Source organism: Ruegeria sp. CK3, assembly GCF_056536565.1.
In genome coordinates, this window is sequence record NZ_JBQFPV010000013.1 from 1 (window position 1) to 108,444 (window position 108,444).

The window sequence follows — 108,444 nt, forward strand, 5'->3', positions numbered from 1 at the left end:
GCTCCCCCATAATCCCCAACGGATACTGAACAGGCATCTCCCAGCCCGCAAAATCAACCATCTTGCCACCCAACTCAACATGAAGAGAGTAAAGTGGAGTGCGATTCGGTGCGTCGGTCATGGCAGATACCTTTTCGTATCGAGTGGTCGGAACGCATACCCGTAAGTTTGCCCCAAGCTGGATCTAATGCAACGATTCAGCCTTGGTGTTTCGGCCCAGAACCGCAGCCAAAGCGGGCATGTATACGAGCGCATGCATCGGCAATGTTCCTATAGGAAACTTTTTTCCGTTAGGCAACAGACGATATTCCCAGCGCTGGTAACTGGCACATTTGCGAAGCTGCACTTTTAACTCGGAGTTTGGCTATGGTCATGCAGACAATTGAGAATTTGCGTATTCGCCACAGCTCATTGCGGTTTTGGCTACAGCCTTTGAACGGCGTGATCCAGCACATGAAGCCCGGCGACCAGGTCACTTTCGGCGGTATCCTCGGCGAAATCGTGACTGATTCCGTTGATAGACGGCACAAACAGCATGGCAACCGGCATCAGGCGCGAGACGTTGGTAGCGTCATGAAGCGCGCCCGAGGGCATCCTGCGCCATTTACCGGGCGCGACCTGTTCGGCCCCATGCTCCAACGCTGCTCTCAGCGAGGGTTCCATGGCCACCGGCTCCAGCCCCAGCATCGGGCCGTAGCTCAGGCCCATGCCCATTTCTAGGGCGATCTCGGCGGCTGTGGCGCGAATGATCTCCTCCATCCTTGCCAAACGGTCGGCATCCCCGTCACGCCATTGCATCGAAAACCGCGCCCGCCCAGGCACAATGGACGAGGCGTTGGGGTGCAGATCTACATGCCCAATGGTCCAGACGGTTTGCGGCGTAACCACGTTTCGGAACCGGTCATTCAGACGGGTGTTGAACGCAGACAGAGCCTGAAACGCGTCGCGGCGTAGATGCATCGGCGTGGTTCCGGCGTGGTTCTGTTGACCGTCGAATTGAACCACCATATCGCGAATGCCGACGATGTCGGTTACAACGCCGATTTGCTCTTTCTGGGTATCAAGCGTCGGGCCTTGCTCGATATGCATCTCAATGAAGCCGGTGAAACGGGTGGGATCGACAAAGCCCTCGGCCAGATCGCCCATCGCACCCCGAGCCGTGGCGAAGGGTATGCCCGCGTGGTCGGTCAGCTTGTCCGCCTGATCCAAAGGCAGCCCGCCCGACCAGATAGCCGAGCCTGTGGTGACGCCAAACCGTCCCTCTTCATCCTGAAAGCTGACGACCGAGACAGGCTGATCACTGCTACGCGCAATCTCAAGCGCGGCGATCACGCCCAAAGCACCATCGAGCCAACCGCCCTCGGGTTGGCTGTCGCTATGTGACCCCATCAGCAAGGATGGCCCATCGGCCAAACCAAACAGGTTCCCGACCGGATCGAAACGCGGGGTCAGGCCCGCATCTGCCATCCGGTTCGCCAGCCATGTCCGGGCGGCAATGTCGGCCTCGGAATAGGCGGGACGGATGACGCCTTTGCCCACGCCCGAGGCACCGAATTCGCGCAGCTTGTGCAGATCGGCCAAAAAGCGGTTTTCGTTGATTGCCATGAACTCCCCCCAACGTGTTGCGCGGCCAACCATAGCGCCCGCGTGGCAACCTGCAATCACCCTTCAATTTTTGCCAAACCCCTCTGGCCCCGGCCCGGAACCTGCCCTAAGACTTGCCAGCAAGAGGGACCGCCATGTCACATATCACACTGGTTCGTCACGGTCAGGCCAACACGGCCGCGCGGGACGAGGTTAACTATGACAAGCTCAGCGATCTGGGCCACCAGCAGTCGCGCTGGCTGGGCGCGCATCTGCGCGACACGCGGGCACATTATCCGCGCGTCTATTGCGGCACGCTGACCCGACATGTTGAAACGGCCTCAAGCATGGGGCTGCCTGAGCCGGTTCGCGACGCACGCCTAAACGAGATCGAGTATTTCACCCTGGCGCAGCTGTTTCACGAACAGCACGGTGTGACGATCCCCACAGATCGCGAAGGGTTTGTTGACCACCTGCCCCGCACATTCGCCGCCTGGGCCGCTGGCAATATCCAGGACGCACCCGAAACCTTCGAACAATTTGAAACCCGCGTCAGTGACGCCCTGCATGAAATCGGAACCGAGGGTGGGCCGGCCATTGTTGTAACTTCGGGTGGGCTGATCTCGATGGTGGTGCGGCAGGCAATGGGTCTGGATATCCCGTCGATGGCGCGGGTGGCGCTTGCCATCATGAACACTTCGATGCACCGCCTCCACCCGATTGGAGCGCAGCTCAGCCCGGTTCTTTTCAACGCGACCCCGCATCTGGAAGCGCCAGACCGTCAGTTCGCCCAGACCCATCTGTAAGGAGGTCTCGATGCAGCTTTACTACGCTCCCCGCACCATCTCGGTCGCTGTCGCCATAGCGCTGGAGGAGGCCGGTCTGGACTATGAGGCGATCCGGCTGGACTTTGCCGATGGCGAACAGACCAAACCCGCCTACAAGCAGATCAACCCCAAGGGCCGGGTTCCGGCGCTGGCGGTGGATGGCGGTATTCTGACCGAAACCGGCGCGTTGCTGGACTATATCGCAACTATCGCCCCGCAGGCCGGGTTGGTCCCCGAAGACCCGGTCATGGCCGCGCGGATGCGCGAGGTGATGTACTATCTCGCCTCGACAATGCATGTGAACCATGCCCACAAGATGCGCGGGCACCGCTGGGCCGACAAGAAATCCAGCTGGAAGGATATGAAGGACAAGGTCGCGCAGACCATGACCGCGTCCTGTAGATACATCTCATCGAACGGGCTGCGCGGGCCGTTCGTTCTGGGTGAGTCCTTCTCGCTCGCCGATGCCTACCTCTACGTGGTCTGCAGTTGGCTGGAGGGCGACGGCGTAGACGTCTCGGCCTTCCCCAAAATTCTCGCCTTCCGCGAGGCGATGGAGGCTCGCCCTTCCGTTCAGGCGGCCCATGCCGCCGGAATGCTCTGACAAAAGGAATGACAATGACACATCTCTGGGTCCGGGCAGAACAGCGCCCGAACGAAGAACGGGTTGGCCTGACCCCCGAAGGCGCCGCCGCGCTGATCGCGGCAGGTATTCGTGTGACGGTCGAGGAAAGCTCTGTCCGTGCCATCCCGCTGGACGGCTACAAGGACGCGGGATGCGAGATCGCGGCTGAAAACAGCTGGCCCGAGGCCCCGCAGGACGCGATCATCTTCGGCCTGAAAGAGCTGCCCGAAGACGGCACCCCCCTGCCGCATCGACACATCATGTTCGGCCATGCCTACAAAGGCCAACATTCCGGCCGGGCGTTGTTGGAGCGGTTCAAGGCGGGCGGCGGCACGCTCTATGATCTGGAATATCTGGTGGACGAAGACGGCCGACGCGTCGCCGCCTTTGGCTATTGGGCTGGCTATGCCGGTGCCGCGGTCACGCTGAAAACATGGGCCGCGCAGCAACGGGGACAGGAATGCCCGCCCGTTGGCGTCTATGCCAACAAAGACGCCCTGAACGCCGATTTGCTGGCCGAGTTGGACGCCACCGGCGCTGACCGCCCCCGTGCCATCGTCATCGGCGCATTGGGCCGTGTTGGCACAGGTGCCGCAGATATGTGCGAAGCCATGGGTGTCAGCGTCACCAAATGGGACATGGCTGAAACCGCCAGCGGAGGACCATTCCCGGAAATCCTGGACCATGACCTGTTCCTGAACTGCATTTTCGCGCGCCCCGGCACGCCGGTCTTTGTCCCCCGTGAGGCGTTGACCGCGCCGCGTAAGTTGACCGCCATCGGCGACGTGGCCTGCGACCCGGACAGCGACTATAACCCGGTCCCGGTCTATGACCGTGCCACCACGTGGGAGGCCCCCGCCCTGCGCGTTGCGACCGACCCGGTGATGGACGTGATGGCCATCGACAACCTGCCCTCAATGCTGCCGGTCGAAAGCTCGCAAGACTATGCGGCGCAACTGCTGCCGTCTCTGCTGACGCTAACCGATCTGGACAGCGGCGTCTGGGGTCGGGCAGAAGCAACCTACAAAACTCATATCGAAGGACTCTGAGCGATGACGATTCACTGGTGTGGCACCGGCCTGTCGGCCATCCCCGGCCTGCGCCGCCTGATCGAAGGCGGGCACAAGGTTACCGTCTGGAACCGAACCGTTGAGAAGGCCAAGGCCGAGGTCGGTGACCTGACCGACGACATCCGTGCCTTCGACATCGACGCTCTGGGCGCGGTGCTGGAGAAAGGTGATGTGATCGTCTCGATGCTGCCGGGCGACTGGCACGTGCCGCTGGCGGAACTGGCGATCTCCAAGGAAGCGAACTTCGTCTCGTCGTCCTATATCGCGCCTGAAATGCGCGCGCTGGACGACAAAGCGCGTGAGGCTGGTGTGGCTTTGGTCAATGAGGTTGGTCTGGACCCGGGCATCGACCACCTGATGGCGCACGCGTTGGTCGATGACTATCGCGCATCGGACGCGTTCGACGCGCAGAACCACCTCAGCTTCATCTCCTATTGTGGCGGCATCCCCAAGAACCCGAACCCGTTCCGCTACAAGTTCAGCTGGTCGCCTTTGGGCGTCCTCAAGGCGCTTCGCTCACCGTCAAAATCGATCCGCGACTATGCCCCGCTGGACGTCGCCCGCCCTTGGGACGCGATCAGCAGCTATATCGCGCCACTGCCGACCCCGGAAAGCTTCGAGGTCTACCCAAACCGCGACTCGCTGCCTTTCATGGCCGAATACCAGTTCGAGGATCATTGGCCGGTCAAAGAGTTCGTCCGCGGCACCCTGCGCCTGAACGGCTGGACCGATGCCTGGGACGACGTGTTCACCGAAATCGAAACCCTCTCAGGGCCCGAAGGTGAAGCGCGTCTGAAAGAGATGTCGGACCAGTTCTGGGCCGATAACGCATATGACGAAGGCGAGCCCGACCGCGTGGTGCTTTGCGTTGGCCTGAAGGCCGAGAAAGACGGCGTTGAGGTTTGGCACAAAACCTACGTCATGGATGCCTGGGGCGATGAACGCGGCACCGCGATGGCTCGACTGGTGTCGATCCCGGTCTCACTGGCGGTTGAGGCCGTCCTGAACCGCGCCATCCCAGCTGGCGTTCACGCGGCACCCAGCGATCCGAAACTGGTGCAAGGCTGGATGGGTGAAATCGACACGCTCGCGCAGCATCTGCAAATCGTGGATCACCTGGGTTAACCAGCCGGCAAAAGAAAAAGGCCATCCCAGCATGTCTGGAATGGCCTTCAATCTCGTATTTTTTCCATCTCTTAGTCTGGCTTTCCTTACGACGCCCGAGCGTCAGATATATCGATTGATCGTGTCCTCGATATCGCTGCGGTTTATGCCCAACTCGGCCAACTGATTGTCGCTCAAGCCATCCAGATACTGCGCGGCACGCACAATTTCCGGACTTATGGCCTTGATACGCATGGCGCGATCAAACAACAGCAGAGCCGTAGCAGACGGCGTTGGCTGATATACGGGCGGGATGACATCAAACATATTCGTTACCTCACTCATTAAGAAAACAGCGTTTGCGAACGGTCGCGGACCCTGTTTCAATGTCGAAGCGGGGCACCGTTGAAAACGCTCGCGTAGGCGCGCTGTTTGATCTCGCTCCGATCAATCCCGATATCCGCGAGTTGGTGATCCGAAAGTCTTTCCAGATTGCGCACCGTGTTCGAGAAAATGCGTCTCCGAAAAAACTCGACCTTTGCGTCCGCGTAGTTCGAGAACAAACCGCCAAAGAGGCCAGTCCGGGCTTCTGCAGTATGTGTATGTGCCATTTCTTTTCCTCCTAAATTTGATTTTCAGTGCAGTACTGACATCAAATAAAGGGACGCTGCGTTAACCAAAAAGCAGCGTTCCATTAAAGTTTCTTTAGGAAGTTGGAGCGCGATGGCGCGCGCTATCCGGAACCTTCGGCTACATCAGATCGTTCTCGATATCCTCAGCCGATATGCCCAAGGCATCCAACCCGTTCTCAAGATGGTCCGACAGATGCGGTGTGCCGATCAGATAGTCGGCGCAGGGGGTTGAGGCCTCGGATTTGGCGGTGGCAATGGCCTCGGCAAGATCCTCGGCAAAAAAGCTTTCGCGCCCAACCCACATGATGGCGACCAGTTCGGCTTGCTCATCCTCGCTCATCCGGTCGACAAAGGCGCGCAATTCACCTTCGGCCCGTCCCAGCTCACGTCCCATCATGGCAACCTGAGCCACTTTCCTTGCCGAAATTTCCAACATGCCTTCAGCTCCTCTTGTTCGCGGTTTCGACACATCAGACCCCGACACGCGCCCTGAGTCTTTGATCTTACGCAAACAGAGGGGCAACTATCGCCGAACCCGCGATACGGGCTGATCCGGAACAGGCGCGGTGCGGAACGGACGAAACCGGGCTTTCTTAATCCACAGTTTGACCGCCTGCCACACGATCAGCGCAAAGGTGCGCCGTGCGCCAAACGGACGGCGCAACAACGACCACAGAATAGAGCGGTTGGTCAGCGGCTGGCGCGGACCCGTCAGCGTGGCGATCAGCCCGCCTCCTTCACGCCCATAATCGATCCACACCCCAACACGATCTGGGCGATAGTCGAAGCGGAAGGTGTATTTCCCCTCAATCTTCTGGAAGGGCGACACATGCATCAGCTTGTCCGCAACCACCCGGTCCGAAGGGTCGATGACCGCGAAACCCGGCTTGTGGCAAACATAGCTGTGGCGTGTCCCGTAAGTGTTTGTGACTTCGGCAACCACAGCGTAAAGCTGCCCATCCCCATCGAAACAGAACCAGAAACTGACCGGGTTGAAAACATGGCCCAGAACCCTCGGCTGCGTCAGCAACATGATCTGCGCAGGCTGGGGCACCTCCAGTTCCTCAAACCGGGCGCGCAGCCATGGGGCTCCGATCCCCTGCCCCGGTTCACCGCCGTGATCTGACTTGCGCCAATTGGTTATATTCACTCGGTCAACCGAAAAAAGAAGCGGCGTGGACAGATCGGCCTCGGGGTCCAGCAGGATGTAATCGACCGAATAGCGAAAGGCGTTTTCAATCGCCCCTTTGCGACCGTGATAGGTGTAACCTGCTATGTGGTCGATATTTTTCATTCCGCCGCGCGTCCTGCTTTGCCCGTAAATTGTTCGACTTGCGCCCTTTTCAGAAAAGAGACGTCATTTGAAATACGGAATCCACCCCGGTTTGGACTTTTTTTGTCGCATGAAAGTGATCCGCCTTGGTGCCCCCCGCGTAATCCGGTTATGTTTACCGAGATCAATACCGTGACCTTGGACGAACCTGCGGCTGAACAGGCCGCCCCTCAGCCTTGGCGCGCAAAGAAACGCATCAAGGGTAGACAGGTGAACGGAACGAACGGCAGTTGCGACACCAGGACCGAGTGGGTGGAACATGTCAGGCGCATCCGAGACGCGCAGGACCAGGCGGCTTTTGCCGAGCTGTTCCAGCATTTCGCGCCGCGTATCAAGGCGTTCCTGATGAAGTCAGGATCAGACGCTGCGCTGGCCGAAGAGTGCGCGCAAGAGGTGATGGCGACCTTGTGGCACAAGGCCCATCTGTTCGATCCGTCGCGGGCCACGGTGGCCACTTGGGTGTTCACCATCGCTCGGAACAAGCGCATTGACGTCCTGCGCAAGCAACGCCGTCCCGAACCCGAGGAACTGGGATGGGGCCCCGAGGCTGAGCCGGACCAGGACGATGTCCTTGCGCTGCAACAGGAAACCGCGCAGCTGCGTACCGCCATGCTGGCGTTGCCAGAGGCGCAGAGAGAACTGATCGAGAAGGCGTATTTCGGTGATTTGAGCCACCGAGAGATTGCGTCTCAGACCGGGTTGCCCCTGGGAACGATCAAATCACGTATTAGGTTGGCGCTGGACCGCTTGCGCCACGCGATGAACTGAGATGAGCAAGATGAGCCAGTCGATTAAACATCACCTGACAGATGAGCTGCTGATGGCCTATGCCGCCGGCTCTCTGCCCGAGGCGTTCGACCTGATGGTTGCAACCCATCTGTCGCTTTGCGACCACTGCCGTGCGCGCGCCGAAAGCTATGAGGCCGTGGGCGGACATGTTTTGGATGCACAACCCGATGCTGTCAGCATGAGCGACGCATCCCTTGCCGCAACGATGGCCCTGATCTCTCAAGGCGCACCGACCCCCAAGCCCGCCCGTCCGGGCTGCGCCATCCTACCGACCCCCCTGCAAGACTATGTCGGTGGGACAGTTGATGACATTCAGTGGAAACCGATCGGTATGGGCGTGAAGCAGGCGATCCTGCCGACCAGCAAAGAGGCCACCGCCCGCTTGCTGTTCATTCCCGCAGGTGTCGCCGTACCGGATCACAGTCACAACGGCACTGAACTGACGATGGTTCTCCAGGGCGCGTTTTCAGATGAGGTTGACCGCTTCGCACGCGGCGATGTCGAAATTGCAGATGAAGACCTGCATCACACGCCGACGGCGGACATCACCGAGGATTGCATCTGCTTGGCTGTCACGGACGCGCCGTTGAAGTTCAATAAGCTGATGCCGCGCCTTTTCCAGCCCTTCCTGCGGATCTGATCGTGTATAGTTCGGATCAGAACTTCCTCTGACAGGAGATATTTCATGAACCGAACAAGCTTGATCGCGCTTGGCATTGCGTGCTTTGCCACGATTGCGTCTGCTCAGATGGAGGCCGACGTTAAGTTCGAGCCAGGCAATTTTGGCACCATGGTCAACGGTACCGTGACCGGAGATGAGTTTTTTGACTACTCGCTCGGCGCGAAAGCCGGGCAAGAGATGTTTGCCGACCTCAAGGTCAGCGACACCAACGGCGATGGTGTGGTCTATTTCAACATCCTGCCCCCCGGCAGCGATGGCGTCGCGATCTATAACGGTTCGATCGACGGCAACACCGCCCGGATCGATCTGCCCGAGGACGGGGACTATACGATCCGTGTCTATCTAATGGGAAATGATCGGGATACGGGCAAAACCGTGGGTTACAATCTGGACCTGTCGATCCAGTAAGTTGCTACTTGGCCTCTTTGTGGTCTTTTGCGCTTTCAGACCGAATGGGAACCCCCAACAGCTCTAATGCGCCGCTGCGGCCTTTGACTTCGATCGGGGGGATGCTGACCAGCCCGTCCAACAGGCCCGGCCCTCCGGCCGCTGTCACAAGGTCGTTCGAGGCGATCAGGTCCATTTGCAGATCGCGGGTCAGGCTTTCAAGTCGTGCGGCTATGTTCACCGCGTCTCCGAACACCGAAAACTCCAGCCTGTCCTGATCGCCTATCACGCCGAGAAACACCTCACCCCAATGCAAGCCGATTCCGGCGCCAAGGGATGGGAGGCCCGCCGCTTTACGCTCGGCGGTCCAGCGGGCCATTTCGTCCAACAGTCCTGCGCCGCAGTTCAGACACCGTTTTGCGGCCTGTTCTCCGTCAAACACGATCATGACCGCGTCTCCGATGAACTTGTCGATGATCCCATTATCCCGACGCACGACGGTTGAGACCCGACGCCTGTAGTCTGAGACCAGCTCAGAGACCTCATCCGGTTCAAGCTGTTGCGACAGTGTCGTGAATCCGCGTAGATCGATGAAAATCAAACCGGCCTTCTGGCGGCGTCCGTTTTTCAAAGCCGCCAATCCGCTGTCGCCGAGGTCCTGAACGACCTGCGAGGGCAGGTAACGCGTCAGGTTTGCGCGACGCTGCGCCTCAGTTATGGATTGGAACAGCAACTTGTGAACCCGCCTTGCGGCGACGATCAGAACCACCCCGGCCAGGGCGATCATGAAGACACGGATCAGGTTGGGAGGGGGTGCCAGAAACAGCCAGATAGGACTGTCTGTGTGACCCTTCGCGGATCCTGCATCTATCCCGATCAGGAACAGAAACCCAAGCGACAGCAAGACAACCTGCATCAACATGACCTTGGGGTTGCCGCGCAATACTCCGAAAGCCAGAACCACAGGGGCCAGCCAGACGGCGGGCAAAACGAAGACCTCGTCCCCGACAAGGCCGGTATTGAGCAAGCCCAACCAAACCGAGACAATCAGGAACACAGAATCCGCGCCCGACACAGGCCAGGCCATCCAACCCGAAAAGCGCCCCCTGCGGGCCGCTGTCCATGTCACGAAGCCAAGCAGGAAATAGGCAAAGAGGGTTCCGAATGCGAACGCCCATTGGCGCTCCAGAACCGAGTGCCCGCTGTTCGAAACCGGTTGGATCGTGACGAGGAAAAAGACGCCAAGGCCCGCCGCAACACCCATTCGCAACAGGCCAACGATCTGCTCCGCGTCCTGCTCGGCCGTTCTCAGCAGTTGGTCAATTTCGGGCGGGTGCGCCGCATTTTTCATTCTGCAACCTGTCTGTCAGGATGCGCACTCAGCCCTCGTGCCGCGTTAAAGGGACGACCTCCGAGGGGCCCTCTGGCGCCAGTTCCTCAAAATCAAAGTTATCAAGCCGTTGCGCCCTGCGGCCAGCTTTTTCCGCACTGATCTTGATGTCCGAGATGTCCTTGGCCGCCTGCCCGAAATGGCGATCCAAATTGGCAACGCGGTCGCCCAGACGCTCGACATCCTTGTGCAGCATCCCAAGTTCTTTGCGGATGGCGCCTGCTTGTTCTCGCATCCGCGCGTCCTTGAGGATCGCGCGCATCGTATTCAGCGTCGCCATGCAGGTGGTCGGCGACACGATCCAAACACGTTTGGTGAAACTCTCCTGCACCAATTCGGGGAACTTGGCGTGCAACTCGGCATAGACCGCCTCGGACGGCAAAAACATCAGCGCGCCATCGGCGGTCTCACCGTCCAGAATGTATTTCTCAGCGATATCGTTGATATGTTTGCGCACCGTGCCGCGGAACATCTGAACCGCCGCCTTTAGTTCGGCGTCATTGGTCGAGCCAATCAGCGCTTCATAGGCCTCCAACGGGAATTTGCTGTCGATCACAATCGGCCCCGGTGGGTTCGGAAGATGGATCAGACAATCCGCCCGGCGTCCGTTCGAGAGCGTCGCCTGCAACTGGAAACTGTCATGCGGCAGCGCTTTGGAGACGATGTCGTTCAGCTGAATCTCACCAAACGCGCCCCTGGTCTGTTTGTTCGACAGAATATCCTGTAGCGACAACACATCGCCGGACAGCTTGGTGATGTTGTCCTGCGCTTTGTCGATGGCGGCCAACCGCTCCTGCAGCTGAGTCAGCGAGGTCGCGGTCTGCTTAGAGGACCCGTGCAGAGATTCCTTCATCCGCTCCTGCATCTCAGCCAGCGCGCGGGCTGATTTCATGGCATTGTCGGCCAGCCGGTCATTCATCTGCTGCTGTACCGAGGACAAGCGGGATTCGACCGTTTGGATCACCTGCACCTGCGCATTGGCCTGCGTGTCCGAGACATGCTGCAACCCGCCGCGCAATTGCTCCTGCCCCTGCCCCAAGGCCTGCACATGTTGCCCCAGATGTGCCATCTGACGCGCCAGAGGTTCTGCCATCCGCGCGGAACGCTGGGACGCCCGCAGCGACAGGAATAGCAACAAAAGGATCAGCGCCAGAACGCCACCCGTAACGAGGATTACCGGGTCATTCAGCGCATATTGGGTGCCTGCAATCTCAATCATATGAACCTGTATGTTCTCGCTTTGTTTCCATCTTCTTAAACGCTTCGCGATACCGGATCAACTGCGCCCGAATAGACGCTCGATATCGCTGAGTTTCAGTTCAACATAAGTGGGTCGCCCGTGGTTGCATTGGCCGGAATGCGGGGTGGCCTCCATCTCGCGCAGCAGGGCGTTCATTTCCTCGGCCCGCATCCGGCGGCCAGAGCGGATCGAACCATGGCAGGCAACGCGGCTGAGGATCGCCTCAATCCGCGCTTGCACCATCTGGCTGTCGCCCTGATCGGCAAGTTCATCAAGGATATCCAGGATCATCGCACGGGCGTCGACCTCACCCAAAATGGCAGGGGTTTCGCGCACGGCAATGGCACCGCCGCCAAAAGGCTCCAGCGTCAGGCCAAGGCGTGAGAGGTCATCGGCCACTGCCATCAGCCGCGCGCAATCGCCTTCGGACAGTTCGACGATCTCGGGGATCAGCAAAGCCTGCGCGGCGACACCGTTCTCGGCCATTTGCGTTTTGAGTTTTTCATAAACCAACCGCTCATGCGCGGCGTGCTGGTCGACGATGACCATTCCGTCGGCGGTTTGCGCGATAATGTAATTTTCATGCACCTGCCCACGAGCGGCCCCCAACGGCATGTCCTGCGGCGCGGCTTCTTCAGCGGTCACCGGGGTCACAACCGGCGTCGGCTCAACGATGCTGCCGCTATAGTCCCTAGCCAGTTCGGCGAAACCGGGGGATTTCGCCCGATACGCTGCTTGCCGAACCGCTTGCGACGGGCGGTCCATCTGGTAAACCCGCGCAGGGATGGGCTGAGGCGCCTCGGGCCGCATCGCGCCCAAAGTCGCGTTGGCAACGGTCGAGGACGCCCGATGCCCGGCCTCGGCCAGCGCGTGGCGCAGGGCGGATACGATCAAACCACGCGCGACGCCGGGATCGCGGAACCGAACCTCTGACTTGGCGGGATGCACGTTCACGTCCACCAGCGTCGGATCGCAGTCGATGAAAAGCGCCGCAGCAGGGTGGCGGTCACGGCTGAGAAAGTCGAAGTATGCGGCCCGAAGCGCGCCCGTGAGCATCTTGTCACGGACCGGACGGCCATTGACGAACAGGTATTGCGCGACAGCAGCCCCGCGCGAATAGGTCGGAAGGGCAGCATAACCGCACAACCGGATGCCTTCGCGGGTCGCATCGATCTGCAGGGCGTTTTCGGCGAACTCGCGCCCGATCACGTGGGCCAGACGGGCGTGAAGGGCATCAAAAAGATCGCCATTCTCGCGGTCGGCGCGGAAGGTCACGCGGCCCTCACCTCCGCCCGAGCTGTCGCGCAAGGTGAACGTGACGGAAGGCTCAGCCATGGCGAGGCGTTTGACCGTATCGCCAATAGCCTGCGCCTCGGCCCGATCGGTGCGCATGAACTTGAGCCGTGCCGGCGTGGCGAAAAACAGATCGCGCAGCTCGACCACTGTGCCTGCACGAAGGGCGGCGGGCTTCACCGCCTCCATCTTGCCGCCCGAAACCGCAATCGACGCCGCATTCGCCCCCGGAACGCGGCTGGTGATCGACAAACGACCTACCGCGCCGAGCGAGGGCAAAGCTTCACCCCGAAAGCCGAAGGTGTGAATGTTCAAAAGGTCGGACCCGTCGATTTTCGAGGTCGCATGACGCGACAAGGCCAGCGGCAGATCCTCGGGCGCGATACCACAGCCATCATCGGTGACACGAATCAAGGTCTTGCCCCCGTCCGCGATATCTATGGCAATACGGGTGGCTCCGGCGTCGATGGCATTCTCGACCAGTTCCTTGACGGCCGAGGCCGGACGTTCGACCACTTCACCGGCGGCGATGCGGTTGATCGCAGCATCGTCGAGCTGCCGGATAACGGGTCGTGTTTCGCTGATATTGGGGGTCGTCTGCGCCATACCACCAGACCTAGCACATCACGGCCCGATTCTGCCACCGGATTGAACCGTAATATCGGCCGATCTTTCAGATCAAGAAGGGAGGGGGGCCGGACAGCGTTCGGGGGCTGGCTGTGCCGCCCTCACCGAACCCTGCCCGGACTTACCGAAGTGAGTGGTAGGTTTTAGCCGGTAATGCAAATGACCTAACACGCAATTAGTTAAATTGCTTATTAAGAGTCATCTTTATTTACTCTGGGCAAAGTTCAGCCGATGACCTGCGGGAACCAGTGGCAGGAAAGTGCCGCTTCACGCAGGTGTGTGCGCACCCACTCGGGTGCGGCACGGGCCGAAAATGGCGGTCAGGACGAGAATCACGCCGGACATGGTGGCGATCATCCCTGCCGCGCTGACGGCGTCCGCCGCGCCCAGCCAAAGCGGGCCATACCCGGCCAGCACATATCCCGAAACAGCTGAGAGGATGGCGAAACCCACGCTCCAGGCGATTTGCGTCTCCAGCCGGTTGGTCATCATGCGCGCCGCAGCAGGGGGGCAGATGAACATGGCAATCACGATGATCGAGCCGACGGCATCAAAGGCGGCAACAGCAGCGATCGCGGCGACGATGACCAACGCCAGCCCTAGCGCGCCCGTGCGGATGCCTATGGTACGCGCGAACCCCTCATCGAAGGTCGAGATTTTCAGCGGCCGCCAGAAGAGCCATGTGAACAGCAGAACACCCAGCATCGTCACTGCAATCCGAAGCAGTTCCGGCGGCAGCCCGGCCAAGGCCTGCAAGTCCCAAAGCGAGGACCAGCCCGTCGCATCCAGCCAGATCAGGCTTTCCAGATTTCCATAAAGCGCATGTTCCACATCCAGATGTACGGTTGAGGTATCCGTCTGCTCCAACAGCAGCACACCTGCCGCAAACATCGTGGTAAAGACCACACCCATCGCCGCACCCGGCTCGATTTGACCCAGCCTCCGGATCGCCTCGATCAGAACAACGGCAACGATCGCCGCTCCCGCCGCGCCCAGCATCATGGGCCAGGTGGAGATCGCTCCGGTCAGCAGAAAGGCCACAACGATGCCGGGCAGGACCACATGGCTGATCGCATCCCCGATCAGCGCCTGTTTGCGCAGCACGAGGAAATTGCCGGGCAAGGCGCAGGCTATCGCCGCGAAGGTGCCGATCAGCAGTGGCGTCAGCGACAGGGGAACGAATTCTTCACCGCTCATGTCGGAACCCCCTGTGGTCCGCCGATGCGATTGTCTATTTCCGCGATCTGATCCTTGGTCAGTACGGTTTCGATGTCACGCAGGCCATCGTATAGCGCGGCAGTCGCCTCATGCGCCTGATCCGCGCGCACGACCTCCCACCGCTTTTCATCGCGCAACGCTTTTGCAGCGCGAGCTTTGCCAGCCTCGGTCGCCACGCCATCGGCGCGCACAAGATCAGCGTGGCGCAACAGGCGCAGGGTTAGAGGTTCGTAGATCTTCTGGCCTTGTGCCAAAGCCAACAGCCCTTGCCGGATATGCACCCGACGTTGGAACCTCAGATGGCGCAGAACGGCGGCCAGAATCCCGCGGACCGGGGCGAGGAACAGGGACAGGACGAAGAAGGCGAAGCTGACCAGAACGATGATAGGCCCAGTCGGCAGATTCGGCGCAGTGGCCGACAAGGCGGCGCCGATATAGCCCGCCAAACCACCCGCGAGACCGGCCAGCAAGACGACGCGATCCGACCGCTCGGACCAGAACCGCGCGGTGACTGGAGGGATGATCAGCAAAGCCACGATCAGGATCAGACCAACGATCTTCAGGCCCACCACAGTGACCGCCATCACCAGACCCATCATGGCAAGGTCAATGCGATGCACGGGCAAGCCCCGGGCGGCGGCATATTCGGGGTCAAACGCCACCAAAGTCATCGGGCGGCGCAGGATCATCACAAGCACCAGAGTCGCCGCACCTCCGATCGCGATGATCAAGGCATCCGCCCACAGCATCCCGGCGGTTGATCCGAGAAGGAAGCCCTCCAACCCCGCTTGCCGACCAACGCCCATAGTCTGAATGACGGTCAACAGGACGATGCCGAAGCCGAAGAACACCGACAGAACCGCGCCGATGGCTGCATCCTCGGCCAGTCGGGTGTGGCGGGTTAGCCAGTTCAGGCAGAGCAGACCAACCCAAGCAGACACCGCCGATCCGGCCAGCAGACCCAGCAGGTTGCGCCCGTCCCCACCCAAAGCCACAAGCAGCATGAAGGCCAGACAGACCCCCGGCAGGGTCGCATGGCTGATCGCGTCACTGACCAGCGCGCGTTTGCGCAAAAACAGAAAGGTGCCGGTCACTCCGGCCGAGACTCCCAGCAAACTCGCACCAATAGCAACCAGCGTGGCGTTGTAACCAAGCTGCAGGCTGAGCGCATCCCAGAGCATTCCCTACCCCAGCGCGCGCGAAATCTGGTCGATTTGCGCGGTGGCCAAGCGGCCTCCGTATGCGGATTGCAGGGTTTCGGCGGTAAAGGCCTGCGCCACCGAGCCTTCGGCGATCTTGCGCGTGTTGATCAAGAAGACATGATCGAAATAATCCGAGACCGTGGCCAGGTCGTGATGTACTACCACGACGGTCTTGCCCGCCTCTTTGAGCGATTTCAGCACTGCGATGATGGCTTTTTCGGTGGCCGCATCGACACCAGCGAAGGGCTCGTCCAACAGATACAGATCGGCGTCCTGCGCCAAGGCACGTGCCAGAAACACGCGTTGTTGCTGGCCTCCGGACAGCTGGCCGATCTGACGATCCGCAAAGTCGCGCATGCCAACGCGGTTCAGGCAATCCATCGCCGCTGCCTTGTGCCGCGCGCGAACGCGACCCAACAGCCCCAGTTGACGCGACAGGCCCATGAGAACCACATCAATCACGCGGGTCGGAAAATCCCAATCGACACTGGCCCGCTGCGGGACATAGGCAATCCGGGCACGTTGTTCCTCGAGCGGTTGACCGAACACAGTGACCTGCCCGGACAAGGGTGTCACAATGCCAAGCGCCGCCTTTAGGAGCGTCGATTTCCCTGCCCCGTTCGGGCCGATAATCGCGGTCATCGCTCCCGGCTGAACCGTCATATCTACAGAGAATACAGCAGGCTTCTGACCGTATGAGACTGTCAGACCACGCACAGCCAGCGGGCTGGCCTCAATCCCTTGGTCTTCGACGGAAACACCCTGAACCGCTGCAAGCTCTAGCATCACTCAAAACCCCGCAGACAGTTTGCCGTTCAGACCCTGATCGGGAACATCCGCCCCCAAGGTCCCTGCGATCACGGTGATATTGTGATCCAGCATGCCGACATAGGTGCCCTCATAGGTACCTGGCTCGCCCATGGCATCGGAATACAGCTCCCCACCGACCGAGACTTTGTGCCCCTTGGCCGCAGCCCCTTCGATCAGCGCGCGCATCGAGCGATCCGAGACCGAGCTTTCGACGAACACGGCGGTCAACTGGCGGTCGACCAGAGTGTTGACCAATTCTCCGATCCGGTTCAGACCGGCCTCGGACTGGGTCGAGATGCCCTGAACGCCCATCACCTCATAGCCATAGGCCGCACCGAAATAGCCGAAGGCGTCATGGGCGGTCAGTAGAACGCGGCTGTCCTCGGGCACTGCCGTCAGGGCCTGTTCTGCATAGGCTGACAAGGCGTCCAGCTCGGCCAAATGCGCCTGTGCGTTTGCAGCAAAAATCTCGGCAGCCTCGGGGCGGGCCTCGGATAGCGTCTCTTGGACCTTGGTGACCACATCGGCCCACAGGGTTGGGCTCATCCAGATATGCGGGTCATATTTGTCGGCATAGTCATCATGCGCGCGCAGCTTTGATTTATCGACGCTTTCGGCCACGGCAACCACGGTTTGCTTGCGGCTGAGGTCTTCAAAGAAATCCTCCATTTGCGCCTCAAGGTAGAGACCGTGCCACAGCACCAGATCCGCTCGCGTCATGGCGACGATATCGCTGCGGGTTTGACGGTAGGCATGCGGATCAACGCCGGGACCCATGAGGCCCTTTACCTCAACCTGATCGCCGCCGACCTGTCGCACGGCGTCGGCAATCATGCCGGTCGTCGCCACGACCTTCAGCGGAGCCTGCGCCCATGCAGCAAGCGGCATGGCAGCGGCGATAGCGAGAGCAGCAAGGAAACTGCGACGAATCATGGTTGATCTCCGGAACTCGGACCCTGTTGCGATTAAATATGAGAACGACTCGCAACTAAGTCAATGCTATTGCGAATTAGTCGCAACAAAATCCCAGTTTATTTGTCCAAATGGTCAAAAAAATACCGCAGGGCCGCTCTGCTGCCTTCCATTTACTGCCAAGCCGTGCGATTTTGGCGCAAACCTCCCAAAGGATGTGAGAATGGAACCGCAGCGCTCAGACAGCCCCGTGCGCACCGCGCATCTGCCGCAAGTCACCGAACCCAGAAACCCCGGAATGGATCTTGATCTGGATTGGGTTCGGGCCGTCCAGGCCAATACCTCGGCGATCGAGCGCCGGGCAGCAACCCTGCCCGGTCGGCGGTCGGTGAAGAAGGACTATCAGGCCGCGTGGCTTTTGAAGGCGGTCACAATGATCGACCTGACGACTCTATCGGGTGACGACACGGTGGGACGCGTGCGCCGTTTGTGCGCCAAGGCGCGCCAACCGGTTGCGCCAGCTACTTTGCAAGCGCTGGATATGCCTGCGATCACGACTGGGGCCGTCTGCGTCTATCACGACATGATCGAGACTGCCGTTGCCGCTTTGAAGGGCACTGGGATACCGGTGGCTGCCGTCTCTACCGGGTTTCCAGCGGGCCTATCGCCGTTCCACCTGCGCGTGGCCGAGATCGAAGAAAGCGTGAAAGCCGGAGCGGAAGAGATCGACATCGTCATCTCGCGCCGTCACGTGCTGTCTGGGGACTGGCAGGCTTTGTATGATGAGATGAAAGCCTTCCGCGCTGCCTGCGGGGATGCCCATGTCAAAGCCATTCTGGCGACCGGAGAGCTGGGCAGCCTGCGCAACGTCGCCCGCGCCTCATTGGTCTGCATGATGGCGGGGGCGGATTTCATCAAAACCTCAACCGGGAAGGAAAGCGTCAACGCTACTCTGCCCGTATCGCTGGTGATGATCCGCGCGATTCGCGACTACTATGAACGCACCGGGTATCGTGTGGGGTACAAGCCTGCGGGTGGTATCTCGAAGGCCAAGGATGCCTTGGTATATTTGTCGCTGATCAAGGATGAACTGGGCGACCGCTGGCTGGAGCCGGACCTGTTCCGCTTTGGCGCCTCGTCACTTCTGGGCGATATCGAACGGCAGTTGGAACATTATGTGACGGGCGCGTATTCCGCCGGTTATCGTCACTCCATGGGCTGAGGAAAAGAACAATGACAGTCAAAGAAATCTTCGAGACCATGGACTATGGCCCCGCCCCCGAAAGCGCGGCTGAGGCGCTGGCCTGGCTGGTCGATCAGGGCGATGCGTTCGGTCACTATATCGACGGGAGTTTCACCAAACCGGGCAAAGGGTTCGAAAGCAGCAATCCCGCGACCGGAGAGGTTCTGGCAAAGCTGACGCAAGCCAAGCAGGCCGATGTGGACGCGGCCGTCGCTGCGGCCCGCAAGGCGCAGCCCAAGTGGGAGAAGCTGAGTGGCGCAGGCCGGGCGCGGTATCTCTATGCCATTGCGCGGCTGTTGCAGAAACATTCGCGCCTGTTCGCCGTGCTTGAGAGCATGGACAACGGCAAGCCGATCCGTGAATCGCGTGACATCGACATCCCTCTGGCGCAACGCCACTTCTACTATCACGCCGGTATGGCGCAATTGATGGAGAGCGAGTTGCCCGATGCTGAGGCCTTGGGCGTGTGTGGCCAGATCATCCCGTGGAACTTCCCGCTGCTGATGCTGGCCTGGAAAATCGCGCCCGCGCTGGCGATGGGGAATACGGTGGTTCTGAAACCGGCCGAATATACCTCGCTGACTGCGCTGCTGTTTGCTGATATCTGCTCACAGGCCGGGCTACCCAAGGGCGTCGTCAATATCGTGACCGGTGACGGTGCGGTGGGCGAGATGATCGTAAACGCGGACGTTGACAAGATCGCGTTTACCGGCTCGACCGTTGTGGGGCGGCGTATCCGCGAGGCGACTGCGGGTTCGGGCAAGGAACTGACCTTGGAGCTGGGCGGCAAATCCGCCTATATCGTCTTCGACGATGCTGATATCGATTCAGCTATAGAAGGCCTGGTCGATGCGATCTGGTTCAATCAGGGGCAGGTCTGCTGTGCAGGGTCCCGCCTGCTGGTGCAGGAAGGCATTGCCGACCGCTTTCACGAGAAGCTGCGCGCCCGGATGGACGGCTTGCGCATCGGTGATCCGCTGGACAAATGCATTGACGTCGGCGCGGTTGTGGACCCGGTTCAGTTGCAGACGATCAAATCCATGGTCGACAGCAACACCGCAGGCCATGTTCACCACGCCGCTTGCGAGCTGCCGGAAAACGGCTGCTTTTACCCGCCAACGCTGATCTCGGGGCTCGAAACATCTGACCCGCTGATGCAAGAGGAAATCTTTGGCCCGGTGCTGGTCTCCTCGACCTTCCGCACACCGGAAGAGGCGGTCGAGTTGGCCAACAACACCCGCTATGGGCTGGCGGCGACGGTCTGGACCGAGAACGTGAACCTCGCGCTGGATATCGCGCCCAAGCTGGTTGCTGGTGTGGTCTGGGTCAACGCCACCAACCTATTCGACGCCGCCGCCGGGTTCGGCGGAGTGCGCGAAAGCGGCTTTGGCCGTGAAGGCGGTTGGGAGGGGCTGACGGCCTACACCAAGCCCAAGGTCAAGGCCAAACCGCTGTCCAAGGTCGAGGCGGCGACGGGCGAAGGTGCCTCGGTCGACCCCATCGACCGCACCGCCAAGATGTATGTGGGTGGCAAGCAGGCGCGGCCCGACGGAGGCTACTCGAAACCCGTCTGGGGCAAATCCGGCCTGCTGGGCCATGTGGGTTTGGCCAACCGCAAGGACGTCCGCAACGCGGTTGAGGCCGCGGCAGGCGCGAAAAGCTGGTCCAAGACCACCGGTCATCTGCGGGCACAAATTCTGTACTATATCGGCGAAAACCTCTCGGCCCGCGCGGGTGAGTTCGCTGCGCGCATCGACGCCATGACCGGTAAAAAGGACGGCGCGAAAGAGGTCGAAGCCTCGATCCAGCGCCTGTTCACCGCAGCCGCTTGGGCCGACAAATATGACGGTCAGGTGCATGGCGTTCCAATCCGGGGCGTGGCAATCGCCATGAAAGAACCCGTTGGCGTGATCGGCGCGCTCTGCGCGGATGAGGCCCCACTGCTGGGGCTGGTCTCGGCCATGGCGCCTGCCATTGCTATGGGGAACCAGGTGGTCCTGGCCGCATCCGAGCCGTATCCGCTGGCGGCGACGGATTTCTATCAGATCCTCGAAACCTCAGACGTGCCCGCAGGTGTGGTCAATATCCTGACCGGCAGTCATGCGGAATTGGCGAAGCCGCTGGCCTCGCATCTGAACGTGGATGCGGTCTGGTCGTTCTCTTCGACGGATCTGTCGAAAGAGATCGAGGTCGTCTCAGCCGGTAACCTGAAACGGACCTGGGTCAATAACGCGACGGCATTTGATTGGAGCATGGACCATTCCCGCCGCTTCCTTCAGGCTGCGACCGAAGTGAAAAACATCTGGGTGCCCTACGGCGAGTAGGGCTCCCGCATCACGGGAGGCCCACATGGACTTTGCAGACAAAACCGTCATCGTCATTGGCGGCACAAGCGGTATTAACCGGGGCATTGCCGAGGCTTTTGCGGCCTCGGGCGCCAAACTTGCCGTTGCCAGCCGCTCACAAGAGAAAGTGGATGACACGGTCGCTGCGTTGAAAGCGGCAGGCGCGGTGGAGGCCATCGGTGCGGCGTTTGACGTGCGCGATCCGGACGCCGTGGCGGCGGGGTTGAAACAGTTCCATGACGCATTTGGCGATTTCGACGTGCTGGTGTCAGGTGCAGCGGGGAATTTCCCGGCGCTGATGTCCGAGATGTCGGTCAACGCATTCAAAACCGTTGTCGACATCGATCTGATGGGCACCGTTCATGTTTTGAAAGGGGCCTATCCCTATATCAAACGACCCGGTGGCAGCATCATCAACATCTCGGCCCCGCAATCCTATCTGCCGTACGAAGGGCAGGCGCATGTCTGCGCGGCAAAGGCGGGTGTTGATCAGATCACCCGAACCTTGTCCATGGAATGGGGCGTCGAAGGCATCCGTGTGAACTCGGTCGTGCCTGGTTTCATCGAGGGCACCGAAGGGGCCAAACGCCTTGCGCCAACCCCCGATGCGGGCGAAGCGCTGCGCAAGGACGTTCCATTGGGCCGTTGGGGCCAACCGCAGGACGTGGCCAACGCTTGCCTCTTCCTCAGCTCAGATATAGCCAGCTATATCAGCGGCACAGTCATGGCGGTTGATGGAGCCTTGTATCAGCGCGGCTCGGGCAAGTTTGGCCAGATGATGGGTCAGATGCTGCGGGCGGCGAAAACGGGCTAAAGCTTTAAGGCTGAATGTTCAGCCGCGGGGCTTTGTTTCGGCTACAGCTAGCTCAAGAGCTTCTGAAATAGATCCCTGCGGCAACCAGCAGCGAGGTCAAGACGCCAGCCACCACGTAAAGAGCAAAAGCGCTGAGCAGGGATTGGCCTAGAATCAAAGCTGCCGCAAAGGTCAGCAACCCTGCAACTGTGCCCAATCCCATAATCGCAACTACCATAGCGTCACTATCCATCCCAAGCTGTGACAAGAGATGAGGACCAAGGGAATCTCATCTCATATTCCGATTATCACAGAATTCTCGGCATTTCTGGCTAAAGTATGGCCAAGACGCGTTAACGGTAAGTTAAGGCGAAGAGTTGCCGATCCGGTAAGCGGCGCATCGCTCGTTATCAATAGGTACCCTGCCCTCAGCGTGGACGGACGGCGTCAGCCGTCCACCCCTTCGGGTTTTCCGACGATGGTGAAGTGCAGGCCCTCTGGGTCCAGCAGTTCGGACGCCACGCGGTTGATCTCATCCAGCGTCACCGCATTAACCTTGTCGTTGCGAGTCGCGATATAGTCGATCGGCAAACCTTGCATTTGCATCCCGACCATGATCCCGGCAATCCGCCCATTGCCATCAAACCGAAGCGGATAGGCACCTGTCAGATAGGTCTTGGCGTCGTCCAACTCCTTCTGGGTCACACCCTCGGACGCTGCTCGGGCCCACTCGTCGCGGATCACCTCGACGGCTTCGGCGATGCGATCGTTGGAGGACGACACTGAACCCAGATAGACCGAGGCAAGGTCCTTGGGCGCCAGATAAGAATAGACACCGTAGGTCAGGCCGCGCTTTTCGCGCACCTCTTGCATCAGGCGACTTTCGAAACCGCCGCCGCCAAGGATGTGATTCAGAACAAACGCCGCGAAGAAATCAGGATCATCACGGTCGATCCCTTTCTGCGAGAACAGCGCCACAGATTGTGGGGTGTCGAATTCGACCACGCTTACGCCACCCTCAATCTGAACCTCGGCTCTTTCCGGGATCGGTTTGCCGGTCTCGGGCAAGTCCAGCAGCAGGGTATCCAGCAGCACGCCCAGTTCCTCGGCTGTGATGTCGCCGACAGCGCCCACATAGAGGCGATCCTTAGCAAATACGCTGTCATAAGCGGTAACCACATCATCGCGGGTCAGGGTCGCCACGGTTTCAAGCGTGCCTTTGCCCTCGGACCCGTAGGGATGATCCCCATAGGCCATGGCGGCAAAGCTGCGACCGGCTATATCGTTCGGATCGGTCAGGTCCGAGCGCAGGCCGGACAGGATCTGCGCCTTCACACGTTCCACCGCGTCTTCGTCGAAGCGCGGCTCAAGCAGGGTTGTGCGCAGCAAATCAATCACCTCGTCCCGGTTTTCGGTCAGAAAACGGGCCGAGATCGAAACCGAGTCGTCCCCGGCGTTGTAGGTGAATGAGGCGGCCAGCGACTCCAGCTCGCGCGCATAAGTGCGGGCATCCATATCACCCGCGCCCTCTTCGATCAGGCCACTCATCAGGTAAACTGCGCCGCGCCTGTCCGGGTCATCCAGCGAGGTGCCGCCGCGAAAACGCAACTCCAAAGCCGCGAAGGGGATCGAGTGATCCTCAACCAGCCATGCTGTGATGCCACCGGGCGAGGTGACCTCCTCAATCTTGATTTCGGCCCATGCGGGCAGCGCGATGACAAAGGCGATCAGGGTTGCAAAGATGCGTTTCATTGAGTCACCTCTTCATCCTGCATCAGCCAGCCGGTGACCGAGCTTTCCAGTTGCAGAACCTCACGGGCGGCGGCGATGATCTCATCCCCGGTCACGGCCTGCAGGACGTCGGGCCAGGCCTGCACATCCTCAACCGTCAATCCGCTGGTCAGAGCGCGACCATAGCGGTTGCCGATGCCGTCCACATTATCACGGGCATAAGTCTGCGAGGCGCGCAGCTGCATCTTGATCCGATCAAGATCTTCTTCGTTCACGCCCTCGGCGATGAACTCCGCCACGACCCGATCCATGGCATCCTCGGCCTCTTGCAGCGAGACGCCTTCGGCCGGAACCACCAACAGGTCAAAGGTGGTGTCATCCAGCGAGACCCCCCGGTAGAACGCGCCTGCATATGTAACGACCTGATCTTCGAATTGCAGTTTCTCGTTCAGATATGAGGTCGTGCCTCCCCCAAGCAGTTCGGCCAACAGAAACAGGGCTGCCGCTTTTTCCTGCGCGCCCGGATCGCGTTCCGGGGCCAGGTAGCTGCGCTGCACATAAGGCTGCGACACACGCGGGTCTTTGTAGGTCAGGCGACGTTCCGCCGTTTGCGGAGGCTCCTGCGAGCGGATGCGTTCCGGCAGGTCGGGGTTGGCCGGGATCACGCCGTAATACTGATCCGCAAGGCTGCGCACCTCGTCCGGGTCGACATCTCCGGTCACGACAAGGATGGCGTTATTGGGGGCATAGTGGGTCTGGTAGAAGGAGAGCGCGTCCTCCATGTCCAGCGTTTCCATCTCATGCCGCCAGCCGATGATCGGGACGCCGTAGCGGTGGTTGAGGTACTGCGCCGCGTTCATCTGCTCGCCAAACAGCGCGCGCGGGTTGTTGTCAGTGCGCTGGTTTCGCTCTTCCAGAATCACGTCGCGTTCGGTGGCAATATCGTCTTCGGACAGGCGAATATTGCGCATCCGGTCCGATTCCATCTGCATCATCAGCTCCAGCCGGTCGGCTGCGACGCGCTGGAAATAGGCTGTGTAGTCATAAGAGGTAAAAGCGTTGTCATTACCCCCATTGGCCGCAACCGTGGCCGAAAACTCGCCAGGTGCCAAAGTATCGGTGCCCTTGAACAGCAGATGTTCGAGGAAATGCGCCACGCCGGACGACCCGATCGGCTCATCTGCCGATCCGGCGCGATACCAGACCATGTGCTGCACAACTGGCGCGCGGTGATCCTCGACCACAACGACATCCATGCCGTTGTCCAAAGTGAAGGTTGTGACCGCCTCTTTCCCGTCCTCGGCCAGGACCGGGGTGGCTGCCATCAGGGCGGCAGATAGTGCCAAAGCCCGAACCATGGGGCATCCTCCGTTTCGTTTCTAGACTTCAAACTACGGTGGAGCCCGGCGGGATCAAGGGAGATGACAGAAAGTTAAAGAATTATTCATTCGGAGGTGAAGACGGAGTCTCTACCCCAATTCGACGGGCTGCATCGGTCTCGACAAAGGGATCGATCGACTGACGTTCGTAAACCTGCTGGTAGCGATCGACCGGGAACAGGCGCAAACCGGTCCAACGGCCACGGCGCTTGCGGAAGGCTTCGTCGTCAGCCTCGACCACGGCGCGCGCGTTTGCCGGAACGCCATAACGGCTTGAGGCAGTTACAAGCGCAGCATCCGACGATGGAATCGCCGCATTCGGGTTCAGAGCCGACGCGTTACCCCCAAGTGCCACCACGGCGTCTGCGTTCGGGTTCGGATCCGTCAGATTGCCACCGCCCGGTGTGGGCGCCGGTAGAAACGCATAGTCCTTCGGCTGGGTCAGGGGTTTAACCGGCAGCACGGAGAATTCATCTGGCCCTTCCCCCGGAGGGTCAAGATCGCGCAGGCCTGGGTTGTTGCAACCTGCAACGGCTGCACCAAGGATCATGGCAAATAGGGCGCGCGACAACCGCATCAGAGTCTCCAACCTGTTTCAGGTGCTTTTAACGCATCTCTTCGGGCGCGTCACGAGTGCTTTTTACTGTCAAACAACACAAGTCCGATGGCACCGGCAAAGATGAACACATCGGCCAGATTGAACACGAAGGGATTGTTGATGCCGCAACAGGACATGTTCAGGAAATCCAAAACATAGCCATACAGCACCCGATCAACCACATTCCCCAGCGCCCCGCCGATCAGCAGCCCGCCACTCAACAGCATCACCTTGGTTGGGGCCGACCGCCACAGCCAGATCGCAACCGCGATGCAGACGGCAACCGAGATACCAATCAGAACCCACCGCGCAGCGTCCGAGTTCCCTTGAAACAGGCCAAAATTGATCCCGCGATTCTCGCCATACTTGAAAACCAGCAGCGGCGGCAGAACGTCGATATTGCCCTCAGCAACGCGCATCACGTGAACGACCAGATATTTGCTGATCTGGTCGATCAGAAATGCCGTGATTGCGGCCCAGAGCAGAAGACGACTGCGCATCAGTGGCGGAAGTGGCGCATGCCGGTGAAGACCATGGCCAGACCGGCCTCGTCTGCCGCAGCGATCACTTCGTCGTCGCGCATTGAACCGCCGGGCTGGATCACGCAGGTCGCACCTGCCTCAGCCGCTTCCATCAGACCGTCTGGGAAGGGGAAGAACGCATCCGAGGCGACGGCTGAGCCGATGGTCAGCGGCTGCGGCAATCCCAGCACATCAGCCATGCGCTCGGCTTTCTTGGCCGCAATCAGCGCCGAGTCGACGCGGCTCATCTGGCCTGCGCCAACCCCGACGGTCGCCCCATCCTTGACGTAGACGATAGCGTTGGATTTGACGTGTTTGGCGACTTTCCAAGCAAACAGTAGGTCTCGCATCTGTTCGTCGGTCGGCGCCTTCTTGGTGACCACTCTCAGGTCATCCATGCCGACAAAGCCGTTGTCCTTGTCTTGGACCAGAAGGCCACCGGCCACCTGACGCACGGTTTTCCCACCGGCGGTCACGTCCGGCAGAGCCTCGGTCGTCAACAGGCGCAGGTTCTTCTTGGCGGCAAAGATCTCCTTGGCCTCATCCGAGGCGCCGGGGGCGATGACGACCTCGGTGAAGATACCGGTGATCTCCTGCGCTGTCTCCGCGTCCAGAGGTTGGTTCAACGCAACAATGCCACCAAAGGCCGAGGTCCGGTCGCAATCGAACGCGGATTTATACGCGTCCAGCAAGGTCGCCCCGGTCGCGACACCGCAGGGGTTGGCGTGTTTGATGATCGCGCAGGCGGCAGTGTCAGCCGGGTTGAACTCGGCAACCAACTCGAACGCTGCGTCAGTGTCGTTGATGTTGTTGTAGCTCAGTTCCTTGCCCTGATGCTGCAGGGCGGTCGCCACGCCGGGGCGGTTGGTGCCATCGGTATAAAACGCCGCCTGCTGATGGCTGTTCTCGCCATAGCGCAGGGTCTGTTTCAGCTCACCGGCAAAGGCACGGCGCTTGGGGGCCTCCAACTGCAGGGCATCAGCCATCCAGTTCGAAACAGCTGTGTCATAGGCCGCTGTGCGGGCATAAGCCTTTTGCGCCAGCCATTGGCGGAAGCCATAGGACGTTTTGCCATAGTTCTCTTCCAACTGGTCCAGCAGCGATGAATAGTCTTCGACATCCACAACCACATTCACAAAAGCATGGTTCTTGGACGCCGCGCGGATCATCGCCGGACCGCCGATATCAATATTCTCTATGCAGGTGTCATAGTCGGCCCCTTTGGCCACGGTCGCCTCGAAAGGGTAGAGGTTCACGACCAGCAGGTCGATCGCACCAATTCCATGTTCATCCATGGCCGCGACGTGACTGTCATTGTCGCGCAGCGCCAGAAGGCCGCCATGCACCATCGGGTGCAGCGTTTTCACACGGCCATCCATCATCTCGGGGAAGCCGGTGATCTCGCTGACGTCCCGAACCTCAAGCCCCGCATCACGCAGTGCCTTGGCGGTTCCACCAGTGGACAGCAACTCGATTCCACGCTCGGCCAGCGCCTTTCCCAGCTCGATCAGCCCGGTCTTGTCGGAAACGGAAAGCAACGCGCGGCGCACGGGGTGAAAGTCGGTCATGGGTCCAAAGGTCCTTTTGGCGTCAGTCGAATTCGGGTTCGTCCCGGTGCATGTCGCGCACGGCATAGGCTGTATCCTGCGCCTTGCTCAACGTCCACTGGATGCGCGTCGCATACTCCATTGCGCGGCCAGATAGAACGATCTGTTTTGTCGCGCGCGGCTTTAAACGCCCTTTTTCAAGGTAAACGCTTGGCTCGACGGACAATTTTCCCACGCCATCATGGCGGAAAACCCAGATCTCACCGCTTTTTAGTGCCATCGACACTGCGGAGCCGCCCAAATCCACGGCCGCATCCACATCCGGGTGCAGGTGGAACCGGATGTCGAACCCGACACCTGCAAGGCCCGAGGCATCCATCGCCTTGTCAAACTGCCGCTTGGATTTATCGCTTGTGGTCAGCAGGATATCCTCGCCCGTCAGCTCACGCCCGTCAAAGCGCAGCTCGAACGTGCGGGCGTGGGTCAGGCCGAAAACCCTAGTATAACCATCGTTGCCAACCATAAAGCGGATGCCCTCAAACGCGTCCTCGAAATCCACGGGGACGTCTTGCGGCGCATCCACCAGCGCCTGCCGCTCGCTACCCGTCACAGGTTTGGCGAGACGCGCGCTGGAATATCCATCCAGACAGAGCGTGGAATGAGACGGCGTGGCCCGTCCCGCCCGGCGCCAATCCAGTCCAAAACTGGCCCCGGAGCCGCAATTGACGATCAGTGGACGCCGTCCCGAGGTCAGCTCGAACGCCGTGGTTGAGGCATGCGCGTTCAGCGAGGCCGCGCCGACGGGCGGAGGGCTGGCATCAACGATCACGGTCGTGCGGGCGGCAGACAGCCGGGCAAAGCCCATTGGCAATTCGGTTGCCGCCTTGTGCTTTACCCCGCTTTGAGCCAGCGCTTGTTCCAACCGGCCTTCGATCCCGCGTCCGCCGCCATGGAAACGGGCCAGAGCGCCATCCGCATGGCGCAAACTGCGCAGGGTAGGCGCAATCCGCTTGATCGCTGCGGCCTGCGCCACCGGCGTGCCGCGCCCAAGATCGCTGAGGGCGGCGGAGGTCCAGCCGAGTAGCGTAAACACTTCGAGCAGTTCTTCGGGGTTGCGCGTGGGAATGCCGCCCTGTTTGTCGACTTGCCGTTCGCATTCGCGCGCCAACGCACGCAGGGCGGGATCGGCCATCCCCTCCAGCCCCTGCAGGGCCAGCCCGGCCTGGACCAGACCGGCCAGTGCCTCGAACCTTGGCAAACCCGGCGTTGCGGCATGGGCGCGTTTAGACAGAAACCATGTTTGTTGCGCGAGAGACCGGAAAAACAGTTTAGTCTGCGCCTCGTCAGCGCCGCGCAGCAAGAACGACGCGTGATTGATCCAGCGCATGACACGCCGTCCGGTCAGATCGGGAACCCATCCGGGCCCCTGCCCGCGCCCATGCGCCTCGATCCAGCCCCAGACCCAGCGCTGCGCCTTGTCTCGCGCCCGTATATCGCCGACTGCCGCCAGATCATCCAGCCAGGCAAAGCCGTGTCTCTCGTCGTCAAAGCCCAGACTGGGGGCTGTGACCTCCCACAGGCCAGTATCCTGTGCCTCGACGAGATATCCGGAAAACAGCAGATTGCCCGCCACCAGCTGACGACCACGGGCAAAAGACCCGACGGTGCGCGGTTCAGGCTGCGTGACAAACCCCGTGACCGCCTTTTGCCGTTGGCTCAGGCGCGCATAGAGACGGTTCTGGAACCGCATCCATCGGCTGGTCATGGTGTCCGTATCTGACATGACGCTCGTTACTCTGCCTCTTGCGCTCTGCTGGCGCTTGAGACCCAACGATAGACCGCGCCGATCGTCAAGTCATCGAAAAGCATGCGCTCAGGCGGATTTGTTCAGACAGGCGATGTAGAATCCATCCATCCCGCCGCGATCCGGCCAATAATCGGGCCGTAGACGCAGGCCACCTTCCTCGGTGATCCACTCCCGCTCGACCCCATCGAGGGTCAGCGCGTCGCGATCCGCCGCCATGTCCGGATACATGTCCAGCGCCTCTTCGACCTGTACCTCGCCCTCGTCAGGCAGCAAAGAGCAGGTGCAATAGACCAACCGCCCGGCCGGCTTGAGCAAGCTCCAGGCATGGGCCAGCATCTGGGTCTGCAACTCGATTAAACCGCCGAATTCCGAGCCATCCTTGGCAAAGGGCAGATCCGGGTGGCGACGGATCGTACCGGTCGCCGAACAGGGCGCATCCAGCAAGATCGCATCGTACTGACCCTGATGGTCCAGCGCGTCGCCCGCGATAACGCTTGCCTCCAACCCGGTGCGCGTGAGGTTTTCGCGCACCCGCTCCAACCGCTGCTCCGAGATATCCAGCGCCGTCACCTCGGCACCAGCAGCGGCCAGTTGCAGCGTCTTGCCCCCCGGCGCGGCGCAGAGGTCTAGGATTTTCTCACCGGCCTGTGGGGCCAACACGCGCACCGGCATCGCCGCCGCAGCATCCTGCACCCACCAATCGCCCGATTTGTAGCCCGGCAAACCTGAAACCTGCCCCGCATCCTGCACCCGCATTGACCCGGTCGGCAGGGCCTGGCCCGGCGCATCCGCCCCCGGCTTGACCGTCAGATCCAGCGGGGCGGCTGCGAAATGCGCCTGCTCCATACCAGCGACGGCCTCTACCCCCCAGGCCATGACCAGCGGATCACGCAACCAGTCCGGCAGACGCGGCACGCGCATCTTGGGCCACGCGTCTGGCCCCTCGGCGGCCACCTTGCGCAGCACCGCATTCACCAACCCCTTGAGACGCCCATGCTTGCGTGAGCGGGCAACAATTTCGACCATGGAATTCACCACACCATGGGCGGCCTCGCCATGGCACAGCTCGACCGCGCCCAGACGCAACGCGTTGTGGACGGTCAGCGCGGGGGTGCGATTGAGGTGGTTGTCGAGCAGCCGGTCCGCGCGTTCCAGCCCGCGCAGGGTTTCCAGCGTCAGGCGTTGCGCCCGCGCCCGGTCTTCCGGGGCCAACCGATCCAGCGCGCCTGCGGCCAGACATTCGGACAAAAGCCGCCCTTCGCCCAAAATCTGATCCAGCAGATAGATCGCGCTGCGTCGCGCCGCTGTTGCATTGTCGGACATGGAACCGCCTTTTGATGTGCTTGTGGTCCGCATTGCCTTTGGCGGACGGTGGCGTATATCAAGACCGTGACCGGAAAGGAACCCGATGTCATGAGTGACGATACCAAAGATCTGCCGCCCGCAGCCCAGCGCGCACTGGCCGAGGCCGCCGAGCGCCGCCGCAAGGCCGAAGCCGAGGCAAAAGACATTCCGAAAGAGCTGGGCGGACGTGAAGGACCAGACCCGGCGCGCTATGGCGATTGGGAGAAAAAGGGCATCGCCATCGATTTTTGATGGCTCATCCCCGCAGCGCTTGCAGGAAATCATCCAACAACGCGCGCTGCTTTTTCGATTTGGCCCGATCCTCGGGCCATGTCAGCCAATAGCCATCCTTGGTCCTCAGCTCTGGCAGGTCCAGCCTGCGCAAACGCCCCGACTGTAGGCTTTCTGCAGCGAGGGGCACCGAGCCCAGAACAACCCCCAATCCCTGCCGCGCCGCCTTCATCGCATGCCCGACGGAATCAAAGCTGATCTGGCCTTGCGGCAGGTCCTTGATCCCCGCGCCCTGCGCCCAGTCCTGCCAGCCGGGCCGCTCGCCCCGCAGATCAATCACCGGCGCGTCCCAGGACACACCCGGCGCGGCCATCGGGGCCAGCACCTCGGACGCGATCAGCTTGGCCTTGCGCCCCGGCCAGACACCACGACCGTAACGGATTTGCAGCCATGTCCGCTCCTCCTCTAGCGACGTTCTGCGTGTCACCGAATCCGTCATCACCCGCACCTTGGGCCGCATGGTCAGAAAGGCTGGCAAGGCCGGCAGAACCAGCGCATGGATATGGGAAGAAAGCCCCGCGACCCGTAGCTCTCGGGGGGATTTACCGAACAGGTCTTCGGTGTTGCGTTCCAGCGCCTGCAGGCTGTCTTGCACCAGCGGCAGATAGCTTTCGCCTTCGATGGTCAGCGACACGCCCCGCGCCTCGCGCACAAAAAGCGTGCGCCCTAGCCATGCCTCAAGGTTGCCTATCCGCTGGCTGACGGCGGCCTGCGTCAAACCGAACTCACGCGCAGCGGCCGAGAAACCGCCCAGTCGACCAGCCGCCTCAAACACCCGCAGCCAGTCCAAAGGCGGCAAACCGATCTTTTCCTTAACCATTAGAAAAACCAACCCTCAGACGGAATAAGCATTAATTGCGATAATGCCATAAGGCGCGTATCCCCTTCAAGCAAAGCCCGCGCTGAACAGGAGAGACCCCATGCTGCGCACCGCCACCTTTGACCCTTCGGTTGTGACTGTTGAATTCACCGACGGAACTTCGGCCCGATTTCATGCCATCTGGTTGCGCGACAACGCACTTGACCCGGACACCCGCGCGCCAGGCAACGGACAGCGCCTGATCACCATTGGCGACATCCCCGAAAACACCTCAGTCAGCGCGGCCGAAGTGATCGACGGCGATCTGAGCGTCACCTTCCAGCCAGAGGGTAAAACCGTCACCTTCCCCGCCGAATGGCTGGCCGATCATGTTTACGATCGCGATCAAAGCGCCCCGTTCGGGCGCATCGCCCCCGGCATCACCACATGGGAAAGCGGCATCGCAGCCCCCAGCGGCGACTGGAACGCGGTTCACGCCGACCCCAGCGCCAAACGCAATTGGCTGGCGGCTGTGGCCGAATACGGTTTTGCCAAACTGACCAGTGGCCCGACCGAGCCCGAATCGCTGCTGATGGTGGCCGACCTGTTCGGCTATGTGCGTGAGACCAACTACGGCCCCTATTTCGAGGTCCGGACCGAGGTGAACCCGACCAACCTCGCCTATACCGGGCTCGGGTTGCAGGCCCATACCGACAATCCCTATCGCGATCCGGTGCCGACGCTGCAAATCCTCTACTGCCTTGAAAACAGCGCCGAGGGCGGCGACTCGATCGTGGTTGACGGGTTCCGCGCGGCCGAGAAGCTGCGCGACCAGAATCCCGAGGGCTTTGCCCTGCTGGCCGGCTATCCAGCGCGGTTCGAATACAAAGGCTCGGACGGGGTTTGCCTGCGCTCACGCCGCCCAATGATTGAGCTGTCCCCCGATGGCGAAATCATCGGCATCCGGTTCAACAATCGCTCCTCCGCCCCCTTTGTGGATGTGCCATTTGACAAGATGGAGACCTACTACGCCGCTTACCGCCAGCTGGGGGGTATCATCGACGACCCTGCGATGGGCGTTTCGTTCAAGCTTGAACCGGGCGAGAGCTTCATCGTCGACAACACCCGCGTGCTGCACGCGCGACTTGGCTACTCGGGTGCAGGGTCGCGGTGGCTGCAAGGCTGCTACGCCGACAAGGACGGGCTGCTGTCCACTTTGGCCGCTATGGACATGGCGCAACCAGAGGCCGCAGAATGAAACCCGATTTCACGACCCTGAACCGCGACAACATCGTGGCCTTCATTGGCGATATCTTCGACCGCCGCGGTGGAGAGGAATATCTGGGCGAGCCCGTAACAATGGCCGAGCACATGCTGCAAGGGGCCACCATCGCCGAACAGAACGGCATGCCCGAAGAGATCATCGTGGGTGCCCTGCTGCATGATATCGGCCACTTCACCTCGGAATTCGGAACCTATCACCCGGATGACACCGAGGACCGCCATCACGAAGATGCAGGCGCCGAAGTGCTGGAGCAGTTCTTTCCGTCGGTCATCACCGATTGCTGCCGCTACCATGTGGCGGCCAAACGGTATCTTTGCGCGACAAAGCCGGAGTATTTCAACCGGTTGTCCGCCGCCTCGGTCCACACGCTGGAACTGCAAGGCGGCCCGATGAGCGCCGAGGAGGTGACCGCGTTCGAGGCCAACCCGAATCTGAAAGAGATCATTCAAGTGCGATATCTTGATGAGGCCGGAAAGCGCGCGGATATGGAGACCCCTGACTTTGCACATTTTGCCCCGATGGTGCAGCGTATGGTCGACAAGCATATGGGTACGCCATGAACGCCCCGGAATATATCTTTGAAGCCAGCACCAAACCCTCACTGCCATGGCACGAGGTTCCCCTGATCCGCGCCACGGATACATCGGTCAGAGGCTATGGTTGTCTGGTCGATGACCCTGAAGGGTTCGAGATCGAGATCACCCGCTGGCCGCAGCAAGGCTGGCGGCCCATCGACGAAGGCACCGGAGATGAAGGCGGCTGGGTCGAAGGCACGTTCCATGGGCAGTGGAAAGGCGATGTCCTCTATGGCCGAAACGAAGCCGTGGGCGGCCACTACGTTCTGGGCTGGTCAACTGATCCTCAGCAGGCACAGGTCGAGCGGCAGAGCGCTCCGCGCGATCAAGTCCTTCTGTGGCACATGAACTACCACCCAGACGGTGGACAGATGTTCTGGCCGCTGGACAACAAGCCCTTTATTGTCCCCGTCGCCCTACCGGGCGACAATCTGACACCGGAAAAGGTGGTGGCCTTTTGGTGCGATGGCTCACGCGGCCTCTATATCCATCCCGGCATTTGGCATGAGGGGATTTTCCCGGTCGAAGACAACCAGCGCTTTCTCGACCGGCAAGGCGCGGTTCACGCCCGCGTCAGCGCAGATATCGGCAAAGAATTCGGCGTCTATCTTGCTTGCCCGTTGCGCGCGGACAAGGTTAAGGATCTTTGACGATCACTCGAAGACAAGCTCGGTAATCGCCGTGTCCTGATAGTGCGTGCCGGGGTAGACATCAGTGATCTCGAACACGACCCAGGATACGGCACCATAGTTGGCCAAAGCGCTGGTCTCTTGCCAGTCTGATATGTCGTCGATGGTGAAAGATGTCGTGGAACCATTCGAAAAGCTCAACTTCAGCTCGCGTACACGACTGTTGCGGATGAAGGTCCGTTCCGATTTGGCATAGCCGTTCCGAATCGCCCAGCGGTTGATCCGAGTGGGTGAATCAAAAGCCAGAACGAATGCTTCACCGTATCCATGGCCAGACACACCTTCCACCCAAGCGGTGCGGTGGTCTTGGTCCGTCACATTTCGAGGGCCATAGTTGTTGCTGCCCTGTGCCTTCAAAACTGAACTGAAACACAAATCCGCCCACTGCCCGGCAACAGAAATACCGGTGCAGCTGTTCATAAGCCAACCCGGTGGCGGTGGCACTTCTGGTGCAGGAGGCTCAACCGCTGGTGTTCCAGTGGATGGTGCCTGCCCATTGCGTCGCAGCCATCCGCGCTCAACCGCTGCAAGGCGCTGATGGCGGGGCGGATGGGTCGCTGACCCTTGTGCGGGCAGGGTCTCCCACAGGGACTGAGCCTGCGTCAGGTTGGCCCCAAGTGCGGCAAGAACGAATCCGGCGTATTCATCCGCCTCCAACTCGGTAGGCGGGCGCGACCCTCCTTCGACAATCGTATGTCCCTGAAGATGATGACCGACCTCATGGGCGATCACACCATAAAGCTGCCAATAGGCGTTCGGGTCCGACTCGTACTGCGACAGCCAGTCGGGGTTGAACGCGAGGTACCGCTGTTCTTCAAAGATCACAGCCGCTGCGTTATCGACCTCGGCGGTTTCAAGCACCTCGAAATTCGGCAACAGGCCAGACACGGCCAGGATGCTGTCCACCACACCCCAAACCTGCTGCACCGAAAACGCACTGGACTCGCTGAAGCGGGGCTTTTGCAACGTGATTTCCTTGCAGCCCTCGACCGTGCAAACCACCTGTTGGTCCTCGGCCAAAACGCTACCAGCGGCCAGCGAAAGCAGAAACGCCCCTGCAACAGACTTGACCAAAGCACTCTTCCCCCTTGCCTTACGAGGCAAGCATGGATCGAGTCCCCGCGTCAGGTAAAGCCCACGTTCAAAAAATCTCATTGGTTGTGTTGGTTTAGAGCCCCAGAACATCCACCATGTCATACTGACCCGGTGCCTTGCCCTGCCCCCAGAGCGCAGCTTTCAGCGCGCCACGGGCAAAGATGGCGCGGTCGGTGGCCAGATGGCGCAAAACGATCCGTTCGCCTGGTGCGGCGAACAGGACATCATGTTCGCCCACAATGTCTCCGCCGCGAATGGCGTGAAAGCCTATGTCTCCGCGCTTGCGGGCACCGGTGATACCATCGCGGCCCCGGTCGGCCACATCCGACAGCTTAACGCCACGCCCTTCAGCGGCAGCTTCACCCAGCATAAGCGCCGTGCCCGAAGGCGCATCGACCTTGTGGTGGTGGTGGCCTTCGATCACCTCGATGTCGAAATCCTCATCCAGCGCAGCGGCGACTTTTTTGGTCAGTTGTACCAGTAGGTTGACCCCAAGGCTCATATTCCCCGCCCGCACGATCACCGCATGGCGCGAGGCAGGCTCGAGGGCAGCGATCTGTTCTTCGGTCATGCCGGTGGTGCCGATCACATGCACACACCGCGCCTGCGCAGCCAAAGCAGCAAACTCCAGCGTCGCTTCGGGCGCGGTGAAGTCGATCACGGCCTGCGCCTGCGCGAACGCCTCAAGCGGGTCGTCCGTCACAGTCACGCCCAGCGCGGGGCCGCCCATGGCGGTGCCCACGTCCTGACCGATCCAGTCATGGCCTGCGCGCTCGACTACACCAACCAGACGGGCCTGATCGCTATCCGTCACCGTCTTGATCAGCATCTGCCCCATACGGCCCGAAGCCCCTGTGATGACGATCCCCGGAATATGGGTCATTGCGCTGGTCCTTTTCGCTAAGTCGGCTCAAAGCCTCCTACCCGGTTCGCGCCCGCTTGGCAAAGCCCTGCTTTGCGCTTAGATCGGGGTTTATGGCAAAGAACAAATTCCACGATGGCCCCGGCCCGTCCCAACGACAACTGCGTGTCGGCGAACTGATCCGCCGCACTCTGTCCGAAGTTCTGGCGCGCGGAGATGTCCACGACCCTGACCTGAACCGTATGTCGATCACCGTAGGTGAGGTCCGCACCTCGCCCGATCTCAAGATCGCCACCGCCTATGTGCTGCCGCTTGGCGGCAAGGGCCAAGAAGATGTGATCGACCTGCTCGCCCGTAACAAGGGTGAGCTGCGGCGCATGATCGGCAAAAAGCTGAACCTGAAATTCTCACCCGACCTGCGGTTCCGTCTGGATGACACGTTCGACCGGCTGGATGACACCCGCCGCATGTTCGAACAGGACGCGGTGCGCCGCGATCTGGACGAGTGATCCGTGCGTTTGCGATTCTGGGCGCGATTCTCTGGGCAGCGCAGGCCCATGCGGTCACCTGTGAAAAGCTGACCCATGAGGACAATCGGTATACGGTCTGCGAGGTCGATGCCTCGGAAGACCTGCGCCTGTTTCTGAACGATGACGAAGGCGACTTGCTTGGGCATTTCTCATCGGTGAACGATACGCTCGCGCCCGAAGGCAAACGGCTGGCCTTTGCGATGAATGCGGGCATGTATCACGACGACCGCTCGCCCGTCGGCCACTATGTCGAAAACGGGCAAGAGAAGATGCGGGTGATCCCGAATGCCGGGCCCGGCAATTTCGGATTGTTGCCCAACGGGGTGTTTTGCATTCGCGAGGGCCGCGCTGACGTGTTCGAAACGCTCACTTTCGTGGATCAGGCACCACAGTGCCGTTTTGCTACCCAATCCGGCCCAATGCTGGTGATCGATGGCGAACTGCACCCCCGGTTCCTGCCCGATTCGACCTCGCGCTACATTCGCAATGGTGTGGGCACTAGTGCCGATGGCGACCGCACGGTCTTTGCGATCTCCGATGATTACGTGACCTTCCATGAATTCGGCAGGCTGTTCCGCGACGTGCTGGAAACGCCGAATGCACTGTTCCTCGATGGAAATATCTCGCGCATGTATGAGCGCGCCAGCAACCGGTCGGATATCGGGTTCTCGCTAGGGCCAATCGTAGGCGTCGTCGAAGACGCGCCCTGAGTTTGACAGCGGCAAAACGATCCGCTAACCCGCGCGCCTTAGCAAAAGGCAAGGTGCAAGATGGGACGCAAACGCAAGGGCCGCGACATTTCCGGCTGGCTGGTGGTGGACAAGCCCGCGGGCATGACCTCGACCGCAGTGGTCAACAAGGTGCGTTGGGCGATGGATGCCAAGAAAGCGGGCCATGCGGGTACTCTGGACCCTGAGGCGACCGGTGTTCTGGCCGTGGCTTTGGGGGAGGCGACCAAGACCGTTCCCTACATCACCGATGCTTTGAAAGCCTACAACTTCACCGTGCGTCTGGGACAAGCCACCAACACGGACGATGCCGAGGGCGAAGTAATTGCGCAAAGCGATGCGCGCCCTTCGGACGAGGATATCAAACAGGCGCTCGCTCCGTTTCTTGGGGATATCATGCAGGTCCCACCCAAGTTTTCAGCCGTGAAGATCGACGGGCAACGCGCCTATAAGCTAGCCCGCGACGGCGAAGAGGTGGAGCTGTCCGCCCGCCCCCTCTGGGTCGAGGAACTGATCCTCGTCGACCGTCCCGACGAAGATCACGTGGTGCTAGAGATGACCTGCGGCAAAGGCGGATACGTCCGCTCGATCGCGCGGGATCTGGGTGAGGCTTTGGGATGCCACGGCCACGTCAAGGAACTCCGCCGCATCTGGTCCGGCCCTTTTGAGGCCGAAGATGGGTTGTCCATCGAACAGATCGACGAGATGGCCAAGACCGAGGCGCTGGACGACTACCTACACCCGCTGGAAATCGGCCTCTCCGACCTGCCCGAGTTGAAATGCACTCCCGAAGGCGCCACCCGTCTGCGCAACGGCAATCCGGGCATGGTTCTGGTCTCGGACGTGGAATATGGCGATGAGGCCTGGGCCTCGTTCGACGGCAAGGCCGTGGCGGTGGGCATCTACAAATCCGGCGAGTTACATCCAAGTCGGGTGTTCGTCACCTGAGCCCTGTGCTAGGCGAAGGGCATGATTACCCGAACGCATACCAAGGGCGATGCGCCCTCGACCGCTGTCTACTCGGATTGCGAGAAGTACCGCTACAGCCTGACCCGTGTTTGGGATCCGGCGGGGCGCAAGGCGCTGTTTGTGATGCTGAACCCCTCGACCGCGACCGAGGTACAGAATGACCCCACGGTCGAGCGCTGCGAACGGCGCGCGCGGGCGTTAGGGTTCGGTGCGTTTCAGGTGACCAATATCTTTGCCTGGCGCGACACCGATCCGCGTAAAATGCGCGCCGCCGCTGATCCGGTGGGTCCTGCAAACGACACGGCCATTCTGGATGGCGCCCTATGGGCCGATCAGGTCATTGCCGCCTGGGGCACCCACGGCGCGCATTTGGACCGAGGTCCAGCGGTTGAGGCTCTTCTGCGCGGCACCGGGCAGCCTCTGTTCCATCTGGGCCTGTCCAAAGCGGGGCATCCGAAACATCCGCTTTACATCGCCTATACCCAGCAACCCGAACCCTGGTGACAAAGGGTTAACCACTCGGCCAGCTATGCTTTGACCGATGAACCGTTCGAATGGGACAGTGCCGTCAAGGCGTCTCATTTCTTTCGGAGGGTTCGATATGTTTCTGGCCGGTTTGATCGGATTGGCCGCCGTCGGCGGCGCGGCATACGCCATTGGGGATGTGTTCATCGAAGAAGAGGATGAGCAGGACGAGGGCGCGGAGGACGAAAGCCGGACCGAGATCAGCGAAGGTGAGTTCCTTGACGTGGGCGAGAGCGTCGAGCCAGCGCAGGACAGCGACGCAACCACCACCGGCGGCACCGTGATCTCGGAACATGAAGGCGATCTGGTGATCGCCGGAAGCGATAACGCCGATGTCATAGCCGGGCAGCACGGCACGGACCAGATCAACGGCTATGGCGGTGATGACCACATCATGGGTGGCGATAGCGACGACGTGATGCACGGAGCCGAAGGTGAGGACACACTGTCCGGCGGTCAGGGCGATGACCTTCTACATGGAGAGGCCGATGATGACGCCCTGTTCGGGGATGAGGGCGATGACAGGCTCTACGGTCATTTCGGCGAGGACCATTTGCAGGGTGGAAAAGGCAACGACGCGCTGTATGGCGGGCAGGGCGACGATGATCTGAACGGCGGCGGAGGCAATGATGCCCTGCGCGGCGGCTATGGCAATGACACTCTAACTGGCGGCGCGGGCGAGGATGTCCTCTTCGGCGGCGATGGCGACGACCTGCTGCTGGGCGATGAGGATAACGGCGAGACCGATTATCTGAACGGCGGCGCAGGAGAGGACACGATACTGGCCAAAGACGGCGACGTCGCGACCGGAGGCGCGGGCGCGGATGACATCATCGCCGACACGGAGACATCCGAAGTCACCGTGATGGGCTTTCAACCCGGTGAGGACCGCCTGCTGATCACCTGGGAAGATCAGGACCCACCCGAGATCGAAATCGAACAGGACCCCGAGAATGAGAACCTGACCCGCGTCAGCCTCAACGGCAACGAGGTCGCGCATCTGTTCGGGGCCGACGGGTTGACATTGGACGATGTCCAGTTACTGACTGAGGCCGAATTGGCGGAATACCTGCCCACTGGCTGAGTCGTCAGAATCCCTTTGCCATTCACGCCAAAAGCGCCTATACGCGCCCATCCGCATCGGAATCGGTGCGGTTTTCTCCATGGGCCTGTGCTGGACGACATCCCGGCCTGCGCCATTAACTCTAACCTTTGAAGGAGACCCCGATGTCGATTACTGCCGCTGAAAAAGCACGCGTCATGAAAGAATTCGGCACCAAAGAGGGCGACACCGGTTCGCCTGAAGTCCAGGTTGCCATCCTGACCTCGCGCATCACCACCCTGACCGAGCACTTCAAGACCCACAAGAAAGACAACCACGGTCGTCGCGGTCTGCTGAAAATGGTCGCCCAGCGCCGTAAGCTGCTGGACTACCTGAAGGGTAAGGAAGAAGCACGCTATCAGGACCTGATCAAAAAGCTGGGCATCCGCCGCTAAGATCAGAGCTGATCAAGCTGATATCATAACGCCCGCCGAAACAGCGGGCGTTTTTTTTGGCCTTGCCATGTAGCCAGGGCTGGAAGGCACTGCATGTCTGATACTTGGCTACATCTTGGCTTTTTCCGATTTAAGCGCCAGCCACAGGCAGTAGCACATCATCAGAACCACCAATGTGAACGGGATGCCCGTTGACACCGCTGCGCCTTGTAGAGCCGCAAGACCGCCGCCCAAGAGCAAAGCGATCGCGACCAAACCCTCAAGCGTGCACCAGAACACCCGTTGGATCACCGGTGCATCCATCTTGCCTCCGGCGGTAATCGTATCAATCACCAACGAGCCTGAATCCGACGAGGTCACAAAGAACACGACGATCAATATCAGGGCGATCGGCGCGATGATGCCGTAGAGCGGCAGTTCCTTTAGGAAGCCGAACAGGGCGCCCTCGGGGGCATAGCTGTCGATCACGGTGGCGCGCACGCCTTCGGCTCCGCCTGCGTTCAGCATGTCGATAGCGGCGCCGCCGAAGGTCGACATCCACAGGGCGCAAACCGCCGTGGGGGCCAGTAGCGCGCAGAGGATGAACTCACGCACTGTGCGGCCCTTGGAAATGCGGGCGATGAACATGCCCACAAAGGGCGACCATGCGATCCACCAGGCCCAGTAGAAGGTCGTCCAGCCATGGAAATAGCTGGTGTCTTCTCGCCCAAATGGATTGGATAGTGCCGGTAGATGGGTCACGTAATCCACCATCACGTTGAAATACCGCGAAATGGCTGTACCCACTCCGGTGACAATGATGACGAAAAGGAACAGACCAACGGCCATGATCATGTTGATCTCACTTAGCCGTTTCACGCCCGCATCCATACCCAGCAGGACTGAACCAAGCGCGATCAGCGTAATGCCGATGATCAGCAGGACAGTGACGGTTGGACTGGGTTCGATGCCGAATACCTCGTACAATCCAGCAGCAACTTGCTGCGCCCCTAGACCCAGAGAGGTGGTAAGACCGAACAGCGTGGCAAACACCGCCAGCGTGTCGATGAGATGACCCCACCAGCCCCACACACGCTCACCCAGAAGCGGATAGAAAGCCGAGCGCAAAGTTAGAGGCAGGTCAAGGTTGTAGGCAAAGATCGCAAGGCTTAAACCAACCGCGGCATAAACCGCCCAGCCTTCAAGGCCCCAATGATGGATCGTGCCAACAATACCAATATACTCATTGCCGGGCACTGCGATGTCGATACCCAGGGGCCGGGCGTTCCCTCCTTCGGCAAAGTTGTAGTAAACCGGCTCCATCACGCCGAAAAACAGCAGACCGATACCAATACCGGCGGCGAACATCATCGCGATCCATCCGGCATAGGAATAGTCAGGCTTGGCGTCCTTGCCGCCGATCCTGACTTTGCCGACAGGTAGAACGATCAGAACCAGACAGAACAGGGTGATGGCATTAACTGACAGGACGAGGAACCAGTCAAACGTGCTGGTGAGCCATGGTCTGAGCCAGCCAAAAAAGGCGGCCGCAGCCTCTTGATTGGCCAATGCGATCAAAACGAAAGCAAAGATCAAAATACTCGAGATCAGGAAGACCGGGTTGTGGATATCCAAACCGAATGGCCGGACATTGTCCTGACCCAGTTCATACTCGGTTTCGAAATCGTAGATCCGCGGATCCGGATCCAGCATTTTCTTGGTTTGAGCCATACTTTGCCCCTTTGCTCGCAAGCTGCAAACGCCAAGGTAGTCGGCCGGCTGACGGATATGAGTATGTTACCCCCTTGGCGTATTCCCGTCTCTTCGACCGTGGGTTCAGTGTTAACAGTCTACACTGCATACAGTTTTTTCAAAACTCATTCATTTTTTTGAATCTTACGCCCCTTGGGAACTGACATCTCGCAGCCCCAAAAAAAGCGCTGCGCAGGGTGCTTAAATTCCAGTCTGCACGTTTCTGCCAATCGCAGCGGTTCCCCTTTCCTTTCAACGCATTCTCATGTATGCGCGCGGGTATCTGAGACGTTGTGCCCTGACCCCGGCACTCGAATGGAAGATAAAGTGGGGTCGGCGGCAATGGGGCCGCCATGCAAACCGGAGACCCGCAGGGGCGGGAGTGCTCCGTTCTAGGATACGCATATGTTTGATGTAACTAAGAAATCTATGCAGTGGGGCGAAGAGACGCTGACACTGGAAACAGGCAAGGTTGCCCGTCAGGCGGACGGCACCGTGATTGCCACGCTGGGCGAAACCAGCGTCATGGCCAACGTGACCTTTGCCAAGCAGCAAAAGCCCGGTCAGGACTTTTTCCCGCTGACCGTCCACTATCAAGAGAAATACTATGCCGCCGGTAAGGTTCCGGGTGGCTTCTTCAAGCGCGAGGCGCGCCCGACCGAGAAAGAGACGCTGACCGCGCGTCTGATCGACCGTCCGATCCGCCCGCTGTTTGTTGATGGCTTCAAAAACGAAGTTCTGGTGATGTGCACCGTGCTGAGCCATGATCTGGTCAACGACCCCGACATCGTTGCAATGATCGCGGCATCCGCTGCCCTGACCATTTCCGGCGCGCCGTTCATGGGCCCGATCGCCGGTGCCCGTGTTGGTTTCGTGGATGGCGAATACGTCCTGAACCCGACCGTGGACGACATGCAGGACCTGCGCCTGAACCCCGAACAGCGTCTGGACCTCGTTGTTGCCGGTACCAAGAACGCCGTGATGATGGTGGAATCGGAAGCTTACGAGCTGTCCGAGGCTGAAATGCTGGGTGCCGTGAACTTCGCGCATGAGCAAATCCAGCCGGTTCTGGACCTGATCATTGATCTGGCCGAAGAAACCGCGAAAGAGCCGTTTGAATTCGTCGCCCCCGATTACTCGGAGCTGTACGCCGCTGTTTCGGCCGCCGGTGAAGAGCAGATGCGCGCCGCTTTCGCGATCACTGACAAGCAAGAGCGCACCGCCGCTGTTGCCGCGGCCCGTGAAGCGATCAAAGAAGCGCTGACCGAGGAACAGCTGGAAGACGCGAACCTCGGCTCGGCAATGAAAAAGCTGGAAGCTGGCATCCTGCGCGGTGACGTCGTCAAGGGCGGCAAGCGCATCGACGGTCGTTCGACCACCGATGTGCGTGCCATCGAAGCCGAAACTTCGCTGCTGCCGCGTACACACGGTTCCGCCCTGTTCACCCGTGGTGAAACTCAGGCGCTGGCCGTGACCACGCTGGGCACCGGTGACGATGAGCAGTTCATCGACGCGCTGCATGGCAACTTCAAATCGAACTTCCTGCTGCATTACAACTTCCCTCCCTATTCGGTGGGTGAAGTGGGCCGCGTTGGGTCGCCTGGTCGTCGTGAAATCGGTCACGGCAAGCTGGCATGGCGCGCACTTCAGGCGGTTCTGCCTGCGCCGACCGACTTCCCCTACACTGTTCGCGTGGTGTCGGAGATCACAGAATCCAACGGCTCGTCATCGATGGCTTCTGTCTGCGGCGGTTCGCTGTCGATGATGGATGCGGGTGTTCCGCTGAAAGCACCGGTTGCCGGTGTTGCCATGGGTCTTATCCTGGAAGATGACGGCGAATATGCTGTTCTGACCGACATTCTGGGTGACGAAGACCACCTGGGCGACATGGACTTCAAAGTGGCGGGTACCGAAAACGGCATCACCTCGCTGCAGATGGACATCAAGGTCGCTGGTATCACGCCGCAGATCATGGAAACCGCTTTGGCACAGGCCAAAGAGGGCCGGATGCACATTCTGGGTGAGATGGGCAAAGCCCTGTCCGAGACCAACGAATTCTCGGTCCACGCTCCGCGCATCGAGACCATGAACATCCCGACCGACAAGATCCGCGAAGTGATCGGCTCGGGCGGTAAGGTCATCCGCGAAATCGTTGAGGTTTCGGGTGCCAAGGTCGACATCAACGACGACGGCGTCATCAAGATCGCCTCGCCGGATGGTGAATCGATCCAGAAGGCCTATGACATGATCTATTCGATCGTGGCCGAGCCGGAAGAAGGTCAGATCTACACCGGTAAAGTGGTCAAGATCGTCGACTTCGGTGCCTTCGTGAACTTCTTTGGCAAGCGCGACGGTCTGGTCCACGTGTCCCAGATCGAAAACCGCCGCCTGAACCATCCGTCGGATGTTCTGAAAGAAGGTCAGGAAGTTAAGGTCAAACTGCTGGGCTTTGATGATCGCGGCAAGGTCCGCCTGTCGATGAAAGTCGTCGATCAGGAAACCGGCGAAGAGATCGTTCCCGAGAAGAAAGAAAAGAAAGAAGACGCAGAGTAATCTGTTCCTCTTTCAAATGATTAGGGCCCCGGTGAAACCACCGGGGCCTTTTTTGTGCTACAGTGCCGCCCAGGAGGAGGGTTGGCGATGTCTAACAAGGACCAGATGGATGAACTGGCGCGGCTGTACCTACAAGCCATCGAAAGCGGCGACCTGCCCGCGATGCTGAACCTGTTCGCCGAGGACGCGACGGCAACCTCTCCGATATCGGGCAAGCAACCGGCGCGGGACTTCTATACCAACGTGATGAACATCACGAGCGATCGGTCCACCCTTCACAAGAACACCTTTGCCGACACATCCGGTGCGCCGCAAATGGCGGTTCATTTCAACTACACGCGCACCATCCGAAACGGGCACCCTGAAACGATTGAATGCGTAGACCTGTTTGAACTGACCGAGGATCAAACCCGGTTCCAATCGGTGCGGATCATCTACGACACCGCCCCGGTTCTTGTGGATTTTGGTGAAGCCTGATCCTTAGTGCGCCACCCCAGACGGACCGTGCTTCATGACATGCCACTGACCATAGCTGTCGTTCAAATCCAACTTGATCGCCGCGTCGGCCTTGGTCGAGGCACTGCCGATCTCGGCTAAGGTAAATTCAATCCCGCCTGGAATGTCGATCCGCACGCGATGTGGGCCACCACCATGCGGCGCTTCAATGGGACGGCCGGTCGAGTTCAACACATCACCGATGGACACCTTGGCGGTACGCTCCTCCATATCCATATCGAAATCTATCGGCAGAAACAGAGTCTCATGCACGGTTTTGCACATCGCACGGAAGACGAACCAATGGGTCGCCATCTCTTCGGTCTCTTCCCCGTGAAAGACCTTTTCTAGTGCGGCCCTCTGCGCATCTGACGCGCTTGGATCGATGATCACCTGCATCTCGCCGCCGCCCTCAAAGATCGGCCCCGGCCAGGCATAGATCAAAGCGGCCTTAGCACCCGTTAAGTCGGTATCTCCAAAATGGCCTTTCGAGACTTCAAGCACTTCGAACCCACGGCAATTGCCCTGTGTTGGAAGTTCCTCGAACTGGCAAGGGCACGCGTAACCGCAATTACAGTTCCCAAAAGCATCACCTTCAACATACCAATCTGTAAAAGCCATCGCCTTCTCCTGTGTTTCACAGTGTGATCGCCCGATGGTGCGGATGCCTGGTTTGTCTGCCTATCGCACCGTAGCATATTTCTGTCCTTTCAAGAACCGGTCGCCAAAACCGCTCGCACTAGTTCAGCTTGAAAAAAATGAACGCCCATTTCTCTCGCGTTGCTCTTCCCCCTCACGCGCCCGTGTTCTATTCACGCATCATGCGATCCTTTGTCATCCATATGTCTACCAGCACGGCCCGCCGCGCCAACGCAGACCAGCTGTGCAAGGACCTGCCGAATGCCGAACTCTTCGAGGCTACCAATGGGCGCGACCCGGACCAGATCGCAGATGTGCGCCTGCATCCAGGTACTTTGCACAAACCGCACTACCCGTTCGACCTCCGCCCGGCAGAAATCGGCGTGTTCCAAAGCCACCGACGTCTCTGGCAGAAACTGGTGGATGAAGAGATCGACCTGGCCATCATCACCGAAGATGACCTGCGCGTCGATCCTGACAAAATGGCCCAAGCAATCAAAATGCTGCACGCCATCGCCACCCCGGATCACTATATCCGCATCCCCGTCAAACAACGCGAAGTCGCGGCCCACACACTGGCCGAGCAAGACGGCCTAAGCCTGATCCTGCCCAAAGTGATCGGCCTGCAATGCGTCTGTCAGATGGTCGGCCGCAATGCCGCCAAACGGCTCTTGAAAGCGACCGATCAAATCGACCGCCCCGTGGATACATTCCTGCAAATGCACTGGATCACCGGCCAGCCAATCCATGCCCTTCTAGGCACCGGAAACCGCGAAGTGGCTCGCGATATCGGCGGCTCGACCATCCAGACGAAACCACCCTTCTCAGACAAACTGACCCGCGAAGTCAAACGCGCCGCTTACCGAGCACAGCTCCACCTGCACCCGCAGCGCCCGCCTGCTTCATCTGGCTGAAAATATCCTCGGGGGGAATCGCGCTCAAGCGCGATGGGGGGCAGACAGCCCCCCTGACCCGACCTAAATCAGGACGGAGCCTTGGTCTTGCGCAGATACGGGAAGATCGTCTCGAACTCACCAAACTTCGCCTTGGCGTCTTCGTTCGAAACGGTCGGCGGGATGATCACGTCCTCACCCGGTACCCAGTTCGCGGGTGTCGCAACACCCTTCGACGACATCTGCAATCCGTCCAGCGCCCGCAGGATCTCAGCAAAGTTCCGACCAACAGTCATCGGATAGGTCATCGACAGTTTCAACTGCTTGTCGGGCCCGATAATGAAAACCGAACGTACGGTGGCGCTATCCGCAGGGGTGCGGCCGTCGGGCAGATAGGCCTCGGCGGGCAGCATGTCAAAGGCCTTGGACACCGCCAGCCCGTCATCTGCAATGATCGGGAAACCGGGGTTTGCCTTACCATAGGCTTCGATGTCTTTCTTCCACTTCTTGTGGTCCTCGACCCCGTCGACCGAAACACCGATCACCTTGGTATTGCGCGCCGCCCATTCGTCGTTCAGCTGGGCCACAGCCGAAAACTCGGTGGTGCAGACCGGGGTGAAGTCCTTGGGATGCGAGAACAGGATCGCCCAGCTGTCACCAATCCAATCGTGAAACTGAATGGTGCCCTGATCCGTCTCTGCGGTGAAATTCGGGACCGTGTCGTTGATACGCAAACCCATGGTGCAACTCCTTCTTTGGTTACTGACCGAGTCGAATGCAGTGAACCTAACCACTTTGCGCCAGAGTTAAACCTTCCGCAAAAGTCTTTTTCCGGGACGTCGCCAAACAAATTTGATCAAATTACCCCCTTGCCGCGCCTAAGAACGAATGACAGACTGCGCGGCAAAACCAGTCTTTGACATCACGGCCCGGAGGAAACGCCATGATCGAAAAACGCGATTTCTACATTAACGGTCAATGGGTTGCCCCATCTGAGGCGAATGATTTCGAGGTAATCAACCCCTCGACCGAGGAACCCTGCGCGGTGATCTCCCTCGGCTCTCAGGCCGACACTGACGCCGCCGTTGCCGCGGCCAAGGCGGCCTTGCCCGGCTGGATGGCAACGCCGGTCCAAGAGCGTATCGCCATGGTTGAAAAGCTGGCCGACCTCTACATGACCCGGTCTGAGGACCTGGCGCAGGCCATGTCGCTTGAGATGGGCGCGCCGATCGACATGTCGCGCACGGCTCAATCCGGTGCCGGGATCTATCACCTCAAGAACTTCATCCGCGCCGCCAAGGCGTTTGAATTCGAGCGTCCCTTGGGCGATCACGCCCCCAATGATCGCATCATCTATGAGGCAGTAGGCGTCGCCGGTCTGATCACCCCGTGGAACTGGCCGATGAACCAGATCACCCTAAAGGTCGGCGCGGCGGCGATTGCTGGCTGTACGATGGTTCTGAAACCGTCGGAGCAGAGCCCCCTGAACGCAATGATCTTTGCCGAGCTGATGGACGAGGCCGGTTTCCCACCCGGAGTATTCAATCTGGTGAACGGCGATGGCGCGGGTGTCGGTTCGCAACTCTCTGCGCATCCGGATGTGGACATGATCAGCTTCACCGGCTCGACCCGCGCGGGCACTGCGATCTCAAAAAGCGCTGCCGATACCCTGAAGAAGGTGCATCTGGAGCTGGGCGGCAAAGGCGCCAACGTGATCTTTGAGGATGCGGATGAAAAGGCCGTGAAACGCGGCGTACTGCACATGATGAACAACACCGGCCAAAGCTGCAACGCCCCCAGCCGGATGCTGGTGCAGCGCCCGATCTATGACAAGGCCGTTGAGACCGCAGCCGAAGTAGCCAACAATGTCACGGTCGGCCCGGCCACAGAGGAAGGCCGCCATATCGGCCCCGTTGTGAATGAGCTTCAGTGGACCAAGATTCAGGATCTGATCCAAGCCGGTATCGATGAAGGCGCGCGGCTGGTCGCAGGTGGCACCGGACGGCCCGAGGGGCTGAACAAGGGCTACTATGTGCGCCCGACGGTGTTTGCCGATGCCAACAACCAGATGACCATTGCGCGGCAGGAGATCTTCGGCCCGGTCCTGACCATGATCCCCTTCGACACCGAGGAAGAAGCCGTCGAGATCGCCAATGACACGCCCTATGGCCTGACCAACTATGTCCAGACACAAGACGGCGCGCGCGCCAACCGCATGGCGCGGGTGTTGCGGTCCGGGATGGTTGAGATGAACGGTCAGTCGCGCAGCGCGGGATCTCCGTTCGGCGGGATGAAGCAATCCGGCAACGGCCGCGAAGGCGGCGTCTTCGGCCTTGAGGATTTTCTTGAGATCAAAGCCGTCGGCGGCTGGGCAGCAGAATAGCCATATGGCCTGATCCAGAAAGTTTGGTGAGGCTCGGGCAGAGCCTCACCCTTTTTTAGGCTGGACGTACAACCAGTTGAGGTTGCCCGTCCGACGTCCTTTGCGCTGAGCGCCCATCCCAACCGATCACCCCGGTTACACGTTGGCGGTAGGCGGAAAAGCTCTCGAACTGCACCACATCGACGGGCGTTTCAAAATGCAGCGTAACCCTGCGGTTAGATCCATCACCCAACAGGGTCATGCCGCGTATTTCGGCTGAGAACGGCTGCCCCAGATATCGCCCTTCGACCCGATCTCCGACACGCAAGTGCATGCGGTTTCCAGCTTTGGCGTGCAGTGTATTCCAATCCCGAACGCCATATTGATGGGCCAGCATCTCCATCGCTTCGCTGTGTGACAGGGTCACCTCTTTGGCGCGCAGGTCTTCACGCAAGCGCTTGGCCTGCGCTTTCAACTCGTCCACAGGTGGGATCGTCTTTTGTATCGTCATCATGTGCCTCGTTTCCTTGAACGGGCGCGAAATCAGGACGGGGTTCGCATTGCCATCCGCGCGCCGTGAAAGTGGCAACAGATGTTCATATTCAGGGTTTCACCATAGCCAAAGGCCGCGAACGGCAGGGGACCCAAACCTTGCTCGTCCTTTGGCACTGCTTGGTTGGAGAGTCAATCAGGCATCCGCCTGCGCAGCCTCATAGGCCAGCATCGCGCGCTTCACCGGCAGACCCCAATGGTATCCGCCCAGACCGCCCGACTTGCGCAAGGCCCGGTGACAGGGGATCAGCCAGCTAACCGGATTGCGCCCAACCGCTGTCCCCACCGCGCGCACCGCCTGGGGCGACCCCACCCGCTGCGCGATCTCTGAATAGGTTGTGACCTGACCCGAGGGGATGTGCATCAGCGCCTCCCACACCTTGATCTGCAGGGGCGAGCCGATCAGATGCAGTGGTGTCTCGGACCGGTCCGCGCCAAAGGAGGCCTCGACCCAAGGACGCAGCTTTTCGGTATCCTCAACGAAATTGGCCTTGGGCCAGCGCGCGGTCATGTCCTCCATCGCGGCGGCCTCGCCGGTTTCTGCACCGAAGGCAATTCCACAGATGCCCTTATCAGTTCCCATGACCAACGCCGGACCAAAGGGGCAATCGAACCATCCCCAGTAGACCGTCAGCCCCGCGCCTTTGCGGGCGTACTCACCGGGGCTCATGGATTCCCATTTCAGGAACAAATCATGCAGGCGGCCGCTGCCGGACAGGCCGACATTATGGGCGGTCTCCAACGTGGTGAACCGTTCCCGCAGCAGCGCCTTGGCATGGCCCAGCGTGAGATATTGCTGGTACCGCTTCGGCGACACCCCGGTCCAGCGCGAGAACAGGCGCTGGAAATGGGCGGGACTCATGCCCATCTGGCGGGCCAGTTCTTCAAGGCTGAGGGTTTCACCGCCCTGATCAATTAACTCGATCGCGCGGCGCATGACGTTGTAGTGATATCCGCTTTCGGGGGTCTGGACGTTCATGGCTTTCACCTCATCTGTTGATCCAAACCATAACGCGCAGCTCACGCCCCCGCGACCCGGAACTTGCGCATTGGCTTTGGGCTTGTGTCATTGGCCCTTGGGCGGCATTAAGGCTCGGATGGCAAAGCAACTCGACTACCACACGATCCGCGAGATCTTTACGCGCTTTCAAGAGGCCGACCCGGAACCCAAGGGCGAGCTGGAGCATGTGAACGTCTACACTCTGGTCGTGGCAGTGGCGCTTTCGGCGCAGGCGACCGATGCAGGCGTCAACAAAGCCACGCGCGAGCTGTTCAAGATCGCGGACACCCCGCAAAAGATGCTGGATCTGGGCGAAGAGGGCCTGATCGAGCACATCAAAACCATCGGACTGTTCCGCCAGAAGGCCAAGAACGTCATCAAGCTCAGCCGCATTTTGGTCGAGGATTATGGCGGCGAGGTTCCCAATTCTCGCGCTGCGCTGCAATCCCTGCCCGGTGTCGGGCGCAAGACAGCCAATGTGGTTCTGAACATGTGGTGGCGGCAACCAGCGCAAGCGGTGGACACGCATATCTTCCGTGTCGGCAACCGCACTGGTATTTGCCCCGGCAAGGACGTAGACGCCGTCGAACGCGCCATCGAGGACAATATTCCAGCCGACTTTCAACTCCATGCACATCACTGGCTGATCCTGCACGGGCGTTATCACTGTAAAGCACGCAAACCGATGTGCGGAACCTGCATCATCCGCGATCTCTGCCAATTCGAGGACAAGAATCTATGAAAACCTACCAGCTCACTGGCATCGGAAATGCCGTTGTGGACGTGATTTCCCAGGCTGATGACAGCTTCCTTGAACTGATGGGCATCGAGAAAGGCATCATGCAACTGATCGAGCAGGAGCGCGGCGAAGTGCTCTATGCCTCGATGGAAGGTCGGGTGCAGACGCCGGGTGGGTCTGTCGCGAACACCATTGCGGGCGCGGGTGCGCTGGGTCTGGATGCGGCCTTTATCGGACGGGTACACGATGACGCGCTGGGTCGCTTCTACGCCGACGCGATGAACGAAGACGGCGTGGATTTCGTGAACCCGCCTGTGCCGGGCGGCGAGCTGCCTACCTCACGCTCGATGATCTTTGTCTCGCCCGATGGCGAGCGGTCGATGAACACCTATCTGGGAATTTCCTCGGAACTGTCGTCTCAAGACGTTTCGGACGAGGTTGCAGGAAACAGCCAGATCATGTTCCTCGAGGGGTATCTGTTTGACAAAGAGAAGGGCAAGGCCGCGTTTCTTGAGGCCGCGCGTGCCTGTCACAAAGGCGGCGGCAAGGCCGGTATCGCCATTTCAGATCCTTTCTGCGTCGAGCGTCACCGGGTTGATTTCCTGCTGCTGATCGAGAACGAACTGGACTTCGTGATTGGCAACGAGGCTGAGATCAAATCGCTGTTCGAGACCTACGATCTTGAGGACGCACTGGCCAAAACCGCCGCAATCTGTCCTCTGGTCGTCTGCACCCGCTCGGGCGACGGCGTGACGGTTTTGAACGGCGACACCCGTCACGATGTTGCCGTCGAAAAAGTAGTGCCCGTGGATGCGACCGGCGCAGGCGATCAATTCGCCGCCGGTTTCCTGTACGGCATGGCCACTGGCCGCGACTATGAGACCTGCGCCAAGATCGGCAATGTCTGCGCGCGCGAAGTGATCAGCCATATCGGTCCGCGCCCTGAAGCCAACTTGCAAGAATTGCTGCGAGAAGAAGGATTGCTGTAAAGCGCTAAGCCGGAACAGCGCCGACCCGCGGGGAGGCGCATCCGGCCTCCGATATTAAGAGCTTTATCGCGGCCAGATTCTGATAGGCTCAAGCTGCGCCCAACGCTGCAAAAGCGCCGCCCCGAGGGGGCGGGTCGGTGCTGGCGCGGCGGCCTGCGGCCTTTGCTCCGCGCCGTTAGGAGCCAGCCCCTGCGTCATTCAACGCCCAATCATATTCATAAACATTCACACGTCGGGCTTGTTTGAGGCGCTGTTGCAACTCCGGGTCGGCTGCTGTTCCGAGATAGGCAATTACTGCCTGTTCATTCGGCCCAAAATCCTCGCGGAACCAGATGTAGATTTTCGACAGGATCAGCTGCCCCCGATCATCGAACCGCGCCCCGCGCGGGTCGTTGACATAGGCGCGCTCGGCGGCGGCAAGATCGCGTTCCAAGGTCTTGGCCTCCCAGGCGCGGGCCATCAGGTTCGGGCACCCGACCGCTGCACAATTCAGCGCGTAGTGAATGCGCGGCTCATTGAAAGTTGGTCGGATGATGCGGTGTTCAATGTCGTTGAGGGTCAGACTCTGACCCGACACCACAGTCAACGGGCGACCCCAAGGGCCGATCGACAACGGCCCATCCTTGATGTCGCGGATCGACGCGACCGGGTACGCCTCAAGCACCACATCCACCGTCAGCGCGTTGTAGAGGTTGATCCAATAGGCCAATTGGTGATCGCGGGTCAGATCAGCCGGGTCCACGGCCTGCAGCTCGGTCAGATAGTCATCCAGCAGCGCATTGTCAGCCGCGCTCACCAGTCCATAAGCCACCCGGTTCACACCGCGCGCATCGCGGGCCACATAGCGGGTCAGAAAGCGGGTCCAATCTCCATGATCCACCCTCTCACCCGGAGGGGGCGCGGCGCGGGTCAGGGCCGAGTCGGGCAAGGGCGTCGCGGCGGGCAATGCCAGCCGCTCAACACTGGCACAGGCGGCCAAAAGCGGCAGCAGCATCAAGATGAGAACCTGTCTCATGAAGCGTCCTTTCGGCTTTGACGGGCGGCGCGCAATTGCCCTTTGAGGCGTTTCAGCGGAGCCACCTCGGGGTCTTTCAGCGCGGGCAAGTCCGGACGAGCCGACAGGCCGCGCGTCGCCGCGTTCCACCAATAGGTGCCCATCGGGCTGTCCACCCGATCCGGCGCGGCCAGATGCTGATCGCGCTGTGCGTTGTGGACGCACATGGAGAGCGGCCCATTGGCTGTCGCAACGATGAACACGCAAGAGGCGCAGCGGTCTTCCTCTAACGCATCCGCAGCCATGAAATTGTGGATGAACACGGCCTGCCGCCGCACCGGGCCGCGGAGCACCCCCGACCCCAGCCGCAGAAGGCAGCCCGCCAGATGGCTAAGCGCCCAAAGGGCCAGGAGTGGATTGCGGCGGATCAGGCGTCCCACGCTGGGGCGGATGCGGATATGGGCGTCCTGCCCTGTATCAACCTCCTCAAGCGCCGCAATAACCCTCTGAACCAAGCGCTGGTTCGACAGTAACGACACGGCCTTACCCCCCACTGACAGCACGCTGCTGTACCGGTTGCAGCTGGAATGCGCGACGGCCGCCGAGTCGAAATATAAAGACGTGCCATAACCCTGCTCGACCGCGCGGATGACGCTGTTTTGTGTGATTGCATCGGGTCGCGCCCGCAACACACCGCGCCCGGTATCCGCCTGCATCTGGAACGAGACAAAACCCACCTCGGGCTGGCCCCGCAAGAACCGAGCCAAAGCAGGGATTTCAGCAAAGTTGCCGCCAAAAACGGTTGTGTTGAAGAGAATACGCAGCCCCAAACCGCGCGCCCGGTCGATATAGGTTTTGCGCACGCGGTTAAGCTCCATTTCGGAGGCGAACCCGTTGCGCTCTTGCGTCATGTCCACGTGAAAAGCCACGTCATCCAGCCCCGCCGCGGCCAACCGTGTCAGCATCGCCCGGCTGGCGCGGATACCGTTGGTCATCAGGCAGGAGCGCATGCCCAGCCGCCTGATCTCGCGGCAGAGTGCCTCAAGATCGTCAACCTTACGCAGGGTCGGGTCGCCGCCGGTCAATTGAACGGAAATACCCCGGCCATAGTGGCTGCGGATCGTGGCAATCCGCGCAAACAGGACCGAAAGCGGAGGATCATAGGTCATCTCGGCCCGGTCCGAGAGGTAGCAGAGCGTGCAGTCCAGATTGCAGCGCTGCGTCACCTCAAGCGCGACACAGGCCATCGGGTAGAACCGTCCTGCCGTCTGAGAGGGACCGAACTCTCCGCACCCGCGCAATCCCTCACGCAGAGGCGCACGCCGGTCCAAGCCCTGAAATCGCCGTCCGGCGGGTTTGATTGTGATGGGGTCTGGCAGGGTGTATCTCATGCCTCCAAGCTAGAGGCACGCCTTGACCCGAACCACGCCCCCTCACGGCAACGTGCAGGCTGGTGATCAGCTCAGATGATCCGCAAAACCCGCAATCACCTGCTCGTAGACCGCGCGCTTAAACGGAACGATTTCTTCGACCAGTTGATCCGGGGCCTGCCATTTCCAGCTGGTGAATTCGGGATGATCCGTTGCAATATTGATCTGGTCGTCATGGCCGTTGAAGCGCAGCAGAAACCATTTCTGCTCTTGCCCGCGATAACGGCCTTTCCAGATTTTTGGGACGATGTCGTGGGGCAGATCATAGGGCAACCAGCCGTCAGTCTCGGCCACGACCTCGACCAGATCAGCAGTCACGCCAGTTTCTTCCCACAGCTCGCGCAGCGCTGCGTCGCGGGGGTCTTCGCCCTTGTCCACCCCGCCCTGAGGCATCTGCCACGCGTCCTTGTGGAGGTCATTGCGCTGCCCCACGAAAATCTTGCCCTCGGCATTCATCAGCATCAGACCGACACAGGGGCGATAGGGCAGTTTGGCGATCTCTTCCGGGGTCATGCGAGGCCTCTTGGATAGGGTTCGCGACCTCTCTATCAAGCCGCGCGACGGGCGCAAAGGGGATGACGTTAGGTTTCGCGTGACAATGTTTACGCGAACGTCAATCTATTCCTCAACTTCGGAAGGGAGAGTTCGCCATGACTGCGTACCCAAACATGCTGGCCCCGCTGGACCTGGGCTTTACCACGTTGAAGAACCGCGTGCTGATGGGCTCGATGCATACCGGGTTGGAAGAAACCGGCGACTGGAACCGCGTGGCCGAGTTCTATGCGGATCGCGCACGCGGGGGCGTGGCTCTGATGGTGACGGGCGGGATTGGCCCGAACCTCGAAGGTTCGGTCCTGCCGGGTGCAGCGATGATGACCACAGACAAGGACGTGACGAACCATTCTATTGTGACCGACCGCGTGCATGAGGCGGGCGGCAAGATCGCGATGCAAATTCTGCATGCAGGGCGCTATGCCTACGGCCCAAAATGCGTGGCACCCAGCCCGGTGAAATCCCCGATTTCTCCGTTCCCGCCCAGTGAGTTGGACGAAGAGGGGATCGAGAAGCAGATCAGCGACATTGTGAACGCTGCGATCCTCGCCCAGAAGGCGGGCTATGATGGGGTCGAGATCATGGGCTCTGAGGGGTATTTCCTGAACCAGTTCCTCGTGACCCACACCAACAAACGCGAGGATCGCTGGGGCGGCTCATACGAAAACCGGATGCGCCTGCCGATCGAGGTCGTGCGGCGCACGCGTGAGGCTGTGGGTACAGATTTCATCATCATCTATCGCCTGTCGATGATCGATCTGGTCCCGAATGGCTCGACCCACGAAGAGGTGGTCGAACTTGCACAGCGGATCGAACAAGCCGGCGCCACGATCATCAACACCGGCATCGGCTGGCACGAGGCGCGGATTCCCACCATCGCAACCAGCGTTCCGCGTGCCGCCTTTGCCTGGGTGACCAAAAAGCTGATGGGTAAGGTTGGCATCCCGGTGATCACCTCGAACCGGATCAATACGCCCGAGGTCGCAGAAGAGGTTCTGTCGACCGGCTGCGCCGACATGGTTTCGCTGGCGCGTCCGATGCTGGCGGATGCGGATTTTGTCAACAAGGCGATTGCCGGTCAGTCCGCGCAGATCGCGCCGTGTATCGCCTGCAACCAGGCCTGCCTGGACCACACGTTCGGCGGAAAGCTGACCTCCTGTCTGGTCAACCCGCGTGCCTGCCATGAAACCGAACTGGTCATTGGCAAGGCCGAGACGCGCAAGACCGTTGCCATTGTGGGCGCTGGGCCGGCCGGCCTGTCTACCGCCATGACCGCCGCCCAGCGCGGCCATGACGTCACGCTGTTCGATCGCGCGTCGGAGATCGGTGGACAGTTGAACATGGCGAAACAGGTGCCGGGGAAAGAGGAATTCTGGGGGCTGGTCGACTGGTACCGCACCATGATGGATGATCTGGGCGTGAAGGTGGAACTGAACCGCGAGGTTAGCGCCGACGACCTGACCGGCTTTGACGAAGTCGTCATTGCCACCGGCGTTATCCCACGTGATCCGGAAATCCCCGGTCAGGACCGCGACAACGTCATCAGCTATATCGACGTGCTGCGCGAGAAAGCAGAGGTCGGCAAATCCGTCGCCGTGATCGGCGCTGGCGGTATCGGCTTTGACGTATCCGAGTTCCTGCTGGAGGACGGTCACAGCATCACCACCGACCTGCCTGCCTGGATGAAGGAATGGGGCGTAACCGACCCGGAACGGCACCGCTCGGGCCTCGCACCGGAAGGCCCTCAGCCTGCAGCCCCAGCACGTCAGGTGACTCTGCTGCAGCGCAAGAAACAGGCGCATGGTAAAGGCTTGGGCAAGACCACCGGTTGGATTCACCGCGCGACGCTCAAGATGAAAAACGTCAACTTCGTCGGCGGCGTGAACTACGAGCATATCGACGATGACGGCCTGCATATCAGCTTTGGCGAAGAACGCGCTGACCCGACGCTGATTGCTGCGGACACCATCGTTCTGTGTTCCGGTCAACTGTCCGAGCGCAGCCTTGCAGACGCCCTGATCGAACGCGGGATCACGCCGCATGTGATTGGTGGCGCAGATGTTGCGGCGGAATTGGATGCGAAACGGGCGATCAATCAGGGCACCCGTCTGGCCGCCGCAATGTAGGGGCTCTGAGGTCTACATGGTATAGGTCAGGCCTGTCTCTTTCTCGAATCGGGCCATGTAGGTTTCGTAGTCGCGGTAGGCGCGATGGAACAGCAGGCGCGCCATTCGCGTCGCGCGCCAAGGTTTTTTGCCACCGACATAGTGCCAGATTTTCGGAGTTCTGTTTGCATCACTCAGATGTTTGCGGAACGTCTTAGACATTTTCCGGTATTTCGGACTGTGCGCGTCAAACCAGATCTGAGGCCGCGTGTTCCACTGAATAGGCAAGCGAAACCAGCGACCGTGAAACAATTGGTTCATTCTGTCCTGTTCGGGCAGGTAGGGAATGTGCGGAACCAGCTTCTCGAAATCGCTAATTTCACGTAATTCACGATCGCCATGAATGGCCGAACAGTCCATCACCATGATACCGGCATTGAAATACCCTTCGCCCGGTATGAACCCCAACCTAATGCTCTTGCTCACACGGCTGAGTGACTTTTTATGCTCGCGTCCCGGTCTGAAAATCTGCTGCAGGGAGGGGCGCAGAAAATCCCCTCCGCCAAGCGTCACCAACCCCATATCCACACAAGCGGCAAAGGGCTGCCCTTCAAGGTCCATGTCCAGCAATTCCCAAACATCCGAAACAACCAGAGTGTCCGCATCCACAAAAACGCAGCGCTTTTCGCAAAGCTGGGGCAGAAACAAAGGCAGCATCGTGATCGCAGGGAACTTCGTCTTATACTCGGAAAAGCCTGGCAGATTTTCCAGATCGAATTTCTGGTAAGAAATCGTCCCTCCCGTGAGGGATTGATTGACCTGCTCAACAATCGCAATGTCTTCGTCTGTGAAATCCTGCCCGAAGATTGTCACATCCAAAGGCTTGCTGGCGTTTTTGACAGCGGAATATGCGGAAAGCAGAGCCGGGAACAGAAAAGACCTGTTCACGCCATAGACCACCTGCATCGCGCCCCCCCTTGATCACGTCAATGTGATGAGAAGGAATAGCAGCGAATAGCAGGCACTTCAAACCCTTAGCGGCCCTCAAAACTCGTGCTTTGCGGCGTTACCCGGCGCCCCCTTATTCGACCGAAATCGTAATCACTTCGGATACAATGGGCGGGTTGTGCGGCACGTGTCCAGCATCGCCCAGAACCAGTTGTAGCGTGTGCTGACCTGCGGGCAGATCCAGAGTGACCTCGGTCTGGCCACCGCCGAAATGCATGTGGTTGTCGTCTGCGGGCAACCCGTAAAGCAACTCATCCGCGCCGTCTTCGCCCTGACCCAGCGGCGGGCGGTTGATCAGCAGGTGGTGGTGGCCGGTATTGTCCGCTTCGGTCCCGGCAGGCGCAACGCCCATGCCGCTGAGGCCAAAGACCACCGTGACCGGTGATTGCACTGTGTCGCCATCCGCAAGGTTCGCGAAATAGACCTGCGCGCCCGGCGCGGATGGCGTTTGTTCCTGCGCCCCGACAGCTGTGGCAAACAGAGCAACTGAAATGGCTGTAAAAATGGCTTTCATGATCTCCTCCCTCGTCACAAAAATGCCATTCTAAACCTAGCACATCTTGAATATTTTCCAGAAAACGCCCGTTTGCAGGGCGATCACCATCGCGGGAAACAACTGTTTCCGCGTTTCTGATACGCAAACGATCCGATTCAAAACCCTGATATTATCCCATGTCCGCCCCGATTCCGCCCAGATTGAAGGGCAAAGTCGTTGCAAGTAGCAAGACCTGGGGAACGAGAATGGATCGACTGACGGAAATGGAAGCCTTTGCCAACGTGGTGGACCAAGGTGGCTTCACCGATGCGGCCAAGAAGATGGGTATCTCCAAATCAGCCGTTTCCAAGCACGTGTCCAGCCTCGAATCGCGGCTGGGGGCACGACTGCTCAACCGGACCACACGCCGCGTTTCTCCGACCGAGATTGGGTTGGCCTATTATGACCGCGCCCGTCGGGTGTTGAACGACGCGGGTGAGGCGGATTCGCTGGTCACCGCGATGCAATCGGCCCCTTCTGGCCTGCTGCGGATCAGCGTGGCGACGGATTTCGGGGTCAATCACCTGTCGCCCGTGCTGTCAGATTTTCTGGCCACTTATCCCGACATTACGGTGAACATGGTGCTCAATAACCGCTACGTGGAACTGATCTCCGAGGGTTTTGACGTCGCCGTTCGCATCGGAGAGCTGGAAGACAGCACCCTACGCGCTCGTAAGCTTACCGAGACGATCAAGCGCATGGTCGCAGCCCCTAGCTATATCGAGAAATACGGACGGCCGCAGAAGATCGACGATCTGAACGAACACAAGCTGCTGCACTATTCCAGCCAATCCTCGGGCAATGTCTGGCGCCTGACTGCCCCGTCGGGCGAGAAACGTCAGGTGCGCACGGCCGGTTGGCTCAGCGTGAATGACGGCCAATCGCTGTTGAACGCGGCGGTCTCGGGCCTCGGGATCGCCTATCTGCCCAGTTACCTCTATGCCGATGCGCTGAAATCAGGTGAGGTTGTGGATGCAATGCCATCCTTGCCGGACGAAGTGCAAGGCATCTACGCGGTCTATCCTCCAGGCCGCTTCACTCAGCCCAAGGTACGGGCCTTCATAGACTTCCTCGTTGACGCTTATTCCGAAAAAGGCGCGATGGACTGGTAATTCTCCCGGTGAACTGGATTGGCCCGTGCGTTCTTCGTGCGGGTCTTTTTTTGTGCAGACACGTCAATTGACCAGCAAGACAGCCTCAACCCTACGGTTCAGATCGCGCCCTTCTGGTGTCGCGTTCGAGGTCAGCGGAGCAAGATATCCCACACCCTGTGCCTCGATCCGATCCGCCGCGACGCCATGCGTGTCGATCAGGCGGGCGCGCACGGCCTGCGCCCGTTCGGTGCTGACCTTTGTATTGGCCTGCAACGTGCCGGTATCATCAGTATGCCCGACCAACGCCAACCGGGTTGACGGATTGTCGGCCAAGAACTGCGCCAGCAACGACAATGAGGCGAACGGGCCGTCGCCCAGCGCCACCTCGCCGGTGCGGAAATGCAAATCGTCCAGAATCACGTGGCCCGACTGCTGCAAAGCATCCAAAAGGCCTTCGGTTCCGCTGGCGGATTGCTCAACGACCACAGGCGTTGGGTCCGGCGCATCAACGGGTGCGACGCGGATCAGTTGCACGTAGCCATCCGGCGGGTTGCGGCTGACCAGCAGGCTGAGCGCTTCATCGCCTTTGGTGGCGGACAGAAAACGATAGTCGCGAATAGCGACATACATATCCGGCGTTGGCACCACCTCGGTTCCGAAGCGGAAATCGAACCCGCCACAGGTCCGGGCCTCACATTCAAACAGGATGTCAAAGCCTTGCGCCACGAGCTGATCCCGTAGCGGAGCAAGCAATTGCAGAGTCGTGCTAGAGCCAGCCTGCAAGCGCCATGTCAGCCGCTCGACCCGCCCCTCAACCGTGCGGGACGGGACTATTCCATCTGCAACGGGCCCTGTGGGCAGCTCATAGCTGTCCAGCGGCGAGGTCCTCTCGCTGATCTGACGCGCGCTGGCGGGCAGGGTCAGATCTTGCGCCAGAACCGGCCCGGCCGTCAGACAAAAGGAAAGGGCGAGGCGTCGGATCATCGGGCTTGCGCGTGATATTCGGGGTTGGGCGCCATGGCGGTGGCACTGGCCACCCGATTGGACATGTTGAAGAACCCGGTGACGTTGGCGATGTCCCAGATATCCCGGTCACTGAAACCCTGATCGCGCAAGTGCTGGCGATCAGCTTCTTCAATCTCGGCGCTTGCGGTGGTCATCTTGGCCGCAAAATCCAACATCGCACGCTGCCGCGCATCCAGAGGGGCGGTGCGGTAGTTCATCACCAGCATCTCGCCCAATTGCGGATCACCGGACATCTGCCTGACGGCAGCACCATGAGCAACAAGGCAGTAGAAGCACTTGTTGATCGAGGACACGACCACCGCGATCATCTCACGTTCGAGCTTGGACAGCCCGCTATCTGCCAGCATCAGGTCGTTATACATGGCCGTGAAGGCGTTCAGCTTGTCGATATCGAACGCGTAGGCCTTCAGCACATTCGGCACCATGCCCAGCTTTTCGAGGCAGACATCAAAGTATTTCTGCGTCTCGGGCGGCAATGGGTCGGCCATGGGCAGGTTCAGCGCGGTGGGTAGATCAGTCTGGGTCACGGGCTTTCTTAACTCCTTAGACACGTTGACGATAATGGTATTCCCCGACAATCTCCATCCCGAGCGCGCGGTAAAGGCCATTCGCCCCGTCGTTGGCCTTTGTACAGATCACGCTGAGCGTTTTCGTCCCATTGTCCCGCGCCCAGAAGGCTGCTGCCCGCATGGCCCATTGGCCCAGACCCTGGCGGCGGTGATCGGGCAAGATTTCAAGCGCATGCACCATGGCCACATCGCCCTGCATCGCCATGAACACCGTTCCTGCCGGGCGATCAGAATGCCGCAATAGGAACGCGGTCTTGGGGCCCGCAGCACGCTCCATCACTGCCAGACGTTCAGGGCCGATACCGCCCTTGGCCCAGATCTCCTCCATGACTGCAAGCGGGGGCCAAATGTCGAACGCGGTCACGCGGGGCAGAGGCTGATCAGTCAGCTGTTCCGGCGGGCAAGCGTAGATGTTGACCGGGTCCAGTACCTCATAGCCGCGCGCTTCCAGTTGGGCGTCGAGCTTGTGGTCATCGGGCCAAAGGCAAAAGATGCGTTTCTGGCCCATGGTCCGCATGGCACCCTCGGCCGCGAGAATATCGACCTCGGTCGCGTCACCCAGCGCATTGGCGGCAGACACGCGCGAACCACCCCCCTGCCCTTCGCGCAGGCGGAAGGGGCCAAGGGCCTCATAGCGCGCAGCGGGCCATGTTCCGTCAACAATGTCGGGCCAGTTGATGCTCACAACTCGAGCTCTTTTGCCAGTTGGGTCATGGCCGCGTCGATGCGCGCACCCTCGGTGCCCCGGATCACCACGTTCGCGCCGAAGACCCCGTTGATTTGAAACGGATAGCAGCCGATGGACAGGTCCGAGAACGCCTCGGCCAGTGCAGACAGCGTGGCAGCAATGTCGCCTTCGCCCCGATCCACCCGCAAGGTCTGCGACAATAGCGGGTTGCCGCCCGTCAGACCCGGCAAGACACTGGCTACCATGGCTTGGAATACTGAGGGCACCCCGGCCATCACATGCACATTTTCGATGGTGAATCCGGGCGCGGTTGAGACCGGATTGTCGATCAGCGCGGCCCCATCAGGAATGCGGGCCATACGCAGGCGGGCCTCATTCAACTCCAGCCCTGACTTTTCGTAATGCGCCTGCAACAGCGCGCGCGCATCGTCGCGCACGTCAATCGGGGTGTCAAAAGCGCGGGCGATGCAATCGGCGGTGATATCGTCATGTGTCGGCCCGATGCCCCCGCTGGTGAAGACATTGTCGTAGGACCCCGACAGCGCCTTGACCGCCGCCTCGATCGCCGGGGCGTCATCGCTTACAATACGCACTTCTTTCAGGTCGATGCCATGCTTGGTCAGTTCACCCGCAAGGTAATGCATATTCGCATCGCGCGTCCGGCCCGAGAGGATTTCATCCCCGATGACAAGCATTGCAGCGGTTGGATTGGCCATGGCGCGCGCCCCCTCTTGATCGGCTGTTGGGGCAGGTATAGGCCGTGGGGCATGAGATTTGAAACCCCCCTTGTCCCCGCCCGCCTGATCCGCCGCTATAAACGCTTTCTGGCCGATTGCACGCTAGAGGATGGGCGCGAGGTGACAGCCCATTGCGCCAATCCGGGCTCGATGATGGGATTGGCTGAACCGGGTGAGAAAATCTGGTTGGAACCCAATGACGATCCGAAGAAAAAGCTGAAATACGGCTGGCGGCTGGTTGATCACAAGAATGGCCATTTCACAGGCGTCGACACTTCGGTGCCGAACCGGGCACTGCGCGCGGCGTTGGAGGGCGGCGAAATCCCCGAACTGGCCGCTTATGAAACCGTCCGGGCCGAAGTCAAATACGGCCAGAACAGCCGCATTGATTTCCTGCTGACCCAGCCCGGCCTGCCGGTTGCCTATGTCGAGGTCAAAAGCGTCACCCTCTCTCGCCAGCCCGGTCTTGCCGAGTTCCCCGACAGCGTCACCGCCCGCGGCACCAAACATCTGCATGAACTGGCCGCCATGGCCGAACAGGGCCACCGCGCGATCATGCTGTATCTGGTGCAACGCACCGATTGCGACCGCTTCGCGCTGGCCGCCGGTATCGACCCGGCCTATTCGGTGGCCTTTGAGGCAGCGCAAGCGCAGGGGGTTGAGCGGTTGGTGGTCGGCACCGCCATCTCGCCACAGGGGATCGATGTCGATGCGACAAAGGTGTGGTCTATCGGTTAAGGCAGGATCGTAAACTTTCCTAGATAAGAGCCTCGCCCCGGTGTGTAACCGCGGTAGGTACCATCCTCAACCTGCCCCACCACAGCGCAGAGGTCTTGATCTTTGCGGAACGTCTTCCAGTGACTGCAGATCCTGTCGCCCTCCAACCACCAAACACCGGTGTCCCGGCCCAGGCGAGGAATCTCAGCGACAAAGCTTTGGTCGGCGTTCACGCTTGCGGTGCCAGTGACGCCCGCGCGGTTCAGGGCAATCTTGCGATCCTGTACCAAAAGCGCCGTAAGCTGATCCTGCGTCAGCATCGTCACCTCTTCGCGGCAACCGCAGGTCAGAACGACCAGAAGAGCAGTAATCGCTCTGACCATCTCAGCCCCTGATCCCGCTGATGTATTCTACTTTGCACCGTGCCGCAAAGCGGCGCGGATGGCCACGCGCGGGCGGGATGATCAACGAGATTTGAACTTCTACTTGTGAATTTCAGGCCAAAGATCGGCGTCCAACCCCTTCACAAACGGTGCCAAGTGATCGGCCACAACCTGCCACCCCCCGACCGAAGCCGTGTTGACGGGTTTACGGGCCTGAAGGTTGCTGGCCGTTCTGATCGCATCCGAGGATTTGTCGGGCGACAGCATCGCCTGTTCAAAAGGCAAGTCGCAGAGCCGGGCCAGCTCCTTGGCACCGTCCTCCAGATTATTCACCAGATGCTCGTAGCTTATGTCATGGACCCGCCCCGGAAGCACGGCATGCCAGTGCTGAATATAGCGGCGATAGCGGTTGGCTTCGGCTGCCATCCAGCTCAGATCATGCGTGTAATACAGGCCACCCGCTCCGAAATGCGTCCGCCACATCGACAGCGCCACATCGCGCGGATCGCGCATGACGTTCAGGATTACCGCGTTCGGGAAGGCCTGCGCAATCGGCCCCAGAAACGCATAATTCCCCGGAGCCTTATCGATAAAGGCGCGTGTTCCTTCCGCCGTCTGGGGCAAATTACCCGCGTAGTAATCGGCCAGCTCCTGTGCGTCACTTCCAGCACCCGGTTGGCTTTCAGTCTTGCGGGCCCAGTGGTGCACGCCCGCCAACTCTCCCAACCCCTGAACGGTGGAGTGTGAGGCCAGAATCCGCTCGATCAGAGTGGTGCCGGAGCGTGGCAATCCGACCACAAACACCGGGAGCGGTATATCGGTGCGCGGCGCTGAGGCGGGGGCGGGCAGAGGCGCGCTCAGCCGCTGGCGGCAGGCTTTCTCGGCCCGGGTTTCCCAGCTTTTAAACCCATGCTGTAACTGATCATGCGCCTTGCGCAGCTGAAGCATCTCGGTCGCGGTATCGCCATCCTTTTTCGCAAGGCTGGCGGCGGCAAAATGCACCGTGGCTGCGGCCTCGCGGTTGGCATTGCCCGCCTCAAGCAGTTTGGAGGTCCGAGCCTGCAAATCGGCCCGATCCTCAGCTGACAAGTTCGGCAGAGTTGCAACAAATTCCAGCGTTTCGGGATCCTCGGGCGCCAGCGCAAGGGCGGCGCGGCCATAGGTCAGCGCCTCAGACATACGCCCCAAACCGACCAGACCCTTGGCCAGTCGTAGCTGACCGTAGTGGAATTTCGGATGCTTCTCGGCCACGGCCAATAGGACGTCGATGGCCTGATCCCATTGGTGCATCTCATCCAGAATATCGGCCTTCAGGCAATGGGCCTGTAGATTGCCGTTTTGGTGGCGCAGAACCTCATCAACATCCACCAGCGCCTCGCTCAGCTGACGCTCCTGCAACAGGGCCATGGAGCGCACATAGCGTTGCGGCGGGGTCAGAGGGGCCTTGGCCGCAACTTTATTCATCAGGGTCAATGCCTTGCCAGCATCGCCGCCCTGAACAAGGCTCAGCCCGAAATTCTGGATCAGGTCGGGGTTCTCCGGCTCCATCTTCCAGGCGCGCTCCAGATGGGTCTGTGCCTGTTTGAAGTCCCCTTGGTGAATGCATGCAAGACCTGCCATCTGCGGAAACGCTGGCATTTTGGGCCATTTCTTCCCGGCCTTGACCGCACGCTTCAGTGCCCGGTCAGCACGGCCGGTCTTGAGCATTTCACTAATGGTGGCAATCTCGGCCCTCAGCTGGTCGGCTTTCTGCATCTGACTGCCCTTCTTCTATTTAAGCGCCCGCGAACTATCTTACCCGTGCTAGTTTATATCGCTGTACGCGTCCACCTGGGATCGGATCGTCAAGCATCCTAGGTTCAGCCCTGCGACGCTGCACCCTCTGGAACTTTCTGCACAAGCAGCGTAAATAGAACACTGCGCGAAACATTTGGAGCCTTGCATCCATGAAAGAACACCGTGGCCGCCTGACCAAGGACGGTATCCGCATTTACGAACAAGGTGACTTTGCCGGCATGCATGCGGCAGGGGCTTTGGCCGCGCGGATACTGGATGACATCGCGCAACATGTCTTCCCCGGCCAAACCACCGGTGCGATCGACGGGATCATCACCCAGATGGTCGAGGACGCGGGCGCGACTTCGGCCACGATTGGCTATAAGGGCTACCAGCACGCCAGCTGTATCAGTGTGAACCACGTGGTCTGCCACGGCATTCCCGGTGAGAAAAAGCTCAAGGACGGGGATATCCTGAACATCGACGTCACCGTCATCGTGGACGGCTGGTTCGGCGATACCTCGCGGATGTATGTCGCAGGCAAACTGCCGCGCAAGGCGGAGCGTCTGATTCAGGTCACCCATGATGCACTGTTCAAAGGCATCGAGATGGTCAAGCCGGGCAACACGTTCGGCGATATCGGCCACGCGATTCAGTCCTATGTGGAAGCACACCGCATGAGTGTAGTCCGCGATTTCTGCGGTCACGGGCTTGGCCGGGTGTTCCACGCGCCGCCAAACGTGCTGCACTATGGCCGCCCCGGAACCGGTTCCGTACTGGAAGAAGGGATGTTCTTTACCATCGAACCGATGGTCAATTTGGGGCGTCCCGAGACCAAAACGCTGGCCGATGACTGGACAGCTGTGACCCGCGACAAGTCGCTCTCGGCACAGTTCGAACATTCGGTCGGTGTAACCGCAAATGGGGTTGAGCTCTTTACCCTGTCACCCGGCGGCAAGTTCCATCCGACCTATTCTTCGTGATCGGCAGCCTGATCCCGTAGCACTTTCAACAGCATCGTCTCAGCCCCCCACGGCGTGATCGCGTCGTGGATTAACACCGGCGCGCGTGCAGGTTTGCGCGGCGGGCCGGTTTCTGTGTCAGTGTCCTGAGCCAAACCCCAGAACAAGGGCGGTAGGGCGCGGTCCATACCAGAAGCCTAGCACAAACCGGTCCGCGCCTCAAAACCGGATCACGATGGCGTGCAGCTGCCCCTGTCAAATCGCTGTGAAGTGCCTTTGATCATCATGTCATATTCGAGGCTCACAAGATCAACGGCAAAGTTGACGACCTGACCATCCTGAATCAGCAAAAACGTCAGGTTGTCCAAACCCGGCAGAATGTCCGCCTCGCCCTGCAGCTCTCCGGCCATGATGTAGCCCTTATTGGACCCGCCCGAACGGGCCAGAGTCACGCTCGACTGATCCACGGACGAGGTGCAATTGACCATAAAGTCATTCGCATCGAGTTTTGTTTGCCCTGCAACAACAGGGGAGGAGCTCAGCAAGATGGCCGAGGTCAGGGCAGCTCTGAAAAGCATAGAGAGTCCTTTAAGGGTTGTTCCGCGTTTCTACGGCGCGTAGAGGCGAATTTGGCCGCAATTTTGGCGGAGATGCGTCAAATTGCTGGCCACCCCAATTCAATTTAAAAACGAATTAGGACGGTCAGGATCAACCCACATGATCAAGTGATTGAAGCATCAGTGAGATATGCGTGTCGCCGTATTTTCGACTGTCCAACAACTGGAATCCATCCGGTGCCTGCATCGGGGCGTTTTCTTCCCACACGATAAACGCCCCCTCAGCGATCCATCCTGCCTCGGACGCCTTGGCCAGCGCTTTTTGGCCCAGAGACTTGCCGTAAGGCGGGTCCAGAAAGATCAGGTCGTAGGGCGCATTGGGGTTTTCACCCAAACGCGTCGCATCCCGGCGGATCAGATCGGTCCGGTCAGCGCTGCGGGTCAGGTCGATATTCTTGCGGATCAGGCCCTGCGCCACACGCCCGTCATCCACAAAGGTGATGTGGTCAGCCCCGCGCGATAGCGCCTCAAGCCCCAGCGCGCCGGTGCCTGCGAACAGGTCCAATACACGCAGACCGTCAAAATCGATCTGATGGCTCAGGACGTTGAACAGGCTTTCACGCACTCGGTCGGTGGTGGGACGCAAATGGGCACCCGCATCCCCTTTGCCGACCGAGGCCAAGGCATGACCCCGGAACTCTCCGGCGATGATCCTCACGCTTTGAGCAGCGGTTTCAGATCCGCAGCCGGATCGGCCACCACAGCGGGATCCGCGGTTTTGCCCGCGTCGATCAGGCGCTTGCCAACCATATAGGCGCGCGGGTCGTTCATCGCGTCGACCGCAATCAGCTGGTCACCCTTGTAGTACCAGAACGACACGGTCTGACCTTCGCCCCGGCGGGTCACAACCCGATCATAGCCGGTGTTCAGGCCTGCAATCTGCAGCTTGACATCATACTGATCCGACCAGAACCACGGCGTCGCAGTGTAGTCCTTGGCCCCCCCCAGCATGTTCTGAGCAACGATCTCAGCCTGATCGATTGCGTTGGGCACGCTTTCCAAACGAATACGCCCCTCGCCATGCGGGAAAGAGGCGCAATCCCCCGCCGCCCAGATCGACGGATCAGAGGTGCGGCCATGCGTGTCGGTTTTGATGCCGTTGTCCAGCTCAAGCCCGGCCATCTCGGCCAGTTGGCTGGACGGCGCGATGCCAACGCCGACGACCACAAAATCAACCTCGATTTCGGTTCCATCCGTCAGAACCGCGCCGACCACCTTGCCGTTTTCACCGACCAGGCGATCAAGGCCCACACCCTCGCGGATGTCCGCGCCGTGACCCGTATGCAGCGCGCGGAAATAGTCGCTGGTTTCCTTGGCGGCGACGCGTTGCAGGATACGCTCGGCCATTTCTACCAGCGTTACCTTAACCCCGCGCTTGGCACACACGGCTGCGGCCTCAAGCCCGATATAACCACCGCCCACGATCAGAGCGCGCGCGCCTTCAGTGACCCGAGGCTCCATCTCGTCGATATGAGCCAGATCACGTACCACATGAACGCCCTGAAGATCTCCTCCGATAGAGGCAGGTAGGTAGCGCGGATCCGACCCGGTGGTAAGCGCCAGTTCGTCATAGGAGATGACCTCATCCCCCACGGTTACGGTCTTGGCCTTGGGGTCAATCGCAGTGACACGCTGCCCCAGACGCAGGGTGATGTTGTTGTCGGCGTAGAAGCTTTCGGGGCGCAGGAACAGACGCTCCAGCTCCATCTCGCCCAGCAGATAGGCCTTGGACAAGGGTGGGCGCTGGTAGGGCAGATGCGGCTCGGCCCCGATGAGGGTGATATCACCTTCAAACCCATCCTTGCGCAGCTTTGCAACAAGCGACGATCCGGCCTGCCCGGCGCCGATCACGACAATATGGCTCATGTTCATCACACCCTGTCGAATTCTAATGGTTACTTCTGTCCGACCACCTATATTGCGGCATAGCCCGACTCTGCAAATCCAAACGACAGGAGCTGATAAATGATTACGACAGGTGAGATGCTGCCCGACGCCACGCTGACCCAAATGGGTGCGGAAGGCCCCGAAGAGGTTCGGATTTCCGACAAAACCGCGGGCCGCAAAGTGGTGATCTTTGCCGTTCCCGGCGCGTTCACGCCAACCTGTCATTCGGCCCATGTGCCCAGCTTCATGCGCACCAAGGATCAGTTCGAAGCCAAGGGCGTGGATGAGATCATCTGCATTTCCGTGAACGACCCGTTCGTGATGAAAGCCTGGGGCGAAGCGACCGGCGCAACCGAGGCCGGCCTGACCCTGCTGGGCGACGCCGCGTCCGAGTTCACAAAGGCCATCGGCATGGATTTCGACGCCCCACCAGCCGGGCTGCTGGCGCGTTCGCAGCGTTATGCGATGCTGGTCGAAGACGGCAAGGTCACTGCGCTAAACTTGGAAGAAAGCCCCGGCGCTTGCGAGATTTCCGCCGGTGAAGGCTTGCTCGAAGTAATCTGACGCTGTTCGGCACCGGCTAAGCCGGGCCGTCCGAACCCAATTTGACTTGATACAACTCCCCAGTGTGCGATTATCAAAGGCACATAGCTGGGGAGTATGTTTATGTATCTCAAAGCCATTTCACTCATTATGGGCGGCGCAAGCCTTCTTGCAGCTTGCGGCCCGGCCCCGACACCACAGCAACAAGCGGCACGGCAACATGAAATCGCCTGCCTGAGCGGTACCTTGGGTGGCGCGTTGATCGGAGGTGCAATCGGCAATCAGTTCGGAGGCGGTTCAGGCAAGTCCATTCTGACGGGTGCAGGTGCGGCTACCGGAAGTATCAGTGGCGCAAGATTCGCATGTTGAGGGGGACGGCTATGAAAAGAATATTCTGTATCACCGCGCTTGTGATGGCCAGTGCCGCAGCTTCGGACGACGTGGCAGAGTTGAATGAAAAAGAGCTGACAGCCATCGATGCGAACAATGATGGCTTCCTGTCCAAGGACGAGTTCAATGCCTTTTCAGACTACGCCTTTCAGGCGATGGACGAAGACAAGAACGGCACGCTCGGCCTGTCCGAGGCCAAACCCTTCCTGGACATAAAGCAATTTCAGGACGTTGACCGGAACGGCGACAGCCTTATCTCAAGGACGGAATACGATGCGCAGATGAGCAACGATTTCGACTCTGCGGACAAGGATGGAAACGGCCGGTTGGACTAACCCCGGAGGGTGAGATGAACAGATGGATCTGGATCGGCGCGCTGGCCGTATTGGCCGCTTGTGACGTACCGCAGGCCCCGGTTGTGACCGGTCCCGACGGGCAGGCCCGTATTCAGATCAACACCAGCGGGCTGACCTGCTATGAGAGGCGGTGTCTGGACATCAACCCAGCGGCGCGCAGTGTCCGGTCTATCGGCAACAAAACGACCCGCATTCCGGGCAATATCGACGTAAGTAGTGGCACGGTCACGCCGGATGAGTTCCGCCAGATGGCGATCACGGCATCCTTGGCTGGCGGCATCGGGTCCGGACAGGATCGCGACTAGACCAGTCCGTCCATCTTGCGCGCCAGTTTCGCATCCAGCGAAGACAACCCGCCGACGTCATGGGTGGACAGCACGACCTCAACCGTGCGGTAGACGTTGGACCATTCGGGATGGTGGTTCCATTTTTCGGCCCAGATCGCCACTTGGGTCATCCATCCAAAGGCCGCGACGAAATTATCAAAGATGAACGTTTTGGTGATCGCATCCCGGCCTTCAACCATCGTCCAGCCATTGTTGAACAGCGGATCAAGAAGGGGGCCACGGGTCTCGGTCGACAAAAGCTCGGTCATTGCTGTTCCTCCGGGTTCGATTTTCTGAACGGACCGTAATCCGTCAGAATCTCAATCTCTTCTCCCACCGCGCGGCCTTCGGCGTCCAGAAATTTTTTGACGGCATCGGCGAATCCCGGATCGGCAATCCAATGAAGGCTGTGCGTGCGTGTTGGCAGGTAGCCACGTGCAAGCTTGTGTTCACCTTGCGCTCCGGCTTCGACCCTTTGCATGCCATGCGCGATGGCAAAGTCGATCGCCCTATAATAGCACAGCTCGAAATGCAGGCAGGCATGATGTTCCACACAGCCCCAATAGCGACCATAGAGCGTCTCACGCCCGATGAAATTCAGTGCCCCCGCAATGGGATACCCATCGCGTTCTGCCAGCACCAAAGCCATATCACCGGCCATCGTTTCCTGCGCGATATCAAAGAACTGGCGCGTCAGGTAAGGTGATCCCCATTTGCGCGCGCCGGTGTCCTGATAGAACCGCCAGAAGGCATCCCAATGCTCGGGCCGCAGGTCATCACCGGACAAGGTACGGATCTCACCACCGAAGCCATTGGCCTGAGCACGCTCCTTGCGGATATTCTTGCGCTTGCGCGAGGACAACGCCGCCAGAAAGCCGTCGAAATCCGCGTAATCGTCATTCAACCAATGAAACTGCTGTGAGCTGCGCAGCATCAGGCCCATCTGCTCACCCGCCAGCGCCTCATCCTCAGTGCAGAAGGTCGCGTGAAGCGACGAGACCTGATTGTCTGCCGCCAGTTGCACAGCGCCCTGCACCAGCGCAGACATCCCAATCCCTTCATATCCCGGGCGCACCAGAAAGCGCCGCCCGGTGGCGGGCGTGAAAGGGGCCGCAATCTGTAGTTTGGGATAGTACCGCCCGCCCGCGTTTTCGTACGCATGGGCCCAGCTGTGGTCGAAGATATACTCACCCTGACTGTGCGATTTGGCATACATCGGCGCCGCCGCGATCAACATCCCATCCAGGTAGGCCGTCAGATATTGAGGCTGCCACCCGGTGCCCCGCCCAACCGAGCTGCTATTTTCCAGAGCCAGCAAAAACCGGTGCGTGGTAAAGGGATCCAGCGGATGCCCGCCATCTGCTGTTTCGGGGCAAGCGCAGGCATCCCACTCGGCCGCAGAGATTTGCGAGAGTGATCCAAGTACCTGAATTTCGATCTGCGCCTGATCCATGTGCCCTCCGCGTCTGGTCTTTATCTGTGACGAGGTGCGACAGGTTCAACCCGGATGCTTGGCCAGATACCCCTCAAAGGTCACATTGTCGGCAACGGCGCGGGCCTCTGCCTCTTGTTCATGCGACTTTACCGTCCAACACAGAATCGGCACACCGCGCGCTTTCAGCTCGGCCACGCGCGGGCGGTCCAGATCATGAACCTCATGGCTGATGAAACTGGCCCCAACCCGGTCGAAATCGGGAATATCGCGCAGGTGATCGCACACCGATTGCGGCAACAGTTCGACCTTGGGCTTGTAGGAACAAGTCACGATCCCACGTGGCACACGCGGGGCCAGGCGGGCAAGCTCGGCCACGCTGTTGGGGTTGAATGACATCAACGCCACTGGACCGTCGTAGCCTTCTAGCGCCCGCACAGCGTCCGCCTCAAGCGGGCCGACATTGGTGCCCATGGCTCCGTCCTGATCCTTGAGCTCAATCAGCAGCGGGACTTTGCCCGCGACCATCTCAAGCACAGCGTCGAGGGTGGGAATGCCATCCTCGGCATGCAGCAGCTGCGTGGCCTGCGCCCGCGCGGCCGAGACCTGCTGGATCGGTCCAGACTGCCCGGTCAGACGCGCCATGTCGTAGTCATGAAACACCATCGCACGGTTGTCCGAGGTCCGCTGCAGGTCAATCTCGATCCCGTAACCGGCATCGATCGCGGCACGAATGGCCGCCCGGCTGTTTTCCGGGCGGTTATTTGTTTTGTCATGCAGCGCCCGGTGCGAGATCGGGGCCTCAAGGAACACAGGCGGCAGAGCAGGTGTCATTGGACTTCGAAAATACCTTCGATTTCGACAGCAACACCCAGCGGCAGTGATGCAGCGCTAACCGCCGAGCGGGAATGACGACCCGCCTCGCCCAGCGCCTCAACCAGGAAATCGGACGCACCGTTGATCACCTGCGGCTGCGCGGTGAAATCAGCAGTCGAGTTCACAAAACCGGTCAGCTTGATCACCCGTACCAGCTTCTCGATATCCCCATCGCAGGCCGCTTTGACCTGAGCCAGCAGGTTGATCGCACAGACCTTTGCCGCCGCTGCACCCGCGTCGACATCCATGTCATCGCCCAGTTTGCCGGTGATCAGGTCGTCCGCTTTGGAAATCTGACCCGAGACATAGACGATATTGCCCACGCGCACGAAAGGCACATAGTTTGCGGCCGGGGCCGGTGCGTCTGGCAGCGATACGCCCAGGCTTTGCAGTTTTTCCGAGATGCTCATGTGATTGTCCTCACCCAAAATCGACTCGGGCGGACGCTAACCGGGATGATGCCGCTGGGAAAGCCGGAAACCGATTTTTCTGACCGTCGCGTTCAGTGGGCATATCCTGTCCTATTTCGAACTGTTGAAGTCGTGTCACTTTACCTTCGTTGATTTACCGGGTTTAACGCTATGTGTTTCATTCAAGCTCTGAAACCTCTATGTGACAACAACTTGTGTCGGTTGGACACGCAGGTATTGATTGATCGCCCAAGAGTCGTGCCGGGCCGTATTGGAGTAGCTAAGACCGTGTTGAGCAAATTTGGCTTCAAACATCTTGTTGTTCTGTCACTTATGGCTGTGTTGTCGGCCTGTGCGACGCAACCCCCGGAACAGGCTGCTCGGGGAGAGATTTTCGACCCCTATGAAAACGCCAACAGGGGCATTCACAAGTTCAACCTTGGCGTCGACCGGTTTCTGTTTCGCCCGGCCTCGAAAGGCTATGTGAAGATCGTCCCTGATCCGATGGTGACCAGCTTCAGTACCTTTGCGGAAAACATCTCTCTGCCCGGTCAAGCGGTGGATTACCTGCTGCAGGGAAACCCCAAGCAAATGGGCAACGCCTTGTTGCGGTTCGTGATTAACATGACCGTCGGTGGCTTTGGCCTGTCGGCACCCGCAGATGAGCTGAACCTGCCCCCTGTCGATACGGATTTCGGCGAAACCTTGCACGTCTGGGGTGTTGGGGAAGGCGCCTATGTTGAGCTGCCTTTCTATGGCCCATCGACCACCCGCGACGCTGTAGGCGTTATAATCAATCTGTTCTCGAACCCTATCAACTTCACGCCGGTACGCCCTGCGGACAACCTGGGGGTTTATGCCGAAGTCGTACGTCGGATGGGGGATCGGGGTCGTTTTTCTGATACAGTGGACTCGATTCTCTACGAAAGTGCCGACAGCTATGCGCAGGCCCGACTGATCTACCTGCAAAACCGCCGCTTCGAATTGGCACGCGACGACGAGGACGCCTTCTTGGATCTCTACAACGATCCATATGCCGACGCCGGAACCGACCCTGTTAGTGACCCCCTTCTCGACCCCTACGAGGACCCTTATGCTGAGTAACGCTTTAAACCGAAGACATTTCCTGAAAACCTCTGTGGCCGGAGCAGCTATTGTTGCCCTGCCCTTGCCCGCTCTGGCCCTGACCGAGGCGGGCGCCAAACAGCTGGTCAACAGTGTTGTCGCGGATATCAACCGCGTGATCGCCTCGGGCAAGTCGGAAAAAGCCATGCTGCGCGATTTCGAAAAGATTTTCGTGCAATACGCTGATGTTCCGATCATGGCGCGCTATGCGCTTGGGGCGGACGCCCGTTCTGCCTCTCCGGCGCAGTTGAGACAATTCACCAAGGCGTTCCAAGGCTATATCTCGCGCAAATACGGACGCCGATTCCGCGAATTCATTGGCGGCCAGGTGGATGTACGAAACGCGCGCCGAATCAAAGCCGGCTATGAAGTGCGCACCTCGGTCAAGCTGCGGGGATCGTCGCCCTTTGACGTGACCTTCCTGGTTTCTGACAAATCCGGTCGCGATAAGTTCTACAACATGTTCATTGAGGGAGTGAACTTGCTGCTGACCGAACGCACCGAAATCGGGGCGATGCTGGATGCGCGTAAAGGCAACTTGAACCAGCTGATCAAAGACCTCAACAGAACCGGGTAGCACCGCCTTTTTGTGTGCTTAAACGCCTCCGCGCTCTGTACGTCGGAGGCGTCTTCGTTTCTATACCCACAAGAAAGTTATTTTACCTTGTGACCTAACACGCGCAGAAGTTGATGCGCCGCTTTCCAAAGCTCTCACTAAAACTAAGCTTGTACCCCGCTCCACGCCCAGCCCGCGGACCCTCTAGGGCATGTAACTTCGGACCAAAGCGCTGGCGATCAAAGCCCATCCATCTGCGATCACGAAAAACGCCAGCTTGAACGGCAGCGAGACGATTGCAGGCGGCACCATCATCATGCCCATCGACATCAAGACGGCGGCCACAACTAGGTCAATGATCAGAAAAGGCAGGAAAATCAGGAACCCGATCTGAAACGCCCGAGCGATTTCAGACAACATGAAGGATGGCATCAGAACAGAAAGTGGAGCATCCGGAGACAGGACCATCCCCTCACCTCCGGGGCGCAGAGCGGCCATGGATTGAAACGTCTCCACATCCAGTCGCGCGGCCATGAACTCTCGGAACGGGTTCAGGGCACGTTCCAGCGCCGTTTCAACCTCAAGCGTTTCGGTGATCAGAGGCTCAATACCCACGGTCCAGGCTTCGGTAAAAACCGGCTCCATGATGAAATAGGTCAGGAAGAGAGCAAGGCTGACGATCAGCATATTCGGCGGAGATTGCTGTAACCCAATACCCTGCCGCAGGATCGCGAGAACCGTGATCAGAAATGGAAAACAGGTGATCATGATCGCCAGCCCCGGAGCGACGCTGAGAACGGTGATCAGCAAAATCAACTGGATCGTCCGGGCCGAGATGGACCCACCTTCCCCAAGCGACAGGGTCACGTCTTGAGCCGCAGCCAGCGAGGGCAGCGTAGCCACCACCGCCACAATCAGCCAGAGCCACAGGCGCATCAGCCGATCCCGTTCTGCAAATCCGCGATTTCGGTCAGACGTACGGCCAGTTGACCGGCCTGATCGCCATCCATCTCTTCCAGAAGACCGCGAGCAACCAGTTGATCCCCGACATATAGGTCCACGGGGTCTTCGATCCGTTTGTCCAGCGTCAACACCGCATTTTCACCCATATTCAGCAGGTCCCGGATCAGCGGGCGGGCGCGGCCGACAGAAACGGTGACTTCGATCGGGACAGCATCAAAAGGGTTGGTTTTCTGGGATTGGGTATCAGTCATGGGTCAAAGCCTCTTTCGCCTCAAACATGTAGGAGTCAAATGCCTGCTGCACCGAGGTCAGCAGATCCACGCAATCCACCTCGCGTCGCGAGATACCGACCTGCAGCCGCGCTTGTCCGGGTTGCAGCGAGGAATCCTCAATCACGCGCGGGGGCTGTGGCATATCCGATGACAGCAAATCTTCGACCTCGGCTGCGCGCCCTCCTGGCACAAGTATCTGGATGGGTTGGTCGATCTGGGTTCGTGCCATGTCTTGCAGCTGTTCCGACAGGCGGTGAGCAAAGCTGCGGTCGATACAATCTGGCAGCACCAAGTTCACTAGGCTTTGGAACATCGGCTCCAGCGACAGGGTCATACGTGTCAGCGCTTCGTGATAGGTAAAGGACATGTCTTCCAACGCCTTGGCCAGTTCTGCCGAGACCTGGCCCCGGTTCTGCTCCTGCGCTTGAACAGCGTCTTCCCATCCGGCCCCGTAGCCTTGTTCGAAGGCGGCCAGGCGCTGTTCCTCCAGCGCGTCTTCATCCAGAAGATGCAGCTTGCCGCCTTCGACCTGCGCGGTGAAATCCTCAAGAAGGTGAGCAATCGACATCAGACCCGCTCCTCACCTTCTTCAAGCCAACTGCGCAGGATTTCGACCGTTTCTTCCTGTTTGTCGCCAATCATCGCCCGCAACCGATCCACGGGATCTGCGTTGCTGTCCGACCCAAGCACCGGCACGCCGGACGACTGCGCCTGCCCCGGCAGAGCCGTGAACTCAGCCGACTCATCTGGCGCGATCTCACCGACCAAAACCTGGGTACCTTGAGTTTCACCACCACCTGCAGGCAACAAAGCTGAGGCTACCGCCGGTTTCATCAGGATCGGGCGAATGACGAACAAGGCCAGAACCAGCGAAACCGCCGCGAGCACAGCCATCTGGATCAGAGACATCGCGTCCAGATGAATATTCTGCCACAGGGAGGACGAAACAAGCGTTCCCTGCGGCTCTACCACCGGCAGATCAAGCGATTTCAACGTGATCACATCGCCCCGAGCTGCATCGAAGCCAACGGCTGAAGCCACCAGCTCCTCAAGCGCGTCAAGCTCGGTCTGAGGCAGGGGCTCAAAGCTTTCCGCCCCGTTTTCATCTACCGACCGGAGGCCATTGACCAACACTGCGACTGTCAGGCGCTTGATGGCTCCGGGTATGTTGTGAACCTCAAGCTCCGTTTCTGAGACCTCATAGTTCACGCGCTCGCGGGTTTGCGTCGCGTTTGAGTTCGATTCGTCCCCGCCCGCGCCGTCACCATCCGGCAGGTTGGAGGCAACCGTCACATCGCTAGACTGATTGCGCGCACTGTCCGAGCGTTCCTCGACATCCGTGCTGATCGCGACCCGCCCTTTGGGGTCAAAGCGGCGTTCGCGGATGGATTCGGTCTTGGTTACCGTGTCGACACTGACCTCAACCACAGCGTTTCCGGTGCCCACGCGCGCCTCGACAAGGCGCAGCACGCGTTCACGCAACTGACGGGATTTGTCATCCGCCGAGTCAGCTGCAACCGCCGTGTCCGTTCCGCCAATCACGGCGCCGTTCGAATCCACAACCGTCACGTTTTCCGGCGCTAGCCCGCTGACCGCCGAGGCGACCAGAAAGCGAATCGCCTTGGCCTGATCGCCAGTTATCTGCGCGCCCGATGGAACCAGATAGACCGAGGCCGTGGGCGCAACGCTACGCTGAAACGGGTTGGCCGAGCCATTCGCGACATGCACCCGCGCCTGATTGACATGAGGACCCCCGACGATGGTGCGCGCCAGCTCACCTTCTTTTGCGCGCCAATAGGCGGCATCGAACATCTGCGACGTGGTGCCAAACCCGCTCAGCGAATCGAGCAGCTCATAGCCACGATTGCCATTTGCTGGCAGGCCTTCGCTGGCCAGGGTCATGCGCAGCTCGTCCCGCTGCGAACCGGGCACGAAGATTGAGCCGCCCCTGATCTCATATGTGACGCCGCGCTGATCGAGTGCACGCACGATATCGCCCGCAGCTCCGCTTTCCAGCCCTGCATAAAGAAGGGTCATAGAGGGTGCCGTCACAAGACGGGACATCCCGAGAACACCCAGAAACACCAGCGCAACCGCGCCGACGACTATGATTTGCTTTCGCCTGTCAAAACTTGCCCAGACAGTTCCGATCTGCTGCACGCTCACCTCCGACTCGCCGACATTCTGCCCGGCGCAACCCTTGTTTGAACGATTGCCCTTAACAATCGGTTAGTCCTTGCCGGGTTATGACAGCTTCAGATCGAATGAATGAGGACGTCATGACTGACGCTACAGCGGAAGAGGCAGAAGCCCCTAAGAAATCAGGGAAAATGGGTCTGATCGTCGGGGTGGTTCTGGCGCTCGTCGGGGCGGGAGGCGGCTATTACGCGACCACGTCCGGGCTGTTGCCCTTTGGGGCAAAACCCGAAAAGGCGGAATCTCTGGACGCAGACAAAGACAAACCGGCCAAGGCCCTGCCGGATGTGGGATTCGTCGATCTTCCGCCGGTGATTCTGTCGGTAAATGCGGGTGAGTCGCGGCATCTGAAATTCCACGCGCAGCTCGAAGTTAACTCGGCCTACATCAGTGATGTGGAAAAAATGCAGCCGCGAATCATGGATGTGCTGAACGGATATCTTCGGGCGCTAGAGGTTTCGGACCTCGAAGACTCCTTAGCGCTGGTACGTATCCGGGGGCATCTGCTGCGGCGCATTGACATCGTCGTCGGAGAGGGTCGTGTGCGCGACGTTCTGGTGATGGAATTTGTTCTGAATTAGGAGGCAAAATTGGAACTTATTGCAGATATTTTGCTGGTCGCGGGCGCGCTGGGTGCCGGTCTGTACTGCTTTGTTCTGTCACGCCGCCTGAAACGGTTCACGGATCTGGAGCAAGGCGTGGGCGGGGCCGTCGCGGTGCTGTCCACCCAGGCGGAAGAGTTGAAAAAGTCGCTGGACAGCGCGCGGGCTGCCTCGGACCAGTCCGGGAATGAGCTGAAAGAGCTGACGGAACGCGCGCAATCAGTTGCGCAGCGGCTCGAACTGATGATGGCATCAATGCATGACGTCATCCCGAAGGAAAAGGCAGCACCTGAACCGCCCGCGCCGGAAGTATCGTCAGAGCCGGATGAAGAGGCTGAGGGCAAGGCCGAGCCTGAAGAGGCACCTGACACTCAGGAATCGGATGTGGTCGACACGCCCGCCGACGAGAGCAAGGCCAACCAACCAAACAAGACACCTGAAGGTTTGATGTTCTTCCGGCACAAACGGCAGGGTGTGGAGGCCGCGGAATGAAACGCTCTGTCACGCAGAAAGGCAGGGCGCGACCCCGTGGCGGCGTGTTGGCGGTGATTGCTCTGCTGATGATGGGTTCCGCCGCGATTCGCCTTGGGCTGGAAGCCGGGCCCGCATTGGCCAAGACAGTTGAGCCAACAAAGTCCGAAGAGCCGCCTATGTCAAAACCCGCTCCGGATCTGCAGGTGCTTTTGAACGAACTTCTGCGCCGTGAAAAACGCCTGAAACAGCGGGAAGACGCCTTGGAAGAAAAGGAAAAGGCGCTGGAGATTGCCCATGAGGCCATCGAAACGCGCTTGGCTGCACTACAACAAGCCGAGGAAGGCCTGCGGGAAACACTGGCACTGGCGAACAAGGCCGCTGAAACGGACCTGACCCGGCTGACGGACGTCTACCAAAACATGAAACCCAAAGATGCCGCCGCCCTGTTCGAGACGATGCATCCCAGCTTTGCGGCCGGTTTCCTGTCGCGCATGCCCGCCGATGCCGCAGCGGGCGTGCTGGCCGGCCTCAGCCCCGAAGCTGCCTATACGATCAGTGTCGTCATGGCGGGTCGAAATGCCAATGCGCCACAGGAATAATCGCATGCTTATCAAGGCTATTTGGATACTTGTCGGAGATCTCAAATGATTGGAATTGTTGGAATTGTTGTCATCTTTGTGATGGTGTTCGGCGGCTATCTGGCTGCGGGCGGCAAGATGACGATTATCATGAAATCCCTGCCGTTTGAGATGATGATGATCGGCGGCTCCGCTGTTGGTGCCTTTTTGATCAGCAACGATATGGGTGGGATCAAACATACGATCAAAGACATGGGCAAGGTCTTCAAGGGGGCAAAATGGAAACCCGAAGACTACCGTGACCTTCTGTGCCTTCTATTCTCTTTGATCCGCATCGCACGCGCAAACCCGGTCGAGGTTGAACAGCACATTGAAGACCCCGAGAACTCGAGTCTGTTTTCCGTCTACCCGAAAATCCAGTCCGACAAGGAAGCCGTGGACCTGATCTGCGACACGATGCGCTCGGCTGCGCTGAACTATGATGACCCCCATCAGGTCGAAGAAGTTCTGGATAAACGGATGGAGGCCAATTTTCATCACGCCATGCATTCCAGCCATGCGCTGCAAACCGTCGCCGACGGCTTGCCCGCCCTCGGGATTGTCGCCGCCGTTCTGGGCGTGATCAAAACGATGGGGTCAATCGACCAGCCGCCTGAGGTTCTGGGCAAGCTGATCGGGGGAGCTCTGGTCGGGACATTCCTGGGAGTATTTCTGGCTTATGGCCTGGTGGGTCCCTTTGCAGGCAAACTGAAAACCGTCGTGGAAGAAGACAATCACTTCTACCAGTTGATCAAAGAGGTTTTGGTCGCCAACCTGCACAACCACAATGCCGCCATGTGCATCGAAGTCGGCCGCCAGAACACACCAACCCACAACCGGCCCGGTTTCTCGGAACTTGAGGATGCTCTCAAGGAACTCAAACAGGCGGCGGCATGAAAGGCCTAGCTCTCTTCACGTCGATCCTGATCGCAGTGGCAACATCGGCCACTGCTGAAACGCTGGTTGTCCGGTCAGGAGAACATGACAGCCATACCCGCCTCGTCGTAAAGGTTCCGCCGGGCACCGGATGGGTTCTTGCGCGCCGAAAAAACGGGGCGAGGCTGACCGTTTTAATCGACGACGTCCTCTTTCAGACAGAAGGCGTTTTTGGAAGGCTGACATCAAATCGCTTGTCAGCCCTTTCTCAATCGGAACCAGGTGCCGCACTTGATTTAGAGTTTGGCTGCGACTGCGTGGCCACGGCCTTTCTGTTTCAACAATCAATGATCGTCGTGGATATTTCGCAAGGCACTTTGCTTCCGCCTTTGACTGCCAACATCCCTTTGCCACCGTCTCTGCCGCCGTCGGGAGTAGAAGATCCGCCTGAACCCTTAGTCTTGCCGCTTTTGACGCTGAACCAACAGGGCTTCAAAGATCAACTCTCAGCCAGGCTACTGCAAGGTGCCGACCGAGAGGTCCTTGACCTGGACCTGGCCGCCATTGGCCCCCGCACATCAACACCTCCGAACAACACGAACGTGCTGCCGAATTTTGCAGCGAATATGAAAGTCTCAACGATTGTGGACGAGTTGGAAGGTCTACTTGGCCCCAATATCCCTCAAATTGAAAAACGTCCCGCTTGCATCAGCAGCGCTCGGCTGGGGTTCGACACATGGTCCGACGCGCGCCCGTTTGACGAACAGATCGCCGATCTGCGCTCTGGCTTGTATCAGGAGTTTGACCGCGTGGACACCAATCTGGCGTTCAAGCTAGCGAAACTCTACGCTTATTTCGGGTTCGGAGCAGAAGCTGTCTCCACGCTTGCTCTGGTTGAAGACCATCCCGAAGAGCAAAGCTGGGTGCAAGCCATAGCTGGGCTTGTGGATCACCGTAAGCCCGCAGAAGATAGTCCGTTTCGGGGCCTTCAGCGCTGTAGTAGCGATGCGGCTCTCTGGTCACTACTCAGCATGCAAACGCTGAGCCCGGATGCCGATCTGGGCGCGATCGAGCAATCTTTCTACAGCCTTCCCCGACATTTGCGCCGCAGTTTGGGCCCAAGACTGTCATCGATTTTGGTCGAAGCAGATAAGTTGGAGGCGGCGCGGCGGGTGATGCGTTCCGTTGACCGCGTTGAAACGGAGGAACAACCCAGCGTTGCCAAGGCTCAGATCGCTCAGGCCGCAGGCGACTCTGAGGTGGCCGATGCCATCTTGGAAGAGGTGATTTCTACGCCGGAAACCGCAACAGATTCCCCTCTGGCCTTGGCGCGCTTGATCGAGAAACGCTGGGCAGAGCGGGGGGCGGTATCCCCGCAGGACGTTGCCCTCGCCGCAGCCTACGCGTTGGAGTTTCGTGGATCTGAAACCGGACCAATGATGCAGCACGCACATATTGTCGCGTTGAGTTTGAACACTGAATTCGATGCAGCCTACGATCTGATCCAAGGCCTGCCCGAGGGTGTTGATCGGGCGGATGTCCTAAACCGTCACATACATCTTCTGAAAGAAAGGTCAAACGATGTAGCCTTTCTGAAACAGGTACTGACCCTGTCCGAAAGCGACTCGAAGGCTTTGACAACGCAAGCCGCTATTGCGGTGTCAGATCGGTTGGGCGCTTTAGGATTTGCGGCTCAAAGCTCTGCCTTTGCAAACCGGACGCATGACACGACGGATCGATCCCAACGCGCCCGATTGCGCGCGCGCGCGGCACTGTTGGACCAAAAACCGCACAAAGCGATGCTGGAACTTTCCGATGATGCTTCAGCGGCCGCCGATACCCTGCGCGTTCAGGCCCTGGCGGCGATCGGTGATCTGAGCGCGACAGCAGACTTGTACCGAGACCTCGGTGAAACCAAGGTTGCGAACCGGTATTTCTGGTTGGCTGGATTGCCCGAAAATATTGAGCCTGAAAGTCGATTTGCGGACCTAGCCGAGATATCAGAGAAACTCGCCTCACCGCCTCGTCGCCTTCTTGGGACGCCTCTGGCAGACGCCAATAGCTTACTGGCCGACAGTGAGGAGACCCGAACGCATATTGCCGACCTTTTCGGTTTGCTCTCCGATCCTGAGCACGCGCCCAATGAGGGGGCAGATCCCAACCAATGACACCAAAAGTCTAGCGCACATTCCGATAATTTATTTTCACTCTATTAGCTTAGTTCCCCTTAGTGCGACGCTGAATAAATATCTTGATGAAAATTCTGACGGGACTTCGCGCGTTCCTTCGACCGTTTGCCACAAAGAAACATGACCGACTTTACACCGCCGTCCAAGGAAGTGGGCGACGTGCTGAGACGTTCCGAAAACAAGACTTTCCCAAAAGCGCCTCGGCACAAGACATTTTGCTTTCCGAGCCTGTGCATGGTTCACGGCTTGGAAAATGAGGTAAAGACCGATGTCTAAACTTGTTTATCTCTGAGCCGTTGCTCTCGCCGTGACCGGCATCTACTGGGTTGGAACCCTGAGCCTACATCTTGTGCGATTTGGGATATGGGTCTCAGGCGCGCTTAGTCGTTCTGAAAAAGAATGAACATCGGCGGTCTGCGAAACCTACGAAAAACGCAATTGCACCCCATGACGATACTCAGCGAAAACAAGATTCCAGATCACGATAGAAAAGCGCTCTGCCCCTCAAGTATTGCGAAGGATAGAGCGCCAACAAGACACCTGATCAGTAAGGCGCCTCGACATCGTTCATCGAGACGTAGACGGTTTTCATCTCGCTGAAATGGTTGATGGCGAGCTTCGAGTTCTCGCGACCGACACCCGACATCTTGGAGCCGCCAAACGGCGCCTCAACCGGGGCGAGGTTGTAGGTGTTGATGTAGCAAGTCCCGGCCTCGAACTCGGCGACGATGCGATGGGCGCGGGTCAGGTCGTTGGTGAAGACCCCAGCCGCGAGACCGAATTCAGTGTCATTGGCGCGGGCCAAGACTTCTTCTTCGGTGTCGAAATCCAGAACGGACATGACCGGGCCAAAGATCTCTTCGCGGGCGATGGTCATGTCGTCGGTGACATCGGCGAACACGGTGGGTTGCATATAGAACCCCTCGCCCTCGATCCGTTCTCCTCCATAAACCAGACGCGCGCCTTCGGCTTTGCCCTTTTCCACATAGCCCAGCGCGATGTTCATCTGATTTTCGCTGACCATGGGGCCAAAGTTGACCTCTTCATCCAGCGGATCGCCGATCTTGGTGGTGGCCAGACGTTCGGACAGGCGGGTCAGAAACGCCTCTTTGATACCTTTTTGCACGAACACGCGTGTGCCGTTCGAACAGACCTGACCCGAGGAATAGAAATTGCCCAGAATCGCGCCCGAGACCGCGTTTTCGATATCGGCGTCATCAAACACGATCATGGGGGATTTGCCGCCCAACTCCATGGTCACGTGCTTCATGCCTTCGGCGGCTGCGGCATAAACCTTGCGGCCGGTCGGCACCGAGCCGGTCAGCGACACTTTGGCGGCGCGCGCATCAGTCACCAGCGATGCGCCTACATCGCCATAGCCCTGAATCACGTTGTAAATGCCTTTGGGTGCGCCTGCCTCGATCAGGATCTCGGCCACTTTTAACGCAGAGAGCGGGGTCGTTTCAGACGGTTTGAACACCATCGTATTTCCGCAGGCCAACGCCGGCGCGCCCTTCCAACAGGCGATCTGGGTTGGGTAGTTCCACGCGCCGATCCCGACGCAAACGCCCAGCGCCTCGCGGATGGTGTAGACGAAATCGCCACCGCCTAGAGGGATGTGTTCACCGGTCAGGGATGCGGCCAGCCCTCCGAAATACTCCAGCGCATCCGCGCCCGAGGTCGCGTCGGCCACCAGCGTCTCTTGCAGGGGTTTGCCGGTGTCATGTGTTTCCAGAACCGAGAGGTCGTGATTGCGGTCGCGCATGATGTCTGCGGCGCGGCGCAGAACGCGGCCTCTTTCGGTGCCCGACATGGCCGCCCATTCCGCTTGCGCCGCCTTTGCACTGTTCAGAGCCTGATCAACGATCTCGGGCGTGGCTGAATACAGCCGGGCAATGACCTCACCCGTTGCGGGGTAGATCACATCAATCGGCGCGCCGTTGGTGTCTTCGACATATGCGCCATTGATGAAATGGCTCGCCTTGGGCTGAAATTTCATGCCGGGTTCCTTTTCCGAAGCAATTTCCCAAGCGTGTATCTTTTGTTGATTGGTCAGTCAATGAAACTGAATCACGGCAAACTCCCGCTGATGTGAATCGCCGTGCCCTTGAAAAAAACAGTTAATGTTCTATTTATGTTCCACATAGTCAGAGGAACATTCCGATGTCTTATCACGCCCGAAATCAGGCCCTGAACGGCCCTTCGAACGACTACCACCTGCTGCCCGTGACTGACCGGCAGATGCGCTATGCCCGCGCCATCGCCGAGCAGACCGCACTGGAAATCCCGGTTGAGGCGCAGCGGGACCGCAAGTCCATGTCGGCTTGGATATCGGCCCACAAGCCCGAGGATCCATCGCCCTTTGCCAACTACCCGACCGGCAAACAGGTCGCCTTTGCTGAACGGATATCGCGCAGCAAACGTCGCCCGATCCCGTCCGATTGCTTTCGCGACAAGCAGTTGATGTCGCTTTGGATCGACCAGAATAAATAGAGCCAAGATCGTTTTGCGTTTGATTTGAATCGCAATGCGCTGCCTCTCCCGGCGGTCGAATGCGCATTTCGATGGCTAAGCCTTAGGTAAAACGCAAAACGATTTAATGCGCGTGGTTTCGCGAATAGAGCGACACGGCTGCCGCAACGAACATGCCCAAGAGAATATAGCCTGTTACGGCCTCGGACACGGCCAAGCCGCGGCAAAGGCCTGTGGGGCTCATGTCGCCATACCCAACCGTCGTGAAGGTGACATATGAGAAATACAGGATATCGGCAGGGCCTTCCGCCCCGAGAACGCAATTGTCGTTGTAGCCAAAGGCCCCATAGACGGCAGCAAACAGGAACGGCACGACCTGAATGAAAGAAACACCCATCAGGAACAACAACCTGCGCGGCGATTTCACCTGGGTCATGTAGTACCACGACTGCGACACCAACCAGATCAGCAACGCGACCGAGGCAATGGTGCCGATCGTGTCCCCAGCGGTGGTCTCACTCAACCGCGACAGGCCGAACCATGCCAGGAAACTGGCCAGCACCAACCCAGCAGCGGCTAGAAAGGTCGATTTCCATTCCGCCAGAGTTGTCGGTTTGCGGGTCATTGAAACTCCATCACAGCAATCCGGCGACAATCATCGGGATTCCCCGCCGACCTGCAAGCGGAATTCAGACGCTGCCCAGATGTTCATCGCCACGCGCGCGGGCCAGGAGGATCTGTTTCTGCCGCTCGCGGAACCGCATCTTGTCGGCCTCCGACGTCTCATCCACGCAGAGATGGCAAGACACGCCATGTTCATATTCCGGGCGCTTCACATCTTCGGGCAGGATCGGGCGGCGGCACCCGTGGCACAAGTTATGCGGCCCCTCGACCAGACCGTGGCCAACCGACACACGATTGTCGAAGACGAAACACTCGCCCTGCCAGGTGCTGTCCTCAGCGGGCATTTCTTCGAGATAGCGTAGGATGCCACCTTTAAGGTGATAGACATCCTCGACCCCCTGCCCCAGCAGAAAATTGGTGGATTTCTCGCAGCGGATACCACCAGTGCAGAACATCGCGACACGCTTATTGTGGAATCGGTCCTTGTTCTGCTCCCACCAGTCGGGAAATTCGCGGAAGCTGGCAGTTTCAGGGTCTATTGCGCCCTCAAACGTGCCAATCGCCACCTCATAGTCGTTGCGCGTGTCGATCACGACCACATCGTCCGAGCGGATCAGATCATTCCATTCCTCGGGTTCGACATAGTTGCCGACGCGGGCGCGCGGATCGACATCCGGCTGGCCCATGGTCACGATCTCTTTCTTCAGACGCACCTTCATCTTGCCAAAAGGCGGATGGTCGGCGGTGGCCTCTTTCCACTCCAGATCGGCACAGCCCGGCAGGGCCTTGATATGCGCCAGAACGGCGTCGATCCCGGAGCGCGGGCCAGCAATCGTGCCGTTGATCCCCTCTTGCGCCAGCAACAGGGTGCCTTTGACCGATTGCGCGCGGCACAGGTCCAACAGCGGCGCGCGCAGGGCGGCGTGATCAGCGAAACGGGTGAAGTGGTAGAGGGCAGCGATCGTATACATGCGCGCGGTCTAAACCTGACAGCGCAGAGTCGCAAGGGATCGGATTGACGCCCCCGGAACCGCGCCGTACCGATAAACCAAAGGAGAGATTGCCATGACCCATGCCCTGCTTGTCATCGACGTCCAGAACGATTTCTGCCCCGGCGGCGCGCTGGCCGTGGCCGGAGGGGATCAGATCGTTGCCCCGATCAACGCAATGATGGACAGGTTCGACGCCGTCATCTTGACGCAGGACTGGCACCCGGCGGGGCATTCTTCATTCGCCAGTTCGCATGCGGGCAAGGCCCCCTTTGAAATGACCCAGATGCCTTATGGCCCGCAGGTTCTGTGGCCCGACCATTGCGTGCAAGGCACCGATGGCGCGGGTTTTCACCCGGATTTGCGCACGGATGGAGACCTGATCATCCGCAAAGGGTTTCGCAGCGCCATCGACAGTTATTCGGCGTTTTTCGAGAATGATCAGGCGACGCCGACCGGGTTGAAAGGGTATCTGGACACGCGCGGCATTTCGAAACTGACCCTCGTGGGGCTCGCGACCGATTTCTGTGTTCACTATTCGGCCGTTGATGCCGCGAAGCTCGGCTTCGACGTCACGGTTGTGCAAAGCGCCTGCCGTGCGATTGACATGGATGGTTCACTGGCTGCTGCGCAACAGGCTATGCAGGCCGCCGGAGTTACTCTGGCCGACTAAGGCGCGGCACCCGTTTCTGCGAGATACTTAAGCACCGCGAACAGAATCACCGCCACTCCAAGACCAACACCAATCCGCCCTTTTGCGGTCATGCGTTTGGGCCCGTCAGGCTGTGGCACCGGAGGACGCTGAACGGGAATAACCCGGACAAGCCCATCAACCGCCTCGGCGCGGCGAATGTGCCCGAGGAATTGCCGAAGATCGAACTCACCACAATATTCCCCCCGCACACCGCGGCTTTTGATGTTGTCGAACAGGGTGCGCAGTATCCGGGTTCGGTCGGGCAGGTCTTCGGTTGGAAACTTGTCCGGTACGATACCACTGACATGGGAATCGAGATCAAACCCCGCGTCCTGGAACATCATACGAATCCCTGGGGAAGCCCCTCGCAACGCGTCAGAGGTCTTCACATCTCTGAACCGCGCACAGACCTGAGCCGGAACATCCCCTTCCGCCGGTCTTACAACCATATCAAAATCGTACAGCAAACTCATTAACAACCATCAGTTTTGTCTTTCCATCCCACCCCATCACTAATTGGTGAAAACAACGGACAATAAGCCCGCATTGTGACGCCAAACGGGCATTGTCACCGAATCAGCGACTCTTGCCATTCACCGTGCTGATTGATCTAACAACGGAAATTGCAGGAGTTCCCCATGGTCGACATCGCGACCCGTGTCTACAATCACAAATGGAAGATCGACCCGATTGTGCGGTCTTTGATCGACACGGATTTCTACAAACTGCTGATGTGCCAGTCAGTGTTTCGCAACAAGCCCCAAACAGATGTCGCGTTTTCCCTGATCAACCGCTCGAATCACGTGCCGCTGGCCCATTTGATTGACGAAGGTGAGCTGCGGGAACAGCTGGATCACATCCGTTCGCTCAGCCTCAGCCGGGGGGAAAGCACGTGGCTGCGGGGCAATATGTTCTATGGCAAAAGGCAGATGTTCCGTTCGGATTTCATGGAGTGGTTCGAGAATATGCGCCTGCCACCCTACCATCTGGAACGTAAAGGCGACCAATACGAACTGACCTTCGAAGGCAAATGGCATGAGGTCATGCTGTGGGAGATCCCGGCGCTCGCGGTGCTGATGGAGCTACGCTCGCGCGCGGTGCTGAACCACATGCGTCGGTTCGAACTTCAGGTGCTCTATGCCCGTGCGATGACGCGTGTGTGGGAAAAGATCGAACAGCTGGGTTCTATCGACGGGCTTGGGATCGCAGATTTTGGCACCCGGAGGCGGCATTCCTTCTTATGGCAGGATTGGTGCGTGCAAGCCATGATCGAGGGGCTGGGCAAGTCGTTCACCGGCACCTCGAACTGCCTGATCGCCATGCGGCGCGAGGTTGAGGCTATTGGCACCAACGCGCATGAACTGCCCATGGTCTATTCTGCCCTTGCAGACTCAGATGAGGCGCTAGCGCAGGCCCCCTACGACGTCCTCAGCGACTGGCATGACGAACATGAAGGCAATCTGCGCATCATCCTGCCTGACACCTATGGCACCAAAGGGTTTCTGGATCACGCCCCGGACTGGCTGGCCGGATGGACGGGCATCCGCATCGACAGCGGCGATCCCGCCGCCGGTGCCGAGATTGCGATCGACTGGTGGACGTCTCGTGGCGAGGACCCTAAGCAGAAGCGAATCATCTTCTCGGACGGTTTGGACGTCGACAAGATCAAAGAGCTGCACAGTCAGTTCTCAGAGCGCACCAATATCTCTTTTGGCTGGGGCACGCTGCTGACCAACGACTTCCGCGGCCTTGTTCCAGATGACGCGCTGGCGCCGTTCTCGCTGGTTTGCAAGGCGGTTTCGGCGAATGGGCGTCCGACGGTCAAACTGTCGGACAACCCGGAAAAGGCCATGGGACCCGCCGACGAAATTGAGCGCTACAAGCGGGTGTTCGGCGTTGGCGCGCAGAAACCGATCGAGGTGATCGTCTAGCCGTGTAAGGCAGCCACCGTCTTGAGTTGCGAAAAGCCATAGAGCGACTCGAACCCTTTTTCGCGACCGTGTCCGGATTTCCCGACCCCTCCGAACGGCAGCTCTACGCCTCCGCCGGCGCCGTAATTGTTAATGAACACCTGCCCCGAACGGAGGCGCTTGGCCAATCGCATCTGCCGCGCCCCGTCGCGCGTCCAGATGCTGGCGACCAATCCATAGTCGGTGCTATTGGCTATGGTTAGAGCCTGTTCTTCGGTCTCAAACGGGATCAAGACCTGCACTGGACCAAAGATCTCTTCCCGGGCCAGAGCGTGATCGGCAGGCACTTCAGCGAAGAGCGTCGGGCGCACATAAGCGCCTGCCTCGGGTGCGTCGGGTTCGATCTGTCCCTGCCCGGCAATCGCTAAATCCGCGCCTTTGGACAAGAACCCGGAAACAATTGCCTTCTGCCGGTCCGAGATCAGCGGCCCCACGCGCAGGTCATCCAACGCAGGCCCAACGGTCAGTTGCGCGTAGGCCTCGGCCATTTGCTCCTTGACCTTCTCATACAAACCACGCTGCACCAGAATGCGTGACGAGGCCGAACAGGTTTGTCCCGCGTTCTGAATGCCCGCATTGACTAAGAACGGCAGCGCCGCCTCTAGATCAGCGTCGTCGAACACCAATTGCGGAGACTTTCCGCCCAACTCCAGCGTCACCGGAACCACATTTTTCCCAGCCGCCTGCTGCACCAAGGCCCCCGTCGCAACCGACCCGGTGAACGAGATATGGTCAACGCCTGCGTGCCCGGACAACGCCGCGCCAGCCTCTGCCCCCAGACCGGGAACGACGTTCAGCGCCCCGGCGGGCAATCCGGCCTCAACTGCCAGATGCGCGAAGGCGAGGGCGGTCAAGCAGGCCTCTTCTGCAGGTTTCAAAACGCATGCATTTCCCATGGCCAGCGCCGCCCCGACCGAGCGTCCAATGATCTGCATCGGGTAATTCCAAGGCACGATATGCCCTGTGACGCCATGCGGCTCGCGCAGGGTGTAGACAGTGTAGCCGTCAAGATAGGGAATGGTCTCACCCATCACTTTATCCGCCGCACCTCCGTAGAATTCGCAATACCGCGCCAAAGCGATGGCATCGGCACGGGCCTGGGTCAGCGGTTTGCCCACATCCATGGCCTCAAGCCGTGCAAGGTCGTCCACCCGGTCCAGAACCAATTGTCCCAGTCTGCTCAGGATGCGCCCCCTCTCGAACGCGGGCATCCGACCCCAGTCTCCATCCAAGGCTAGTCGCGCGGCAGCGACACCCGCGTCGATATCGGCCTGTTGACCACGTGCAATCTGGCAGAGTTCCGACCCGTCCGAAGGGTTCACAAGCGGCAAGTATTCCCCCGCTTCTGGCGTTTTCCACTCCCCGCCGATCAGGCATTGGCTGGGGTCGAACCAAATCGGGTTGGTCATTGGGAACTCCTGTATTTAGGCTCTAAAATAGAGAATATCATGCGATTTTGCGCCCGATCTCGGGCAATTGCGGCGCGGCAGAGATCAGCTTGCGGGTATAGGGGTGACCGGGATTGGCAAAGACATCCTCGGTCTCGCCCTGTTCGACGATTTTCCCGGCCTGCATCACCATCACCCGATCCGTGATCGTGCGCACAACGCTCAGATCGTGGCTGATGAACAAATAGGTCAGATCGTAGGCCGCGCACAATTCCGCCAAAAGATCGAGGATCTGCGCCCGGACCGACACATCGAGGGCCGAGACCGCCTCATCAAACAGGATCAGTTCTGGGCGAATGATCAACGCGCGGGCGATAGCAATGCGTTGCCGCTGCCCACCCGAGAATTCGTGGATGTATTTCCCGGCATCATCCGGGCTGAGGCCGACAGCGCGCAGCATTTCGGCGATCCTGTCCTGACGCTCGGATCCGGTCGGAGGGGCTTCCAGCAGGTGAAACGGCTCTGTGATCAACCGCGCGACGCGGTGGCGCGGGTTGAAGCTGCCATAGGGGTCTTGGAACACGACCTGCATCTTCCGACGGACGTCGAGATTTGGCTTGTGGCCCGAGAAAACGGGCACGCCATCCAGCCGGATTTCGCCGGATTGGACCTCCTCTAGGCCCAAAATAGCCCGTGTTAGGGTCGATTTTCCACATCCTGACTCTCCGACCAGACCCAGACGCTCTCCGCGGTTGAGGGTGAAGCTGACCGTGTCTACCGCCCGCATGTAGGCGGGCTTTGTGAACAGTCCCGTGCGCGGTAGGCGATAGTCACGGACCACGTCGGTGACCTCAAGCAAGGGCTTTTGTTCCGGCGTCTCAGGCAGAGCAACTTGATGGTTCGAGGCGTCAAACAGCATCCGTGTATAGGGGTGCTGCATGTTTTGAAGCAGATGGTCGGTTGCGCCGCTTTCGACAACTTCGCCCCGGCGCATGACCACGATCTGATCCGCCATATCGGCCACCACGGCCAGATCATGAGTGATCATCAGAAGCCCCATGTCATATTCGCGCACCAGCCCCTCCAGCAGGTCCATTATTTGGGCCTGGGTGGTCACGTCTAGGGCTGTCGTGGGCTCATCCGCGATTAGCAACCTGGGCCTGAGTGCAATCGCCATCGCGATGACCACACGCTGACGCTGGCCACCCGACAGCTCATGCGGGTAGCGGGACAGAGGGAAACGCTCAGGAGGCAAGCCAACACGACTCAGAACCTCTTGCGCGCGGGCCTCAGCTTGCGCGCGGGGCATTGCTTTGTGGATCAGGATGGTCTCCATCACCTGATCGCCGATGGTTTTGACCGGGTTCAGGGCGGTCATCGGTTCCTGAAACACCATTCCGATCGACGCGCCACGAAGGGCGCACATTTCTGTCTCGGGCAGATGCAGAACCTCCTGCCCGTCCAGATGTATCGATCCGTCGGTGCGCGCTCCGTTTGGCATCAGTTGCATGACGGCCAACGCAGTCATGGACTTGCCCGAGCCGCTCTCACCCGTGACCGCCACGATCTGACCGGGCGCGATGGTCAGACTGACTTGCTTCAGGATCTCGGCCCCGTGAATGGCCAGAGACAGATTTTCGATCCGCAACAGGTTCATGCCCGCGCCACCCGAATGCGGGGGTCCAGCCAGTCGCGCAGACCGTCACCCAGCAAGTTTAATCCCAGCACCGTCACAATGATTGCCAAACCCGGAATTAGAGCCAAATGCGGGGCAAAACTGACCATTGTCTGAGCATCAGCCAGCATCCGGCCCCAGCTTGGCGTGGGTGGTTGCGCGCCGAGACCGACGTAACTCAGCCCCGCCTCGGCCAAGATTCCGAGGCTGAACTGGATGGTTCCCTGAACGATCAGCAGGTTTGCGACATTGGGCAGGATATGCTCCGCCGAGATCCGTGCAGCTCCCTTACCCGAGACACGGGCGGCGAGGATGAACTCACGCTCCCACAGGGACAGGGCCGCGCCGCGCGTGATGCGGGCGAAGACGGGGATGTTGAAGATGCCGATTGCGATGATCGCGTTGATCGCACCCGCGCCGAAGACGGCGGTGATCAGGATTGCGATGACCAGCGAGGGGAAGGCAAATACCAGATCGTTGCCGCGCATGATCACTTCATCCTGCCAAGCCCCCTTGCGCGCAGCCGCCGTCAGGCCCAGGGGCACGCCCAACGCCATACCGATCCCCACCGCCACCAACGCAACGGCGATGGACGTGCGCGCGCCGACCATGATCATCGAGAACATGTCGCGCCCGAAGTGATCGGTGCCTAACCAATGCTGCGCGTTGGGCGGTTGCAGTTTCGCGGGAATGTCCAGAACAGCGTGGTCATAGGGCGTCCAGACAAAGGACACCAATGCGGCCAGCAGAATCAATGACGACAGCGCCGCCCCAAGGATCAGGTTGCGGCTCATGTCCGGCTCCTCAGCCGTGGGTCCACGGCGGCATAAGCCAGATCGACCAGAAAGTTCACGGTGATAACGGCGAAGACGAGTAGCATCACCACGGATTCCACCACGATCAGGTCACGGGCTGAGATTGCCTGAAACACCAACCGCCCGAGGCCGGGCAAGTAGAAGACCTGCTCGATAATGATCGACCCGGCCAGCAGGAACGAAAATTGCAGCCCGATGATCGTCAGCACCGGAATCAGCGCGTTGCGCACTCCGTGTCTCCACAGCGCCTGACGGCGGGAAAGCCCCTTAGCACGGGCTGTGCGCATGAAATCCTCACCAAGTATGTCGAGCAGCGACGACCGCATCACCCGCGCCAGAATGGCCGCTTGCGGCAGCGCCAAAGCGATGGCGGGCAGGGTCAGGGAATGCAGCCCGGTCCAGAACCCTTTGTCCCAACCGGCGAACCCTCCGGCGTTGAACCAGCGGAGGTTGATGGCGAAGATCAGCACCAACATCATCGCGAACCAGAAATTCGGCACCGCAATGCCCAGTTGCGTAGCCCCCATGACCGTCAGATCGCCCGGTTTACCGCGACGGGCGGCGGCGTAGATGCCTGCTGGAAAGGCGATCAGGGTGGACAGGGTCAGCGCATATAGCGCCAGCGGCAATGACACCCATAGCCGATCCGCGATCATCTGCGACACCGGCGTGCGATAGGTGTAGGAGGTACCAAAATCGCCGACCAGCATGCCACCAATCCAATTAAAGTACCGATCAAGTTTGGACATATCCAACCCCAACTCGGCCCTCAGAGCGGCCAGCGTATCGGGCTGCGCGTTGACGCCCAGCATGAATGAGGCTGGATCGCCCGGTGCGATCTCGATCACGGCGAAGATCACCACCGAGGCAACCGCCAGGCTGATCACCAGCGAAATCAGACGTTTGAGGGCATAGCGAAGCATCAGCGCCACGTTAGGCCGGGCCGCGCTTTGGGTCCAGCACCAGTTCCATTGTCGAGAATCAGTGCGGGTCCTATCCTGAGACCATTGTTTGAAAGGAAATTGATGATGAGAATACCTGTACTTGCGGCTTTGTTTTTAGCCGCAGCGGGCGCGGCGCCCGCTCAGCAACTAGATGTGGATTTCGTGATCACCGAAGACGGGCAAGCCGCAGGATGCGCGGCCAGTATCGTCTCGGGTCTGGATCCAAACGGTGATGGCTTTCTGGCTGTGCGCACTGGACCGGGGTCAAACTATTTCCAGGTCGACCAACTGCGCAACGGCGACACAGTCCGCACTTGTGCACAACAAGGGGAATGGATCGGCGTCTACTATGGCCAGCCCCGACGCAAGGGCTGGGTTCATAGCAATTGGTTGATTGACGGGGCGGGATAGCCTCGACAGTTACTCAGCCCAGCTGATCGCGGTCAGATCAATAGCGGCTGTTGGCGCATTCTGCCACAGCCCCTGCACGCCTGCCTTGGCCACGCCGAGCTTGGCCAATTGGAACAAGTATCCGTTGACGTAGTCGCTGGAAATCAGCCGTTGTGCCTCACCCATCAGGCGGGTGCGCTCATCCGGGTCGGTTGTGGTGTTCAGCAACTCCATCAGCGCCTGAAAATCCGAGCTTTCATACTGGAAATAGTATTCGGGCCGGGCGTAGATGCCGATATCCATCGGCTCGGTGTGGCTGACGATGGTCAGGCCGAAATCCTTGCCCTTGAAGACCGACTCCAACCACTGCGCCCATTCGACATTGATGATCTCGGCCGTGATCCCGACCTCGGCCAATTGGGCGGCGATGATCTCGCCACCCCGGCGCGCATAGGACGGGGGCGGCAGATGCAGGGTGGTTTCGAACCCGTTTGCCAGACCGGCCTTGGAAAGCAGAGATTTGGCTTTTTCCGGATCATAGGCGGATTGCCCGGTCAGATCGACATAGGCCGGGTGATGCGGCGCGAAATGGGTGCCGATGGGGGTGCCATAGCCGAACATGGCTCCGTCAATGATCGCCTGACGGTCGATCGCGTGGGCCAGCGCCTGCCGAACGAGGATATCGTCAAACGGCGCCTGCTTGTTGTTCGTGGACAGGATCGTCTCTCCCTCGGTGGAGCCGACAAGCACCTGAAAGCGTGGATCGGCCTCGAACTGAGGCAGGTTCTCGGGCGCGGGGAAATTGTCGAACACATCCACATCCTCGGCCATCATGGCGGCAAAAGCGGCTGTCGGGTCTGAAATGAATTTAAACGTAGCCGTCTCTAACGCTGGCTGATCGCCCCAATAATCGGGATTGCGGTTCAGCGTAATGCTGTCGCCCTGCACCCACTCGCCAAAGGTGAAAGCCCCGGTTCCGACCGGGTTGGTCTTGATGTCGTCGATGCTGTCTGAGGCCACGATCACAGCGTCGCCCCAGGCCAAGTTGAACAGGAAGTTCCCGTTTGGCTCGGACAAGGTCACCTTAACGGTCGTCGGGTCCAACGCTTCAACGCTTTCGATGCCGGCGAACAGCGCCTTCTGCGCATTCGCACTGTCCTCGGCCATAGCGCGATCCAGGCTGAACTTGACGTCCTCGGCATCCATCGTAGTGCCATCGTGGAAGGTCACTCCATCGCGCAGCTTAAAGGTATAGACGGTGCCGTCATCGGAAATCTCCCAGCTTTCCGCCAGACCCGGCACGACCGAGCCGTCGCCCATGAAACGGGTCAGACCTTCGAAAATATTGGTGTAAACAACCGAATCAATGGCCTGCGCGGCGGCACTGGTCGGGTCCAGATGCGGTGGCTCCAGCTGCATGGCGATGGTGATGTCGGATTTCGCCAATGCCTGCGTCGCCAGCACACTGGCGCTGAGCGCCAAGACCGATCCGAAGGTTCGAAACATCTGCTTTGTCATGAAAATCTCTCCCCGTTGATGTCAACGTAGCCGCGTATTTCGGGCCTACCGGAGGCCAGTGTTCCCTTAAACCTAGGGTCATTCAAGGAAATGTTCGCGCAACCGGGGTTTCGCGGGCCCGGTCCGATCTGTTATGCCGCGCTGCAACATGAACCGTGCCGGAGCCGAGCATGAGCGCCACAGCCCGCAAAAAAACCCCGAACGCCGAGGATATCCGCGCGCGTAAAGGCGGCGATCCTTTGGTCAGTCTGACGGCCTACACCACGCCGATGGCCCGACTGATGGACGCCCATTGCGACTTTGTCCTTGTTGGCGACAGCGTCGGAATGGTGCTGCACGGGTTGGAATCGACCCTTGGCGTAACGATGGAGATGATGATCCTGCACGGTCAGGCCGTCGCCCGCGGGCTGGAAGGCGCGATGATGGTGATCGACATGCCCTTCGGCAGCTACGAGGAAAGCCCCGCGCAAGCCTTCCGCAACGCCGCCCGCCTGATGGCGGAAACCGGGGCCGGCGCGGTCAAACTGGAAGGCGGGGTCGAGATGGCCGAAACCATCCGCTTTCTGGTCAAGCGCGGCATCCCGGTGATGGCCCATATCGGCCTGACGCCGCAATCCATCAACACGCTGGGCGGCTATAAGGTGCAAGGCCGCGACGAACAGGCCGACGCGGTGCTGGCTGATGCCGCCGCCGTGGCACAGGCAGGTGCGTTTTCGGTCGTGTTAGAGAAGGTTCCGCAAGGTCTAGCCGATCGGATCACGGCTGAGGTGGAAATCCCGACCATCGGCATCGGGGCCTCGGCCGGCTGTGATGGGCAGATCCTTGTGGTCGACGACATGGTAGGCTTTTTCACTGCGTTCAAACCGAAATTCGTCAAACGCTACGCCGAACTTGGCCCCTTGGCCGAAGCCGCCATTGCTGAATACGCAGCCGAAGTACGCGCCCGCACCTTCCCGGCGGATGAGCATGTTTTTGCGGATCAGGCCCCCAAGGGCACCGACACATGACCGCGCCTATTCTGCGCCGATTGGCGGACCTGCGGGCCTTGACCACGCAATGGCACCGTGACGGAGAGATAGTCGGCGTCGTCCCCACAATGGGCGCGCTGCATCAGGGCCATTTGTCACTGGTCGAGGCGGCCAAAGCCGGATGCGACCGCGTGATTGTCACGATCTTTGTGAACCCCAAACAGTTCAACAACCCCGAGGACCTGGCCAACTACCCGCGCACCGAGCATGAGGATGCCGAAAAGCTCGCCCCCTTTGGTGTTGACGCCATCTATGTGCCGGACCCGGATCAGATCTACCCCGAGGGGTTCTCGACAACGGTTTCGGTCGCGGGCCTGACCGATGTGATGGAGGGGCCCTTCCGCCCCGGTCACTTCGAAGGCGTCGCCACGGTGGTCGCCAAACTGTTCCTGCAAACGCAAGCGGATCGAGCCTATTTCGGCGAAAAAGACTATCAACAGCTGTTGGTCGTGCGGCGCATGGCCCGCGATCTGGATATCCCGATCGAGGTCATTGGCTGCCCCACCGTGCGTGAGCCGTCGGGCTTGGCGATGTCCTCGCGCAATCTGCGCCTCTCAGCCGAAGGGCTGCAGATCGCGGCGCAGAAGAACCAGATCATGCGCGAAATGGCAGAGGCGCTGTCACAAGGCGCGGATTTCGCGCCGCTTGCGCAATCTGCACGGGATTCTCTGATTGCGGCAGGCTTCACCGAGGTCGAATATATCGACCTGCGTTGTGCAGAAACGCTACAGGCCCTGCCTCGTGCCGACCGCCCGGCCCGCCTGTTCGTCACCGCCTGGGCGGATGGCGTGCGGCTGATCGACAATATCCCGGTCGCTGCGGCCTGATTTCTGCTCTGGCCCCTGCGCGAGTGTTTGCGCTAAAGTCCCGCAAAACACCACCGGGGGAGGAACGCGGGCATGACATATATTCTGGCTATTGATCAGGGCACGACATCATCGCGCGCCATTTTGTTTGACGCTCAGATGCAGCGTGTGGGCACGGCACAGCAGGAATTTCCCCAGCATTTCCCGCAGGAAGGCTGGGTCGAACATGATGTCGAGGATATATGGAACAGCGTTCTGAGCGTTTGTCAGGAGGTGGTGGACTCCACGGGCACAACGCCTGCACAGATCGCCGGGATTGGCATCACCAACCAGCGTGAAACCACTGTGGTCTGGGACAAGACCACCGGCAAAGCGATCCACAATGCCATCGTCTGGCAGGACCGCCGCACCGCCGATATCTGCGCCCGCTACAAACAGGCCGGGTGCGAGGATGATGTGACCCTGCAAACCGGGCTGCTGTTGGACCCGTATTTCTCGGGCACCAAGGTGAAATGGCTGCTGGATACTGTCCCCGGCGCGCGCGAAAGGGCCGAAGCCGGAGAGCTGCTGTTCGGCACCATCGACAGTTTCCTGATCTGGCGGCTGACCGAAGGGCGCAAGCACGTCACCGATGCCACCAACGCCGCCCGAACCCTGTTGTTCGACATCCACAAAGGCGCATGGAGCGCTGAGATCTGCGATCTGCTGGACGTCCCGATGGCGATGCTACCAGAGGTGCTGGATTGCGCCGCTGATTTCGGCGCGACAACGCTGCTTGGCGGCAATGTCCCTATTCTGGGCGTGGCCGGGGACCAGCAGGCCGCCACTATCGGACAGGCTTGCTTCCAGCCCGGCATGATGAAATCGACCTATGGCACTGGCTGCTTTGCCCTGTTGAACACCGGCACGCAGCCGGTTGCCTCGAAGAACCGTCTACTCACCACGATCGGGTATCAGCTGGATGGGCAACGGACCTATGCGCTAGAAGGCTCGATCTTTATTGCCGGGGCCGCCGTGCAGTGGCTGCGCGACGCACTTCAGATCATCGACTCGGCCCCGCAGAGCGGCGATCTGGCCGCGCAGGCCGATCCGAACCAGCATGTGGTGCTGGTGCCCGCCTTCACCGGCTTGGGTGCGCCCTACTGGAAACCGGATTGCCGTGGCGCAGTGTTCGGACTGACCCGCAACTCGGGCCGGGCCGAAATCACCCGCGCCACACTGGAAAGCATCGCCTTCCAGACCCGAGACCTGTGGCACGCCATGCAGGGCGACTGGGGGGCTGAGGCAGAGGTGATCCTGCGCGTCGATGGCGGTATGAGCGCATCTGACTGGGCCATGCAGGGCCTCTCGAACATTCTGGGCGCACCGGTCGATCGGCCCGTGATGCAGGAAACAACCGCCTTGGGGGCTGCATGGTTGGCGGGCATGAAGGCCGGGATCTATCCCGATCAGAACGGTTTCGCCGAGACATGGCAGTTGGACCAGAGATTCGAGCCTGACATGCCGCAACAGGACCGCGACGCGGCCTATGCCCGTTGGCAACGCGCCGTTCAGGCGGCCATGGCGTTCTGACGGGTCTCCAAACACCAAGTAGGCCGGGCTTCAGCCCGGCACCACCCTCAACAGCGTTTCGGGTTAGCTGTGATCTTTCATCAGCCGCTGCTTCTGCCGCGACCAATCCCGCTTGGCCTGGGTTTCGCGCTTGTCATGCAGCTTTTTACCCTTGGCGATCCCGATCTTCAGCTTCGCCCGGCCCTTGTGGTTGAAATACAGCACCAACGGCACCAGCGTCATGCCCTTGCGCTGGGTTGCATTCCAAAGGTTCGACAGCTCTTTGCGCGACACAAGCAGCTTGCGGCGGCGGCGCTCTTCATGCTTGAACACCTTGGCTTGCTCATAGGGGGCAATGTAGCTGTTGATCAGCCATAGCTCACCGTCATCGACCGAGGCATAGCTTTCGGCGATGTTCGAACCACCTGCCCGCAGGGATTTGACCTCGGACCCCTCCAGCATGATGCCGCACTCGATATCCTCTTCGATTGCGTAATCGAAGCGGGCGCGCCGGTTCTCGGCGATGACTTTGTAATTCGGGTCTGTCTTCTGCTTGGCCATGACGCGATGATGTAGGCGGCTTGGGCCGTCCTTGCAAGGCGCAGCGCCTACCTCTTGGCCGAGATGATCAGATCTGGGCCAAAAATCGTGTCGGCATGGTTGGCAAGGTAGATCTTGAGCCACGGCGTAAAACGGGTGGGATGGCGGCGTACTTCGGCCAGCAGATCGTGATAGTCGATCCAGCGGATATCCATCACTTCGTCCGGATTAGGCTCGATTTTCAACGGTCCGCGAACATGGGCGAGGAAAACATCAACGACCTCATGTTCCACCATGCTGTTGCCGACATCAGCGTGATATTCCAGCCGGTGGCGGTATTCCGGGTAGAGGCCGGTGATCCCCAATTCCTCACGCAAGCGGCGCACAGAACAGGCCGAGGCGCTTTCGTTCCAGTCGGGATGCGTACAGCAGGTATTCGCCCAAAGACCCGGCGTGTGATATTTGCCCATGGCGCGGCGCTGCAACAGAATTTCGGTACCCCGTACGACAAAGACAGACACGGCCTTGTGCTTGAGGCCCTTTTCATGCGCCTCCAGCTTGTCGACGGGGGTCAATTGGCCATCAACCCAGGCCGGAATCATCAATCCCATCTGTCTTCTCCTGATGCCGATCCGCCGGAAAGGCGGGAATTTGGGGTTATGCAATGGCCAGATCGGCGTGGCGGTTCGGTGTCATTGGGCTAAGCACGGTCACCGCATGAAACGAAGGTGGCAATGATATGTCATGTAATCAATCGCACGAAAGGCCGCAGGTGTGCGGCCTTTCGTCATGTCCAACAGGATTTTCGGCCGATTTTACTCGCCAGAGACGCTCACGATGTAGGCATAGACATCCTCGCCGCCTTTTTTCAGACGGAACGACATCTTGGATTTGGCCGAGGTCTCGCCCAGGTAATCCTTCAGGAACGCTTTGGGGTCCTGCGAATAGGCGACGAAAGTCTCTTCGTCCCAGACCAGACCGTTTTCGCCAGCAGCAACGATGCTGTCGCCGTATTTGAACCCCTCATAGGTGCCCGCAGTCCGTCCTGCGATGCCATAGAGGTTCGGCCCGGTCTTGCCGCCCTTGACGATCACTTCGCCCTCGGGGTCCGCGATCATGTGGCAGGATTTGCACTTGTTAAAGGCTTTCTTGCCTGCTTCGGCATCGCCTTCCGCATAGGCTGGCAGGGCCAGCAGGCCGATGATTGCTGTAGCTAGGATGCGATTCATATTTTGGCTCCGATACTTGGTGGCTTGCGCAGATGGTGCTTTTGAACGGCCCAGAGTCAACGCGCAGATTGCCGCGCATACGCGCCTCTCGGCGTTTGTACGGGCGTTTCTAACCTGTTGCGTTTAGCGTGGACCAGCAAGGTAGCAAATCGTCGTAGACGGGTGTCGCAAGATAAACCGCCCGCGCGATCGCCCGCGCGAGGCAGAGAGAGGCCGCATGGCCGATCTGCCCAAGCTCAGCCTCTGAGGTCATCGGCCTTGCCCCGGTGCTGACGCCAAACACCAGATCGCCATCGCCCGGCGTATGCGCGGGAAGAATTGCGCGCGCTATCCCATCATGGGCGGCGACCGCAAGTCTCTGACATTGAGGTTTGGACAAAGCCGCGTCGGTGGCGACGATGGCAATCGTCGTGTTGGCCCTCTGCGGGTCGGCGCGCATGGCCTGCGACTTGCGGCTGATTTGCGGTTGGCCCAGTCCTGCGCTGGGATCAGGCCCTAAACCGCCGAATTCATCGCCAATCTCAAACGGCGCCGCCCAGAAATGCCGATCACCCGGCGTTGTGACGCTGCCCAGGGGGTTCGCCGCCACCAAAGCTCCAACCTTCACACCGCTGTCCAAGACAAATGAGGCCGAACCCAGCCCGCCTTTGTGCATCGCCGCCAAGGCTCCGGTGCCTGCGCCAGTTGTGCCAAGGGTGAAATCCTCGCTGGCGGATTCGAAAGCCTTGCGCCCCAAAGCGCGGTAGGGGTTTTCGTTCCATGACTTGTCACTGCCATTCAACAGGTCGAACAGGATTGCGCCGGGAACGATTGGGACCCGGATGTCCCCAACAGGAAATCCCCGGTCTTGTGCCCGCAGCGCGTCCGAGACGCCCGAGCAGGCATCCAGACCAAAGGCCGACCCGCCGGACAAAGCAATGGCGTCGACATGGGTGACGGATTTGTCGGGGGCCAGCAAGTCGGTTTCGCGCGTGCCGGGGGCCCCGCCCATCACGTGGACCGAGGCTGTGAATGGCGTGTCGGCGGTCAGGACCGTTGTGCCAGACTTCAGCGCAGTGTCCTGCGCATTGCCGACCTTCAGGCCGGGGACATCGGTGATAAGGTTTCGGGCTCCGGGGGTCATGTTCGCCTTTTGTGTTGGGCCGAAAGCGCGCTGGTGCGCGCTGCCTCCGGCGGAGGTATTTTTGGCCAGATGAAGAGCGGATCAGATACAGCGGCCACCGTCGACCTCGAGCGCTGTGCCGGTGATCATGCTGGCCTCGTCCGAGCAGAGAAACAGGGCCGCGTTGGCCATGTCCTGTGGGGTTGAAAAGCGACCAAGCGGGATGGTTGAGAGGAACTTGGCGCGAATCTCGGGCGTGTCTTCGCCCATGAAGGATTTCAGCAGCGGCGTTTCCCCCGCGACCGGGCAGATCGCGTTGACGCGTACGCCAGAGGGGGCCAGTTCGACCGCCATTGTTTTCGTCGCGGTGATCATCCAGCCCTTGGAGGCGTTGTACCAGTTCAGATTGGGGCGCGGCGACAGCCCGGCGGTTGAGGCGACGTTGAGGATCGCCCCGGCGCCGCGTGCCTTCATCGCCGGGACAAAGGCGCGGGCGGTCAGGTAGACGGATTTCATGTTCACGTTGAAGACGCGGTCAAAATCCTCTTCGCTCACGTCTTCCAGCGGGGTGGGCAGATGGGTGACGCCCGCGTTGTTGACCAGAATATCGAGCTGTCCAAAGGCGGCCTCGACCGCGTCGGCCATGGCCTGAACCGACGCGCCGTCGCTGACATCCACCTGTTGCGCCATGGCGGCGGAGCCCAGTTGCGCCGCCAGGTCCTGCGCCGCGTCGCCGTTGATGTCAGCGATCATCACGCGCGCGCCTTCGATCAGGAATTTCTGTACAATTCCCGCCCCGAATCCGGATGCACCGCCGGTGACGATTGCGGTTTTACCGTTCAGCCTCACGTCGTTACCCCTCCTGCCAGTCAGGGGCAGAGTAGCAACGCATCCCAAAGATACCAGATCATTCTTCCGAGACTTTGCCGCGCAGGGCCTTGACGTCGCCACGGGCTTTTTTCGCCGCCAGCCGCCGTTTGACCGACCCATAGGTCGGCTTCGTCGCGACCCGCCGTTTGGGTTTGACCAGCGCTCGGGCGATCAGTTCCGCCAATCGGGTGCGCGCAAGTTCGCGGTTGCGGGCCTGAGAACGGGTTTCTTCGCATTGAATGAGGATCGCACCATCCTTGGTCCAGCGCCGCCCGGCCAGACGTTTCAGGCGGTTCTTCACCGGCTCCGGCAGGGATGGCGAGCGCGCGGCCTCAAACCGAAGCTCGACAGCGGTTGAGACCTTGTTGACGTTCTGGCCGCCGGGACCGGAGGAGCGGACAAAGCTCTCGGTCAATTCCCAATCCTGCAGGGTGATATCGTCAGTGATGCGCAACATGGTTCAGACCTTACAAGGCGCGGGTGGAAACAGAAAGGGCCGCCCCGGTGGGACGGCCCTTCGAAAGTACAAGGAGGTCGGGTCGGTTAGATCAATCGACCAGCCGGAGCGAGCGCTCCGCCAAGGGCTGCCCTAGCAGGCTTTCCCCCCGGTTGTTCCGACACCTCTCTCCAATCTCTTTCTTGACACTGGATCACCTCCTTTTCTATCTGTTGCGGTTAACTTTGAGCCTGACACAAGATGCGCCATTCTCAAAGCACTTTTTTACGCAGGCTGTGCGGCAGTCAGACGGGAGACGATCACCTTGAACGGGATCAGGGCGATCAGGGCCAGTGACAGCTTCACCAACCAGTCCGCAAAAGCCAGCGTGACCCAGAGCGGAGCCATCGGGCCGGACAGCATGAACGGCACAGGTTCCCACGCCCAGTTGATCGCGGCGTCAGCGTTTGCGCCGAAGAAGGTGACCGACGCCGAGAAGGCCAGCGTAAAGAAGATCGCGGTGTCCAGCGCCGATCCGACCAGAGTCGAAACCAGCGGCGCGCGCCACCAACGGCCGCCGCGCATGGCGTTAAAAACAGTGACATCGGTCAACTGTGCGATCAGGAAGGCGGTGCCCGAGGCAACAGCGATCCGCAGCGGCACGGCGGCATATTCGAAGCCGTCGCCCTGCAGCATGATCTGGCTACCGATCAGCGAGCAGATGATACCGGTGACAAAACCGGCGAACACGACCTTGCGGGCCGGACCCACGCCATAGACGCGGTTCATGATGTCAGTGACCAAGAAGGCCAGCGGATAGGTGAAAGCACCCCAGGTCAGCAATCCGTCAAGGATCAGGAACTGAACCAGAATGTTCGAGGCCACAACAATGGCGGCCATGGCAAGGATGCCGGGAATATAAGAGCGTTGCATTTTCAGATGCCCGTTTTGACAAGGTAGCGGCGACTTGGCCAAGGGCTCATCCCAAGGCAAGCCGTGCGTTTAGACCCTTGGTCTGGTCCTGTCAATCGGGCAGCAGGTATTCCACCAACTCGGTCCGCTGCAGCGCCAGAAAGTTATCGTCCGAGATCATCGTTGCGCGCAGGCGGTTCTGATCGTCGCGCCAGACCGACAGACCTTCGAGGTTGTCATGTGTACCGGTTTCGGTTTCCAGCAGAACCTCCTCGGCGCGTGGTGAATTGTTTGAGACGTCCCATCGGCGCAGGCGGGTCCGAAATCCGATGAATGCGACCGAGCGCTCAAGTACATAGAAGCGCCCATCTGGGCCGAAATCAGCCGCAACGGGCAGGAAGCGATCCCGCGGTGGAAGGGTAAAAGGGGTCGACCAGGTGGTCCCGTCCCAGCGAAAAACCGGAATATCGCCGCTCGCCGTGCGGGTTTTCTCTGGCAGGGTATAGAGGTGCCCTTGCCCGTCGATCGCCAGCCCTTCGAAAGAACCGTTGCGATTCAGCGCGCTGAAGGCGTGAGGGCGCGGCAGAACCAACGCGTTAGCCTCCGAAGAGCTATAATAGGCCACGCGATGAACACCTTCGAAGGACACGAAAAAGCCGCCACCTGGCGCAAGGGCGATTCCTTCGGAGTCCCCCGCCCGGCCGCTCAGCTTACGCCCCATGCTGGACAAAAGCGGCCCGCGGTTTTGCACTTCGACACCCGATATCGCATCTCCATCGCGCGTGATCCGTGCCGTGACCAAGGTAGCTCGGTCACTCAGGAGGGTGACGTAGGATCCGTCGTCGCTCAGGTGTATGGCCGAGAAGCCACCGAACCAATCGGTGGCCTCGACCCATGTGTAGCTGCCCAGAAATGTGGCGCTCTTGATCTCAACCGCTGCGACCTGACCGGCCCACAAAGCAGCGGCAATCAGTTGGACGACAAAACGGCAGCGCATTGCTGGGGCAGATCGGCCAAAACATATTCGCGACGTTTCTTTGGCGCAGGCGCGTTCGGATCGGGTGGCGGAGGGTTGAGGATATTGTTGACCCATTCCTGCGCTTGTGCGCAGCCATCACCCTTTGGCGGCGGGTCCTGATTGACGCAGCCTTTAGACCCGCGCGGGCATTTCAGGCGCACATGGAAGTGGTAGTGATGGCCCCACCAAGGCCGGATCTTGCGCAGATAAGCCCGGTTGCCCTTTTCTTCCTTGCACATCTGAACTTTGGCACCGGGGAACACAAAAATCCGCGCGACGCGCTTGTCCTTTGCGGCTGCTCGCAGAACGGCGTGGTGCTGTTTGGTCCAGTTGCCGTTCACGAACGCTCCGTTCGCGCGACGCAGGGAAATGGACGAGATATTCTCACGCGCGTTGCGCGACAGCCGCATGTTGTCTCCGGGCAGCATCCAGATATCGATATCCAGCCCCAACTGGTGCGAGCGATGGCCTGAGGTCATCGGCCCGCCCCGCGGCTGGCTGATATCCCCGACATAGAGACCATTCCAGCCCGGCTGCTTGGCCGCAAACCGGCTGAGGTCTTGCACGTAATCTATTGCCTCGGGGTGGCCCCAGTTGCGATTGCGCGACAGGCGCATAGCCTGCCATGTGGGCCCGGTTTCAGGCAGCTGCACCGAACCGGCGGCGCATCCGCGCGAATAACTGCCGAAAGCGGCTGGTTTTTGTTGTGAGCTTTGCTTTTGCGCCCCGAACAATTGCTTGGCCAGAGGCTGCGCCCCCGCTGTGCCTGCCCATGTGATCGTGGCTAATAGTGCCAAAAAACGTAGTAAAATCATCTGCTCTGATCCCCTTCCGGCTTTACCCAGCGCATCAGGAATAGACCCAGAATAAACAACAGAATGATCGGTGACACCCCTAGTCTTGCACTACCGGTCACAGTTGTTGCCACTCCGATCAGCAATGGCGCGGCAAAGGCGGTCGCACGGCCGGACAAGCCATAAAGCCCAAAGCTTTCTACCGGAGCCGCGGGATCGGTATGGCGCACCATCATTGAGCGGCTGGCGGATTGCAAAACCCCTCCCATCCCGCCGATCAGGATACCACAGCCGAAAAACACCATGTCGGGCAGTCCGGACCCTTCAGGTAGCGCTATGCCATAGATCTGCGTCCGGTCCATCGAAACGACGGTGATACAAACAAAGATCAGCACCCAGATTGCAACCAGAATGACCGGTTTAGGGCCGTATTTCCGATCCAACTTGCCCCCGATCCACGCAAAGATGGCAGAGGCCAGAACGCTGACAATCCCGAAGACACCGATCTTGATCAGGTCCCACTCTAGAACCAACCGCGCATAAACCCCGCCAAAGCTATACAGCC

Annotated in this window: 119 protein-coding genes and 1 pseudogene (1 of these 120 only partly in view); 49 read left to right on the forward strand and 71 right to left on the reverse strand. The window is 59.7% G+C overall.

Annotated elements, in window-relative coordinates; translation table 11 throughout:
* Positions 1–121, reverse strand: a pseudogene (gene gcvT / locus ACR0C3_RS19280) (glycine cleavage system aminomethyltransferase GcvT); the annotation flags it as partial.
* A gap of 302 nt (positions 122–423) precedes the next feature.
* Positions 424–1,605 carry a Zn-dependent hydrolase gene (locus tag ACR0C3_RS19285; RefSeq protein ID WP_480760016.1) on the reverse strand — a complete coding sequence of 394 codons (1,182 nt, stop codon included), beginning with the start codon at positions 1,603–1,605 and terminating at the stop codon, positions 424–426.
* Between the two features lie 134 nt (positions 1,606–1,739).
* Between ACR0C3_RS19285 and ACR0C3_RS19290 the strand changes: the two genes are divergently transcribed.
* Genes ACR0C3_RS19290 through ACR0C3_RS19305 form a run of 4 tightly spaced genes read left to right on the forward strand, consistent with a single transcriptional unit; the run spans position 1,740 to position 5,231 of the window.
* Positions 1,740–2,390, forward strand: a complete 651-nt coding sequence (locus ACR0C3_RS19290) for a histidine phosphatase family protein (protein ID WP_480760017.1) — start codon at positions 1,740–1,742, stop codon at positions 2,388–2,390.
* A gap of 10 nt (positions 2,391–2,400) precedes the next feature.
* Positions 2,401–3,015 carry a glutathione S-transferase family protein gene (locus ACR0C3_RS19295; RefSeq protein WP_480760019.1) on the forward strand — a complete coding sequence of 205 codons (615 nt, stop codon included), beginning with the start codon at positions 2,401–2,403 and terminating at the stop codon, positions 3,013–3,015.
* 14 nt (positions 3,016–3,029) lie between these two features.
* Complete coding sequence (locus tag ACR0C3_RS19300) at positions 3,030–4,085, forward strand: saccharopine dehydrogenase (RefSeq protein ID WP_480760020.1); 1,056 nt, start codon at positions 3,030–3,032, stop codon at positions 4,083–4,085.
* A gap of 3 nt (positions 4,086–4,088) precedes the next feature.
* Entirely contained in the window at positions 4,089–5,231 is a 1,143-nt protein-coding gene (locus ACR0C3_RS19305) for a saccharopine dehydrogenase family protein (protein ID WP_480760021.1), read from the forward strand.
* 102 nt (positions 5,232–5,333) lie between these two features.
* On the opposite strand, the gene ACR0C3_RS19310 is transcribed toward ACR0C3_RS19305, so the two are convergent.
* From ACR0C3_RS19310 to ACR0C3_RS19325, 4 genes are all read right to left on the reverse strand, one after another.
* The gene (locus ACR0C3_RS19310; protein ID WP_170473219.1) at positions 5,334–5,537 is read right to left on the reverse strand and encodes a DUF1127 domain-containing protein; all 204 of its coding nucleotides are present in this window, start codon (positions 5,535–5,537) and stop codon (positions 5,334–5,336) included.
* Positions 5,538–5,593: 56 nt separating this feature from the next.
* On the reverse strand, positions 5,594–5,821 hold the full coding sequence (locus ACR0C3_RS19315) for a DUF1127 domain-containing protein (protein WP_480760022.1): 228 nt from the start codon (positions 5,819–5,821) through the stop codon (positions 5,594–5,596).
* Between the two features lie 139 nt (positions 5,822–5,960).
* On the reverse strand, positions 5,961–6,278 hold the full coding sequence (locus ACR0C3_RS19320) for a DUF3775 domain-containing protein (RefSeq protein ID WP_170661996.1): 318 nt from the start codon (positions 6,276–6,278) through the stop codon (positions 5,961–5,963).
* An 87-nt stretch (positions 6,279–6,365) separates the two neighbouring features.
* Positions 6,366–7,136 carry a DUF1365 domain-containing protein gene (locus tag ACR0C3_RS19325; RefSeq protein WP_480760024.1) on the reverse strand — a complete coding sequence of 257 codons (771 nt, stop codon included), beginning with the start codon at positions 7,134–7,136 and terminating at the stop codon, positions 6,366–6,368.
* Between the two features lie 291 nt (positions 7,137–7,427).
* On the opposite strand from ACR0C3_RS19325, the gene ACR0C3_RS19330 reads away from it, so the two are divergent.
* From ACR0C3_RS19330 to ACR0C3_RS19340, 3 genes are read left to right on the forward strand one after another with little or no spacing between them, the layout of a single operon-like run.
* The gene (locus ACR0C3_RS19330; RefSeq protein ID WP_425084919.1) at positions 7,428–7,943 is read left to right on the forward strand and encodes a sigma-70 family RNA polymerase sigma factor; all 516 of its coding nucleotides are present in this window, start codon (positions 7,428–7,430) and stop codon (positions 7,941–7,943) included.
* A 10-nt stretch (positions 7,944–7,953) separates the two neighbouring features.
* On the forward strand, positions 7,954–8,604 hold the full coding sequence (locus ACR0C3_RS19335; RefSeq protein ID WP_170721875.1) for a ChrR family anti-sigma-E factor: 651 nt from the start codon (positions 7,954–7,956) through the stop codon (positions 8,602–8,604).
* A 45-nt stretch (positions 8,605–8,649) separates the two neighbouring features.
* Entirely contained in the window at positions 8,650–9,054 is a 405-nt protein-coding gene (locus ACR0C3_RS19340) for a hypothetical protein (RefSeq protein WP_480760025.1), read from the forward strand.
* Between the two features lie 4 nt (positions 9,055–9,058).
* Here the strand turns inward: ACR0C3_RS19340 and ACR0C3_RS19345 are convergent, their stop codons facing one another.
* The 7 genes from ACR0C3_RS19345 to ACR0C3_RS19375 form a co-directional block, all read right to left on the reverse strand.
* The gene (locus tag ACR0C3_RS19345) at positions 9,059–10,384 is read right to left on the reverse strand and encodes an adenylate/guanylate cyclase domain-containing protein (protein WP_480760027.1); all 1,326 of its coding nucleotides are present in this window, start codon (positions 10,382–10,384) and stop codon (positions 9,059–9,061) included.
* A 28-nt stretch (positions 10,385–10,412) separates the two neighbouring features.
* Positions 10,413–11,642, reverse strand: a complete 1,230-nt coding sequence (locus ACR0C3_RS19350; protein WP_170473196.1) for a DNA recombination protein RmuC — start codon at positions 11,640–11,642, stop codon at positions 10,413–10,415.
* A gap of 57 nt (positions 11,643–11,699) precedes the next feature.
* A complete protein-coding gene (gene mutL, locus ACR0C3_RS19355) occupies positions 11,700–13,562 on the reverse strand; it encodes a DNA mismatch repair endonuclease MutL (RefSeq protein WP_480760029.1) in 1,863 nt (620 codons plus the stop codon).
* A 288-nt stretch (positions 13,563–13,850) separates the two neighbouring features.
* A complete protein-coding gene (locus ACR0C3_RS19360; RefSeq protein ID WP_480526700.1) occupies positions 13,851–14,780 on the reverse strand; it encodes a metal ABC transporter permease in 930 nt (309 codons plus the stop codon).
* On the reverse strand, positions 14,777–15,982 hold the full coding sequence (locus tag ACR0C3_RS19365) for a metal ABC transporter permease (protein WP_170679362.1): 1,206 nt from the start codon (positions 15,980–15,982) through the stop codon (positions 14,777–14,779). Before ACR0C3_RS19365 ends, ACR0C3_RS19360 begins: the two co-directional genes overlap by 4 nt.
* Positions 15,983–15,985: 3 nt before the next feature.
* Positions 15,986–16,789 (reverse strand): metal ABC transporter ATP-binding protein, encoded by an 804-nt coding sequence (locus ACR0C3_RS19370; protein WP_170459709.1) that lies wholly within the window; start codon positions 16,787–16,789, stop codon positions 15,986–15,988.
* Positions 16,790–16,792: 3 nt separating this feature from the next.
* Positions 16,793–17,746 carry a metal ABC transporter solute-binding protein, Zn/Mn family gene (locus tag ACR0C3_RS19375; protein ID WP_480760031.1) on the reverse strand — a complete coding sequence of 318 codons (954 nt, stop codon included), beginning with the start codon at positions 17,744–17,746 and terminating at the stop codon, positions 16,793–16,795.
* Between the two features lie 202 nt (positions 17,747–17,948).
* On the opposite strand from ACR0C3_RS19375, the gene deoC reads away from it, so the two are divergent.
* Genes deoC through ACR0C3_RS19390 form a run of 3 tightly spaced genes read left to right on the forward strand, consistent with a single transcriptional unit; the run spans position 17,949 to position 22,127 of the window.
* Positions 17,949–18,947 (forward strand): deoxyribose-phosphate aldolase, encoded by a 999-nt coding sequence (deoC, locus tag ACR0C3_RS19380; RefSeq protein ID WP_480760032.1) that lies wholly within the window; start codon positions 17,949–17,951, stop codon positions 18,945–18,947.
* An 11-nt stretch (positions 18,948–18,958) separates the two neighbouring features.
* Positions 18,959–21,292, forward strand: coding sequence for an aldehyde dehydrogenase family protein (locus tag ACR0C3_RS19385; RefSeq protein WP_480760034.1), 2,334 nt, complete (start codon positions 18,959–18,961; stop codon positions 21,290–21,292).
* A gap of 25 nt (positions 21,293–21,317) precedes the next feature.
* The gene (locus tag ACR0C3_RS19390; protein WP_480760036.1) at positions 21,318–22,127 is read left to right on the forward strand and encodes an SDR family oxidoreductase; all 810 of its coding nucleotides are present in this window, start codon (positions 21,318–21,320) and stop codon (positions 22,125–22,127) included.
* A 52-nt stretch (positions 22,128–22,179) separates the two neighbouring features.
* Here ACR0C3_RS19390 and ACR0C3_RS19395 read toward each other — a convergent pair whose 3' ends face one another.
* The 8 genes from ACR0C3_RS19395 to ACR0C3_RS19430 all read right to left on the reverse strand — a co-directional run bounded on the left by ACR0C3_RS19395 (position 22,180) and on the right by ACR0C3_RS19430 (position 31,012).
* Complete coding sequence (locus ACR0C3_RS19395; protein ID WP_170379318.1) at positions 22,180–22,344, reverse strand: hypothetical protein; 165 nt, start codon at positions 22,342–22,344, stop codon at positions 22,180–22,182.
* 209 nt (positions 22,345–22,553) lie between these two features.
* Positions 22,554–23,858 (reverse strand): M16 family metallopeptidase, encoded by a 1,305-nt coding sequence (locus ACR0C3_RS19400; protein WP_480760037.1) that lies wholly within the window; start codon positions 23,856–23,858, stop codon positions 22,554–22,556.
* On the reverse strand, positions 23,855–25,195 hold the full coding sequence (locus tag ACR0C3_RS19405; RefSeq protein WP_480760039.1) for a M16 family metallopeptidase: 1,341 nt from the start codon (positions 25,193–25,195) through the stop codon (positions 23,855–23,857). Before ACR0C3_RS19405 ends, ACR0C3_RS19400 begins: the two co-directional genes overlap by 4 nt.
* 82 nt (positions 25,196–25,277) lie before the next feature.
* The gene (locus ACR0C3_RS19410; RefSeq protein ID WP_480760041.1) at positions 25,278–25,793 is read right to left on the reverse strand and encodes a DUF3035 domain-containing protein; all 516 of its coding nucleotides are present in this window, start codon (positions 25,791–25,793) and stop codon (positions 25,278–25,280) included.
* A 50-nt stretch (positions 25,794–25,843) separates the two neighbouring features.
* Positions 25,844–26,314: a signal peptidase II gene (lspA, locus tag ACR0C3_RS19415; RefSeq protein ID WP_480760043.1), complete on the reverse strand. Its 471-nt coding sequence runs from the start codon at positions 26,312–26,314 to the stop codon at positions 25,844–25,846.
* Positions 26,314–27,903, reverse strand: coding sequence for a bifunctional phosphoribosylaminoimidazolecarboxamide formyltransferase/IMP cyclohydrolase (purH, locus tag ACR0C3_RS19420; RefSeq protein WP_480760045.1), 1,590 nt, complete (start codon positions 27,901–27,903; stop codon positions 26,314–26,316). Before purH ends, lspA begins: the two co-directional genes overlap by 1 nt.
* Positions 27,904–27,925: 22 nt before the next feature.
* A complete protein-coding gene (locus ACR0C3_RS19425) occupies positions 27,926–29,665 on the reverse strand; it encodes a heparinase II/III family protein (RefSeq protein ID WP_480760046.1) in 1,740 nt (579 codons plus the stop codon).
* Positions 29,666–29,755: 90 nt separating this feature from the next.
* The gene (locus ACR0C3_RS19430; RefSeq protein WP_480760048.1) at positions 29,756–31,012 is read right to left on the reverse strand and encodes an RsmB/NOP family class I SAM-dependent RNA methyltransferase; all 1,257 of its coding nucleotides are present in this window, start codon (positions 31,010–31,012) and stop codon (positions 29,756–29,758) included.
* Between the two features lie 90 nt (positions 31,013–31,102).
* On the opposite strand from ACR0C3_RS19430, the gene ACR0C3_RS19435 reads away from it, so the two are divergent.
* Positions 31,103–31,285 carry a DUF1674 domain-containing protein gene (locus ACR0C3_RS19435; RefSeq protein WP_480760049.1) on the forward strand — a complete coding sequence of 61 codons (183 nt, stop codon included), beginning with the start codon at positions 31,103–31,105 and terminating at the stop codon, positions 31,283–31,285.
* Positions 31,286–31,289: 4 nt separating this feature from the next.
* On the opposite strand, the gene ACR0C3_RS19440 is transcribed toward ACR0C3_RS19435, so the two are convergent.
* On the reverse strand, positions 31,290–32,144 hold the full coding sequence (locus ACR0C3_RS19440; protein WP_480760050.1) for a LysR family transcriptional regulator: 855 nt from the start codon (positions 32,142–32,144) through the stop codon (positions 31,290–31,292).
* A 100-nt stretch (positions 32,145–32,244) separates the two neighbouring features.
* Here ACR0C3_RS19440 and tmpA point away from each other — a divergent pair, with 100 nt between their 5' ends.
* The 3 genes from tmpA to ACR0C3_RS19455 are packed head-to-tail and all read left to right on the forward strand — an operon-like array spanning position 32,245 to position 34,633.
* Positions 32,245–33,381: a 2-trimethylaminoethylphosphonate dioxygenase gene (gene tmpA / locus ACR0C3_RS19445; RefSeq protein ID WP_480760052.1), complete on the forward strand. Its 1,137-nt coding sequence runs from the start codon at positions 32,245–32,247 to the stop codon at positions 33,379–33,381.
* A complete protein-coding gene (gene tmpB, locus ACR0C3_RS19450) occupies positions 33,378–33,968 on the forward strand; it encodes a (R)-1-hydroxy-2-trimethylaminoethylphosphonate oxygenase (protein WP_170705997.1) in 591 nt (196 codons plus the stop codon). The genes tmpA and tmpB overlap by 4 nt, the downstream gene beginning before the upstream one ends.
* The gene (locus tag ACR0C3_RS19455; protein ID WP_480760053.1) at positions 33,965–34,633 is read left to right on the forward strand and encodes an ureidoglycolate lyase; all 669 of its coding nucleotides are present in this window, start codon (positions 33,965–33,967) and stop codon (positions 34,631–34,633) included. Before tmpB ends, ACR0C3_RS19455 begins: the two co-directional genes overlap by 4 nt.
* A 3-nt stretch (positions 34,634–34,636) precedes the next feature.
* On the opposite strand, the gene ACR0C3_RS19460 is transcribed toward ACR0C3_RS19455, so the two are convergent.
* On the reverse strand, positions 34,637–35,746 hold the full coding sequence (locus tag ACR0C3_RS19460; RefSeq protein ID WP_480760055.1) for an NADase-type glycan-binding domain-containing protein: 1,110 nt from the start codon (positions 35,744–35,746) through the stop codon (positions 34,637–34,639).
* A gap of 94 nt (positions 35,747–35,840) precedes the next feature.
* Positions 35,841–36,650 carry a 4-hydroxy-tetrahydrodipicolinate reductase gene (gene dapB, locus ACR0C3_RS19465; RefSeq protein WP_480760056.1) on the reverse strand — a complete coding sequence of 270 codons (810 nt, stop codon included), beginning with the start codon at positions 36,648–36,650 and terminating at the stop codon, positions 35,841–35,843.
* Positions 36,651–36,742: 92 nt separating this feature from the next.
* Between dapB and rbfA the strand changes: the two genes are divergently transcribed.
* The 6 genes from rbfA to rpsO all read left to right on the forward strand — a co-directional run bounded on the left by rbfA (position 36,743) and on the right by rpsO (position 40,878).
* On the forward strand, positions 36,743–37,138 hold the full coding sequence (rbfA, locus tag ACR0C3_RS19470; RefSeq protein WP_170379347.1) for a 30S ribosome-binding factor RbfA: 396 nt from the start codon (positions 36,743–36,745) through the stop codon (positions 37,136–37,138).
* Positions 37,135–37,869 (forward strand): phosphodiester glycosidase family protein, encoded by a 735-nt coding sequence (locus ACR0C3_RS19475; protein WP_480760058.1) that lies wholly within the window; start codon positions 37,135–37,137, stop codon positions 37,867–37,869. The genes rbfA and ACR0C3_RS19475 overlap by 4 nt, the downstream gene beginning before the upstream one ends.
* Before the next feature lie 60 nt (positions 37,870–37,929).
* Positions 37,930–38,835: a tRNA pseudouridine(55) synthase TruB gene (gene truB, locus ACR0C3_RS19480; protein ID WP_480760060.1), complete on the forward strand. Its 906-nt coding sequence runs from the start codon at positions 37,930–37,932 to the stop codon at positions 38,833–38,835.
* A gap of 21 nt (positions 38,836–38,856) precedes the next feature.
* Positions 38,857–39,360 carry a DUF1643 domain-containing protein gene (locus ACR0C3_RS19485; RefSeq protein ID WP_480760061.1) on the forward strand — a complete coding sequence of 168 codons (504 nt, stop codon included), beginning with the start codon at positions 38,857–38,859 and terminating at the stop codon, positions 39,358–39,360.
* Positions 39,361–39,457: 97 nt separating this feature from the next.
* Positions 39,458–40,465 carry a calcium-binding protein gene (locus tag ACR0C3_RS19490; protein WP_480760063.1) on the forward strand — a complete coding sequence of 336 codons (1,008 nt, stop codon included), beginning with the start codon at positions 39,458–39,460 and terminating at the stop codon, positions 40,463–40,465.
* Between the two features lie 143 nt (positions 40,466–40,608).
* Positions 40,609–40,878 carry a 30S ribosomal protein S15 gene (gene rpsO / locus ACR0C3_RS19495; protein ID WP_170379357.1) on the forward strand — a complete coding sequence of 90 codons (270 nt, stop codon included), beginning with the start codon at positions 40,609–40,611 and terminating at the stop codon, positions 40,876–40,878.
* A 108-nt stretch (positions 40,879–40,986) separates the two neighbouring features.
* Here rpsO and ACR0C3_RS19500 read toward each other — a convergent pair whose 3' ends face one another.
* Positions 40,987–42,588 (reverse strand): BCCT family transporter, encoded by a 1,602-nt coding sequence (locus ACR0C3_RS19500; RefSeq protein WP_170555456.1) that lies wholly within the window; start codon positions 42,586–42,588, stop codon positions 40,987–40,989.
* Between the two features lie 426 nt (positions 42,589–43,014).
* On the opposite strand from ACR0C3_RS19500, the gene pnp reads away from it, so the two are divergent.
* Positions 43,015–45,162, forward strand: a complete 2,148-nt coding sequence (pnp, locus tag ACR0C3_RS19505) for a polyribonucleotide nucleotidyltransferase (RefSeq protein ID WP_170721927.1) — start codon at positions 43,015–43,017, stop codon at positions 45,160–45,162.
* 87 nt (positions 45,163–45,249) lie between these two features.
* Complete coding sequence (locus ACR0C3_RS19510) at positions 45,250–45,639, forward strand: nuclear transport factor 2 family protein (RefSeq protein WP_170473105.1); 390 nt, start codon at positions 45,250–45,252, stop codon at positions 45,637–45,639.
* Between the two features lie 3 nt (positions 45,640–45,642).
* On the opposite strand, the gene ACR0C3_RS19515 is transcribed toward ACR0C3_RS19510, so the two are convergent.
* Positions 45,643–46,278, reverse strand: coding sequence for a DUF1326 domain-containing protein (locus ACR0C3_RS19515; RefSeq protein ID WP_480760065.1), 636 nt, complete (start codon positions 46,276–46,278; stop codon positions 45,643–45,645).
* A gap of 200 nt (positions 46,279–46,478) precedes the next feature.
* Between ACR0C3_RS19515 and ACR0C3_RS19520 the strand changes: the two genes are divergently transcribed.
* The gene (locus tag ACR0C3_RS19520) at positions 46,479–47,210 is read left to right on the forward strand and encodes a glycosyltransferase family 25 protein (RefSeq protein ID WP_480760167.1); all 732 of its coding nucleotides are present in this window, start codon (positions 46,479–46,481) and stop codon (positions 47,208–47,210) included.
* Positions 47,211–47,278: 68 nt separating this feature from the next.
* Here ACR0C3_RS19520 and ACR0C3_RS19525 read toward each other — a convergent pair whose 3' ends face one another.
* On the reverse strand, positions 47,279–47,929 hold the full coding sequence (locus ACR0C3_RS19525; protein WP_170459651.1) for a peroxiredoxin: 651 nt from the start codon (positions 47,927–47,929) through the stop codon (positions 47,279–47,281).
* A 203-nt stretch (positions 47,930–48,132) separates the two neighbouring features.
* Here ACR0C3_RS19525 and ACR0C3_RS19530 point away from each other — a divergent pair, with 203 nt between their 5' ends.
* Positions 48,133–49,572: an aldehyde dehydrogenase family protein gene (locus ACR0C3_RS19530; protein WP_480760066.1), complete on the forward strand. Its 1,440-nt coding sequence runs from the start codon at positions 48,133–48,135 to the stop codon at positions 49,570–49,572.
* A gap of 55 nt (positions 49,573–49,627) precedes the next feature.
* Here ACR0C3_RS19530 and ACR0C3_RS19535 read toward each other — a convergent pair whose 3' ends face one another.
* The gene (locus tag ACR0C3_RS19535; protein ID WP_480760068.1) at positions 49,628–50,062 is read right to left on the reverse strand and encodes a glyoxalase superfamily protein; all 435 of its coding nucleotides are present in this window, start codon (positions 50,060–50,062) and stop codon (positions 49,628–49,630) included.
* 177 nt (positions 50,063–50,239) lie between these two features.
* Complete coding sequence (locus tag ACR0C3_RS19540; protein ID WP_480760069.1) at positions 50,240–51,082, reverse strand: bifunctional helix-turn-helix domain-containing protein/methylated-DNA--[protein]-cysteine S-methyltransferase; 843 nt, start codon at positions 51,080–51,082, stop codon at positions 50,240–50,242.
* Between the two features lie 118 nt (positions 51,083–51,200).
* Between ACR0C3_RS19540 and nth the strand changes: the two genes are divergently transcribed.
* Entirely contained in the window at positions 51,201–51,845 is a 645-nt protein-coding gene (gene nth / locus ACR0C3_RS19545) for an endonuclease III (protein WP_480760070.1), read from the forward strand.
* Positions 51,842–52,831 (forward strand): adenosine kinase, encoded by a 990-nt coding sequence (locus ACR0C3_RS19550; RefSeq protein ID WP_480760072.1) that lies wholly within the window; start codon positions 51,842–51,844, stop codon positions 52,829–52,831. The genes nth and ACR0C3_RS19550 overlap by 4 nt, the downstream gene beginning before the upstream one ends.
* A 175-nt stretch (positions 52,832–53,006) precedes the next feature.
* Here the strand turns inward: ACR0C3_RS19550 and ACR0C3_RS19555 are convergent, their stop codons facing one another.
* The 3 genes from ACR0C3_RS19555 to ACR0C3_RS19565 form a co-directional block, all read right to left on the reverse strand.
* The gene (locus tag ACR0C3_RS19555) at positions 53,007–53,846 is read right to left on the reverse strand and encodes a DUF547 domain-containing protein (RefSeq protein ID WP_480760073.1); all 840 of its coding nucleotides are present in this window, start codon (positions 53,844–53,846) and stop codon (positions 53,007–53,009) included.
* Positions 53,843–55,216: a radical SAM protein gene (locus tag ACR0C3_RS19560; protein WP_480760075.1), complete on the reverse strand. Its 1,374-nt coding sequence runs from the start codon at positions 55,214–55,216 to the stop codon at positions 53,843–53,845. The genes ACR0C3_RS19555 and ACR0C3_RS19560 overlap by 4 nt, the downstream gene beginning before the upstream one ends.
* A gap of 66 nt (positions 55,217–55,282) precedes the next feature.
* The gene (locus ACR0C3_RS19565) at positions 55,283–55,768 is read right to left on the reverse strand and encodes an RNA pyrophosphohydrolase (protein ID WP_480760076.1); all 486 of its coding nucleotides are present in this window, start codon (positions 55,766–55,768) and stop codon (positions 55,283–55,285) included.
* A gap of 137 nt (positions 55,769–55,905) precedes the next feature.
* Here ACR0C3_RS19565 and ACR0C3_RS19570 point away from each other — a divergent pair, with 137 nt between their 5' ends.
* Positions 55,906–57,933 carry a 2,4-dienoyl-CoA reductase FMN-binding domain-containing protein gene (locus ACR0C3_RS19570; protein WP_480760077.1) on the forward strand — a complete coding sequence of 676 codons (2,028 nt, stop codon included), beginning with the start codon at positions 55,906–55,908 and terminating at the stop codon, positions 57,931–57,933.
* A gap of 12 nt (positions 57,934–57,945) precedes the next feature.
* On the opposite strand, the gene ACR0C3_RS19575 is transcribed toward ACR0C3_RS19570, so the two are convergent.
* Together ACR0C3_RS19575 and ACR0C3_RS19580 are read right to left on the reverse strand one after the other, a co-directional pair.
* On the reverse strand, positions 57,946–58,878 hold the full coding sequence (locus ACR0C3_RS19575) for a glycosyltransferase family 8 protein (RefSeq protein ID WP_480542089.1): 933 nt from the start codon (positions 58,876–58,878) through the stop codon (positions 57,946–57,948).
* A gap of 115 nt (positions 58,879–58,993) precedes the next feature.
* The gene (locus ACR0C3_RS19580) at positions 58,994–59,434 is read right to left on the reverse strand and encodes a DUF4399 domain-containing protein (protein WP_170721949.1); all 441 of its coding nucleotides are present in this window, start codon (positions 59,432–59,434) and stop codon (positions 58,994–58,996) included.
* Between the two features lie 227 nt (positions 59,435–59,661).
* Between ACR0C3_RS19580 and ACR0C3_RS19585 the strand changes: the two genes are divergently transcribed.
* Entirely contained in the window at positions 59,662–60,567 is a 906-nt protein-coding gene (locus ACR0C3_RS19585) for a LysR family transcriptional regulator (protein ID WP_170492834.1), read from the forward strand.
* Between the two features lie 63 nt (positions 60,568–60,630).
* Here the strand turns inward: ACR0C3_RS19585 and ACR0C3_RS19590 are convergent, their stop codons facing one another.
* From ACR0C3_RS19590 to ACR0C3_RS19605, 4 genes are read right to left on the reverse strand one after another with little or no spacing between them, the layout of a single operon-like run.
* Positions 60,631–61,533 carry an OmpA family protein gene (locus ACR0C3_RS19590; protein ID WP_480760079.1) on the reverse strand — a complete coding sequence of 301 codons (903 nt, stop codon included), beginning with the start codon at positions 61,531–61,533 and terminating at the stop codon, positions 60,631–60,633.
* Entirely contained in the window at positions 61,530–62,102 is a 573-nt protein-coding gene (locus tag ACR0C3_RS19595) for a peroxidase-related enzyme (RefSeq protein ID WP_480760081.1), read from the reverse strand. Before ACR0C3_RS19595 ends, ACR0C3_RS19590 begins: the two co-directional genes overlap by 4 nt.
* Positions 62,103–62,118: 16 nt before the next feature.
* Complete coding sequence (locus ACR0C3_RS19600) at positions 62,119–62,829, reverse strand: GNAT family N-acetyltransferase (RefSeq protein WP_480760082.1); 711 nt, start codon at positions 62,827–62,829, stop codon at positions 62,119–62,121.
* Positions 62,826–63,548 carry a competence/damage-inducible protein A gene (locus ACR0C3_RS19605; RefSeq protein ID WP_480760083.1) on the reverse strand — a complete coding sequence of 241 codons (723 nt, stop codon included), beginning with the start codon at positions 63,546–63,548 and terminating at the stop codon, positions 62,826–62,828. Before ACR0C3_RS19605 ends, ACR0C3_RS19600 begins: the two co-directional genes overlap by 4 nt.
* 51 nt (positions 63,549–63,599) lie before the next feature.
* Here ACR0C3_RS19605 and sfsA point away from each other — a divergent pair, with 51 nt between their 5' ends.
* Positions 63,600–64,307 (forward strand): DNA/RNA nuclease SfsA, encoded by a 708-nt coding sequence (sfsA, locus tag ACR0C3_RS19610; protein ID WP_480760084.1) that lies wholly within the window; start codon positions 63,600–63,602, stop codon positions 64,305–64,307.
* On the opposite strand, the gene ACR0C3_RS19615 is transcribed toward sfsA, so the two are convergent.
* Positions 64,304–64,669 (reverse strand): hypothetical protein, encoded by a 366-nt coding sequence (locus ACR0C3_RS19615; RefSeq protein WP_475219979.1) that lies wholly within the window; start codon positions 64,667–64,669, stop codon positions 64,304–64,306. The genes sfsA and ACR0C3_RS19615 overlap by 4 nt on opposite strands.
* Positions 64,670–64,768: 99 nt before the next feature.
* Complete coding sequence (locus tag ACR0C3_RS19620) at positions 64,769–66,424, reverse strand: tetratricopeptide repeat-containing sulfotransferase family protein (RefSeq protein ID WP_480760086.1); 1,656 nt, start codon at positions 66,422–66,424, stop codon at positions 64,769–64,771.
* A gap of 191 nt (positions 66,425–66,615) precedes the next feature.
* On the opposite strand from ACR0C3_RS19620, the gene map reads away from it, so the two are divergent.
* Entirely contained in the window at positions 66,616–67,428 is an 813-nt protein-coding gene (map, locus tag ACR0C3_RS19625; RefSeq protein ID WP_170661907.1) for a type I methionyl aminopeptidase, read from the forward strand.
* On the opposite strand, the gene ACR0C3_RS19630 is transcribed toward map, so the two are convergent.
* From ACR0C3_RS19630 to ACR0C3_RS19645, 4 genes are all read right to left on the reverse strand, one after another.
* Positions 67,416–67,595, reverse strand: coding sequence for a hypothetical protein (locus tag ACR0C3_RS19630; RefSeq protein ID WP_419740772.1), 180 nt, complete (start codon positions 67,593–67,595; stop codon positions 67,416–67,418). The two genes, map and ACR0C3_RS19630, sit on opposite strands and share 13 nt — an antisense overlap.
* Positions 67,596–67,637: 42 nt before the next feature.
* Positions 67,638–67,985, reverse strand: coding sequence for a hypothetical protein (locus tag ACR0C3_RS19635; protein ID WP_170555410.1), 348 nt, complete (start codon positions 67,983–67,985; stop codon positions 67,638–67,640).
* A 130-nt stretch (positions 67,986–68,115) separates the two neighbouring features.
* Positions 68,116–68,682 (reverse strand): 16S rRNA (guanine(966)-N(2))-methyltransferase RsmD, encoded by a 567-nt coding sequence (rsmD, locus tag ACR0C3_RS19640; RefSeq protein WP_480760088.1) that lies wholly within the window; start codon positions 68,680–68,682, stop codon positions 68,116–68,118.
* Positions 68,679–69,890, reverse strand: coding sequence for an NAD(P)/FAD-dependent oxidoreductase (locus ACR0C3_RS19645; RefSeq protein WP_480760090.1), 1,212 nt, complete (start codon positions 69,888–69,890; stop codon positions 68,679–68,681). The genes rsmD and ACR0C3_RS19645 overlap by 4 nt, the downstream gene beginning before the upstream one ends.
* Positions 69,891–69,989: 99 nt before the next feature.
* Between ACR0C3_RS19645 and ACR0C3_RS19650 the strand changes: the two genes are divergently transcribed.
* From ACR0C3_RS19650 to ACR0C3_RS19665, 4 genes are all read left to right on the forward strand, one after another.
* Positions 69,990–70,475 (forward strand): peroxiredoxin, encoded by a 486-nt coding sequence (locus ACR0C3_RS19650; protein WP_170379412.1) that lies wholly within the window; start codon positions 69,990–69,992, stop codon positions 70,473–70,475.
* Positions 70,476–70,577: 102 nt separating this feature from the next.
* Positions 70,578–70,823, forward strand: a complete 246-nt coding sequence (locus tag ACR0C3_RS19655) for a glycine zipper 2TM domain-containing protein (protein WP_480760092.1) — start codon at positions 70,578–70,580, stop codon at positions 70,821–70,823.
* Between the two features lie 11 nt (positions 70,824–70,834).
* A complete protein-coding gene (locus ACR0C3_RS19660; RefSeq protein WP_480760094.1) occupies positions 70,835–71,179 on the forward strand; it encodes an EF-hand domain-containing protein in 345 nt (114 codons plus the stop codon).
* Positions 71,180–71,193: 14 nt separating this feature from the next.
* Positions 71,194–71,505: a hypothetical protein gene (locus tag ACR0C3_RS19665; protein WP_170379420.1), complete on the forward strand. Its 312-nt coding sequence runs from the start codon at positions 71,194–71,196 to the stop codon at positions 71,503–71,505.
* Here ACR0C3_RS19665 and ACR0C3_RS19670 read toward each other — a convergent pair.
* The 4 genes from ACR0C3_RS19670 to ACR0C3_RS19685 are packed head-to-tail and all read right to left on the reverse strand — an operon-like array spanning position 71,502 to position 74,244.
* Complete coding sequence (locus ACR0C3_RS19670; RefSeq protein ID WP_170379422.1) at positions 71,502–71,795, reverse strand: 4a-hydroxytetrahydrobiopterin dehydratase; 294 nt, start codon at positions 71,793–71,795, stop codon at positions 71,502–71,504. The genes ACR0C3_RS19665 and ACR0C3_RS19670 overlap by 4 nt on opposite strands.
* Entirely contained in the window at positions 71,792–72,979 is a 1,188-nt protein-coding gene (locus ACR0C3_RS19675) for a GNAT family N-acetyltransferase (RefSeq protein ID WP_480760095.1), read from the reverse strand. Before ACR0C3_RS19675 ends, ACR0C3_RS19670 begins: the two co-directional genes overlap by 4 nt.
* Before the next feature lie 45 nt (positions 72,980–73,024).
* Entirely contained in the window at positions 73,025–73,792 is a 768-nt protein-coding gene (locus tag ACR0C3_RS19680; RefSeq protein WP_480760097.1) for a glycerophosphodiester phosphodiesterase family protein, read from the reverse strand.
* Positions 73,789–74,244, reverse strand: coding sequence for a RidA family protein (locus ACR0C3_RS19685; RefSeq protein ID WP_170459597.1), 456 nt, complete (start codon positions 74,242–74,244; stop codon positions 73,789–73,791). The genes ACR0C3_RS19680 and ACR0C3_RS19685 overlap by 4 nt, the downstream gene beginning before the upstream one ends.
* 333 nt (positions 74,245–74,577) lie before the next feature.
* Here ACR0C3_RS19685 and ACR0C3_RS19690 point away from each other — a divergent pair, with 333 nt between their 5' ends.
* Positions 74,578–75,348, forward strand: a complete 771-nt coding sequence (locus tag ACR0C3_RS19690; protein ID WP_170379838.1) for an MlaA family lipoprotein — start codon at positions 74,578–74,580, stop codon at positions 75,346–75,348.
* On the forward strand, positions 75,338–75,946 hold the full coding sequence (locus tag ACR0C3_RS19695; protein ID WP_170379430.1) for an ABC transporter substrate-binding protein: 609 nt from the start codon (positions 75,338–75,340) through the stop codon (positions 75,944–75,946). The genes ACR0C3_RS19690 and ACR0C3_RS19695 overlap by 11 nt, the downstream gene beginning before the upstream one ends.
* 183 nt (positions 75,947–76,129) lie before the next feature.
* On the opposite strand, the gene fliP is transcribed toward ACR0C3_RS19695, so the two are convergent.
* Genes fliP through fliF form a run of 4 tightly spaced genes read right to left on the reverse strand, consistent with a single transcriptional unit; the run spans position 76,130 to position 79,320 of the window.
* Positions 76,130–76,861 (reverse strand): flagellar type III secretion system pore protein FliP, encoded by a 732-nt coding sequence (fliP, locus tag ACR0C3_RS19700; RefSeq protein WP_480760098.1) that lies wholly within the window; start codon positions 76,859–76,861, stop codon positions 76,130–76,132.
* The gene (locus ACR0C3_RS19705) at positions 76,861–77,139 is read right to left on the reverse strand and encodes a FliM/FliN family flagellar motor switch protein (protein WP_480526774.1); all 279 of its coding nucleotides are present in this window, start codon (positions 77,137–77,139) and stop codon (positions 76,861–76,863) included. Before ACR0C3_RS19705 ends, fliP begins: the two co-directional genes overlap by 1 nt.
* Positions 77,132–77,728, reverse strand: coding sequence for a FliH/SctL family protein (locus ACR0C3_RS19710; RefSeq protein ID WP_480526776.1), 597 nt, complete (start codon positions 77,726–77,728; stop codon positions 77,132–77,134). Before ACR0C3_RS19710 ends, ACR0C3_RS19705 begins: the two co-directional genes overlap by 8 nt.
* Complete coding sequence (gene fliF, locus ACR0C3_RS19715) at positions 77,728–79,320, reverse strand: flagellar basal-body MS-ring/collar protein FliF (RefSeq protein ID WP_480760100.1); 1,593 nt, start codon at positions 79,318–79,320, stop codon at positions 77,728–77,730. The genes ACR0C3_RS19710 and fliF overlap by 1 nt, the downstream gene beginning before the upstream one ends.
* Positions 79,321–79,439: 119 nt before the next feature.
* On the opposite strand from fliF, the gene ACR0C3_RS19720 reads away from it, so the two are divergent.
* The 6 genes from ACR0C3_RS19720 (at position 79,440) to ACR0C3_RS19745 (ending at position 84,390) form a co-directional block, all read left to right on the forward strand.
* Positions 79,440–79,937, forward strand: a complete 498-nt coding sequence (locus tag ACR0C3_RS19720; protein ID WP_480760102.1) for a flagellar basal body-associated FliL family protein — start codon at positions 79,440–79,442, stop codon at positions 79,935–79,937.
* Positions 79,938–79,946: 9 nt separating this feature from the next.
* Positions 79,947–80,450 carry a DUF6468 domain-containing protein gene (locus tag ACR0C3_RS19725; RefSeq protein WP_480760103.1) on the forward strand — a complete coding sequence of 168 codons (504 nt, stop codon included), beginning with the start codon at positions 79,947–79,949 and terminating at the stop codon, positions 80,448–80,450.
* Positions 80,447–81,031 (forward strand): MotE family protein, encoded by a 585-nt coding sequence (locus tag ACR0C3_RS19730; protein ID WP_480760105.1) that lies wholly within the window; start codon positions 80,447–80,449, stop codon positions 81,029–81,031. The genes ACR0C3_RS19725 and ACR0C3_RS19730 overlap by 4 nt, the downstream gene beginning before the upstream one ends.
* A gap of 45 nt (positions 81,032–81,076) precedes the next feature.
* Positions 81,077–81,946, forward strand: a complete 870-nt coding sequence (gene motA / locus ACR0C3_RS19735; protein ID WP_480760106.1) for a flagellar motor stator protein MotA — start codon at positions 81,077–81,079, stop codon at positions 81,944–81,946.
* The gene (locus tag ACR0C3_RS19740) at positions 81,943–84,093 is read left to right on the forward strand and encodes a hypothetical protein (RefSeq protein WP_480760107.1); all 2,151 of its coding nucleotides are present in this window, start codon (positions 81,943–81,945) and stop codon (positions 84,091–84,093) included. The genes motA and ACR0C3_RS19740 overlap by 4 nt, the downstream gene beginning before the upstream one ends.
* 141 nt (positions 84,094–84,234) lie before the next feature.
* Positions 84,235–84,390, forward strand: a complete 156-nt coding sequence (locus tag ACR0C3_RS19745; RefSeq protein ID WP_480760108.1) for a hypothetical protein — start codon at positions 84,235–84,237, stop codon at positions 84,388–84,390.
* 268 nt (positions 84,391–84,658) lie between these two features.
* Here the strand turns inward: ACR0C3_RS19745 and betB are convergent, their stop codons facing one another.
* Positions 84,659–86,113, reverse strand: coding sequence for a betaine-aldehyde dehydrogenase (betB, locus tag ACR0C3_RS19750; RefSeq protein ID WP_480760109.1), 1,455 nt, complete (start codon positions 86,111–86,113; stop codon positions 84,659–84,661).
* A gap of 164 nt (positions 86,114–86,277) precedes the next feature.
* On the opposite strand from betB, the gene ACR0C3_RS19755 reads away from it, so the two are divergent.
* On the forward strand, positions 86,278–86,607 hold the full coding sequence (locus ACR0C3_RS19755) for a hypothetical protein (protein ID WP_480760110.1): 330 nt from the start codon (positions 86,278–86,280) through the stop codon (positions 86,605–86,607).
* A gap of 103 nt (positions 86,608–86,710) precedes the next feature.
* On the opposite strand, the gene ACR0C3_RS19760 is transcribed toward ACR0C3_RS19755, so the two are convergent.
* Together ACR0C3_RS19760 and trhO are read right to left on the reverse strand one after the other, a co-directional pair.
* The gene (locus ACR0C3_RS19760) at positions 86,711–87,211 is read right to left on the reverse strand and encodes a potassium channel family protein (protein ID WP_170379453.1); all 501 of its coding nucleotides are present in this window, start codon (positions 87,209–87,211) and stop codon (positions 86,711–86,713) included.
* A gap of 64 nt (positions 87,212–87,275) precedes the next feature.
* The gene (gene trhO / locus ACR0C3_RS19765; protein WP_170692189.1) at positions 87,276–88,181 is read right to left on the reverse strand and encodes an oxygen-dependent tRNA uridine(34) hydroxylase TrhO; all 906 of its coding nucleotides are present in this window, start codon (positions 88,179–88,181) and stop codon (positions 87,276–87,278) included.
* A gap of 94 nt (positions 88,182–88,275) precedes the next feature.
* Between trhO and pncA the strand changes: the two genes are divergently transcribed.
* Positions 88,276–88,872, forward strand: a complete 597-nt coding sequence (gene pncA, locus ACR0C3_RS19770) for a bifunctional nicotinamidase/pyrazinamidase (RefSeq protein WP_480760111.1) — start codon at positions 88,276–88,278, stop codon at positions 88,870–88,872.
* On the opposite strand, the gene ACR0C3_RS19775 is transcribed toward pncA, so the two are convergent.
* Positions 88,869–89,366, reverse strand: coding sequence for a hypothetical protein (locus tag ACR0C3_RS19775; protein WP_480760112.1), 498 nt, complete (start codon positions 89,364–89,366; stop codon positions 88,869–88,871). The two genes, pncA and ACR0C3_RS19775, sit on opposite strands and share 4 nt — an antisense overlap.
* A 165-nt stretch (positions 89,367–89,531) precedes the next feature.
* Between ACR0C3_RS19775 and pncB the strand changes: the two genes are divergently transcribed.
* Positions 89,532–90,824 (forward strand): nicotinate phosphoribosyltransferase, encoded by a 1,293-nt coding sequence (pncB, locus tag ACR0C3_RS19780; protein ID WP_480760113.1) that lies wholly within the window; start codon positions 89,532–89,534, stop codon positions 90,822–90,824.
* On the opposite strand, the gene ACR0C3_RS19785 is transcribed toward pncB, so the two are convergent.
* The 4 genes from ACR0C3_RS19785 to ACR0C3_RS19800 are packed head-to-tail and all read right to left on the reverse strand — an operon-like array spanning position 90,821 to position 95,664.
* Entirely contained in the window at positions 90,821–92,272 is a 1,452-nt protein-coding gene (locus tag ACR0C3_RS19785) for an aldehyde dehydrogenase family protein (protein WP_480760114.1), read from the reverse strand. The two genes, pncB and ACR0C3_RS19785, sit on opposite strands and share 4 nt — an antisense overlap.
* A gap of 37 nt (positions 92,273–92,309) precedes the next feature.
* Complete coding sequence (locus ACR0C3_RS19790) at positions 92,310–93,908, reverse strand: ABC transporter ATP-binding protein (protein ID WP_480760116.1); 1,599 nt, start codon at positions 93,906–93,908, stop codon at positions 92,310–92,312.
* Entirely contained in the window at positions 93,905–94,720 is an 816-nt protein-coding gene (locus ACR0C3_RS19795; protein WP_480760118.1) for an ABC transporter permease, read from the reverse strand. Before ACR0C3_RS19795 ends, ACR0C3_RS19790 begins: the two co-directional genes overlap by 4 nt.
* Positions 94,717–95,664: an ABC transporter permease gene (locus tag ACR0C3_RS19800; protein ID WP_170555359.1), complete on the reverse strand. Its 948-nt coding sequence runs from the start codon at positions 95,662–95,664 to the stop codon at positions 94,717–94,719. The genes ACR0C3_RS19795 and ACR0C3_RS19800 overlap by 4 nt, the downstream gene beginning before the upstream one ends.
* 105 nt (positions 95,665–95,769) lie before the next feature.
* On the opposite strand from ACR0C3_RS19800, the gene ACR0C3_RS19805 reads away from it, so the two are divergent.
* Positions 95,770–96,096 carry an SH3 domain-containing protein gene (locus tag ACR0C3_RS19805; RefSeq protein ID WP_170379470.1) on the forward strand — a complete coding sequence of 109 codons (327 nt, stop codon included), beginning with the start codon at positions 95,770–95,772 and terminating at the stop codon, positions 96,094–96,096.
* 9 nt (positions 96,097–96,105) lie between these two features.
* Here the strand turns inward: ACR0C3_RS19805 and ACR0C3_RS19810 are convergent, their stop codons facing one another.
* A complete protein-coding gene (locus ACR0C3_RS19810; RefSeq protein ID WP_480760119.1) occupies positions 96,106–97,593 on the reverse strand; it encodes an ABC transporter substrate-binding protein in 1,488 nt (495 codons plus the stop codon).
* A gap of 170 nt (positions 97,594–97,763) precedes the next feature.
* Here ACR0C3_RS19810 and panB point away from each other — a divergent pair, with 170 nt between their 5' ends.
* The 3 genes from panB (at position 97,764) to glpK (ending at position 100,999) form a co-directional block, all read left to right on the forward strand.
* The gene (gene panB, locus ACR0C3_RS19815; protein WP_480760121.1) at positions 97,764–98,600 is read left to right on the forward strand and encodes a 3-methyl-2-oxobutanoate hydroxymethyltransferase; all 837 of its coding nucleotides are present in this window, start codon (positions 97,764–97,766) and stop codon (positions 98,598–98,600) included.
* On the forward strand, positions 98,597–99,448 hold the full coding sequence (panC, locus tag ACR0C3_RS19820; protein WP_480760122.1) for a pantoate--beta-alanine ligase: 852 nt from the start codon (positions 98,597–98,599) through the stop codon (positions 99,446–99,448). Before panB ends, panC begins: the two co-directional genes overlap by 4 nt.
* Before the next feature lie 72 nt (positions 99,449–99,520).
* The gene (gene glpK / locus ACR0C3_RS19825) at positions 99,521–100,999 is read left to right on the forward strand and encodes a glycerol kinase GlpK (RefSeq protein ID WP_480760123.1); all 1,479 of its coding nucleotides are present in this window, start codon (positions 99,521–99,523) and stop codon (positions 100,997–100,999) included.
* Between the two features lie 63 nt (positions 101,000–101,062).
* Here glpK and smpB read toward each other — a convergent pair whose 3' ends face one another.
* The 10 genes from smpB to ACR0C3_RS19875 form a co-directional block, all read right to left on the reverse strand.
* Complete coding sequence (smpB, locus tag ACR0C3_RS19830) at positions 101,063–101,539, reverse strand: SsrA-binding protein SmpB (protein ID WP_170379480.1); 477 nt, start codon at positions 101,537–101,539, stop codon at positions 101,063–101,065.
* 47 nt (positions 101,540–101,586) lie between these two features.
* Positions 101,587–102,129, reverse strand: coding sequence for an isopentenyl-diphosphate Delta-isomerase (gene idi / locus ACR0C3_RS19835; RefSeq protein WP_480760124.1), 543 nt, complete (start codon positions 102,127–102,129; stop codon positions 101,587–101,589).
* A gap of 204 nt (positions 102,130–102,333) precedes the next feature.
* Positions 102,334–102,747, reverse strand: a complete 414-nt coding sequence (locus tag ACR0C3_RS19840) for a c-type cytochrome (RefSeq protein WP_170472935.1) — start codon at positions 102,745–102,747, stop codon at positions 102,334–102,336.
* A gap of 109 nt (positions 102,748–102,856) precedes the next feature.
* Positions 102,857–103,870, reverse strand: coding sequence for a P1 family peptidase (locus ACR0C3_RS19845; RefSeq protein ID WP_480760125.1), 1,014 nt, complete (start codon positions 103,868–103,870; stop codon positions 102,857–102,859).
* A gap of 81 nt (positions 103,871–103,951) precedes the next feature.
* Positions 103,952–104,698: an SDR family oxidoreductase gene (locus ACR0C3_RS19850; protein WP_475219947.1), complete on the reverse strand. Its 747-nt coding sequence runs from the start codon at positions 104,696–104,698 to the stop codon at positions 103,952–103,954.
* A 58-nt stretch (positions 104,699–104,756) separates the two neighbouring features.
* A complete protein-coding gene (arfB, locus tag ACR0C3_RS19855) occupies positions 104,757–105,176 on the reverse strand; it encodes an alternative ribosome rescue aminoacyl-tRNA hydrolase ArfB (protein ID WP_480760126.1) in 420 nt (139 codons plus the stop codon).
* A 264-nt stretch (positions 105,177–105,440) separates the two neighbouring features.
* Positions 105,441–106,088: a queuosine precursor transporter gene (locus tag ACR0C3_RS19860; RefSeq protein ID WP_480760128.1), complete on the reverse strand. Its 648-nt coding sequence runs from the start codon at positions 106,086–106,088 to the stop codon at positions 105,441–105,443.
* Positions 106,089–106,179: 91 nt separating this feature from the next.
* Complete coding sequence (locus tag ACR0C3_RS19865; RefSeq protein WP_480760129.1) at positions 106,180–107,064, reverse strand: esterase-like activity of phytase family protein; 885 nt, start codon at positions 107,062–107,064, stop codon at positions 106,180–106,182.
* Positions 107,037–107,900 (reverse strand): penicillin-insensitive murein endopeptidase, encoded by an 864-nt coding sequence (gene mepA, locus ACR0C3_RS19870; RefSeq protein ID WP_170379497.1) that lies wholly within the window; start codon positions 107,898–107,900, stop codon positions 107,037–107,039. The genes ACR0C3_RS19865 and mepA overlap by 28 nt, the downstream gene beginning before the upstream one ends.
* Positions 107,897–108,444, reverse strand: partial view of an MFS transporter gene (locus tag ACR0C3_RS19875; protein ID WP_480760131.1) — the end only. Its footprint extends 820 nt past the window's final position; only the last 548 of its 1,368 coding nucleotides appear in the window; its start codon lies off the right edge, out of view; the stop codon is at positions 107,897–107,899. The genes mepA and ACR0C3_RS19875 overlap by 4 nt, the downstream gene beginning before the upstream one ends.

Excerpts from the sequence above, each read along its gene's own strand:
- glpK (WP_480760123.1), top strand. The coding sequence starts at position 99,521 with ATGACATATATTCTGGCTATTGATCAGGGCACGACATCATCGCGCGCC.
- ACR0C3_RS19315 (WP_480760022.1), bottom strand. The coding sequence starts at position 5,821 with ATGGCACATACACATACTGCAGAAGCCCGGACTGGCCTCTTTGGCGGT.
- mutL (WP_480760029.1), bottom strand. The coding sequence starts at position 13,562 with ATGGCGCAGACGACCCCCAATATCAGCGAAACACGACCCGTTATCCGG.
- betB (WP_480760109.1), bottom strand. The coding sequence starts at position 86,113 with ATGAAATTTCAGCCCAAGGCGAGCCATTTCATCAATGGCGCATATGTC.
- ACR0C3_RS19500 (WP_170555456.1), bottom strand. The coding sequence starts at position 42,588 with ATGGCTCAAACCAAGAAAATGCTGGATCCGGATCCGCGGATCTACGAT.
- ACR0C3_RS19410 (WP_480760041.1), bottom strand. The coding sequence starts at position 25,793 with ATGCGGTTGTCGCGCGCCCTATTTGCCATGATCCTTGGTGCAGCCGTT.
- ACR0C3_RS19295 (WP_480760019.1), top strand. The coding sequence starts at position 2,401 with ATGCAGCTTTACTACGCTCCCCGCACCATCTCGGTCGCTGTCGCCATA.
- ACR0C3_RS19285 (WP_480760016.1), bottom strand. The coding sequence starts at position 1,605 with ATGGCAATCAACGAAAACCGCTTTTTGGCCGATCTGCACAAGCTGCGC.
- rpsO (WP_170379357.1), top strand. The coding sequence starts at position 40,609 with ATGTCGATTACTGCCGCTGAAAAAGCACGCGTCATGAAAGAATTCGGC.
- ACR0C3_RS19730 (WP_480760105.1), top strand. The coding sequence starts at position 80,447 with ATGAAACGCTCTGTCACGCAGAAAGGCAGGGCGCGACCCCGTGGCGGC.
- truB (WP_480760060.1), top strand. The coding sequence starts at position 37,930 with ATGGGACGCAAACGCAAGGGCCGCGACATTTCCGGCTGGCTGGTGGTG.
- ACR0C3_RS19300 (WP_480760020.1), top strand. The coding sequence starts at position 3,030 with ATGACACATCTCTGGGTCCGGGCAGAACAGCGCCCGAACGAAGAACGG.
- ACR0C3_RS19845 (WP_480760125.1), bottom strand. The coding sequence starts at position 103,870 with ATGACCCCCGGAGCCCGAAACCTTATCACCGATGTCCCCGGCCTGAAG.
- ACR0C3_RS19645 (WP_480760090.1), bottom strand. The coding sequence starts at position 69,890 with ATGAGCCATATTGTCGTGATCGGCGCCGGGCAGGCCGGATCGTCGCTT.
- ACR0C3_RS19675 (WP_480760095.1), bottom strand. The coding sequence starts at position 72,979 with ATGGATCAGGCGCAGATCGAAATTCAGGTACTTGGATCACTCTCGCAA.
- ACR0C3_RS19705 (WP_480526774.1), bottom strand. The coding sequence starts at position 77,139 with ATGACTGATACCCAATCCCAGAAAACCAACCCTTTTGATGCTGTCCCG.
- purH (WP_480760045.1), bottom strand. The coding sequence starts at position 27,903 with ATGACCGACTTTCACCCCGTGCGCCGCGCGTTGCTTTCCGTTTCCGAC.
- panC (WP_480760122.1), top strand. The coding sequence starts at position 98,597 with ATGACCGCGCCTATTCTGCGCCGATTGGCGGACCTGCGGGCCTTGACC.
- nth (WP_480760070.1), top strand. The coding sequence starts at position 51,201 with ATGGCAAAGCAACTCGACTACCACACGATCCGCGAGATCTTTACGCGC.
- ACR0C3_RS19575 (WP_480542089.1), bottom strand. The coding sequence starts at position 58,878 with ATGCAGGTGGTCTATGGCGTGAACAGGTCTTTTCTGTTCCCGGCTCTG.
- ACR0C3_RS19310 (WP_170473219.1), bottom strand. The coding sequence starts at position 5,537 with ATGTTTGATGTCATCCCGCCCGTATATCAGCCAACGCCGTCTGCTACG.
- ACR0C3_RS19530 (WP_480760066.1), top strand. The coding sequence starts at position 48,133 with ATGATCGAAAAACGCGATTTCTACATTAACGGTCAATGGGTTGCCCCA.
- ACR0C3_RS19535 (WP_480760068.1), bottom strand. The coding sequence starts at position 50,062 with ATGACGATACAAAAGACGATCCCACCTGTGGACGAGTTGAAAGCGCAG.
- ACR0C3_RS19485 (WP_480760061.1), top strand. The coding sequence starts at position 38,857 with ATGATTACCCGAACGCATACCAAGGGCGATGCGCCCTCGACCGCTGTC.
- ACR0C3_RS19580 (WP_170721949.1), bottom strand. The coding sequence starts at position 59,434 with ATGAAAGCCATTTTTACAGCCATTTCAGTTGCTCTGTTTGCCACAGCT.
- ACR0C3_RS19560 (WP_480760075.1), bottom strand. The coding sequence starts at position 55,216 with ATGAGATACACCCTGCCAGACCCCATCACAATCAAACCCGCCGGACGG.
- ACR0C3_RS19710 (WP_480526776.1), bottom strand. The coding sequence starts at position 77,728 with ATGTCGATTGCTCACCTTCTTGAGGATTTCACCGCGCAGGTCGAAGGC.
- motA (WP_480760106.1), top strand. The coding sequence starts at position 81,077 with ATGATTGGAATTGTTGGAATTGTTGTCATCTTTGTGATGGTGTTCGGC.
- ACR0C3_RS19305 (WP_480760021.1), top strand. The coding sequence starts at position 4,089 with ATGACGATTCACTGGTGTGGCACCGGCCTGTCGGCCATCCCCGGCCTG.
- ACR0C3_RS19520 (WP_480760167.1), top strand. The coding sequence starts at position 46,479 with ATGCGATCCTTTGTCATCCATATGTCTACCAGCACGGCCCGCCGCGCC.
- ACR0C3_RS19620 (WP_480760086.1), bottom strand. The coding sequence starts at position 66,424 with ATGCAGAAAGCCGACCAGCTGAGGGCCGAGATTGCCACCATTAGTGAA.
- ACR0C3_RS19365 (WP_170679362.1), bottom strand. The coding sequence starts at position 15,982 with ATGCTCTGGGATGCGCTCAGCCTGCAGCTTGGTTACAACGCCACGCTG.
- ACR0C3_RS19650 (WP_170379412.1), top strand. The coding sequence starts at position 69,990 with ATGATTACGACAGGTGAGATGCTGCCCGACGCCACGCTGACCCAAATG.
- trhO (WP_170692189.1), bottom strand. The coding sequence starts at position 88,181 with ATGTATACGATCGCTGCCCTCTACCACTTCACCCGTTTCGCTGATCAC.
- ACR0C3_RS19325 (WP_480760024.1), bottom strand. The coding sequence starts at position 7,136 with ATGAAAAATATCGACCACATAGCAGGTTACACCTATCACGGTCGCAAA.
- pncB (WP_480760113.1), top strand. The coding sequence starts at position 89,532 with ATGGTCGACATCGCGACCCGTGTCTACAATCACAAATGGAAGATCGAC.
- ACR0C3_RS19860 (WP_480760128.1), bottom strand. The coding sequence starts at position 106,088 with ATGCAACGCTCTTATATTCCCGGCATCCTTGCCATGGCCGCCATTGTT.
- ACR0C3_RS19550 (WP_480760072.1), top strand. The coding sequence starts at position 51,842 with ATGAAAACCTACCAGCTCACTGGCATCGGAAATGCCGTTGTGGACGTG.
- idi (WP_480760124.1), bottom strand. The coding sequence starts at position 102,129 with ATGGGATTGATGATTCCGGCCTGGGTTGATGGCCAATTGACCCCCGTC.
- ACR0C3_RS19690 (WP_170379838.1), top strand. The coding sequence starts at position 74,578 with ATGGCTGTGTTGTCGGCCTGTGCGACGCAACCCCCGGAACAGGCTGCT.
- mepA (WP_170379497.1), bottom strand. The coding sequence starts at position 107,900 with ATGATTTTACTACGTTTTTTGGCACTATTAGCCACGATCACATGGGCA.
- ACR0C3_RS19785 (WP_480760114.1), bottom strand. The coding sequence starts at position 92,272 with ATGACCAACCCGATTTGGTTCGACCCCAGCCAATGCCTGATCGGCGGG.
- ACR0C3_RS19680 (WP_480760097.1), bottom strand. The coding sequence starts at position 73,792 with ATGACACCTGCTCTGCCGCCTGTGTTCCTTGAGGCCCCGATCTCGCAC.
- ACR0C3_RS19390 (WP_480760036.1), top strand. The coding sequence starts at position 21,318 with ATGGACTTTGCAGACAAAACCGTCATCGTCATTGGCGGCACAAGCGGT.
- ACR0C3_RS19320 (WP_170661996.1), bottom strand. The coding sequence starts at position 6,278 with ATGTTGGAAATTTCGGCAAGGAAAGTGGCTCAGGTTGCCATGATGGGA.
- ACR0C3_RS19565 (WP_480760076.1), bottom strand. The coding sequence starts at position 55,768 with ATGACCCCGGAAGAGATCGCCAAACTGCCCTATCGCCCCTGTGTCGGT.
- ACR0C3_RS19605 (WP_480760083.1), bottom strand. The coding sequence starts at position 63,548 with ATGGCCAATCCAACCGCTGCAATGCTTGTCATCGGGGATGAAATCCTC.
- ACR0C3_RS19405 (WP_480760039.1), bottom strand. The coding sequence starts at position 25,195 with ATGGTTCGGGCTTTGGCACTATCTGCCGCCCTGATGGCAGCCACCCCG.
- ACR0C3_RS19755 (WP_480760110.1), top strand. The coding sequence starts at position 86,278 with ATGTCTTATCACGCCCGAAATCAGGCCCTGAACGGCCCTTCGAACGAC.
- ACR0C3_RS19775 (WP_480760112.1), bottom strand. The coding sequence starts at position 89,366 with ATGAGTTTGCTGTACGATTTTGATATGGTTGTAAGACCGGCGGAAGGG.
- ACR0C3_RS19375 (WP_480760031.1), bottom strand. The coding sequence starts at position 17,746 with ATGATTCGTCGCAGTTTCCTTGCTGCTCTCGCTATCGCCGCTGCCATG.
- ACR0C3_RS19290 (WP_480760017.1), top strand. The coding sequence starts at position 1,740 with ATGTCACATATCACACTGGTTCGTCACGGTCAGGCCAACACGGCCGCG.
- ACR0C3_RS19615 (WP_475219979.1), bottom strand. The coding sequence starts at position 64,669 with ATGGTCAGAGCGATTACTGCTCTTCTGGTCGTTCTGACCTGCGGTTGC.
- ACR0C3_RS19865 (WP_480760129.1), bottom strand. The coding sequence starts at position 107,064 with ATGCGCTGCCGTTTTGTCGTCCAACTGATTGCCGCTGCTTTGTGGGCC.
- ACR0C3_RS19810 (WP_480760119.1), bottom strand. The coding sequence starts at position 97,593 with ATGACAAAGCAGATGTTTCGAACCTTCGGATCGGTCTTGGCGCTCAGC.
- ACR0C3_RS19745 (WP_480760108.1), top strand. The coding sequence starts at position 84,235 with ATGACCGACTTTACACCGCCGTCCAAGGAAGTGGGCGACGTGCTGAGA.
- ACR0C3_RS19435 (WP_480760049.1), top strand. The coding sequence starts at position 31,103 with ATGAGTGACGATACCAAAGATCTGCCGCCCGCAGCCCAGCGCGCACTG.
- ACR0C3_RS19805 (WP_170379470.1), top strand. The coding sequence starts at position 95,770 with ATGAGAATACCTGTACTTGCGGCTTTGTTTTTAGCCGCAGCGGGCGCG.
- ACR0C3_RS19585 (WP_170492834.1), top strand. The coding sequence starts at position 59,662 with ATGGATCGACTGACGGAAATGGAAGCCTTTGCCAACGTGGTGGACCAA.
- ACR0C3_RS19570 (WP_480760077.1), top strand. The coding sequence starts at position 55,906 with ATGACTGCGTACCCAAACATGCTGGCCCCGCTGGACCTGGGCTTTACC.
- pncA (WP_480760111.1), top strand. The coding sequence starts at position 88,276 with ATGACCCATGCCCTGCTTGTCATCGACGTCCAGAACGATTTCTGCCCC.
- ACR0C3_RS19670 (WP_170379422.1), bottom strand. The coding sequence starts at position 71,795 with ATGACCGAGCTTTTGTCGACCGAGACCCGTGGCCCCCTTCTTGATCCG.
- ACR0C3_RS19525 (WP_170459651.1), bottom strand. The coding sequence starts at position 47,929 with ATGGGTTTGCGTATCAACGACACGGTCCCGAATTTCACCGCAGAGACG.
- pnp (WP_170721927.1), top strand. The coding sequence starts at position 43,015 with ATGTTTGATGTAACTAAGAAATCTATGCAGTGGGGCGAAGAGACGCTG.
- rbfA (WP_170379347.1), top strand. The coding sequence starts at position 36,743 with ATGGCAAAGAACAAATTCCACGATGGCCCCGGCCCGTCCCAACGACAA.
- ACR0C3_RS19340 (WP_480760025.1), top strand. The coding sequence starts at position 8,650 with ATGAACCGAACAAGCTTGATCGCGCTTGGCATTGCGTGCTTTGCCACG.
- ACR0C3_RS19345 (WP_480760027.1), bottom strand. The coding sequence starts at position 10,384 with ATGAAAAATGCGGCGCACCCGCCCGAAATTGACCAACTGCTGAGAACG.
- tmpB (WP_170705997.1), top strand. The coding sequence starts at position 33,378 with ATGAAACCCGATTTCACGACCCTGAACCGCGACAACATCGTGGCCTTC.
- dapB (WP_480760056.1), bottom strand. The coding sequence starts at position 36,650 with ATGACCCATATTCCGGGGATCGTCATCACAGGGGCTTCGGGCCGTATG.
- ACR0C3_RS19540 (WP_480760069.1), bottom strand. The coding sequence starts at position 51,082 with ATGAACGTCCAGACCCCCGAAAGCGGATATCACTACAACGTCATGCGC.
- ACR0C3_RS19590 (WP_480760079.1), bottom strand. The coding sequence starts at position 61,533 with ATGATCCGACGCCTCGCCCTTTCCTTTTGTCTGACGGCCGGGCCGGTT.
- tmpA (WP_480760052.1), top strand. The coding sequence starts at position 32,245 with ATGCTGCGCACCGCCACCTTTGACCCTTCGGTTGTGACTGTTGAATTC.
- ACR0C3_RS19400 (WP_480760037.1), bottom strand. The coding sequence starts at position 23,858 with ATGAAACGCATCTTTGCAACCCTGATCGCCTTTGTCATCGCGCTGCCC.
- ACR0C3_RS19695 (WP_170379430.1), top strand. The coding sequence starts at position 75,338 with ATGCTGAGTAACGCTTTAAACCGAAGACATTTCCTGAAAACCTCTGTG.
- ACR0C3_RS19385 (WP_480760034.1), top strand. The coding sequence starts at position 18,959 with ATGACAGTCAAAGAAATCTTCGAGACCATGGACTATGGCCCCGCCCCC.
- ACR0C3_RS19660 (WP_480760094.1), top strand. The coding sequence starts at position 70,835 with ATGAAAAGAATATTCTGTATCACCGCGCTTGTGATGGCCAGTGCCGCA.
- arfB (WP_480760126.1), bottom strand. The coding sequence starts at position 105,176 with ATGTTGCGCATCACTGACGATATCACCCTGCAGGATTGGGAATTGACC.
- ACR0C3_RS19760 (WP_170379453.1), bottom strand. The coding sequence starts at position 87,211 with ATGACCCGCAAACCGACAACTCTGGCGGAATGGAAATCGACCTTTCTA.
- ACR0C3_RS19510 (WP_170473105.1), top strand. The coding sequence starts at position 45,250 with ATGTCTAACAAGGACCAGATGGATGAACTGGCGCGGCTGTACCTACAA.
- map (WP_170661907.1), top strand. The coding sequence starts at position 66,616 with ATGAAAGAACACCGTGGCCGCCTGACCAAGGACGGTATCCGCATTTAC.
- ACR0C3_RS19630 (WP_419740772.1), bottom strand. The coding sequence starts at position 67,595 with ATGGACCGCGCCCTACCGCCCTTGTTCTGGGGTTTGGCTCAGGACACT.
- fliP (WP_480760098.1), bottom strand. The coding sequence starts at position 76,861 with ATGCGCCTGTGGCTCTGGCTGATTGTGGCGGTGGTGGCTACGCTGCCC.
- ACR0C3_RS19335 (WP_170721875.1), top strand. The coding sequence starts at position 7,954 with ATGAGCCAGTCGATTAAACATCACCTGACAGATGAGCTGCTGATGGCC.
- ACR0C3_RS19395 (WP_170379318.1), bottom strand. The coding sequence starts at position 22,344 with ATGGTAGTTGCGATTATGGGATTGGGCACAGTTGCAGGGTTGCTGACC.
- ACR0C3_RS19655 (WP_480760092.1), top strand. The coding sequence starts at position 70,578 with ATGTATCTCAAAGCCATTTCACTCATTATGGGCGGCGCAAGCCTTCTT.
- ACR0C3_RS19635 (WP_170555410.1), bottom strand. The coding sequence starts at position 67,985 with ATGCTTTTCAGAGCTGCCCTGACCTCGGCCATCTTGCTGAGCTCCTCC.
- ACR0C3_RS19720 (WP_480760102.1), top strand. The coding sequence starts at position 79,440 with ATGACTGACGCTACAGCGGAAGAGGCAGAAGCCCCTAAGAAATCAGGG.
- ACR0C3_RS19665 (WP_170379420.1), top strand. The coding sequence starts at position 71,194 with ATGAACAGATGGATCTGGATCGGCGCGCTGGCCGTATTGGCCGCTTGT.
- ACR0C3_RS19490 (WP_480760063.1), top strand. The coding sequence starts at position 39,458 with ATGTTTCTGGCCGGTTTGATCGGATTGGCCGCCGTCGGCGGCGCGGCA.
- deoC (WP_480760032.1), top strand. The coding sequence starts at position 17,949 with ATGGAACCGCAGCGCTCAGACAGCCCCGTGCGCACCGCGCATCTGCCG.
- ACR0C3_RS19440 (WP_480760050.1), bottom strand. The coding sequence starts at position 32,144 with ATGGTTAAGGAAAAGATCGGTTTGCCGCCTTTGGACTGGCTGCGGGTG.
- ACR0C3_RS19555 (WP_480760073.1), bottom strand. The coding sequence starts at position 53,846 with ATGAGACAGGTTCTCATCTTGATGCTGCTGCCGCTTTTGGCCGCCTGT.
- ACR0C3_RS19430 (WP_480760048.1), bottom strand. The coding sequence starts at position 31,012 with ATGTCCGACAATGCAACAGCGGCGCGACGCAGCGCGATCTATCTGCTG.
- ACR0C3_RS19790 (WP_480760116.1), bottom strand. The coding sequence starts at position 93,908 with ATGAACCTGTTGCGGATCGAAAATCTGTCTCTGGCCATTCACGGGGCC.
- smpB (WP_170379480.1), bottom strand. The coding sequence starts at position 101,539 with ATGGCCAAGCAGAAGACAGACCCGAATTACAAAGTCATCGCCGAGAAC.
- ACR0C3_RS19455 (WP_480760053.1), top strand. The coding sequence starts at position 33,965 with ATGAACGCCCCGGAATATATCTTTGAAGCCAGCACCAAACCCTCACTG.
- sfsA (WP_480760084.1), top strand. The coding sequence starts at position 63,600 with ATGAGATTTGAAACCCCCCTTGTCCCCGCCCGCCTGATCCGCCGCTAT.
- ACR0C3_RS19515 (WP_480760065.1), bottom strand. The coding sequence starts at position 46,278 with ATGGCTTTTACAGATTGGTATGTTGAAGGTGATGCTTTTGGGAACTGT.
- ACR0C3_RS19840 (WP_170472935.1), bottom strand. The coding sequence starts at position 102,747 with ATGAATCGCATCCTAGCTACAGCAATCATCGGCCTGCTGGCCCTGCCA.
- ACR0C3_RS19370 (WP_170459709.1), bottom strand. The coding sequence starts at position 16,789 with ATGCTAGAGCTTGCAGCGGTTCAGGGTGTTTCCGTCGAAGACCAAGGG.
- ACR0C3_RS19800 (WP_170555359.1), bottom strand. The coding sequence starts at position 95,664 with ATGCTTCGCTATGCCCTCAAACGTCTGATTTCGCTGGTGATCAGCCTG.
- ACR0C3_RS19350 (WP_170473196.1), bottom strand. The coding sequence starts at position 11,642 with ATGATTGAGATTGCAGGCACCCAATATGCGCTGAATGACCCGGTAATC.
- ACR0C3_RS19795 (WP_480760118.1), bottom strand. The coding sequence starts at position 94,720 with ATGAGCCGCAACCTGATCCTTGGGGCGGCGCTGTCGTCATTGATTCTG.
- ACR0C3_RS19685 (WP_170459597.1), bottom strand. The coding sequence starts at position 74,244 with ATGAGCATCTCGGAAAAACTGCAAAGCCTGGGCGTATCGCTGCCAGAC.
- ACR0C3_RS19740 (WP_480760107.1), top strand. The coding sequence starts at position 81,943 with ATGAAAGGCCTAGCTCTCTTCACGTCGATCCTGATCGCAGTGGCAACA.
- lspA (WP_480760043.1), bottom strand. The coding sequence starts at position 26,314 with ATGCGCAGTCGTCTTCTGCTCTGGGCCGCAATCACGGCATTTCTGATC.
- ACR0C3_RS19425 (WP_480760046.1), bottom strand. The coding sequence starts at position 29,665 with ATGTCAGATACGGACACCATGACCAGCCGATGGATGCGGTTCCAGAAC.
- ACR0C3_RS19360 (WP_480526700.1), bottom strand. The coding sequence starts at position 14,780 with ATGAGCGGTGAAGAATTCGTTCCCCTGTCGCTGACGCCACTGCTGATC.
- panB (WP_480760121.1), top strand. The coding sequence starts at position 97,764 with ATGAGCGCCACAGCCCGCAAAAAAACCCCGAACGCCGAGGATATCCGC.